The sequence below is a fragment of the Streptomyces sp. NPDC018693 genome, from assembly GCF_044391385.1.
Taxonomy (GTDB): domain Bacteria; phylum Actinomycetota; class Actinomycetes; order Streptomycetales; family Streptomycetaceae; genus Streptomyces.
On the sequence record NZ_JBIRZZ010000007.1, the window covers coordinates 190,631 to 302,275 of the forward strand.

101 protein-coding genes and 5 pseudogenes (2 of these 106 only partly in view) are annotated in these 111,645 nt (G+C 71.6%); 69 read left to right on the top strand and 37 right to left on the bottom strand.

Annotated elements, in window-relative coordinates; translation table 11 throughout:
• Both ACH5AC_RS20350 and ACH5AC_RS20355 read right to left on the bottom strand, forming a co-directional pair.
• Positions 1 to 1,308, bottom strand: partial view of a PEP/pyruvate-binding domain-containing protein gene (locus tag ACH5AC_RS20350; RefSeq protein WP_398863326.1) — the 5' portion only. Its footprint begins 1,173 nt before the window's first position; 1,308 of the gene's 2,481 nt are visible here — the first part of the coding sequence; it begins with the start codon at positions 1,306 to 1,308; the stop codon falls past the left edge of the window.
• Between the two features lie 231 nt (positions 1,309 to 1,539).
• A complete protein-coding gene (locus ACH5AC_RS20355) occupies positions 1,540 to 3,000 on the bottom strand; it encodes a PLP-dependent aminotransferase family protein (protein WP_398863327.1) in 1,461 nt (486 codons plus the stop codon).
• Positions 3,001 to 3,047: 47 nt separating this feature from the next.
• Here ACH5AC_RS20355 and ACH5AC_RS20360 point away from each other — a divergent pair, with 47 nt between their 5' ends.
• A complete protein-coding gene (locus tag ACH5AC_RS20360) occupies positions 3,048 to 3,581 on the top strand; it encodes a carboxymuconolactone decarboxylase family protein (RefSeq protein ID WP_398863328.1) in 534 nt (177 codons plus the stop codon).
• A 22-nt stretch (positions 3,582 to 3,603) separates the two neighbouring features.
• On the opposite strand, the gene ACH5AC_RS20365 is transcribed toward ACH5AC_RS20360, so the two are convergent.
• From ACH5AC_RS20365 to ACH5AC_RS20375, 3 genes are all read right to left on the bottom strand, one after another.
• On the bottom strand, positions 3,604 to 5,091 hold the full coding sequence (locus ACH5AC_RS20365) for a glutamate synthase subunit beta (RefSeq protein ID WP_398863329.1): 1,488 nt from the start codon (positions 5,089 to 5,091) through the stop codon (positions 3,604 to 3,606).
• Between the two features lie 138 nt (positions 5,092 to 5,229).
• Complete coding sequence (locus tag ACH5AC_RS20370) at positions 5,230 to 5,709, bottom strand: DUF1772 domain-containing protein (RefSeq protein WP_398863330.1); 480 nt, start codon at positions 5,707 to 5,709, stop codon at positions 5,230 to 5,232.
• A gap of 161 nt (positions 5,710 to 5,870) precedes the next feature.
• A complete protein-coding gene (locus tag ACH5AC_RS20375; RefSeq protein WP_398863331.1) occupies positions 5,871 to 6,599 on the bottom strand; it encodes a DUF2293 domain-containing protein in 729 nt (242 codons plus the stop codon).
• Positions 6,600 to 6,725: 126 nt separating this feature from the next.
• Between ACH5AC_RS20375 and ACH5AC_RS20380 the strand changes: the two genes are divergently transcribed.
• From ACH5AC_RS20380 to ACH5AC_RS20390, 3 genes are all read left to right on the top strand, one after another.
• Positions 6,726 to 7,376, top strand: a complete 651-nt coding sequence (locus ACH5AC_RS20380) for a uridine kinase (RefSeq protein WP_398863332.1) — start codon at positions 6,726 to 6,728, stop codon at positions 7,374 to 7,376.
• Between the two features lie 125 nt (positions 7,377 to 7,501).
• Positions 7,502 to 7,936 carry a CBS domain-containing protein gene (locus ACH5AC_RS20385; protein WP_398863333.1) on the top strand — a complete coding sequence of 145 codons (435 nt, stop codon included), beginning with the start codon at positions 7,502 to 7,504 and terminating at the stop codon, positions 7,934 to 7,936.
• Between the two features lie 267 nt (positions 7,937 to 8,203).
• Complete coding sequence (locus ACH5AC_RS20390; protein ID WP_398863334.1) at positions 8,204 to 8,998, top strand: methyltransferase domain-containing protein; 795 nt, start codon at positions 8,204 to 8,206, stop codon at positions 8,996 to 8,998.
• A 340-nt stretch (positions 8,999 to 9,338) separates the two neighbouring features.
• On the opposite strand, the gene ACH5AC_RS20395 is transcribed toward ACH5AC_RS20390, so the two are convergent.
• Both ACH5AC_RS20395 and ACH5AC_RS20400 read right to left on the bottom strand, forming a co-directional pair.
• Positions 9,339 to 10,277, bottom strand: a complete 939-nt coding sequence (locus ACH5AC_RS20395) for a carbohydrate kinase family protein (RefSeq protein ID WP_398863564.1) — start codon at positions 10,275 to 10,277, stop codon at positions 9,339 to 9,341.
• Between the two features lie 47 nt (positions 10,278 to 10,324).
• Complete coding sequence (locus tag ACH5AC_RS20400) at positions 10,325 to 11,233, bottom strand: pseudouridine-5'-phosphate glycosidase (RefSeq protein ID WP_398863335.1); 909 nt, start codon at positions 11,231 to 11,233, stop codon at positions 10,325 to 10,327.
• Between the two features lie 99 nt (positions 11,234 to 11,332).
• Between ACH5AC_RS20400 and ACH5AC_RS20405 the strand changes: the two genes are divergently transcribed.
• Positions 11,333 to 11,761, top strand: a complete 429-nt coding sequence (locus ACH5AC_RS20405) for a VOC family protein (RefSeq protein WP_398863336.1) — start codon at positions 11,333 to 11,335, stop codon at positions 11,759 to 11,761.
• 10 nt (positions 11,762 to 11,771) lie between these two features.
• Here ACH5AC_RS20405 and ACH5AC_RS20410 read toward each other — a convergent pair whose 3' ends face one another.
• Both ACH5AC_RS20410 and ACH5AC_RS20415 read right to left on the bottom strand, forming a co-directional pair.
• Entirely contained in the window at positions 11,772 to 12,329 is a 558-nt protein-coding gene (locus ACH5AC_RS20410; protein WP_398863337.1) for a methylated-DNA--[protein]-cysteine S-methyltransferase, read from the bottom strand.
• Between the two features lie 49 nt (positions 12,330 to 12,378).
• Positions 12,379 to 13,251: a glycerophosphodiester phosphodiesterase gene (locus ACH5AC_RS20415; protein ID WP_398863338.1), complete on the bottom strand. Its 873-nt coding sequence runs from the start codon at positions 13,249 to 13,251 to the stop codon at positions 12,379 to 12,381.
• 271 nt (positions 13,252 to 13,522) lie between these two features.
• Here ACH5AC_RS20415 and ACH5AC_RS20420 point away from each other — a divergent pair, with 271 nt between their 5' ends.
• From ACH5AC_RS20420 to ACH5AC_RS20445, 6 genes are all read left to right on the top strand, one after another.
• A complete protein-coding gene (locus ACH5AC_RS20420) occupies positions 13,523 to 14,380 on the top strand; it encodes an MHYT domain-containing protein (protein WP_398863339.1) in 858 nt (285 codons plus the stop codon).
• Positions 14,381 to 14,420: 40 nt separating this feature from the next.
• Positions 14,421 to 16,580, top strand: a complete 2,160-nt coding sequence (gene uvrB, locus ACH5AC_RS20425) for an excinuclease ABC subunit UvrB (protein WP_398863340.1) — start codon at positions 14,421 to 14,423, stop codon at positions 16,578 to 16,580.
• A gap of 163 nt (positions 16,581 to 16,743) precedes the next feature.
• Positions 16,744 to 17,322 carry a TerD family protein gene (locus ACH5AC_RS20430; protein WP_398863341.1) on the top strand — a complete coding sequence of 193 codons (579 nt, stop codon included), beginning with the start codon at positions 16,744 to 16,746 and terminating at the stop codon, positions 17,320 to 17,322.
• Positions 17,323 to 17,377: 55 nt separating this feature from the next.
• Positions 17,378 to 19,450, top strand: a complete 2,073-nt coding sequence (locus ACH5AC_RS20435) for a TerD family protein (RefSeq protein ID WP_398863342.1) — start codon at positions 17,378 to 17,380, stop codon at positions 19,448 to 19,450.
• Positions 19,451 to 19,693: 243 nt separating this feature from the next.
• Entirely contained in the window at positions 19,694 to 20,695 is a 1,002-nt protein-coding gene (locus ACH5AC_RS20440) for a TerC family protein (protein WP_398863343.1), read from the top strand.
• Between the two features lie 131 nt (positions 20,696 to 20,826).
• Complete coding sequence (locus tag ACH5AC_RS20445; RefSeq protein ID WP_398863345.1) at positions 20,827 to 21,126, top strand: hypothetical protein; 300 nt, start codon at positions 20,827 to 20,829, stop codon at positions 21,124 to 21,126.
• Here ACH5AC_RS20445 and ACH5AC_RS20450 read toward each other — a convergent pair.
• Both ACH5AC_RS20450 and ACH5AC_RS20455 read right to left on the bottom strand, forming a co-directional pair.
• The gene (locus tag ACH5AC_RS20450) at positions 21,119 to 22,378 is read right to left on the bottom strand and encodes an MFS transporter (protein ID WP_398863347.1); all 1,260 of its coding nucleotides are present in this window, start codon (positions 22,376 to 22,378) and stop codon (positions 21,119 to 21,121) included. The two genes, ACH5AC_RS20445 and ACH5AC_RS20450, sit on opposite strands and share 8 nt — an antisense overlap.
• Before the next feature lie 51 nt (positions 22,379 to 22,429).
• Positions 22,430 to 23,476 carry a S66 peptidase family protein gene (locus tag ACH5AC_RS20455; RefSeq protein WP_398863348.1) on the bottom strand — a complete coding sequence of 349 codons (1,047 nt, stop codon included), beginning with the start codon at positions 23,474 to 23,476 and terminating at the stop codon, positions 22,430 to 22,432.
• A 110-nt stretch (positions 23,477 to 23,586) separates the two neighbouring features.
• Here ACH5AC_RS20455 and aroQ point away from each other — a divergent pair, with 110 nt between their 5' ends.
• On the top strand, positions 23,587 to 24,060 hold the full coding sequence (gene aroQ / locus ACH5AC_RS20460; protein ID WP_398863349.1) for a type II 3-dehydroquinate dehydratase: 474 nt from the start codon (positions 23,587 to 23,589) through the stop codon (positions 24,058 to 24,060).
• 321 nt (positions 24,061 to 24,381) lie between these two features.
• On the opposite strand, the gene ACH5AC_RS20465 is transcribed toward aroQ, so the two are convergent.
• Together ACH5AC_RS20465 and ACH5AC_RS20470 are read right to left on the bottom strand one after the other, a co-directional pair.
• The gene (locus tag ACH5AC_RS20465; protein ID WP_398863350.1) at positions 24,382 to 25,038 is read right to left on the bottom strand and encodes an MBL fold metallo-hydrolase; all 657 of its coding nucleotides are present in this window, start codon (positions 25,036 to 25,038) and stop codon (positions 24,382 to 24,384) included.
• Positions 25,039 to 25,047: 9 nt separating this feature from the next.
• On the bottom strand, positions 25,048 to 25,734 hold the full coding sequence (locus ACH5AC_RS20470; protein ID WP_398863351.1) for a maleylpyruvate isomerase family mycothiol-dependent enzyme: 687 nt from the start codon (positions 25,732 to 25,734) through the stop codon (positions 25,048 to 25,050).
• A gap of 222 nt (positions 25,735 to 25,956) precedes the next feature.
• On the opposite strand from ACH5AC_RS20470, the gene uvrA reads away from it, so the two are divergent.
• Positions 25,957 to 28,875, top strand: coding sequence for an excinuclease ABC subunit UvrA (gene uvrA / locus ACH5AC_RS20475; RefSeq protein ID WP_398863352.1), 2,919 nt, complete (start codon positions 25,957 to 25,959; stop codon positions 28,873 to 28,875).
• A 265-nt stretch (positions 28,876 to 29,140) separates the two neighbouring features.
• Complete coding sequence (locus tag ACH5AC_RS20480; protein WP_398863353.1) at positions 29,141 to 29,266, top strand: hypothetical protein; 126 nt, start codon at positions 29,141 to 29,143, stop codon at positions 29,264 to 29,266.
• A gap of 18 nt (positions 29,267 to 29,284) precedes the next feature.
• Here ACH5AC_RS20480 and ACH5AC_RS20485 read toward each other — a convergent pair whose 3' ends face one another.
• Together ACH5AC_RS20485 and ACH5AC_RS20490 are read right to left on the bottom strand one after the other, a co-directional pair.
• Complete coding sequence (locus ACH5AC_RS20485; protein ID WP_398863354.1) at positions 29,285 to 30,196, bottom strand: carbohydrate kinase; 912 nt, start codon at positions 30,194 to 30,196, stop codon at positions 29,285 to 29,287.
• Entirely contained in the window at positions 30,177 to 31,256 is a 1,080-nt protein-coding gene (locus ACH5AC_RS20490; protein ID WP_398863355.1) for a LacI family DNA-binding transcriptional regulator, read from the bottom strand. The genes ACH5AC_RS20485 and ACH5AC_RS20490 overlap by 20 nt, the downstream gene beginning before the upstream one ends.
• A gap of 261 nt (positions 31,257 to 31,517) precedes the next feature.
• Here ACH5AC_RS20490 and ACH5AC_RS20495 point away from each other — a divergent pair, with 261 nt between their 5' ends.
• Complete coding sequence (locus ACH5AC_RS20495; protein WP_398863356.1) at positions 31,518 to 31,943, top strand: Rieske (2Fe-2S) protein; 426 nt, start codon at positions 31,518 to 31,520, stop codon at positions 31,941 to 31,943.
• Between the two features lie 30 nt (positions 31,944 to 31,973).
• On the opposite strand, the gene ACH5AC_RS20500 is transcribed toward ACH5AC_RS20495, so the two are convergent.
• Positions 31,974 to 33,005, bottom strand: coding sequence for a hypothetical protein (locus tag ACH5AC_RS20500; protein WP_398863357.1), 1,032 nt, complete (start codon positions 33,003 to 33,005; stop codon positions 31,974 to 31,976).
• A 446-nt stretch (positions 33,006 to 33,451) separates the two neighbouring features.
• Between ACH5AC_RS20500 and uvrC the strand changes: the two genes are divergently transcribed.
• From uvrC to pgi, 12 genes are all read left to right on the top strand, one after another.
• On the top strand, positions 33,452 to 35,569 hold the full coding sequence (gene uvrC / locus ACH5AC_RS20505) for an excinuclease ABC subunit UvrC (RefSeq protein WP_398863358.1): 2,118 nt from the start codon (positions 33,452 to 33,454) through the stop codon (positions 35,567 to 35,569).
• Entirely contained in the window at positions 35,566 to 36,570 is a 1,005-nt protein-coding gene (rapZ, locus tag ACH5AC_RS20510; RefSeq protein WP_398863359.1) for an RNase adapter RapZ, read from the top strand. Before uvrC ends, rapZ begins: the two co-directional genes overlap by 4 nt.
• The gene (yvcK, locus tag ACH5AC_RS20515; protein WP_398863360.1) at positions 36,567 to 37,634 is read left to right on the top strand and encodes a uridine diphosphate-N-acetylglucosamine-binding protein YvcK; all 1,068 of its coding nucleotides are present in this window, start codon (positions 36,567 to 36,569) and stop codon (positions 37,632 to 37,634) included. The genes rapZ and yvcK overlap by 4 nt, the downstream gene beginning before the upstream one ends.
• Entirely contained in the window at positions 37,625 to 38,614 is a 990-nt protein-coding gene (whiA, locus tag ACH5AC_RS20520) for a DNA-binding protein WhiA (protein ID WP_398863361.1), read from the top strand. The genes yvcK and whiA overlap by 10 nt, the downstream gene beginning before the upstream one ends.
• A 235-nt stretch (positions 38,615 to 38,849) precedes the next feature.
• Complete coding sequence (locus ACH5AC_RS20525; protein ID WP_398863362.1) at positions 38,850 to 41,807, top strand: M14 family zinc carboxypeptidase; 2,958 nt, start codon at positions 38,850 to 38,852, stop codon at positions 41,805 to 41,807.
• 225 nt (positions 41,808 to 42,032) lie between these two features.
• Entirely contained in the window at positions 42,033 to 43,040 is a 1,008-nt protein-coding gene (gap, locus tag ACH5AC_RS20530; RefSeq protein WP_398863363.1) for a type I glyceraldehyde-3-phosphate dehydrogenase, read from the top strand.
• A gap of 136 nt (positions 43,041 to 43,176) precedes the next feature.
• On the top strand, positions 43,177 to 44,388 hold the full coding sequence (locus ACH5AC_RS20535; protein ID WP_398863364.1) for a phosphoglycerate kinase: 1,212 nt from the start codon (positions 43,177 to 43,179) through the stop codon (positions 44,386 to 44,388).
• Positions 44,389 to 44,393: 5 nt separating this feature from the next.
• Positions 44,394 to 45,170 (top strand): triose-phosphate isomerase, encoded by a 777-nt coding sequence (tpiA, locus tag ACH5AC_RS20540; protein ID WP_398863365.1) that lies wholly within the window; start codon positions 44,394 to 44,396, stop codon positions 45,168 to 45,170.
• Positions 45,171 to 45,265: 95 nt separating this feature from the next.
• Complete coding sequence (gene secG, locus ACH5AC_RS20545) at positions 45,266 to 45,502, top strand: preprotein translocase subunit SecG (protein ID WP_398863366.1); 237 nt, start codon at positions 45,266 to 45,268, stop codon at positions 45,500 to 45,502.
• Positions 45,503 to 45,713: 211 nt separating this feature from the next.
• Positions 45,714 to 46,049, top strand: a complete 336-nt coding sequence (locus ACH5AC_RS20550; protein WP_085572314.1) for an RNA polymerase-binding protein RbpA — start codon at positions 45,714 to 45,716, stop codon at positions 46,047 to 46,049.
• A gap of 167 nt (positions 46,050 to 46,216) precedes the next feature.
• Positions 46,217 to 47,485: an MFS transporter gene (locus ACH5AC_RS20555; protein ID WP_398863367.1), complete on the top strand. Its 1,269-nt coding sequence runs from the start codon at positions 46,217 to 46,219 to the stop codon at positions 47,483 to 47,485.
• A 61-nt stretch (positions 47,486 to 47,546) separates the two neighbouring features.
• Positions 47,547 to 49,199 (top strand): glucose-6-phosphate isomerase, encoded by a 1,653-nt coding sequence (gene pgi, locus ACH5AC_RS20560; RefSeq protein ID WP_398863368.1) that lies wholly within the window; start codon positions 47,547 to 47,549, stop codon positions 49,197 to 49,199.
• Positions 49,200 to 49,224: 25 nt separating this feature from the next.
• Here pgi and ACH5AC_RS20565 read toward each other — a convergent pair whose 3' ends face one another.
• The 3 genes from ACH5AC_RS20565 to ACH5AC_RS20575 are packed head-to-tail and all read right to left on the bottom strand — an operon-like array spanning position 49,225 to position 52,796.
• A complete protein-coding gene (locus tag ACH5AC_RS20565; protein ID WP_398863370.1) occupies positions 49,225 to 51,507 on the bottom strand; it encodes an FtsX-like permease family protein in 2,283 nt (760 codons plus the stop codon).
• A gap of 3 nt (positions 51,508 to 51,510) precedes the next feature.
• Positions 51,511 to 52,284: an ABC transporter ATP-binding protein gene (locus ACH5AC_RS20570; RefSeq protein WP_398863371.1), complete on the bottom strand. Its 774-nt coding sequence runs from the start codon at positions 52,282 to 52,284 to the stop codon at positions 51,511 to 51,513.
• Entirely contained in the window at positions 52,281 to 52,796 is a 516-nt protein-coding gene (locus ACH5AC_RS20575) for a PadR family transcriptional regulator (RefSeq protein ID WP_398863372.1), read from the bottom strand. The genes ACH5AC_RS20570 and ACH5AC_RS20575 overlap by 4 nt, the downstream gene beginning before the upstream one ends.
• A 141-nt stretch (positions 52,797 to 52,937) precedes the next feature.
• Between ACH5AC_RS20575 and ACH5AC_RS20580 the strand changes: the two genes are divergently transcribed.
• The 5 genes from ACH5AC_RS20580 (at position 52,938) to ACH5AC_RS20600 (ending at position 59,549) form a co-directional block, all read left to right on the top strand.
• Complete coding sequence (locus ACH5AC_RS20580; RefSeq protein ID WP_398863373.1) at positions 52,938 to 54,206, top strand: ABC transporter substrate-binding protein; 1,269 nt, start codon at positions 52,938 to 52,940, stop codon at positions 54,204 to 54,206.
• 135 nt (positions 54,207 to 54,341) lie between these two features.
• The gene (locus ACH5AC_RS20585; RefSeq protein ID WP_398863375.1) at positions 54,342 to 55,967 is read left to right on the top strand and encodes a glycoside hydrolase family 13 protein; all 1,626 of its coding nucleotides are present in this window, start codon (positions 54,342 to 54,344) and stop codon (positions 55,965 to 55,967) included.
• Between the two features lie 52 nt (positions 55,968 to 56,019).
• Entirely contained in the window at positions 56,020 to 57,345 is a 1,326-nt protein-coding gene (locus tag ACH5AC_RS20590) for an ABC transporter substrate-binding protein (protein ID WP_398863376.1), read from the top strand.
• A 6-nt stretch (positions 57,346 to 57,351) separates the two neighbouring features.
• Positions 57,352 to 58,713: an ABC transporter permease subunit gene (locus ACH5AC_RS20595; protein ID WP_398863377.1), complete on the top strand. Its 1,362-nt coding sequence runs from the start codon at positions 57,352 to 57,354 to the stop codon at positions 58,711 to 58,713.
• Positions 58,710 to 59,549, top strand: a complete 840-nt coding sequence (locus ACH5AC_RS20600) for a carbohydrate ABC transporter permease (RefSeq protein WP_398863378.1) — start codon at positions 58,710 to 58,712, stop codon at positions 59,547 to 59,549. The genes ACH5AC_RS20595 and ACH5AC_RS20600 overlap by 4 nt, the downstream gene beginning before the upstream one ends.
• A 73-nt stretch (positions 59,550 to 59,622) precedes the next feature.
• Here the strand turns inward: ACH5AC_RS20600 and pgl are convergent, their stop codons facing one another.
• Genes pgl through tkt form a run of 5 tightly spaced genes read right to left on the bottom strand, consistent with a single transcriptional unit; the run spans position 59,623 to position 66,210 of the window.
• Positions 59,623 to 60,405, bottom strand: a complete 783-nt coding sequence (gene pgl, locus ACH5AC_RS20605) for a 6-phosphogluconolactonase (RefSeq protein WP_398863379.1) — start codon at positions 60,403 to 60,405, stop codon at positions 59,623 to 59,625.
• Positions 60,402 to 61,430, bottom strand: a complete 1,029-nt coding sequence (gene opcA / locus ACH5AC_RS20610; protein ID WP_398863380.1) for a glucose-6-phosphate dehydrogenase assembly protein OpcA — start codon at positions 61,428 to 61,430, stop codon at positions 60,402 to 60,404. Before opcA ends, pgl begins: the two co-directional genes overlap by 4 nt.
• Positions 61,427 to 62,965: a glucose-6-phosphate dehydrogenase gene (zwf, locus tag ACH5AC_RS20615; RefSeq protein ID WP_398863381.1), complete on the bottom strand. Its 1,539-nt coding sequence runs from the start codon at positions 62,963 to 62,965 to the stop codon at positions 61,427 to 61,429. Before zwf ends, opcA begins: the two co-directional genes overlap by 4 nt.
• A gap of 4 nt (positions 62,966 to 62,969) precedes the next feature.
• A complete protein-coding gene (gene tal / locus ACH5AC_RS20620) occupies positions 62,970 to 64,088 on the bottom strand; it encodes a transaldolase (protein ID WP_398863382.1) in 1,119 nt (372 codons plus the stop codon).
• A 34-nt stretch (positions 64,089 to 64,122) separates the two neighbouring features.
• Positions 64,123 to 66,210, bottom strand: a complete 2,088-nt coding sequence (gene tkt / locus ACH5AC_RS20625) for a transketolase (RefSeq protein ID WP_398863384.1) — start codon at positions 66,208 to 66,210, stop codon at positions 64,123 to 64,125.
• Positions 66,211 to 66,554: 344 nt separating this feature from the next.
• Here tkt and ACH5AC_RS20630 point away from each other — a divergent pair, with 344 nt between their 5' ends.
• The 3 genes from ACH5AC_RS20630 to ACH5AC_RS20640 all read left to right on the top strand — a co-directional run bounded on the left by ACH5AC_RS20630 (position 66,555) and on the right by ACH5AC_RS20640 (position 69,091).
• Entirely contained in the window at positions 66,555 to 67,508 is a 954-nt protein-coding gene (locus tag ACH5AC_RS20630; protein WP_398863386.1) for a heme o synthase, read from the top strand.
• A gap of 69 nt (positions 67,509 to 67,577) precedes the next feature.
• On the top strand, positions 67,578 to 67,898 hold the full coding sequence (locus tag ACH5AC_RS20635) for a hypothetical protein (protein ID WP_398863387.1): 321 nt from the start codon (positions 67,578 to 67,580) through the stop codon (positions 67,896 to 67,898).
• An 89-nt stretch (positions 67,899 to 67,987) separates the two neighbouring features.
• Positions 67,988 to 69,091 carry an amidohydrolase family protein gene (locus tag ACH5AC_RS20640; RefSeq protein ID WP_398863388.1) on the top strand — a complete coding sequence of 368 codons (1,104 nt, stop codon included), beginning with the start codon at positions 67,988 to 67,990 and terminating at the stop codon, positions 69,089 to 69,091.
• Here the strand turns inward: ACH5AC_RS20640 and ACH5AC_RS20645 are convergent, their stop codons facing one another.
• From ACH5AC_RS20645 to ACH5AC_RS20665, 5 genes and pseudogenes are all read right to left on the bottom strand, one after another.
• Positions 69,092 to 70,102: a heme A synthase gene (locus ACH5AC_RS20645; protein ID WP_398863389.1), complete on the bottom strand. Its 1,011-nt coding sequence runs from the start codon at positions 70,100 to 70,102 to the stop codon at positions 69,092 to 69,094.
• Between the two features lie 51 nt (positions 70,103 to 70,153).
• Positions 70,154 to 70,924: an ABC transporter permease gene (locus ACH5AC_RS20650; RefSeq protein ID WP_398863390.1), complete on the bottom strand. Its 771-nt coding sequence runs from the start codon at positions 70,922 to 70,924 to the stop codon at positions 70,154 to 70,156.
• Positions 70,921 to 71,844 (bottom strand): ABC transporter ATP-binding protein, encoded by a 924-nt coding sequence (locus ACH5AC_RS20655; RefSeq protein WP_398863391.1) that lies wholly within the window; start codon positions 71,842 to 71,844, stop codon positions 70,921 to 70,923. The genes ACH5AC_RS20650 and ACH5AC_RS20655 overlap by 4 nt, the downstream gene beginning before the upstream one ends.
• Positions 71,845 to 71,900: 56 nt before the next feature.
• Positions 71,901 to 72,320: pseudogene (locus tag ACH5AC_RS20660) on the bottom strand (AAC(3) family N-acetyltransferase); the annotation flags it as partial.
• A gap of 32 nt (positions 72,321 to 72,352) precedes the next feature.
• A pseudogene (locus ACH5AC_RS20665) lies at positions 72,353 to 72,400 on the bottom strand (hypothetical protein); the annotation flags it as partial.
• A 393-nt stretch (positions 72,401 to 72,793) separates the two neighbouring features.
• On the opposite strand from ACH5AC_RS20665, the gene ACH5AC_RS20670 reads away from it, so the two are divergent.
• From ACH5AC_RS20670 to ACH5AC_RS20705, 8 genes are read left to right on the top strand one after another with little or no spacing between them, the layout of a single operon-like run.
• On the top strand, positions 72,794 to 73,516 hold the full coding sequence (locus ACH5AC_RS20670) for a helix-turn-helix transcriptional regulator (protein WP_398863392.1): 723 nt from the start codon (positions 72,794 to 72,796) through the stop codon (positions 73,514 to 73,516).
• The gene (sufB, locus tag ACH5AC_RS20675) at positions 73,513 to 74,934 is read left to right on the top strand and encodes a Fe-S cluster assembly protein SufB (RefSeq protein ID WP_398863393.1); all 1,422 of its coding nucleotides are present in this window, start codon (positions 73,513 to 73,515) and stop codon (positions 74,932 to 74,934) included. The genes ACH5AC_RS20670 and sufB overlap by 4 nt, the downstream gene beginning before the upstream one ends.
• A gap of 55 nt (positions 74,935 to 74,989) precedes the next feature.
• Positions 74,990 to 76,174, top strand: a complete 1,185-nt coding sequence (sufD, locus tag ACH5AC_RS20680) for a Fe-S cluster assembly protein SufD (RefSeq protein ID WP_398863394.1) — start codon at positions 74,990 to 74,992, stop codon at positions 76,172 to 76,174.
• Positions 76,171 to 76,488: a bifunctional 3-phenylpropionate/cinnamic acid dioxygenase ferredoxin subunit gene (locus ACH5AC_RS20685; protein ID WP_398863395.1), complete on the top strand. Its 318-nt coding sequence runs from the start codon at positions 76,171 to 76,173 to the stop codon at positions 76,486 to 76,488. Before sufD ends, ACH5AC_RS20685 begins: the two co-directional genes overlap by 4 nt.
• A 7-nt stretch (positions 76,489 to 76,495) precedes the next feature.
• Positions 76,496 to 77,260 (top strand): Fe-S cluster assembly ATPase SufC, encoded by a 765-nt coding sequence (gene sufC / locus ACH5AC_RS20690; RefSeq protein WP_398863396.1) that lies wholly within the window; start codon positions 76,496 to 76,498, stop codon positions 77,258 to 77,260.
• Positions 77,257 to 78,513 (top strand): cysteine desulfurase, encoded by a 1,257-nt coding sequence (locus tag ACH5AC_RS20695; RefSeq protein WP_398863397.1) that lies wholly within the window; start codon positions 77,257 to 77,259, stop codon positions 78,511 to 78,513. The genes sufC and ACH5AC_RS20695 overlap by 4 nt, the downstream gene beginning before the upstream one ends.
• 9 nt (positions 78,514 to 78,522) lie before the next feature.
• The gene (sufU, locus tag ACH5AC_RS20700) at positions 78,523 to 78,990 is read left to right on the top strand and encodes a Fe-S cluster assembly sulfur transfer protein SufU (RefSeq protein WP_398863398.1); all 468 of its coding nucleotides are present in this window, start codon (positions 78,523 to 78,525) and stop codon (positions 78,988 to 78,990) included.
• Entirely contained in the window at positions 78,987 to 79,319 is a 333-nt protein-coding gene (locus ACH5AC_RS20705) for a metal-sulfur cluster assembly factor (protein ID WP_363158305.1), read from the top strand. The genes sufU and ACH5AC_RS20705 overlap by 4 nt, the downstream gene beginning before the upstream one ends.
• 64 nt (positions 79,320 to 79,383) lie before the next feature.
• Here ACH5AC_RS20705 and ACH5AC_RS20710 read toward each other — a convergent pair whose 3' ends face one another.
• The gene (locus ACH5AC_RS20710) at positions 79,384 to 80,235 is read right to left on the bottom strand and encodes an AbfB domain-containing protein (RefSeq protein WP_398863399.1); all 852 of its coding nucleotides are present in this window, start codon (positions 80,233 to 80,235) and stop codon (positions 79,384 to 79,386) included.
• Between the two features lie 238 nt (positions 80,236 to 80,473).
• Between ACH5AC_RS20710 and ACH5AC_RS20715 the strand changes: the two genes are divergently transcribed.
• Together ACH5AC_RS20715 and ACH5AC_RS20720 are read left to right on the top strand one after the other, a co-directional pair.
• Complete coding sequence (locus tag ACH5AC_RS20715; protein ID WP_398863400.1) at positions 80,474 to 80,794, top strand: DMT family transporter; 321 nt, start codon at positions 80,474 to 80,476, stop codon at positions 80,792 to 80,794.
• On the top strand, positions 80,794 to 81,345 hold the full coding sequence (locus ACH5AC_RS20720; RefSeq protein WP_398863401.1) for a TetR/AcrR family transcriptional regulator: 552 nt from the start codon (positions 80,794 to 80,796) through the stop codon (positions 81,343 to 81,345). Before ACH5AC_RS20715 ends, ACH5AC_RS20720 begins: the two co-directional genes overlap by 1 nt.
• Here the strand turns inward: ACH5AC_RS20720 and ACH5AC_RS20725 are convergent.
• Positions 81,320 to 82,207 carry a winged helix-turn-helix transcriptional regulator gene (locus ACH5AC_RS20725; protein WP_398863565.1) on the bottom strand — a complete coding sequence of 296 codons (888 nt, stop codon included), beginning with the start codon at positions 82,205 to 82,207 and terminating at the stop codon, positions 81,320 to 81,322. The two genes, ACH5AC_RS20720 and ACH5AC_RS20725, sit on opposite strands and share 26 nt — an antisense overlap.
• A 94-nt stretch (positions 82,208 to 82,301) precedes the next feature.
• Between ACH5AC_RS20725 and ACH5AC_RS20730 the strand changes: the two genes are divergently transcribed.
• Complete coding sequence (locus tag ACH5AC_RS20730) at positions 82,302 to 83,546, top strand: MFS transporter (RefSeq protein WP_398863402.1); 1,245 nt, start codon at positions 82,302 to 82,304, stop codon at positions 83,544 to 83,546.
• Between the two features lie 159 nt (positions 83,547 to 83,705).
• A complete protein-coding gene (gene dapD / locus ACH5AC_RS20735; RefSeq protein ID WP_398863403.1) occupies positions 83,706 to 84,695 on the top strand; it encodes a 2,3,4,5-tetrahydropyridine-2,6-dicarboxylate N-succinyltransferase in 990 nt (329 codons plus the stop codon).
• Between the two features lie 109 nt (positions 84,696 to 84,804).
• Here dapD and dapA read toward each other — a convergent pair whose 3' ends face one another.
• Positions 84,805 to 85,719: a 4-hydroxy-tetrahydrodipicolinate synthase gene (gene dapA / locus ACH5AC_RS20740; protein WP_398863405.1), complete on the bottom strand. Its 915-nt coding sequence runs from the start codon at positions 85,717 to 85,719 to the stop codon at positions 84,805 to 84,807.
• 210 nt (positions 85,720 to 85,929) lie between these two features.
• Here dapA and ACH5AC_RS20745 point away from each other — a divergent pair.
• From ACH5AC_RS20745 to ACH5AC_RS20760, 4 genes and pseudogenes are all read left to right on the top strand, one after another.
• Positions 85,930 to 86,479, top strand: a pseudogene (locus tag ACH5AC_RS20745) (hypothetical protein); the annotation flags it as partial.
• A gap of 119 nt (positions 86,480 to 86,598) precedes the next feature.
• Positions 86,599 to 87,279, top strand: coding sequence for a hypothetical protein (locus ACH5AC_RS20750; protein WP_398863407.1), 681 nt, complete (start codon positions 86,599 to 86,601; stop codon positions 87,277 to 87,279).
• A gap of 59 nt (positions 87,280 to 87,338) precedes the next feature.
• Positions 87,339 to 88,004: an ArsR/SmtB family transcription factor gene (locus ACH5AC_RS20755; RefSeq protein WP_398863408.1), complete on the top strand. Its 666-nt coding sequence runs from the start codon at positions 87,339 to 87,341 to the stop codon at positions 88,002 to 88,004.
• A gap of 17 nt (positions 88,005 to 88,021) precedes the next feature.
• Complete coding sequence (locus ACH5AC_RS20760) at positions 88,022 to 88,765, top strand: SRPBCC domain-containing protein (RefSeq protein WP_398863409.1); 744 nt, start codon at positions 88,022 to 88,024, stop codon at positions 88,763 to 88,765.
• Positions 88,766 to 88,781: 16 nt separating this feature from the next.
• On the opposite strand, the gene ACH5AC_RS20765 is transcribed toward ACH5AC_RS20760, so the two are convergent.
• Positions 88,782 to 90,611, bottom strand: a complete 1,830-nt coding sequence (locus ACH5AC_RS20765) for an endonuclease/exonuclease/phosphatase family protein (RefSeq protein ID WP_398863410.1) — start codon at positions 90,609 to 90,611, stop codon at positions 88,782 to 88,784.
• A 275-nt stretch (positions 90,612 to 90,886) separates the two neighbouring features.
• Between ACH5AC_RS20765 and ACH5AC_RS20770 the strand changes: the two genes are divergently transcribed.
• The 6 genes and pseudogenes from ACH5AC_RS20770 (at position 90,887) to ACH5AC_RS20795 (ending at position 97,243) form a co-directional block, all read left to right on the top strand.
• Positions 90,887 to 92,365, top strand: a complete 1,479-nt coding sequence (locus ACH5AC_RS20770; RefSeq protein WP_398863411.1) for a hypothetical protein — start codon at positions 90,887 to 90,889, stop codon at positions 92,363 to 92,365.
• Positions 92,366 to 92,436: 71 nt separating this feature from the next.
• Positions 92,437 to 92,839, top strand: a pseudogene (locus ACH5AC_RS20775) (hypothetical protein); the annotation flags it as partial.
• 329 nt (positions 92,840 to 93,168) lie between these two features.
• Complete coding sequence (locus tag ACH5AC_RS20780) at positions 93,169 to 94,758, top strand: TROVE domain-containing protein (RefSeq protein WP_398863412.1); 1,590 nt, start codon at positions 93,169 to 93,171, stop codon at positions 94,756 to 94,758.
• Positions 94,759 to 94,839: 81 nt separating this feature from the next.
• Positions 94,840 to 95,598, top strand: a complete 759-nt coding sequence (locus tag ACH5AC_RS20785) for a GntR family transcriptional regulator (protein WP_398863413.1) — start codon at positions 94,840 to 94,842, stop codon at positions 95,596 to 95,598.
• Positions 95,599 to 95,614: 16 nt separating this feature from the next.
• Entirely contained in the window at positions 95,615 to 96,667 is a 1,053-nt protein-coding gene (locus tag ACH5AC_RS20790; protein ID WP_398863414.1) for a 1-aminocyclopropane-1-carboxylate deaminase, read from the top strand.
• Positions 96,668 to 96,670: 3 nt separating this feature from the next.
• Positions 96,671 to 97,243 (top strand): TetR/AcrR family transcriptional regulator, encoded by a 573-nt coding sequence (locus ACH5AC_RS20795; RefSeq protein ID WP_398863415.1) that lies wholly within the window; start codon positions 96,671 to 96,673, stop codon positions 97,241 to 97,243.
• Positions 97,244 to 97,247: 4 nt separating this feature from the next.
• Here the strand turns inward: ACH5AC_RS20795 and ACH5AC_RS20800 are convergent, their stop codons facing one another.
• Complete coding sequence (locus tag ACH5AC_RS20800) at positions 97,248 to 97,901, bottom strand: SecDF P1 head subdomain-containing protein (RefSeq protein ID WP_398863416.1); 654 nt, start codon at positions 97,899 to 97,901, stop codon at positions 97,248 to 97,250.
• A 59-nt stretch (positions 97,902 to 97,960) separates the two neighbouring features.
• Here ACH5AC_RS20800 and ACH5AC_RS20805 point away from each other — a divergent pair, with 59 nt between their 5' ends.
• Positions 97,961 to 98,503 (top strand): GNAT family N-acetyltransferase, encoded by a 543-nt coding sequence (locus ACH5AC_RS20805; RefSeq protein ID WP_398863417.1) that lies wholly within the window; start codon positions 97,961 to 97,963, stop codon positions 98,501 to 98,503.
• A gap of 64 nt (positions 98,504 to 98,567) precedes the next feature.
• Here the strand turns inward: ACH5AC_RS20805 and ACH5AC_RS20810 are convergent, their stop codons facing one another.
• Positions 98,568 to 99,773, bottom strand: a complete 1,206-nt coding sequence (locus tag ACH5AC_RS20810) for a TerD family protein (RefSeq protein WP_398863418.1) — start codon at positions 99,771 to 99,773, stop codon at positions 98,568 to 98,570.
• A gap of 229 nt (positions 99,774 to 100,002) precedes the next feature.
• Between ACH5AC_RS20810 and ACH5AC_RS20815 the strand changes: the two genes are divergently transcribed.
• The 3 genes and pseudogenes from ACH5AC_RS20815 to ACH5AC_RS20825 form a co-directional block, all read left to right on the top strand.
• Positions 100,003 to 101,130 carry a Gfo/Idh/MocA family protein gene (locus ACH5AC_RS20815; RefSeq protein ID WP_398863419.1) on the top strand — a complete coding sequence of 376 codons (1,128 nt, stop codon included), beginning with the start codon at positions 100,003 to 100,005 and terminating at the stop codon, positions 101,128 to 101,130.
• Positions 101,127 to 102,053, top strand: a complete 927-nt coding sequence (locus ACH5AC_RS20820; protein WP_398863420.1) for a PmoA family protein — start codon at positions 101,127 to 101,129, stop codon at positions 102,051 to 102,053. Before ACH5AC_RS20815 ends, ACH5AC_RS20820 begins: the two co-directional genes overlap by 4 nt.
• 173 nt (positions 102,054 to 102,226) lie before the next feature.
• Positions 102,227 to 102,658: pseudogene (locus ACH5AC_RS20825) on the top strand (RNA-guided endonuclease InsQ/TnpB family protein); the annotation flags it as partial.
• A gap of 230 nt (positions 102,659 to 102,888) precedes the next feature.
• On the opposite strand, the gene ACH5AC_RS20830 reads toward ACH5AC_RS20825, so the two are convergent.
• Positions 102,889 to 103,698, bottom strand: coding sequence for an NAD-dependent epimerase/dehydratase family protein (locus ACH5AC_RS20830; protein WP_398863421.1), 810 nt, complete (start codon positions 103,696 to 103,698; stop codon positions 102,889 to 102,891).
• A 185-nt stretch (positions 103,699 to 103,883) separates the two neighbouring features.
• Here ACH5AC_RS20830 and ACH5AC_RS20835 point away from each other — a divergent pair, with 185 nt between their 5' ends.
• Positions 103,884 to 104,831, top strand: coding sequence for a 5-dehydro-4-deoxyglucarate dehydratase (locus ACH5AC_RS20835; protein ID WP_398863422.1), 948 nt, complete (start codon positions 103,884 to 103,886; stop codon positions 104,829 to 104,831).
• Positions 104,828 to 106,180, top strand: a complete 1,353-nt coding sequence (locus tag ACH5AC_RS20840) for a hypothetical protein (RefSeq protein WP_398863423.1) — start codon at positions 104,828 to 104,830, stop codon at positions 106,178 to 106,180. The genes ACH5AC_RS20835 and ACH5AC_RS20840 overlap by 4 nt, the downstream gene beginning before the upstream one ends.
• Here the strand turns inward: ACH5AC_RS20840 and ACH5AC_RS20845 are convergent.
• Positions 106,105 to 107,313: an MFS transporter gene (locus ACH5AC_RS20845; protein WP_398863424.1), complete on the bottom strand. Its 1,209-nt coding sequence runs from the start codon at positions 107,311 to 107,313 to the stop codon at positions 106,105 to 106,107. The genes ACH5AC_RS20840 and ACH5AC_RS20845 overlap by 76 nt on opposite strands.
• A gap of 143 nt (positions 107,314 to 107,456) precedes the next feature.
• Here ACH5AC_RS20845 and ACH5AC_RS20850 point away from each other — a divergent pair, with 143 nt between their 5' ends.
• The 6 genes from ACH5AC_RS20850 to araD all read left to right on the top strand — a co-directional run.
• Positions 107,457 to 108,413 (top strand): hypothetical protein, encoded by a 957-nt coding sequence (locus ACH5AC_RS20850; RefSeq protein ID WP_398863425.1) that lies wholly within the window; start codon positions 107,457 to 107,459, stop codon positions 108,411 to 108,413.
• Entirely contained in the window at positions 108,406 to 108,690 is a 285-nt protein-coding gene (locus tag ACH5AC_RS20855) for a hypothetical protein (RefSeq protein ID WP_398863426.1), read from the top strand. Before ACH5AC_RS20850 ends, ACH5AC_RS20855 begins: the two co-directional genes overlap by 8 nt.
• Positions 108,691 to 108,708: 18 nt before the next feature.
• Positions 108,709 to 109,461: an MBL fold metallo-hydrolase gene (locus ACH5AC_RS20860; protein WP_398863427.1), complete on the top strand. Its 753-nt coding sequence runs from the start codon at positions 108,709 to 108,711 to the stop codon at positions 109,459 to 109,461.
• A gap of 162 nt (positions 109,462 to 109,623) precedes the next feature.
• Positions 109,624 to 110,280: a GntR family transcriptional regulator gene (locus tag ACH5AC_RS20865; protein ID WP_398863428.1), complete on the top strand. Its 657-nt coding sequence runs from the start codon at positions 109,624 to 109,626 to the stop codon at positions 110,278 to 110,280.
• The gene (locus ACH5AC_RS20870; RefSeq protein WP_398863429.1) at positions 110,277 to 111,188 is read left to right on the top strand and encodes a dihydrodipicolinate synthase family protein; all 912 of its coding nucleotides are present in this window, start codon (positions 110,277 to 110,279) and stop codon (positions 111,186 to 111,188) included. Before ACH5AC_RS20865 ends, ACH5AC_RS20870 begins: the two co-directional genes overlap by 4 nt.
• On the top strand, positions 111,185 to 111,645 hold the 5' end (the start) of the coding sequence (araD, locus tag ACH5AC_RS20875) for an L-arabinonate dehydratase (protein WP_398863430.1). The gene runs 1,264 nt beyond the window's last position; only the first 461 of its 1,725 coding nucleotides appear in the window; the start codon lies at positions 111,185 to 111,187; its stop codon lies beyond the right edge, outside the window. Before ACH5AC_RS20870 ends, araD begins: the two co-directional genes overlap by 4 nt.

Below are 111,645 nucleotides of genomic sequence, written 5' to 3' on the forward strand. Positions count from 1 at the left end.
CGCGCGTGCCCAGCGCGCCTCGGCGACCAGCTCGGGGTCGAGCAGCTCGCCGGGCGGCGCGACCTCCGCCAGGTGCCGGTCGACATCGGCCACCAGGTCGGTGGCCAGGCCGGGCAGCGCCCCGGTGAGCCGGCCGAGCCGCCAGGCCGCGCCGAGCCGGCGGGCGCCCGGCGCCGGGTTGAGCAGTGCCAGCCACCGGTGGCGCGGCGGGACCGCGCCGATCAGCCGCAGGTCGGCGGCGGCGCGCCCGCCGACCGTGGTGACCACCGGCACCCTCCGCAGCAGCCGGCGCGGTGCGCTGCCCGCGATGTCGAGCGCGGCGGCGATCCCACGGGCCATGGGCGTGACCCACAGGTCCTCCTCCAGCGGCAGCAGCTGCCCCGGCAGCGTCTCCGCGACCGGGCCGGGCCCCAGCAGCCGGGCCCCGCGCGCGGGCCGGGCCGCCATCGCCGTGATCGGACGGCTCTGGAACAGCCACAGCCGACCGTCCCCGTCGAAGCCGAACTCGACGTCCTGCGGACCGCCGAACACCTGCCGGGCGCGCTTCGCCAGCCGCGCCAGCCGGACCAGCTCCAGCCGGGTGAGCGGCGGGTCCGCCTCCGGCGGCTCCCTGCGCAGCAGCCGCCCCCGCCCGCTCAGCCAGTGGCTGATCCCCGCCTGCTCGCCGCCGACCAGGCTGTCCGGACCGCCGTGCACCGCGCTGACCAGCAGCCGGTCGGTGCGGCCCGCCACCGGGTCCGCCCCGAACATCACGCCGCCGACCCGCGCGGTCAGCATCGGCTGCACCAGCACCGCCATCGGGGCCGTCGACCCGTCGGGCCGACGCGCCGAGTCGAGCACGGTGCGTACCGCCGTACGGAAGTCCTCCCAGCCGCGCACCTCGAGCACGGACGCGAACTGTCCCGCCAGTGAGGACTCTTCGGTGTCCTCCTGCGGTGAGGAGGACCGTACGACGAGAGAACGGGCGCCGTCCTCCGACAGTTCCCGCCAGGCCCGGTGAAGATCGGGACCGAGGTCGGTGCCGGGCGGGTGCGGCCCGCCGTCCCGCGTCCGGTACGGGATCACGAAGCCGGGGAGGACCGGCAGCCCGGCGGCGGCCGCCCGGGCGAGGTTCGCGGCCTTGGAACCGGCGAGCGCGGGGAGCGCGGCGGCGGGCCGGTCCAGCGGCACGGCCGCCGCCGGGATCGGTGGGCTCTCCGGACCGTGCGTTCTGATCGCCGCCGCCGGGGCCCGGCCGGGGGCCGCCATGCCCCTCGGGCCGTCCGCGTCGTGTGCGCCTTCGCCGTGGCGTTCGTCAAGCGTCGTCATCAACACCCTCCAGGACCGGCCGCCAACAGGGGGGACGCGCTGGGGTGGCCCTGCGCCTGACGGCGGAACGAAGGATGGGGGCAGCCGTCGTCGGCCGGGACCCGGTCACGCCGACGACACGCCTCCTTTGCCCAGGGTCTCACTGATGTCGGGATTCGGGTCGCGTGGAGCTAACTTTTCAGACTTATTCGACATGAATCCGTGCGTACGGAGGAATCGGAAGCGCGGTGCCTACTGCGGTGGCAGTACGGCGACCAGGGCCTCCAGTGCCGCCTCGTACGCGTGCTCGGACGGAGTGGCGTAACCGACCACGATGCCGTCGACCGCCCCGGCCGGCGGCGCCTCCGGGTGCCGGAACGCGGCGAGGCCGTCCAGGGCGACGCCGTGCCAGGCCGCCGCCTTGACCGTGGAGCGCTCGGTGCCGCGCGGCAGCCGCAGCACGGCGTGCAGTCCGGCCGCGACCCCGGTGACCTCGATGTGCGGCGCGTGCGCGGCGAGCGCGGCGACCAGACGGTCACGGCGGCTCCGGTACCGCTGCCGCATACGCCGTACATGACGGTCGTAGGACCCGGAGACGGTGAAGTCCGCCAGGCCGAGCTGGTCCGGGACGCTCGCCCATCCCTCCCGCTCGCCCTTGGCCGCGAGCACGCCGTCGACGTACCGCTCGGGCAGCACCATCCAGCCCAGCCGCAGCGCGGGCGACAGGCTCTTGCTGACCGAACCGATGTGGATCACGCGGTCGGGGTCGAGTCCCTGGACGGCGCCGACCGGCCTGCGGTCGTAGCGGAACTCCCCGTCGTAGTCGTCCTCCAGGATCACTCCGTCACGCGCGCGTGCCCAGTCGATCACGGCCGCCCGGCGCGCGGGGTGCAGCGGGCCGCCGGTCGGGAACTGGTGCGCCGGGGTGAGCAGGACGGCCCGCTCGCGGCCCAGCCGCCCGACCTGCGCGCCGTGTTCGTCCAGCGGCAGCGGCACGGTCCGCACGCCGGCCGCCGTGAGCAGGTCACGGTGGAAGGGCAGCCCGTACGCTTCCACGGCCAGCGGGCCACGCAGCACCCCGCCCGCGGGCGGGCCGCCCTGGCCGCTCCGGCCGCCCTGGGCGCCCTGGGCGAACAGCAGGCGCAGGGCGTGCGCGAAGCCGGAGCAGATCACGATGCGGTCCGGCTCGGTGCGCACACCCCGCGCGCGTGCCAGGTACTCGGTGAGGGCCTCGCGCAGCTCCCGGCGACCGGCCGGGTCGCCGGGCCCGAACACCTCGTTCGGGGCCTGGTGCAGCGCCCGCCGATAGGAGGCCAGCCAGGCCGCACGGGGGAACGCCGACGCGTCCGGGGTGCCCTGCCGCAGGTCGTGCCGTGGCCCACGCGCGCGTGGCGGAGCCTTCTTGGGCATGCGCGCGCCCGGCCGCAGGGGTCGCGCCCGGTCGGCGACCCGGGTCCCCGAGCCCTGCCGGGCGGTCAGCCAGCCCTCCGCGACGAGTTCCGCGTAGGCGTCGGCCACCGTGTTGCGGGCGACCCCGAGATCGGCGGCGAGCGAACGGTACGGCGGCAGCCGGGTGCCAGGGGCGAGCCGGCCGCTGCGCACGGCCTCGCGCAGGGCCCGGATGAGCGCGGCTCGCCGCCCACCCGGACCGGACAGCTCCAGATGCAGGTCGGCGCCGATCCGCTCCGCGGAATTGACCCACGTTTCCCCCATGGAAATGCACCCTACAGTCGGTCTTTCGGCTCCCTAGATTGAGGGACATGACGACGAACACGATCAACACGACGACCGCCATCAGCGCTTCCACCGGAACCCCCGCCTCGATCGCCGCCGCCGAGGCCGCCCGGACCCGTGTGGACTTCGCCCACTCCGCCCGGCAGGCGTTCCGCGCCCTCATCGGCTTCGACGCGGCCGCCCGCGAGGGCCTCGACCCGGCTCTCGTCGAGCTGATCCAGATCCGCGCCTCGCACCTCAACCACTGCGCGTACTGCCTGCACATGCACACCGACGACGCCCGCAAGGCCGGCGAGAGCGAGGACCGGCTGCACATGGTCGCCGTCTGGCGGGAGGCCCGTCACTTCTTCACCGAGAAGGAGCAGGCCGCCCTGGCCCTGACGGAGGCGCTCACCCTGGTCGCCGACCGGGGCGTCCCCGACGCCGTCTACGCCGAGGCCGCGGCCCGCTTCGACGACGCGGAACTCGCCCAGGTCATCGCCCTGGTCTGCACGATCAACACCTGGAACCGCGTGGCTCTGGCCACCGGGAAGGTGGCCGGAACCGACGAGCGCAAGTGACCCCCCAGCTCCGGAGACGGCCTCAGACGGTCATCGGCCGGTCGTACGGCGATATGGGCGCCGGCAGCCGCGAACTGCCCGTGAGACGGCGGTCCACGGCGGCGGCCACCGCCCGCCCCTCCGCGATCGCCCACACGATCAGCGACTGCCCGCGCGCGGCGTCCCCGGCGGCGAACACTCCTGGGACGTTCGTCGCGAAGCCGCGGTCCCGGGCGATCGTGCCGCGCGGCTCCAGCGTCAGCCCCAACTGGTCGACGATCCCGTCCTCCCGGTCGGGCCCCGAGAAGCCGAGGGCGAGCAGCACCAGGTCGGCGGGCAGCGCCCGCCCGGTGCCGGTCACCGGCCGCCGCGCCGCGTCCACCTCCACCAGGTGCAGGGACCGCACATGCCCGGCCGCGTCCCCGGTGAAGCGCAGCGTCGAGGCGGCGAAGAGCCGCGCGTCGGCGTCCGCGGCCGGCGCGGTCCGCAGATCGCGCGCCTCCTCGTGCGCGGCCGACAGCCGGTAGATCCTCGGATACGTCGGCCAGGGCTCGGCGTCCTCGTCGCGCTCGGTGCCCGGCTGGGCGTAGATGTCCAGCTGGGTCACCGACGCGGCGCCCTCACGCACCGCCGTTCCCAGACAGTCCGCCCCGGTGTCACCGCCGCCGACGATCACGACGTGCCGGCCGGCGGCCGACAGCGGCGAGACCTCCAGATCACCCGCGCACACCCGGTTGGCGAGCGGCAGATACTCCATCGCCTGATGGACACCGGCCAGCTCCCGCCCCGGCACCGGAAGCTCGCGCCACGCCGTCGCACCGGTGGCGATCACCACGGCGTCGTAGCGCGCCCGCAGCTCCGCCGCGCCGATGTCCCGCCCGACCGCCGTGGACGTACGGAACTTTGTGCCCTCCGCCCGCATCTGCTCGATGCGCCGCTCCAGATGGTGCTTCTCCATCTTGAACTCGGGGATGCCGTACCGCATCAGCCCGCCGATCCGGTCGTCCTTCTCGTACACGGCGACCGTGTGGCCCGCCCGGGTCAGCTGCTGCGCCGCCGCAAGGCCGGTCGGCCCCGAGCCGATCACCGCCACGGTCCGCCCGGACAGACGGTCCGGCGCCTGCGGCGGTACGAGACCGTCCGCCCAGGCCCGGTCGGCGATCGCGCACTCCACGTTCTTGATGGTGACCGCGGGCTGGTTGATCGCGAGCACGCACCCCGCCTCGCACGGCGCCGGACACAACCGCCCGGTGAACTCGGGGAAGTTGTTCGTCGCGTGCAGCCGCTCGCTCGCCGCCCGCCAGTCCTCCCGCGAGACCAGGTCGTTCCACTCGGGGATCAGGTTGCCCAGTGGGCAGGCGTCGTGGCAGAAGGGGATGCCGCAGTCCATGCAGCGGTCGGCCTGCTTGCTGATGATCGGCAGCAGCGCTCCAGGAACGTAGACCTCGTCCCAGTCCCGGACCCGCTCCTGAACCGGCCGGCGCGGCCAGTCCTGGCGGGGAGTGGTCATGAATCCCTTGGGATCGGCCATGGGCGTCTTCCTCGCTCACGCGTGCGACAGGCCGAGCGTCATCGGGTGGCACTCTTGCGGACACGATACGTCCCGGCAGGGCCGCCCGCAGAGTGGTCGGCCGGGCACCGCGGCCCGCGCGCAGGCGCCAGCCGCGCCTCAGACCAGCGCCGCCACATATATGACCGCTGTGGCGGCCGACGCGAGCGCTCGGACGTGGTTCCACCGCGTCCACTCACGCACATACACCGGCCAGTACTCGGCGGCCTCGGGCGTGCCCGCGTCCAGCCGCGCCAGCGCCTCGTTGCGCGGCACGTTCGCCGTCACGGTCACCCCGAACGCGCCGACCAGATACAGCGCGCTGCCCAGCAGCAGCTCCAGCCGCCCCTCGTCCGGCCACACCACGAACGTCACCACGGCGAGCATCGCGCACACCACCGCCGTCCCAAGGAACACGATCATGAACGCCGGAGTCAGCGCCGCCGAGTTGATCGCGTTCATCGCGGCCACGCCCCGCGCCGACGGCAGCGCGCCGAGCCCACGCATCACCAGCACCGAGAAGGCGCCGAACACCCCGGCCATCACCCCCGTCGCGAGCACACCCAGCACCATGAGCACCAGATACGGCCCCTCGATCATCAGAACCTCAACTCCCACCCGTTCCAGCCGGGAAAGCGCCCGGCACCGCCTGCCGCACCACCGGTGAAGACCCCGTACATGATCGGCGACCCGGCCCGGAGGCGCGACGGCATAAACACGACGGCATAAGCAGACGTCCACCGCCCCTTCACCCGGCCCGTTCACCCCGCCGACTCCGCCCCTGATCCCGCCTCCTCCTCCCGCCACCGCCCGAGCACCGCCGCCACCGTCGCCGTGATCCGCCGCCGCGCCTCGTGCCGTGCCACCCCCTTCATCAGCAACTGGTCGTACGGCGTGTCCACATGCCGTACGGACGCCACCACCGCCGACACCACCGCCCCCTCGGACAGCGCCCGCCCGGCGGCGCTGCGGCCCACCCGCCCGCTGCCGCGCACCGAGGCATGCGCGGCGATCTCCCGCGCCCGGTCCGCCGGGCACCCCGGGAACAGCCGCAGGATCTCCGCCGCGAACGCCGCCGCGAACCGCTCGTCCTGCGCCGCCCGCCGGCGGGCGGCCCGCACCCGGCGCCGCCGCCGTGCCTCCGCGTCGGCCAGGCACCGAGCCTCGGCCCGGGCAAGCCCCGCCTCCTCGACGAGGACGCCCTGCCGCTCGTAGCGCGCCTTGCGCCGGTTGAAGCGGACGACGACCGCCGAGAGCGTGCTCTCCTCCCGCGACCGCCGCGTCAGCGCCGTGTCGCCGCGCGGCAGGAACACCAGATGACCCAGATCGGCGCAGTCAAGGCACCGCGGGGCCCCGTCCTCCAGGACGAGCAGCGACAGCGGACCACGTCGGCATCCGGCGCAGTGCCGGCGCCTGACCGGCTGGATCACGAGAAGTCCACTGAGAGTCGGGGAAGTCGGGGGAGTGGGGGGAACCACGGGTGACGCCATACGGCCTTCATTCCCGCTGCCCGGCCCCGGACCACGCACCGACGGGGCGGCATGACGGCACGCGGGTGTGGTGGAGCGTCGGTGCCTCACCCCAGCGGGCGGGGGCCGGGCCGCACCTGACGCATCATGGGGCGTGTGCGACTCGAAGCGATCACCTGGGACCGGCTCGCCGAACGCCTCGCCGAGCGGCTGCTCGACCTGCAGCCGGCCGACGGCGGCGCCCGGCCGCGCGTCGCCTTCGACGGTGCCCCCGCGGCCCGCCCCGGCGACCTCGCCGAACGCGTCGCCGAGGCCCTGCGCGTGCGCGGCCGCCCTTCCCGCGTCATCGACACCCACGGCTTCCTGCGCCCCGCCTCGCTCCGCCTGGAACACGGCCACCAGGACGTGGAGTCCTACTACGGCGGCTGGTTCGACACCGGCGCCCTGTGGCGGGAGGTGTTCGGCCCGCTCGAACCGGGCGGCGACGGCCGGATCCTGCCCGACCTCTGGGATCCGGTCACCGATCGAGCCACCCGCAGCCCCTACGTCCAACTCCCGCCCGGCGGCGTCCTGCTGCTGCACGGCCCCCTCCTGCTGCGCCACTGGTTCCCCTTCGACCTGACCGTCCATGTCCTCCTCTCCCCGTCCGCCCTGCACCGCCGCACCGTCGACGCCGACCGCTGGACCCTGCCCGCCTTCGAGCGCTACGAGCAGGAGACCGACCCCGCCGCCACGGCCGACGTCCTGGTCCGCGCCGACGACCCACGCCATCCCGCCTGGAACGGCGACCCCGCCTGATCCGCGCACCCACCTGCGCCGCCCCGGCCGGAGGTGCGGGTGCCGTCCGGCCCGGTGAGAATGAAGGGCGCCGGGACAGCGGTGCGCCCTGCGCCGCGCCGGCCGTCCGGTAACGGGAGGTACCCATGACCACCGCCGGAGACATCATGCACCGGGGCGCCGAGTGGATCCCCGCCCATGAGACCCTCGACCGCGCCGCGCAGCTGATGCGCGAACTCAACGTCGGAGCCCTGCCCATCAGCGACGACAACGAACGCCTCTGCGGCATCCTCACCGACCGCGACATCGTCGTCGGCTGCGTGGCCAGGGGCCACGACCCGGCCAAGGTCACCGCCGGTGAGATGGCCCAGGGCACGCCCCGCTGGATCGACGCGGGCGCCGACCTCAGCGAGGTGCTCGACGAGATGAAGGGGCACCAGATCCGCCGGCTCCCAGTGATCGAGAACAAGCGCCTCGTCGGCATGATCAGCGAGTCCGATCTCACCCGGCACCTCAGCGACGAGCAGATGGCCGACTGGGCCGAGAGCGTCTACGCCAGGACCACCCCCTCCCCCCACTGACACCGCGCCGCGGCCCGGCTCCGGCGCCGACGGGCGTCAGAGCCGGCCGTTGCGCCGCAAGCCGCGGTGACCCTCCCTCCTCGCACCGCGTATCCGCGCCCTGGCCTGTCAGTCTGCCGGCCCGGAGCACACCCCGGGCCGGCCTGTGGAAGGGGCTGGTTCCGCTTTGTTCCCGCCTGTGGACAACGGGACTTCACATGGCGTCGGGTACGGCTTCCCGTCGCGTCGACCACTCCGAAGAACCAGGACAACTGGGATGATCGGGACATGATGCGAACCGACGGGTATATCCGCGACAACCGGCAGACCGAGACGGCCGAGCGCCTGGACGCCTTCGCCGCCCTCTTCGACCCCACGACGTTCCGGCACCTCGAAGGACTCGGCATCGGACCCGGCTGGCGCTGCTGGGAGGTCGGCGCCGACGGGCCCTCGGTGGTGTCCTGGCTGGCGAAGAAAGTCGGGCCGACCGGCAGGGTCGTCGCCACCGGCCCCGACACCGCACGCCTGGCCGCCGCGGCCCGCCCGCCGGTCGAGGTGCGCGTCCACGACGTGGGCGCCGAGGAACCGCCGGGGGAGGGCTTCGACCTCGTGCACGCGCGGCTCGCCCTCGTCCAAGTACCCGACCGGGAAAGGGCATTGCGGTCGATGGCCAAGGCCCTGCGGCCCGGCGGGCGACTCCTGGTCGAGGACACCGACCTCGCCCTGCAGCCGTTCTCCTGCCCGGACGAGCACGGACCCCAGCAGCAACTCGCCAACCGGCTCCGTCATGGCCTGCGCACCCTCCTCACCGACCGCGGCGCCGACCTCGCCTCCGGCCGCCGGCTCCCACGCCTGCTCCGCGAGGCCGGCCTCCGCCGGGTCGAGGCCGACGCGTACTTCCCCGTCACCTCGCCCGCCTGTGCCGTCCTGGAAGCGGCGACGATCCGGCAGGTCCGCCAGGAACTCGTCTCCGCGGGCCTCGCCACCGAGCAGGACACCGACCACCACCTCGCCAACATCGCCTCCGGCACGATGGACCTGGCCACGGCCCCGATGATCTCGGCGTGGGGGAGGAAGGCGTAGCACGAGGGAGGCCGGGGTGAGCTGCGATTGCCGGTCCGGGGGCGATGAGTTCCGGGGCGAGCCGCATCTGCCGGCCCCGGGCACGGGGCGTCGGCCGGCCCGTAGCGCATGCTGGGCCCAGGTCACGACCTACGCCGGTGCGGAGCGCCCGCTCGGCGGGGCAGGCGCCGCTTCCCACACCCGGTCGGTCTTCCGCCCTTTCCGGCGCCGCCGGGCTCCCGTGGGGCTTTCGTCGGGCCCTTGCTCTTCCCCGCTCCCCACCCAACTCCCGCGTCACCCGGCGCCTGTCCACCACACCTGCCCCGCCTGGAGCGCCACCGACAGCGCCCGCGGGCGCGTGTTACGTGACGTCAAGGCGTAGCCGCGCCCCGGCGCCCGGTGGTCTGGCGCCCACCTGTTCCACCGCCCGCGCCCCCGCCCGGCATCCCTGCGCCGCCGCGGCCTCCGGAGGGGCGCCGGTGAGGAGGGCGGCGAGGAAGGCGCCGGTGAAGGCGTCGCCGGCGCCCGTGGTGTCGCGGGGGTCGGCCGGGATGGCCGGCACCTGGGCGAGGACGCTGCCGCCCCGGGCGACGAGCGCGCCGTCCGCGCCCCGCTTGGCCACGACCAGCGGGAAGCGCCGGCTCAGCTCGGCCGCCGCGGCCACCGCCTCCGGTACCCCGGTGAGCAGGCACGCCTCGTCCTGGCTGGGCAACAGGACGTCCACCCCGTCGACGAGCCCGAGGAAACGGCCGACACCCAGCTCGGCGAGAAAGCCCGCCGACGCCGGATCGAGGCTGACCGGCACCCCACGCGCGCGTGCCGCCTCCACCGCGACCCGGACCAGCGCACGGCCGGACGCGGAGAACAGCAGGTAACCCGACAGGTGCAGCCGGACCACCCCGTCGAGCAGCGCGTCCGACCAGTCACCGGGCTCCAGCCGCAGCGAGGCCCCGCTGTCCGTGAGGAACGTCCGCTCGGCCGCCGCACCCGTGTCGACCATGCATACCACCGTGCCGGTCGGTGCCTCCGCGTCGACGACGAGCCGGGGCCGCACCCCACAGGCGGTCAGCTCCCGCTCGTGCCAGGCGGCCGCGTCCGAACCCACCCGGCCCAGCAGCCGTACGTCCGCGCACCCCCAATGCGCCGCCCAGCACGCCACATTGGCGCCCGCCCCACCCGGCAGTGTCCGGATCACAGCGGCCGTGTCCGTCCCCGCCGCGAGCGGCCCCCGGTGCCGGGCGACGACATCGGTCACGACGTCCCCGACGACGAGCAGCGCCCCGCCGCCCGCCCCCACCACCCGGCGCCCCGGCGGTCCGTCCGGGTCGCGTCCGTCCCGCCGCTCGCTCACGCCCCGGACCAGGCCGCCGCGATCCGTGCGGCCAGCCGCACGTTCCCGCGTACCGCCGCCAGATTGGCGCTCAGCGACGCGCCGTCCGTGTGCCTGACCAGGTGGTCGAGGAGGAACGGGGTGACCGCCTGGCCGGTGACACCCGCCTCCTCGCACGCGTGCAGCGCGTCCGCGAGCACACGCGCGTGCAGCTCCGGATCCAGCTGCTCCGCCTCCGGAACCGGGTTGGCGACGATCAGCGCCGACTCGGGCGAGCCCAGCGCGTCCTGAGCCCGCATCACATCGGCCACCTGCTCCGGCGTGTCCAGCGTCCAGTCCACCGGATGCCCGGAGTCGGACAGGTAGAAGCCGGGGAAGCGGCCCGTGCCGTACCCGGCCACCGCCACGCCCAGTGTCTCCAGACGCTGCAACGTCGCCGGCACGTCCAGGATGGACTTCACGCCCGCGCACACCACCGTGATCCGGGTCCGGGCCAGCAGACCCAGGTCGGCGGACTCGTCCTGCGTGACCGTCCACTCCCGGTGCACCCCGCCGAGCCCCCCGGTCGCGAACACCCGCACCCCCGCCAGCGCCGCCAGCAGCGCGGTCGCGGACACGGTCGTCGCCCCGCTCGCCCCCGCCGCGACCGCGAGCGGCAGATCGCGGTGGCCCAGCTTGCGGATCCCGTCCTCGTTGGCGATCCGCTCCACCTGCTCCTTGTCCAGGCCGACATGGGGCCGCCCGTCCAGCACGGCGATGGTCGCCGGCACGCCGCCCTCCGCGCGCACCACCGCCTCCAGCTCCAGGGCGACCTGCAGATTGCGCGGGCGGGGCAGCCCGTGCGCGATGATCGTGGACTCCAGGGCCACCACAGGTCGACGCGCGTCAACCGCTTCCCGAACCTCTTCCGACACCACCAGCGTCACGCGCCTGCCTCCTGTCCGTCGGTACTCCCTGATCTCTGGCGGGCGGCACGCCCGGTCAAACCCTTGCGACCTGTGGGGGACGACACCAGCCTGGGAGACATGACGGACAACACGCCACGTCTCGACCATGTCGTCCTCTGGGTGCGCGACCCGGTGGCCGCGGCCGACTTCTACGAACGGTCCGTCGGCCTGCAGCCCGTACGGCTGACCGAGTTCACCGAGGGCGAGGCGCCCTTCCCCTCCGTCCGCGTCAGCGAGGAGACCATCCTCGACCTGATGCCGCTGCCCGCGGCCGGGCACATGACGATGCTGCCCGGCGCGGCGCGGAGCGCCGGCCACCCCGTCAACCACGTCTGTCTCGCCCTGCCGCGCCCCGCCTTCGACGCACTGCGCACCCGCCTGGAGGAGCGCTCCATCCCCGTCTCGGACATCGGCCACGACTCCTTCGGCGCCCGCGGCAACGCGGTCCGCAGCTTCTACTTCCGCGACCCGGACGGCAACATCCTGGAGGCACGCCACTACGACTGACGTCACCGCCTCAGAACAGCGGCTCGGGCAGGACCCCCTCCAGGGCCAGCAGCCTGCGCTTGGTCTCCAGACCGCCCCCGAACCCCCCGATCCCGCCGTCGCTCTCCACGACCCGGTGACACGGCACGACCACCGGCAGCGGATTGGCGCCCATCGCCATCCCCACGGCCTGCGCCGCCCGCGGCTGCCCCACCCGCCGGGCGAGATCGCCGTATCCGACCACCGTCCCGTAGGGCACGCCACAGGCCAGTTCGCGCAGCACCTGGCGGTTGAAGCCCGAGACCAGCGCCCAGTCCAACGGCAGTTCGAAGACCTGCCGCTCACCGGCGAAGTAGGCGTCGACCTGACGTATCGCCTCCGCGAGCAGCGGGAAGCCGGGTGCCTCGACGGGCGCCGCGCCCAGCCGCTCCGCGAGCTGGGCCAGCGCCCTGTCGCGCCGAGCGTCGTCGGTGACGTGGAACACGACGTTGACCAGGCCCGCGCCGGTCGCGGCCAGCAGCAGCGGACCGATGCCGGTGCCGACGACGGTCCACCCGATGCGCTGCTCGTCCTGCCCGTGGCTGTCCATGCGCCCCACCGTACGGCCTGCCACTGACAACGCCCGCCGCGGAAGTGGATCACCACCAGTGCAGGGACCGCCGCACCACGTCGGGCTTGTTGGTGATGATGCCGTCGACGCCGTACTCGACGAGCTCCCGGGCGGTGCTCGCGTCGTCCACCGTCCAGGCGAACACCGCCAGGGGCTCCCCGTGCGGGCCGGAGTACCCGTGCAGAGCGGAGACGTATGCCTCCGACACGGCCCTGTACGGCGGGTTGACCAGGTCGGCGACCTCCGCGTACCGGGGCAGGTCCGCCGTCGCGGGAGCGCCGAGGAAGCCGGTTCTGACGTCCGGTTCCAGGGCGCGCACGGTGCGCAGGCTGTCGAGGTCGAAGCTCTGTACGATCAGCCGGTCGGCGAGGTGCCGCTCGTCCAGCCAGCTCTCGTTGCCGAGCACCTTGAGGATCTGCTGCTCGATCCCCGGGTACAGGGCCGGGTTCTTGATCTCCAGGAGCAGCTTCTGCCCGTATGCCTCGACCCGCCGCAGGTACTGCTCCAACGTCGGCACACGTGTGCCCGTGTGGTCGGGGGAGAACCAGCTGCCCGCGTCGAGCCGCGCGATCTCGGCGGCCGTGAAGTCCTTCACCTTCCACGGAGCACGGCCGGGAAAGACCTCCTCCACATCGGTCGTACGGCGGAGACTGTCGTCGTGGATGACCACGAGCTCGCCGTCCCTGGTGCGCTGGACGTCGTTCTCGACCCACCGGATGCCCAGCGCGGCCGCTTCGTCCACGGCGGCCAGGGTGTTCTCGGGAGCGTGTGCGGAGGCGCCCCGGTGGGCGATCACCGCAGTCAGGCCACTCGTGCCGGCCCGCGCATGGGGGACGGGGAGCAGAAGGGCGGCGATGCCCAGGAGCGTGGTGGTCGTGGCGGCAACTGCGCGCGCGTGCATGCGCACTCCTCGCGTCGAGTGATCACGTACAGCTCAACTGTGACAGCAGAGAGTCACTGAGGGGGGTGTGCGGGATGGACGCAGAATGAATGGAATTGCCCGGGCCTGCTCACTGCGGCCGCACATGTGGGGCAAGGGCGTGTTTCTTTGCCGGAGAATCGTTCGACCAATCCGGTGGGGTCATACTCTCTGCGTCAACCCTGACCGCTGTGCGGCTCCGGGAGGGGGCGCTTTCAGGAAATCCAGCAACAGGGCGGAGGGGCAGCCGGGCATGCAAGGCACGGTCGACGGATTCAGCTACGGGCTCGTCACACCGCTGGTGGCCTACCTCATGGCCTGCCTCGGCGGTGCCCTGGGCCTGCGCTGCACGACCAGAGCCCTGCTCGTCGCCCACTCGTGGCGGCCCGGCTGGCTGGCGCTCGGCGCGGCGGCGATCGGCTCCGGCATCTGGACCATGCACTTCGTCGCGATGATGGGCTTCACGGTGCGGGACGCGCCGATCCACTACGACAGGCCCACGACCTTCGCCAGCCTCGGCGTCGCCATCGTCATGGTCGGCATCGGCATCTTCATCGTCGGCTACAAGGGCGCCTCGGGCACGGCGCTGTTCACGGGGGGCACCATCACCGGCCTGGGCATCGCCTCCATGCACTACCTGGGCATGGCGGGTCTGCGTCTGAACGGCGCCCTGGAGTACAACACGGCCATGGTGGCCCTCTCCGTCGTCATCGCGATGGTCGCCGCCACCGCCGCCCTGTGGGCCGCCGGACAGGTCAGAGGGCTGATGTGGAGCGTCGGTGCGAGTCTGGTGATGGGGCTCGCCGTCAGCGGCATGCACTACACGGGCATGGCCGCGCTGAGCGTCCACCTCCACGGCACCGGCGCGCCGGCCACCGGTGACTTGTCCGCCACCGTCCTCGCCCCCATGCTGATCGGCCCGCTCGCCTTCCTCTGCCTCGCCGGTGCCGTCGTCCTGTTCGACCCGCGCATGATCGGAGGCAGGCCCGCCGCGGCTCCCGCCGAGCACAAACCCGGTGTCCCCGCCCACGAGCCCGCCGTCCTCACCGGCCGCCGGCCCCCCCGCCGCAAGGAAGTCCCGCACCGGCACCGCACCCCGCAGAACCGCTGACCGGACCCCGTTGTCAGTGGGGGGTCGTACGGTGGATGACATGCGGCCCGTTTCCCACATCGAACGCACGGTGGCGCCCTTCGAGGTCGTCAGCCCCTACCAGCCCAACGGCGACCAGCCGACGGCCATCGCCGACCTGGCCCGGCGCATCGAGGCCGGTGAGAGGGACGTCGTCCTGCTCGGCGCGACCGGCACCGGCAAGTCCGCCACCACCGCGTGGATGATCGAGAAGCTCCAGCGCCCCACCCTGGTGATGGCCCCGAACAAGACCCTGGCCGCCCAGCTGGCGAACGAGTTCCGCGAACTCCTGCCGAACAACGCGGTCGAGTACTTCGTCTCGTACTACGACTACTACCAGCCCGAGGCATACGTCCCGCAGTCGGACACCTACATCGAGAAGGACTCCTCGATCAACGAGGAGGTCGAGCGGCTGCGCCACTCCGCGACCAACTCGCTGCTCACCCGCCGCGACGTCGTCGTGGTCGCCTCCGTCTCCTGCATCTACGGCCTCGGCACCCCACAGGAGTACGTGGACCGCATGGTCCCGCTCAAGGTCGGCGAGGAGATCGACCGCGACGAGCTGCTGCGCCGCTTCGTCGACATCCAGTACACGCGCAACGACATGGCGTTCACCCGCGGCACCTTCCGGGTCCGCGGCGACACCATCGAGATCTTCCCGGTCTACGAGGAGCTCGCCGTCCGCATCGAGATGTTCGGCGACGAGATCGAGGCGCTGTCCACGCTGCACCCCCTCACCGGCGAGATCATCAGCGACGACCAGCAGCTGTACGTCTTCCCGGCCTCCCACTACGTCGCCGGACCCGAGCGCATGGAGCGGGCCGTCAACGACATCGAGAAGGAGCTGGGCGAGCGCCTCGCCGAGCTGGAGAAGCAGGGCAAGCTGCTGGAGGCCCAACGCCTGCGCATGCGCACCACGTACGACATCGAGATGCTCCGCCAGATCGGCACCTGCTCCGGCGTGGAGAACTACTCGATGCACTTCGACGGCCGCCTCCCCGGATCCCCGCCGAACACCCTGCTGGACTACTTCCCGGACGACTTCCTGCTCGTCATCGACGAGTCGCATGTCACCGTCCCGCAGATCGGCGCCATGTACGAGGGCGACGCCTCCCGCAAGCGCACCCTCGTCGACCACGGCTTCCGGCTGCCCTCGGCGCTCGACAACCGCCCCCTGAAGTGGGAGGAGTTCCAGGAGCGCATCGGCCAGACGGTCTACCTGTCGGCCACCCCCGGCACCTATGAGCTGTCCCGCGCGGACGGCGTCGTCGAGCAGATCATCCGCCCCACCGGCCTGGTCGACCCGGAGGTCGTCGTCAAGCCCACCGAGGGCCAGATCGACGACCTCGTGCACGAGATCCGGCAGCGGGTCGAGAAGGACGAGCGCGTCCTGGTCACCACGCTCACCAAGAAGATGGCCGAGGACCTCACGGACTACTTCCTGGAACTCGGCATCCAGGTGCGCTATCTGCACAGCGACGTCGACACCCTGCGCCGCGTGGAGCTGCTGCGCGAACTGCGCAGCGGCGAGTTCGACGTCCTGGTCGGCATCAACCTCCTGCGTGAGGGCCTCGACCTGCCCGAGGTGTCCCTGGTGGCGATCCTCGACGCCGACAAGGAGGGCTTCCTCCGCTCGGGCACCTCGCTCATCCAGACCATCGGCCGCGCGGCGCGCAATGTCTCCGGCCAGGTCCATATGTACGCCGACAAGATCACCCCGGCGATGGAGCGGGCCATCGAGGAGACCAACCGCCGCCGGGAGAAGCAGATCGCCTACAACACGGCGAACGGCATCGACCCGCAGCCGCTGCGCAAGAAGATCAACGACATCGTCGCGCAGATCGCCCGCGAGGACATCGACACCGAGCAGCTGCTGGGCTCGGGCTACCGCAGGGCGAGGAAGGACGGCGGCGGCACCAAGGCGCCGGTGCCGTCCCTCGGCGGCAAGGCGGCGAAGGCGGCCCAGGGCGCGAAGACCACCAAGCCCGCCAAGGGCAAGGCCCGGGAGACCGTCCCGACCGACCGCCCCGCCGCCGACCTCGCCGAGCAGATCGAGGAGATGACCGAGCGCATGCGGGCGGCCGCCGCCGACCTGCAGTTCGAGATCGCTGCCCGGCTGCGCGACGAAGTCGCCGAGATGAAGAAGGAACTGCGCCAGATGAAGGAGGCGGGCCTGGCCTGACGGCGCACCCAGGCCGAGCACAGTCCGTCCCGCCGTACCTGCTGTGTTGCAAGAACGACACAAAGTAGGCTGCCGGGTTCGGCACTGTCAGTGGGCCTGCGTAGGGTTCTTGGCAGCCGCGCGGTGCGCGGCAACAGGGGACGTTCGAGAGGGGAATCAGCGCGTGACCGTCAACATGACCAAGGGTCAGGCCATCAGTCTGCAGAAGAACGACGGCGGCAGCCTGACCGCGGTGCGCATGGGTCTCGGCTGGCAGGCGGCTCCGAGGCGCGGCCTGTTCGGCTCCCGCACCCGTGAGATCGACCTCGATGCCTCCGCCGTCCTCTTCGCCGACAAGCAGCCGGTCGACGTCGTCTTCTTCCGCCACCTGGTGAGCGACGACGGCTCGGTGCGCCACACCGGTGACAACCTGGTCGGCGGGGTCGGCCAGGGCGGCGACGACGAGGCGATCCTCGTCGACCTCTCCCGGGTGCCGGTCCACATCGACCAGATCGTCTTCACCGTGAACTCCTTCACGGGCCAGACCTTCCAGGAGGTGCAGAACGCGTTCTGCCGTCTGGTCGACGAGACCAACGGCCAGGAGCTGGCCCGCTACACCCTCGCGGGCGGCGGCGCCTACACGGCCCAGGTCATGGCGAAGGTGCACCGGTCGGGCACGGGCTGGACGATGACGGCCCTCGGCAACCCGGCCAACGGCCGCACCTTCCAGGACCTGATGCCCGCCATCCTGCCCCTGCTCTGAGCGGGCCGCGGCGGCAGACGACACCACCAGACGCGACACAGGGGGACGACAGGCGATGACGGCCGAGCTGGTGCGGGGGCAGAACCACCCGCTCTCCCAGACCCGCCTAGAGATCAGGGTCTCGGCCGGCACGCCGATCGTGGCCGCGGCCACGATCGGCGACGAGCAGGGCAAGGTGCACGGTGCCGAATGGGTCGCCCACCCGGGGGCGCCCGCCCTGCCCGGCCTGGAGGTCTCGCGGCAGGCGGCCGCCGACCACCGTCTCGCGGTGGACCTGGACGCCCTGCCGGAGGCAGTGCACCGGGTGAGCGTCCTGCTCGCCCTGCCCACCGAGGGCGGGGCGGGCCCGCTCCGCTTCGGCGCGGTCGCCGCCCCCTTCGTCGCCGTCACCGGCCTCGACGGCACCGAACTCGCCTCCTACACCCTCACCGGCCTGGACACGGAGTCGGCCGTCGTCGCCCTGGAGCTCTACCGCCGTCAGGGCGCCTGGAAGGTGCGCGCGGTCGGCCAGGGCTACGCGGGCGGCCTCGCCGAACTGCTCACCGACCAGGGCCTGGCCCAGGCCCACCAGCTGGCCTCCGGCATCCACGAGGCCGTGGCCAAGGGCCTCGCCCGCTCGATACCGGCCCCGCCGCCCCGCACGACGGACGCCGACCGCCCCCACGCGGCGGCATCGGCCCTGGGCCCGGACCAGAGCGGCTCCCCGTACGGCCCCCAGGGGACAACCGGCCCGTACGGCGCCACCAGCCCCTACGACCCACAGGCCGGCGTCGGTCCCCAGTCCGCGCAGACGGCCCAGGGCCTCGGCGCGGGCCACCCGACCGGTCCCGCACCCACGAGCCCCACCCCCGCGGACCCCTCCGCCACCACCCAGCCGTCGGCGCCCACGGCCGGCCCCACCGGCGGGGGTCCGATCAACTACAGCCACCCGCGCCGGCAGAACGCCGCCCCGCCTCCGCCCCCGCCGACCGCGCCCCCGGCGGCCCCCGGGCAGCCCGCCCAGCCCGTGGCCGGTGACGCCACCGGCTGGTCCATGGAGGAGCGGCTCTACAACCAGGTGTGGGGCATGTTCGAGGACCTGGCCCGCAGCACGGCCGCGTACCGCAGCGCGATCGACTTCGCCGACTCCCGCATGGAGAAGGAGCTCGACCAGGTCCTGTCGGACCCGCGCAGCCGGGTCGGCGGTCAGGCCGAGGCCGCCCGCGACGCGGCCCACGCCAAGTACTCCCAGCTCGTCGACCAGGCCCGGCAGGCCCTCGACCGCGATCTGGCCCAGCTCGCCGCCGAGGCCGATGTGGTGGAACCCGCGCTGCCACCTGCGTACGCCCGCTGGGACAACCCCGTCTGGCACGCCTACCGCGTCCCCATGGAGATCCCCATGGCCCTGCGCCTGGGCGACCTGCGGCTTCCCGAGAGCGACCGGCTGCGCATCCCCATGCTGCTCCGGCTGCCGCTGGAGCGCGGGCTGTGGATCGACAGCGGACGGACCTCCGCCGCCGACGACACCTTCGCCGACGCCCACGATCTGCGCCGCCTCGCCATGGAGGCGGCGGTGGCGCACGCGGCACGGCTGCTGGCGGTGTACCCGGCGGGCGAGTTCACGGTGCATGTCATCGACCCGGCCGGCTCGGGGGCGCAGGCGCTGCGGCCGCTGGTGCACAGCGGGGTCCTGGTGGGCCCGCCCGCGGCGGGCGCGGCGGGCGTCGCGGACGTCCTCGGGCGGCTCACCCAGCGGGTGGACCTGGTGCAGATGGCGGTGCGCGGCGGCGCGGCCGACGCGCTCCCGCCCGGCTTCGACACCTCCCAGCAACTGCTCGTCGTCAACGACTTCCCGCACGGCTTCGACGACCGCGCCGTGACCCAGCTGCGCTACCTCGCGGACGAGGGCCCGGCGGTCGGCGTCCATCTGATGATGGTCGCCGACCGCGAGGACGCCGCCGGTTACGGTCCGTTGCTGGACCCGCTGTGGCGTTCGCTGCTCCGCCTCACTCCGGTGCCCGACGACCATCTCGCCGACCCGTGGGTCGGGCACGCCTGGACGTACGAGCCGGCGCTGGTGCCGCCCGGCAGCCAGGTGCTCCAGCAGGTGCTCGGCCAGGTCGCCGCAGCGCGCGCCAAGTATCAGTAAAGCGCCCCTGACCAGCTAATTTGGTCTTTCTTTTGCCAACCGCTTTACCTTCCTTTGGTGTTCGGGTTATGGTTTTCAGCACGGAGGGGAGTACTCCCTGACTGCTGCGGCGCTCCCGTCAGTACGGATTCCGGCCGGATCGATCAGGTCGGATCCCGGGACGTCGGCCCGGACTCGGGTGGAAGAGACCTCCGGCAGCGCAACGACGCTGATTACATGCCGTTACGTACTGCCGGAGGCGCAGTGGATGTTTCCCTGACCCTGTGGGTCCTGACGATCGTGGGCCTCAGTGCCCTGATCGCGGTCGACTTCTTCATCGGCCGCAAGCCGCACGACGTGTCCATCAAGGAAGCCGGCATCTGGACCGCCGTATGGATCGTCCTGGCCGGTCTCTTCGGGATCGGCCTGCTGATCTTCGGCGGCGGACAGCCCGCCGGCGAGTACTTCGCGGGCTTCATCACCGAGAAGTCGCTCAGCGTCGACAACCTCTTCGTCTTCGTCCTGATCATGGCGAGGTTCGCGGTCCCCTCCCAGTACCAGCAGCGCGTCCTGCTCATCGGTGTGCTGATAGCCCTGGTCCTGCGGGCCGTCTTCATCGCCGCCGGCGCCGCGATCATCACCAGCTTCTCGTGGGTGTTCTACCTCTTCGGCGCCTTCCTGATCTGGACCGCCTGGAAGCTCATCCAGGAGGCCCGCGCCGGCCAGGAGGACGAGGAATACGAGGAGAACAAGCTGCTCAAGGCCGCCGAGCGCAAGTTCGGTGTCGCCGACCGCTACCACGGCACCAAGCTGTGGATCCAGCAGAACGGCAAGCGGGTCATGACCCCGATGCTCGTCGTGATGCTCGCGATCGGCACCACCGACGTGCTCTTCGCCCTCGACTCCATCCCCGCGATCTTCGGCCTGACGCAGGACCCGTACATCGTCTTCACGGCCAACGCGTTCGCCCTGATGGGCCTGAGGCAGCTTTACTTCCTCATCGGCGGCCTGCTGAAGAAGCTGGTCCACCTCAGCTACGGCCTGTCGGTCATCCTGGGCTTCATCGGCGTGAAGCTGGTGCTCCACGCGCTGCACGAGTCCGGGGTCCATGTCCCCGAGATCAGCATCCCGGTCTCGCTCGGCGTGATCTGCTCCGTCCTGATCGTCACCACGATCACCAGCCTGCGCGCCTCGAAGAAGCAGGCCGAGGCCGAGACGGCGCACACGAAGAGCGAAGGCGCTCCGCAGGAGAGCATCGACGCCTGACGACGGACGACGTAGGAACAACCACCCCCGGGAGCGCTGCGCGGCGAATTGCCGCTCGCCGCTCCCGGTGCTTGCTTGGTGCACAGCGCGTTCCCCGGCCCGGGGACGCCGTGGCCGGGTGAGGTGTGCCCATGAAGTTCGTACAGATCATCGACTTCGAGACCGAGCGCCTGGAGGAGATGCAGAAGCTGCTGGCGGAGTTCGCCCAGCGCCACGCCGGAAGGCCGGGCGGCCCCACGCACCGCGCCCTGCTCAAGGACCGCGACAACCCCCGCCGCTATCTGGCGCTGATCGAGTTCGAGTCGTACGACGACGCCATGCGCAACAGCGACGACCCGGAGACGGCCGAGCTCGCCGAGCAGCTGGGCGCGCTGGGCATCGGAGAGCGCGTCTACACCAACTGCGACCTGCTGGAGTCCGACGTCATGTAGCCGCCCCGCGGCTGGTGGACGGGCCCGGTGCCGGAGTCGCCGCCGGCACCGGGCGAGTCTCCGGCAGCAGGGCGAAACAGCCGAGGCTGAGCAGCGCGATCCCGGTCAGATACGCGCCGACACCCCACGGCACCCGCCCGCCCTGCTCGGCGAGCGCAGTCGCCGCGATCGGCGTCAGCGCGCCCCCGACCACCCCGCCGAGGTTGTAGCCCACCGCGGCGCCCGTGCAGCGCACCCGCGGCTCGTACAGCTCCGGCAGATACGCGGCGATCACCGCGAACATCGTGACGAAGGCGACCAGCGCGCCCAGGAAACCGAGGAACATCCACAGCGGCTCGCCCGTCGCGAGCAACGCCATCATCGGGAACATCCACAGCGCGGAGGCCGCACAGCCCACCAGGCACAGCGGCCGCCGCCCGAACCGGTCGCCCAGCAGCGCCGCCAGCGGGGTCAGCGCGCCCTTCACCACCACAGCGGCCATGATGCAGGCCAGCATGACCGTACGGCCCACGCCGAGCCGCTGCGTCGCGTACGCCAGGGACCACGTCGTCACGGCGTAGAAGACCGCGTACCCGGCGGCGAGCCCGCCCGCTGTCAGCAGCACCAGCCGCCAGTGGTGACGCACCACTTCGGCGAGCGGCACACGCGCGTGGTCGTCGATCTCCAGGAACCGCGGGCTCTCCGTGAGCGACGCCCGCAGCCACAGCCCCGCCGCCGCCGGCACCCCGGCCGCCCAGAACGGGATCCGCCACCCCCACGCGGCGAACTGCGCGTCGGACAGCGTGGCCGACAGCGCCAGCATCACCCCGTTGGCCAGCACGAACCCCACCGCAGGACCCACCTGCGGGAAGCTCGCCCACAGCGCGCGCCGCGCGGCCGGGGCATGCTCCGCGGTCAGCAGGACCGCACCGCCCCACTCCCCGCCGAGCCCCAGCCCCTGCAGGAAGCGCAGCAGGAGCAGCAGCAGGGGAGCGGTCACCCCGATCGCGTCGTACGTCGGCACGCAGCCGACCGCGACCGTCGACGCGCCGGTCAGCACCAGCGATACGACGAGCACCGGTCGGCGCCCGTGCCGGTCCCCGACGTGCCCGAACAGCACGGACCCCAGCGGCCGCGCCACAAAGCCCACACCGAACGTGCCGAAGGCCGCCAGCGTCCCCGCCGGCGGCGAGAACGTCGGGAAGAACAGCGGCCCCAGGACCAGCGCGGCCGCGGTCCCGTAGACGAAGAAGTCGTAGAACTCGATGGTCAACCACCCACGGTGACCGGGAGTTACGGGCGCGAGCGGAGGTGAGCGTCCCCGTCAGTACGTGACGGTGACGCGCCGGGCGGGCCCGTCGACGCGCACCAGGCCGCCGTACGGGATCACCACTTGCGGATCGGTGTGGCCGAGGTCCACGTCGAGGACGATCACGGTGTCGGGGGCGTAGGCCCGCATGGCGCTCAGCACGGCCTCACGCTGCTCGGCGGCGTAACGGGCGGCCTCCTCGGTGCCGTTGGGGCGCTCGAAGGACCAGGTCTTCGCGCGGCCCATCAGCAGCGCCGAGAAACGCTGGAGCAGCCCGCGCTCGCCCATGGTGCGCAGAACGCGGAAGACCTCCGTGGCGCTCGGCAGCTCTTCCGAGGTCTCCAGGAACAGCACCCCGCCGTCGTACGCGGAGAGGTCCCGCGCGATCTCCCGGTCGGCCATCAGCAGCCAGGCGAGGATCTCCAGACAGCCTCCCCAGCTGCGGCCCTCCACCACCCGGTCGGCGTTCACCCAGGTCCAGCCGGTGCCCGGGCGGGACTGCGGCTCCGTGTCGAACGTGGCCGGATCGGCCCAGTCGCGGTCGATGTCGTTCCAGCGCTCGGCGGGTCGCAGCTCGTACGGGCCCGAGGTGAACAGCGCCGCGCGCAGCGACTCGGCCGTCTGCGGGTGCATCGCGCCCGGGCGGCCCAGTTCGCACATCACGGACCCGCCGTGGTAGCCGACGACGCCGGTGTTGTGGAGATAGGCGAGCAGGTTGGTGTTGTCGCTCAGCCCGAAGAACGGCTTCGGGTTCGCCCGGATCAACTCCCGGTCCAGCAGCGGCAGGACGGTGATCTGATCGTCACCGCCGATCGAGGCGAAGACCGCCTTGACGTCCGGGTCGGCGAACGCCGCGTGGATGTCGTCGGCGCGCTGCCGCGCACTCGCACCCATCGTGCGCGTCGCCGGGTACTCCACCGGTCGCAGCCCGAACTCCTCGCTCAGCCGCTCCAGACCGAGTTCGTAGGGGCGCGGGAAGAGCTCCGGCAGACCGCTGGAGGGCGAGATGACGGCGATGCGGTCCCCGGGCGAGGGCTTGGGCGGATACGAGGGTGTCGTCATGCCAGGAGGCTACGGCTCCGCGCACCGTCGGCGCACCGTGATAAACCGGGTCCGAGCAGCGGTCCCGTACGGGCCGCCCGCCGCCCCCCTTCTGACGGACCGGAGGAACCGTGCCCCGCACCCTGGCCAACGCCCCGATCATGATTCTCAACGGCCCCAACCTGAACCTCCTCGGTCAGCGTCAGCCGGAGATCTACGGGTCCGACACGCTCGCCGACGTCGAGGCGATGTGCGCCAAGGCGGCGGCCGCGTACGGCGGCACGGTGGACTTCCGGCAGTCCAACCACGAGGGCGAGCTGGTCGACTGGATCCACGAGGCCCGGCTGAACCACTGCGGCATCGTCATCAACCCCGGCGCCTACTCGCACACGTCGGTCGCGATCCTGGACGCGCTCAACACCTGCGACGGCCTTCCGGTCCTGGAGGTGCACATCTCCAACATCCACCGGCGCGAGTCGTTCCGGCACCACTCCTACGTCTCGCTGCGCGCCGACGGCGTCATCGCCGGCTGCGGCGTGCAGGGGTACGTGTTCGGGGTGGAGCGGGTCGCGGCCCTCGTGGCGGCGGGGCGGACGGAGGGGTAAGCCCCGCTGACCACCTGCTGGGCGACCTCGCGGGCGAACCGGTGCTGCGGCTCTGTGAACGCGCTCCGGCGCGTCCGCCTGGGCCGCCGGTCGAGGGCGGGGATCGGGAGACCGGCGGCCCCTACCGAGCGGGAGCCGTCATCCCGCGCGGGGCTACGACCAGTTGACCGCGCAACCACGCGTGTGGGGAGCGCGTGCGGCGCGTCAACGCGTGTGCGCCGTTCACACGGGGCGCGCATTCGGCGCGCGCCCCCGCGCGTGTACGGGTGCTCACCACCGCGTGTGCTCCTGGCCTTCACCACCCGCGTGCGTCGCCGACCTTCACCACCCGCGCGCGTGCCACTCCGGCAGCTTCGGTCGCTCCGCGCCCAGCGTGGTGTCGTTGCCGTGCCCCGGGTAGACCCAGGTCTCGTCCGGGAGCACGTCGAAGAGCTTCGTCTCCACGTCGTGGATCAGATTGGCGAACGCCTCCGGATTCTTGCGGGTGTTGCCCACCCCGCCCGGGAAGAGACAGTCCCCGGTGAACACATGGGGATGCCCGTGCGGGTCGTCATAGACCAGGGCGATCGAACCCGGCGTGTGCCCGACCAGATGGCGGGCGGTGAGCTCCACCCGCCCCACCCGGATCACATCGCCGTCGTCCACCAGGACGTCGGTCGGCACCGGGATGCCCTCGGCGTCGTCACGCCCGGCGTACGTCCGCGCGCGCGTGGCCGCCACGACCTCGGCGAGCGCCTGCCAGTGATCGCCGTGCCGGTGGGTGGTGACGACGGACGCGATGCCGTCGTCACCGATCATGCCGAGCAGCGTCCGCGCGTCGTTGGCCGCGTCGATCAGCAGCTGCTCGTCCGTGGCCCGGCAGCGCAGCAGATAGGCGTTGTTGTCCATGGGGCCGACCGCGATCTTGGTGATCATCAGGTCCTTCAGCTCGTGCACATCCGCCGGGCCGCCGACCGTCACCTCTCCGCTGTACGTCATGACGGCAGCCTATAGCGGAGGCAGCCCCGGCAGCGGCCCGCCGGAGACGGTCAGCGCGGATCCGTCGCGGCGCCCGGCGAGCCAGCCCAGGAGGTCGGCCGCGGGGCCGGTGACGGTGACCTCGGGGGCGTCCGCGGCCCGTCCCGTGCGCCACACGCGCGTGCCGTCCGTGAGGTGCGTCGGCGGCACGTCGGGGTGCCCGGTGAACCGCTCGGCGAGGAAGTCGATCTCCCGCTCGGTGAACTCGGGCGGCAGGTCCTCCAGCTCGTACCCGATGCCCAGGTCCACGTGGTGCAGCTCCACCTCCACCCACCTGCGGAACGGCACGCGCGCGGCGGAGTCGGTGACCCCGTTGCGCAGCTCCACCGTGCGCGTCCAGTCCGCGGGCGCGTCCCCGGCCGCCTGGAAGCCGGCCGCGCTCTGCCGCAGGTCGGCGAGGTGTGCGTCGAGGGGGCGCGGGGCGTCCCGCTCGATGTCGCCGTCCCGGGCCTCGCCGGAGGCGTACATGGGGCGGCCCTGGAGGACGTTCACGAGGGCGTCCGCGTTGCGGGAGAGATGCGCCAGTACGTGCCCGCGGCTCCAGCCGGGCAGACGTGACGGCTCGGCGGCGGAGGCGTTGTCCAGCCTGGCGACTGCGGTGAGCAGTCGTTCGGTCGCGTCACGTACAGATGCCAGGTCATGAGCGTGATCAATCATGCTGCTGACCCTAGTCCCGCCACACCTTCGGGTGAAGGTGGTGAAGCGGTGCCGTTAATCGAATGCACGTGCTATATGGTCGGACGTGGCGTCGGGCATGCTGGATGGCCGGGGATTGTTTGCAACCGGTGAATCCGACCGGCGTTGTCAGTGGCTCCCCCTAGTCTGAGAAGGACGGGGGCCCCGCCCCTGTCACTTCTCTCAAGAAAGGTGCGGACCGGCGTGGCCGACCGTCTCATCGTCCGTGGCGCGCGCGAGCACAACCTGAAAAACGTGTCGCTCGACCTGCCCCGGGACTCGCTCATCGTCTTCACGGGCCTGTCCGGGTCGGGCAAGTCCTCCCTGGCCTTCGACACCATCTTCGCCGAGGGTCAGCGACGCTACGTGGAGTCGCTCTCCTCGTACGCCCGCCAGTTCCTCGGCCAGATGGACAAGCCGGACGTCGACTTCATCGAGGGCCTCTCCCCGGCCGTCTCGATCGACCAGAAGTCCACCTCCCGCAACCCGCGCTCCACGGTCGGCACCATCACCGAGGTCTACGACTATCTGCGGCTGCTCTTCGCGCGCATCGGCAAGCCACACTGCCCCGAGTGCGGCCGCCCCATCTCCCGCCAGTCGCCGCAGGCCATCGTCGACAAGGTCCTGGAGCTGCCCGAGGGCAGCCGCTTCCAGGTGCTGTCGCCGCTGGTGCGGGAGCGCAAGGGCGAGTTCGTCGACCTCTTCGCGGACCTGCAGACCAAGGGCTACTCCCGCGCGCGGGTGGACGGCGAGACCGTCCAGCTGTCCGACCCGCCCACGCTGAAGAAGCAGGAGAAGCACACCATCGAGGTGGTCGTCGACCGCCTCACCGTCAAGGACTCCGCCAAGCGCCGCCTCACCGACTCCGTCGAGACCGCCCTCGGCCTGTCCGGCGGCATGGTCGTGCTCGACTTCGTCGACCTCCCCGAGGACGACCCCGAGCGCGAGCGCATGTACTCGGAGCACCTGTACTGCCCGTACGACGACCTGTCCTTCGAGGAGCTGGAGCCGCGCTCCTTCTCCTTCAACTCGCCCTTCGGCGCCTGCCCCGAGTGCACCGGCATCGGCACGCGCATGGAGGTCGACCCCGAGCTGATCGTCCCCGACCCGGACAAGAGCCTCGACGAGGGCGCCATCCACCCCTGGTCGCACGGCCACACCAAGGACTACTTCGGCCGTCTCATCGGCGCCCTCGCCGACGCGCTGGGCTTCCGGACCGACATCCCCTTCGCCGGTCTCCCGCAGCGCGCCAAGAAGGCCCTGCTCCACGGCCACAAGACCCAGATAGAGGTCCGCTACCGCAACCGGTACGGACGCGAGCGGGTGTACACCACCCCCTTCGAGGGCGCCGTGCCCTTCGTCAAGCGCCGGCACAGCGAGGCGGAGTCCGACGCCAGCCGTGAGCGCTTCGAGGGCTATATGCGCGAGGTGCCCTGCCCCACCTGTGAGGGCACGCGCCTGAAGCCGATCGTCCTCGCGGTCACGATCATGGAGAAGTCGATCGCCGAGGTCTCCGCGATGTCCATCAGCGACTGCGCGGACTTCCTGGGCGAGCTGAGGCTCACCGCGCGCGACAAGAAGATCGCCGAGCGTGTGCTGAAGGAGGTCAACGAGCGGCTGCGCTTCCTGGTCGACGTCGGCCTGGACTACCTCTCGCTCAACCGCGCGGCCGGCACCCTCTCCGGCGGCGAGGCCCAGCGCATCCGCCTGGCCACCCAGATCGGCTCCGGCCTCGTCGGCGTCCTCTACGTCCTCGACGAGCCGTCCATCGGTCTGCACCAGCGCGACAACCACCGCCTGATCGAGACCCTCGTCCGCCTGCGCGACATGGGCAACACGCTCATCGTCGTCGAACACGACGAGGACACCATCAAGGTCGCCGACTGGATCGTCGACATCGGCCCCGGCGCCGGCGAGCACGGCGGCAAGGTCGTGCACAGCGGTTCCCTGAAGGAGCTGCTCGCCAACGCCGAGTCGCAGACCGGGCAGTACCTGTCCGGCAAGAAGTCGATCCCCCTGCCCGACATCCGGCGCCCGCTCGACCCCTCCCGCCGGCTCACCGTGCACGGCGCCCGCGAGAACAACCTGCGCGACATCGACGTCTCCTTCCCGCTCGGCGTGTTCACCGCGGTCACCGGCGTCTCCGGCTCCGGCAAGTCGACGCTGGTCAACGACATCCTGTACACCCACCTCGCCCGCGAGCTCAACGGCGCCCGCAATGTGCCCGGGCGGCACACGCGCGTGGAGGGTGACGACCTCGTCGACAAGGTCGTGCACGTCGACCAGTCGCCCATCGGCCGCACCCCGCGCTCCAACCCGGCGACGTACACCGGCGTCTTCGACCACATCCGCAAGCTGTTCGCCGAGACCACCGAGGCGAAGGTCCGTGGCTACCTGCCCGGCCGCTTCTCCTTCAACGTCAAGGGCGGCCGCTGCGAGAACTGCTCCGGTGACGGCACCATCAAGATCGAGATGAACTTCCTCCCGGACGTCTACGTCCCGTGCGAGGTCTGCCACGGCGCCCGCTACAACCGGGAGACGCTGGAGGTCCACTACAAGGGCAAGTCCATCGCCGAGGTCCTGAACATGCCGATCGAGGAAGCCATGCACTTCTTCGAGGCCGTCCCGGCGATCAACCGCCACCTGAAGACGCTGAACGACGTCGGCCTCGGCTACGTCCGGCTCGGCCAGTCCGCGACCACCCTGTCCGGCGGTGAGGCCCAGCGCGTCAAGCTCGCCAGCGAGCTGCAGAAGCGCTCCACCGGCCGCACGGTCTACGTCCTGGACGAGCCGACCACCGGTCTGCACTTCGAGGACATCAGCAAGCTCCTGAAGGTCCTGTCCGGACTGGTCGACAAGGGCAACACGGTCATCGTCATCGAGCACAACCTCGACGTGATCAAGACCGCCGACTGGATCGTCGACATGGGCCCCGAGGGCGGCGCGGGCGGCGGCATCGTCGTCGCCGAGGGCACACCGGAGGAGGTCGCAGGGGTCCCGGCCAGCCACACCGGCAAGTTCCTGCGCGAGATCCTGGACCCGCAGAAGATCAGCGACGCCGCGCCGGTGAAGGCCCCACGCCGGACACCGGCGAAGAAGACGACGCGCGCCCGCAAGGCGTGACGCCCGACACGAACAGCACGGCGCCCCGCGGGAACTCCCCGCGGGGCGCCGTCCGTTGTGCGATCAGCCCTCGCCGGGACAGATCCCCTCTCTGCGGCACGAGACCTCCTGACCGAGCCGCATGTCGCCGCACTGTCGACGGACACATGGTCACCGCCGGCGCCCCCTTCACCGGACGGCTCGCCGCCGTGCCCAGCCTGCCCGCCTCGCACGGCGTCGACACCGTCGACACCCGCACGCGGGCCGACTGCGCCTGTCGTACGCGATGCTGTCCCTCTCCGAGGAGGGTCAGCGGCTGGTGGTGCACCTCCCGGCCGACCAGGCCCCGGCCGCGGCGCTGGACGACCTCAACGGGCGCAAGCCGGGGCCGCTGCGGGCCGTCAGCGGCTGACGGGTCACCCGACCGCTGTCACAGCCCGCCCAGCTCCGAGGCGTACGGCGGCTCCGCCCCCGCGCGGGAACAGGTGATCGCCGCCGCGCGCGCGGCGAACCGCAGCAGCCGCTCCCAGTCGGCCGGGCCGATCCCGTCGAGGGCCGTCGGGGACAGCGCGTCCAGTCGGTCGAGGCCGTGCAGCAGCGCCGCGTTCACGGTGTCGCCGGCGCCGATGGTGTCCACCACGTCGACCTTCTCGCCCGGCACCGAGTGCACACCGCCGTCCCGGGTGAACGCGGTCAGCCCGTCACCGCCCTGGGTGATCACGACGGCCGACGGCCCCGCGGCGAGCCACTCGCGGGGAGTGCCGCCCAGCCAGTGGGCGTCCTCCTCGGACAGCTTGAGCAGGGTCACCGACGGCAGCCAGCTCCGGAAGCGGGCCCGGTAGGCGTCCGCGTCGGGGATCAGCCCCGGCCGGATGTTCGGGTCGAGAGAGGTGAACAGGCCGCGCCCGGCCGCGGACCGCATCAGCTGCTCGTAGGCGCTCGCGCCGGGCTCCAGGACGAGCGAGCAGGTGCCGAAGGAGACCGCGCGGGTCCCGGCGGGCAGTTCGGCCGGGGCCGTGAACAGGCGGTCGGCGGTGCCGTCGACGTAGAACGAGTAGGCGGCCGAACCGCTCTCGTCGATCGTGGCGACCGCGAGCGTGGTCGGCTCCGGACCGCGCTGCACTCCGGAGACGTCCACCCCCGCGCGGCCCAGCCCGTCCAGCAGGGCCTCGCCGAAGGCGTCCTCGGAGGTGCGGGAGGCGAAGGCGGTGGGCGAGCCGAGCCGCCCGAGGGCCAAGGCGGTGTTGTACGGGCCGCCGCCCAGCGCCGGCCGCAGATCCGCGAGGGCACCCGCGCCCTGCGGTACCAGGTCGATCAGTGCCTCACCGGCGACGACGATCACGGGCGGTTCCTTTCGGGGACGGGGGAGCGGGAGGCGTGAGCGGCTGCTCGGCGCACCCGCAGGAGGTGCGGTGGACGAAGGCGCAGGGAAGCCGCACGGTGCGGGCCGGGCGGTCCGGGGCGGCGAGCCGGTCGAGGAGCACCTGGACGGCCCGGACGCCGATCTCCCGGCTGGGCTGGGCGATCGCGGTGAGCCGGGGCGAGAACAGGTCGGCCCAGGGGAAGTCGTCGAAGGAGCACAGCGCGATGTCCTCGGGCACCGACCGGCCGTGCTCGCCCAGGGCGCGCAGCGCGCCGAGGGTCATGGCGTTGTTGGCGGTGACGAGGGCGGTCGGCGGGGTGGCGAGGGACAGCAGGGCGGCGGTGGCCTGCTCGGCGCCGGCGGAGGCGGAGTCGCCGTGGACCAGGAGCCGCTCGTCATAGGGAAGCCCGGCGGCCGCGAGACCGTGCCGGTAGCCGGAGACGCGCTCGGTGGTGGTGCTGAGGCCGGGCAGCCCCGCGACCAGGGCGATCCTGCGGTGGCCGAGGCCGGCCAGGTGGCCGACCAGGTCGGCCATCGGCGCGGCGTTCTCGGCGCAGACCTGGTCGAAGCCGGGCGTGTCGTGGGCCGCGCCGTCCACCGTCCGGTCGAGCAGGACGGTCGGCACGGCATGCCGGGTGAGGTAGGTGAGCAGGCCGCCCGGTTCGGCGGAGGGGGCGACGATCAGGCCGTCCACCCGGCGTTCGTGCAGCAGCTGGACGACCTTGCGCTCGTGCGCGGGGTCGTCGTGCGGGTCGGCGATCAGCAGGCTGTAGCCGTGCTCCAGGGCGCTCGCCTCGACGCCCTGGAGGATCTCCGTGAAGTAGGGGTTGCTGATCGCGGACACCGCGAGCCCGATGGAGCGGGTGCGGGCGGTCACCAGGGAACGGGCCAGCGTGTTGGGCGTGTAGCCGAGTTCGTCGATGGCGTCGAGGACGGCCTGGCGGGTGTGGGGAAGGACCGGGCGGGTGTCGTTCAGGACGTGCGAGACGGTCGCGACGGACACCCCGGCGAACCGCGCGACATCGGCCATGGTCGCCATGACGCCTCCCTCCAAGGACGCTGTCTCCCGGTCGCGGCCCGCTCTCCAGGGGCACCCGCGAGCCGTGTGTGGCGGCAACGTATCTCATCCCGGCCATGACGTAAACGCTTGCGCAAGCGTTTACGTCCACCCAACCCGCCGCAACCCCGTCCGATCCCCGGCGGTATCGTGCGCGTGACCGCCCGCACGGCGTCCTGAAGATTTCCGAACGGTTTTGACAGTTCCGAACAGTTCGCACAGTTCCGATCAGTGGAGTCCCTCATGCCCGGCCGACCCTCCGCGACCCGCCGTACCGTCCTGCGCGGGGCGGCCCTCACACCCGTCGCCGGGCTCGGCACGGCCGCCTGCTCGCCGCTCAGTGGCACCACCGTGGCGGCCACGCCCACGGCACCGGTCGAGCTGGGTGCGGAGAACGAGGTCGAGCAGGGCGGCGCCAAGCTCTACCAGGACCACAACGTGGTGGTCAGCCGGTCGGCCGACGGCACGCTGACGGCGTACAGCTCGGTGTGCACGCACGGGGGGTGCGCCATGAACAAGCTCGACGGCACCAAGCTGATCTGCCCGTGCCACGGCAGCAGGTTCGACGCCACGAACGGCGAGGTGCTGCGGGGCCCGGCCTCCGTGAACCTGCCCCGGCTGTCGGTCAAGGCCGAGAACGGCAAGCTGGTGGCGGGCCCGGCCGCCTGATCGGACGTGCCTGCCCTGCCCCGGGCTCCCTCACTCCCAGTCCCAGCCGATCCCCACCATCCTCGACCGCATGCGCGGCTCGACGAGGTGGACCGAGTGGTGTCGGCCGCTCAGGGGCAGTTCCTGGCGGCCGGCGCGGGGTGCCGCGGCCGAGTGCTGGGTGAAGCGGTGGCAGCGCACGGGCAGCGCGCTCGCGTCGAACCGGACCTGGAGCGCGTACTGGCCGCCGGTCGGCCCGAAACCACGGACGTACTCGTGTGAGACGCCCGCCGTGCCGTCCTCGACGCCGTAGCGGAAGAGGAAGGTGTCCCCGGACCGCAGCCGGGTGTCGAAGAGCAGCTCTGCGACCAGGATGCCGGTGTCGTGGTGCCGGCGGACGCGCCCGGTGCGGCAGTTCTCCAGGGCGTGCACCGCCATCCGCTCCGGCGCGCAGCCGGGGTCGCCCTGGTGCACGGCCAGGAAGCGGTCGGTGCCGTCCCGGTGGGCGCGCACGATGTGGTGCGCCTCGCGGCCCAGCAGCTCGCGGCGGGCGCCGATGTGCACCCGCTCGTGGTGGCCGAGGGTGTGCAGACCCCCGTCCAGCGGGATGCCGAGGCCGCCGAGCAGGTCCCGCAGGACGTCCGACGCCTCCAAGTAGGAGCGGTAGGAACGGACGGCCCGGCGCCCGGGCGCCGCGGTGTCGTCGGCCTGCGCGAGCAGACGGATCAGCGACTCCTCCGGCAGCCGCAGGATCTCCTCCAGAGCCCGTACGGCGCGCAGCGACTCGGGGCGCTGCGGGCGCCGGGCGCCCTGCTGCCAGTAGCTGAGACTCGTCACCCCGACCTTGACCCCGTGGCGCGACAGATGGTGCTGGACGCGCTGGAGGGGCAGCCCACGGGCGGCGATGGCGGCGCGCAGCGCCACATGGAAGGGCCCGCCCCGCAGGGCCGCGTCGAGCTCCGCTGCGACGTCGTCGGCGCTGTCGTGGACGGCGACGTCTGCGGGGACGTCCGCCGAGACGCCTGCGGAGTCGTCCGCACCGATGTCCGCGGCGGCGTCCGCGTGCTGTGTGGCGTGCAGCATGCAGGGGCCTCTCTGTGAAAGCTCACAACGGTTGGTCAGACCGTTTCCCGTGGGTGTGCCAGGCCCTGCCCCCGTGGACGCCCGGCCGCTTCCCCCCGCGTCCGGCGTCGTGCACGGCCCGAGTTCCCCCGCATTGAAGCGTGTTGACCGATCCCCGACAACACCTCGGGCACGGCATCAGGGCACGATTGGCCGAGTCCGTGGCCTTGCCCAGGGGCCGCTGGCCAGCCGATACGGCCGCGTGTTGGCCATGAGAGGCTCACCGCGTGACGGAGACATGGCGGCTCGAAGACACCCCGGCATCCGTGACGGCGGACGGCGCTTCCGGGATGCGGCCTGGTTGAGTGAGCGGCCGCGGGCCGGGAATCCGGCGCCCCCGGACACCGTCACCGGACGTTGTCCACAGCCCCGCCGGAGTGTCACCCCGCGCCAGTAGGGTGTGAGACATGGCCGATCCCTCCAGCTACCGCCCCAGGCCGGGAGACATCCCGGACTCTCCCGGGGTGTACCGGTTCCGTGACGAGCACCGTCGGGTGATCTACGTCGGGAAGGCGAAGAGCCTGCGTCAGCGCCTGGCGAACTACTTCCAGGACCTGACCGGCCTGCACCCCCGCACCCGCACGATGGTGACCACCGCCGCGTCCGTGGAGTGGACGGTGGTGTCCACGGAGGTGGAGGCGCTCCAGCTGGAGTACTCCTGGATCAAGGAGTACGACCCCCGGTTCAACGTCAAGTACCGCGACGACAAGAGCTACCCGTACCTCGCGGTGACGATGAACGAGGAGTTCCCGCGCGTCCAGGTGATGCGTGGCCACAAGAAGAAGGGCGTGCGGTACTTCGGTCCGTACGCGCACGCGTGGGCGATCCGTGACACCGTCGACCTGCTGCTGCGCGTCTTCCCGGTACGGACCTGCTCCGCCGGTGTCTTCAAGAACGCCGCCCGCACCGGCCGGCCCTGCCTGCTCGGCTACATCGGCAAGTGCTCCGCGCCCTGCGTGAAGCGCGTCTCCGCCGAGGACCACCGCGAACTGGCCGAGGAGTTCTGCGACTTCATGACCGGCCGCACCGGCACCTACCTCCGCCGTCTGGAGAAGCGGATGACGGAGGCGGCCGAGGAGATGGAGTACGAGCGGGCCGCCCGCCTGCGCGACGACATCGAGGCCCTGAAGAAGGCCATGGAGAAGAACGCGGTCGTGCTCGCCGACGCGACCGACGCCGACCTGATCGCGGTCGCCGAGGACGAGCTGGAGGCGGCCGTCCAGATCTTCCACGTCCGCGGCGGACGGGTGCGCGGCCAGCGCGGCTGGGTCACCGACAAAGTGGAGGCCGTCACCACCGCCGACCTCGTCGAGCACGCCCTGCAGCAGCTCTACGGCGAGGAGACCGGCGACGCCGTCCCCAAGGAGGTCCTGGTCCCCGCCCTGCCCGACCCGGTGGAGCCGGTCCAGGAGTGGCTCACCGGCCGCCGCGGCTCCGGCGTCTCCCTGCGCGTCCCGCAGCGCGGCGACAAACGCGCCCTCATGGAGACCGTCGAGCGCAACGCCCAGCAGGCCCTCGTCCTGCACAAGACCAAGCGCGCCTCCGACCTCACCACGCGCTCGCGTGCCCTGGAGGAGATCGCCGACGCCCTCGACCTGGACAGCGCCCCGCTGCGCATCGAGTGCTACGACATCTCGCACCTCCAGGGCGACGACGTGGTCGCGTCCATGGTCGTCTTCGAGGACGGTCTGGCCCGCAAGAGCGAGTACCGCCGCTTCCAGATCAAGGGCTTCGAAGGCCAGGACGACGTGCGCTCCATGCACGAGGTGATCACCCGCCGTTTCCGGCGCTATCTGGCCGAGAAGGAGCGCACCGGGGAGTGGGCCGACGGCGAGACCACCCTCACCGACGCCGACGCGCCCCTCGACCCCCTCGGCGGCGACACACCCGACGGCTCCCCCAGGGACCCCCTGAAGGACTCCCTCAAGGACGACGACGGCCGCCCCCGCAAGTTCGCCTACCCGCCCCAGCTGGTCGTCGTCGACGGCGGCCGACCGCAGGTCGTGGCCGCCCGGCGCGCGCTCGACGAGCTCGGCATCGACGACATCGCCGTGTGCGGCCTCGCCAAGCGCCTGGAGGAGGTCTGGCTGCCCGATGACGACGACCCGGTCGTCCTGCCCCGCACCAGCGAGGGCCTCTACCTGCTGCAACGCGTCCGCGACGAGGCGCACCGGTTCGCGATCACCTACCAGCGCGCCAAACGCGCCAAGCGGTTCCGCGCCGGCCCGCTGGACGACGTACCGGGCCTCGGTGAGACCCGCAAGCAGGCGCTGATCAAACACTTCGGCTCGGTGAAGAAGCTGCGGGCCGCCACGATCGAGCAGATCTGCGAGGTCCCGGGCATAGGCCGCAAGACGGCCGAGACCATCACGGCGGCCCTGGCCCGGGCGGCCCCGGCCGCCCCCGCCGTGAACACGGCGACCGGAGAGATCATTGAAGACGAGGAACCCGACACGACGGCGGGTTCCCCCGGGCAACCGGTGACAGCGGGAGCCCCGGACGAACGACGGGGGCAGGAGACATGACCGAGCACGAACAGCAGCCCACAGCACAGCGAGATCAGGCGCACCCGGAGACGGCCCCCGACACGGCCAGGACCTCCGCACGCCACGACAACGGAGCACAGGTGAGTACGGACAGCACGCCCCCCGGCATCCCGGAGGCGGCCATTCCAGAGCTGGTGATCATCTCCGGCATGTCCGGAGCCGGCCGGTCCACGGCCGCCAAGTGCCTGGAGGACCTCGGCTGGTTCGTCGTCGACAACCTGCCGCCCGCCCTGATCCCCACCATGGTGGAACTGGGCGCCCGCTCCCAGGGCAACGTGGCGCGGATCGCGGTCGTCGTCGACGTCCGCGGCCGCCGCTTCTTCGACAACCTCCGCGAGTCCCTCGCCGACCTGGAGGCCAAGCACGTCACCCGGCGGATCGTCTTCCTGGAGTCCTCCGACGACGCCCTGGTGCGCCGCTTCGAGTCCGTGCGCCGCCCGCACCCCCTTCAGGGCGACGGCCGGATCGTCGACGGCATCGCCGCCGAGCGGGAGCTGCTGCGCGAGCTGCGCGGCGACGCCGACCTGGTGATCGACACCTCCAGCCTCAACGTGCACGAACTGCGCGCCAAGATGGACGCCCAGTTCGCCGGAGAGGAAGAGCCCGAGCTGCGGGCCACCGTCATGTCCTTCGGCTACAAGTACGGCCTGCCGGTGGACGCCGACCTCGTCGTCGACTGCCGCTTCCTGCCCAACCCGCACTGGGTGCCGGAGCTGCGCCCCTTCACCGGCCTGAACGAGGAAGTCTCCGGTTACGTCTTCAACCAGCCCGGCGCGAAGGAGTTCCTCGACCGGTACGCGGAGCTTCTGCAGCTGATCGCCACGGGCTACCGTCGGGAGGGCAAGCGTTACGTGACCATCGCCGTCGGGTGTACGGGCGGCAAACACCGGTCCGTGGCGATGTCGGAGAAGCTCGCCGCGCGCCTCGCGGCCGAGGGCGTGGAGACGGTGGTCGTACACCGGGACATGGGACGGGAATGACAGGACGTACACCGCGGCTGAGCCGGCTGCGCAGAGTGGTGCCCGAAGGGCGCGCAGGCCGGCCGGTCGAGGCCCGCGGCGGCAGAGCGCGCCGCCGCGGAACCCAGCCCAAGGTGGTCGCCCTCGGCGGCGGCATGGGGCTGTCCGCCTCGCTCGCCGCGCTGCGCCGGATCACCGGCGACCTCACCGCCGTCGTCACCGTGGCCGACGACGGCGGTTCCAGTGGCCGGCTGCGCGACGAGCTGGGGGTCCTGCCGCCCGGCGACCTGCGCAAGGCGCTGGCCGCGCTCTGCGGCGACGACGACTGGGGTCAGACCTGGGCCCGCGTCATCCAGCACCGCTTCCAGTCCCAGGGCGAGATCAACGGCCACGCGGTGGGCAACCTGCTGATCGTCGCCCTGTGGGAGCAGCTCGGCGACCATGTCCAGGCCCTCGACCTGGTCGGCAAGCTGCTGGGCGCGCAGGGGCGGGTGCTGCCCATGTCCGCCGTACCGCTGGAGCTGCAGGCCATGGTCAAGGGCCACGACCCCGCCCGCCCGGACGAGGTCGACACCGTCCGGGGCCAGGCGACGGTCGCGCTCACCCCGGGCGAGGTCCAGTCCGTGCACCTGGTGCCGCACGACCCGCCCGCCGTCCCGGAGGCCGTCGCCGCCGTCCTGGACGCCGACTGGGTGGTGCTGGGGCCCGGCTCCTGGTTCTCCTCGGTCATGCCGCACCTGCTCGTGCCCGAGCTGCTGGACGCTCTCGTGCAGACCAAGGCACGCCGGGTGCTCTCGCTGAATCTCGCTCCGCAGCCGGGGGAAACCGACGGCTTCTCCCCGCAGCGTCATTTGGAGGTTTTGGGGCGACACGCCCCTAAACTCGCCCTGGACGTGGTGCTGGCCGACGAGGCCGCCGTGCCCGACCGCGACTCTCTCATCGACGCCGCCAAACGGTTCGGGGGCGCGGTGGAGCTGGCGCCCGTGGCCCGGCCCGACGGGACTCCGCGGCATGATCCGGAGCTGCTGGCCGCCGCGTACGACCGTATTTTTCGGATGCATGGAAGGATCGGCCCATGGCGATGACGGCAGCGGTGAAGGACGAGATCTCCCGGCTCCCCGTCACCCGGACCTGCTGCAGAAAGGCGGAGGTCTCCGCCGTCCTGCGGTTCGCCGGCGGCCTTCACCTGGTGAGCGGGCGCATCGTGATCGAGGCGGAGCTGGACACGGCGATGGCGGCCCGCAGGCTCAAGCGGGACATCCTGGAGATCTTCGGCCACAGCTCGGAGCTGATCGTGATGGCGCCGGGCGGGCTGCGCCGCGGGTCGCGCTTCGTGGTGCGCGTGGTCGCCGGAGGTGACCAGCTGGCCCGCCAGACCGGCCTGGTGGACGGCCGGGGCCGCCCGATCCGGGGGCTGCCGCCGCAGGTCGTCTCCGGGGCCACCTGTGACGCGGAGGCGGCCTGGCGCGGGGCCTTCCTGGCGCACGGCTCGCTCACCGAGCCGGGCCGCTCCTCCTCCCTGGAGGTGACCTGCCCCGGTCCCGAGGCCGCGCTCGCCCTGGTCGGTGCCGCCCGCCGGCTGTCCATCGCCGCGAAGGCCCGCGAGGTGCGCGGCGTCGACCGGGTCGTGGTCCGCGACGGCGACGCCATCGGCGCGCTGCTCACCCGGCTGGGCGCCCATGAGTCGGTGCTGGCCTGGGAGGAGCGCCGGATGCGCCGCGAGGTGCGCGCCACGGCGAACCGGCTCGCCAACTTCGACGACGCCAACCTGCGCCGCTCCGCCCGGGCCGCCGTCGCCGCGGGCGCCCGCGTCCAGCGCGCCCTGGAGATCCTCGGCGACGACGTCCCCGAGCACCTCGCGGCGGCGGGCCGACTGCGCATGGAGCACAAGCAGGCGTCCCTGGAGGAGCTGGGCGCGCTCGCCGACCCGCCGTTGACGAAGGACGCGGTGGCCGGACGCATCCGCCGGCTGCTGGCGATGGCCGACAAGCGCGCCGCCGACCTCGGCATCCCGGGCACGGAGGCCAACCTCACGGAGGAGCTGGCCGACAACCTGGCCGGCTGAGGAAGCAGGCCGAAAACGCTGACGCGCCGAAAACGCTGACGCGCCGAACGAACTGATGCGCCGAACGAGCTGATACGCCGAAAAAGCTGATACGTCGTCAAAGCGCCGGTGCGGGAACCCTTTCGGGTGATCGCGTCGGCGCTTCGGCGTGCCGGAGGCGCCCTTGACTCGATCATGAACTGTCATGAGCCTGGCATCTGTTCGCTGCTGTGGCGGACCCACACCAGGGGGGTTCATGAGACAAAGAGCGAGATCGATCCTCGCTGTCGGCGCGCTCCTGATCGGCGGTGCGAGCCTCGCACCCATGGCCCAGGCGCAGAACGGCGGTTCGGCGCCGAAGGGCGACCCGAACGAGGTCAAGGTCTTCCGCGCCGACGTCACCAAGCAGCAGGTACCCCTGCTGCTGGCGGCCGGTCAGGACGGTCATGAACTGAGCGAGGTGGTGCCCGACCAGGGCGAGGCCACCGTCGAGGTCTACCTCACCGACGGCCAGGCCGAGCAGCTGGAGAAGCAGGGCGTCGACCTCACGGAGCACACCCTCACCGCGAAGGCCGAGAACCGTGTCGAGGCGGCCGCCGACGGCGTGTTCCGCCCGTACGGCGGCAACGGCGGCATCAAGGAGGAGATCCTCCGCGCCAGCCGGCAGAACCCCGGCCTCACCAAGGTCGTCTCCATCGGCAAGACCATCAAGGGCCAGGACATCCTCGCCCTGAAGCTCAGCAAGAACGCGAAGAAGACCAAGGACGGCTCCAAGCCCGCCGTGCTGTACCTGTCCAACCAGCACGCGCGCGAGTGGATCACGCCGGAGATGACCCGCCGGCTGATGCACCACTACCTGGACAACTACCGGACCGACAAGCGCATCAAGAAGCTCGTCGACACCACCGAACTGTGGTTCGTGATCTCGGCCAACCCCGACGGCTACGACTACACCTTCCAGGACTCCACCACCCGCCTGTGGCGCAAGAACCTGCGGGACGTCAACGGCGACGGCGTCATCTCCACCGGCGACGGCGTCGACCTCAACCGCAACTTCGCCTACAAGTGGGGCTACGACGACGAGGGTTCGTCCCCAGACCCCGCCAGCCAGACCTACCGCGGCGCGAGCCCGGCCTCCGAGCCCGAGACCAAGGCGCTGGACGCCTTCCAGAAGCGCATCGGCTTCACGTACGGCATCAACTACCACTCCGCCGCCGAACTCATCCTCTACGGCGTCGGCTGGCAGGTCGCCACCGACAGCCCGGACGACGTGCTGTACAAGGCACTCGCCGGCACGCCGGACAACCCCGCGGTCCCCGGCTACCACCCGCAGGTCTCCTCGGAGCTGTACACCACCAACGGCGAGGCGGACGGCCACGCGGCCAACGTCAACGGCCTGGCGATGTTCACCCCCGAGATGTCGACCTGTCAGACCGTGTCGAACCTCGACCCCAACGACCAGTGGAACGCCGCCGACTGCCGGTCGGTGTTCAACTTCCCCGACGACGAGAAGCTGATCCAGCAGGAGTTCGAGAAGAACATCCCGTTCGCGCTGTCCGTCGCCGAGAGCGCCGCGCACCCGGACACCCCGAAGTCCTCCGTCGGCCTCACGGCCGCCGACTTCACCCCGGCGCCCTTCACCACGTCGTACTCGCGCGGCGCCGACCAGGAGGTCTCCGTCGTCGTCCGCAAGTCGGTGCGCGACAAGGAGCTGAAGTACCGCGTCAACGGCGGCCGCGTCAAGGCCATGGCCCTGCGGCCCTGGAGGGGCGGCGAGACCTACGGCGGTGACGACAACCTCTACTTCGACGAGTACCGGGCCAAGGTCAAGGACGGCGACCCGGGCGACAAGGTCGAGGTGTGGTTCACCGGCGAGACGAAGAACGGCAAGAAGGTCTCCGGCGAGCACTTCACCTACACCGTGGCCGAGCGGCCCCGCGCGGACGTCCTCGTCGTCGCCGAGGAAGGCGCGCCCGCCGCACAGGCACAGACCTACGTCGACGCGCTGAAGGCCAACGGCCGCAAGGCGATCGTCTGGGACGTCGCCACCCAGGGCGTGCCCGACGCGCTCGGTGTGCTCGGCCACTTCGGCACGGTCGTCCACTACACGGGCGACAGCCGCCCCGGCAACCCGACCCAGCTCGAACTGCGCGCCTACCTCAACGAGGGCGGCAAGCTGATCGAGGCCGGCGAGCTGGCCGGCGGCAGCGTCGACCTCGGCGACGGCACCCCGTCGAACGACTTCAGCCAGTACTACCTGGGCGCGTACTCCCGTACGTCCACCCCGGGCGCCACCGGCTTCACCGGCTCGGGCCGGCTGCTCGGCTTCGCCGGGCCCCTCGGCACGGCACCCGGCAACCCGCTGGACAGGGCGGGCACCTACGGCGTCACCTCCGACGAACTGCCGGCCGACACCTTCCCGCAGTTCGCCAGCGCGGGCGCCGGGCAGTTCGCCGGCACGGTCAACCCCTACGGGCCGTACGCCGGCTCCTACATGGCCGCCGCCGTGCACACCGACAACGCCTACAAGCGCCTCACCCGCACCATCGACCTCACCGGAGTGTCCGCAGCCGACCGGCCGACCCTGCGCGGCCAGCTGCTGTGGGACACGGAACCCGGCTACGACAACGCGCTGGTCGAGGTGCACACGGTCGGCGCCGACGACTGGACCACGCTCCCCGAGGCGGGCGGAGCCACCAGCACCGTCGTACCGGAGGAGTGCGGGGCCGGGTTCTACCTCGCCGGGCACCCCTGGCTGAAGCACTACCTGACCCTGAACGGCACCGAGTGCACCGCGACCGGCACCGCCGGGTCCTGGAACGCCCTCACCGCCTCCTCCAGCGGCTGGCAGCAGGTGAACTTCGACCTGAGCGCCTACGCGGGCCGGAACATCGAGGTCTCGATCAGCTATGTCACCGACCCCGGCAGCGGCGGACACGGTGTCCTCGTCGACGACACCGCGCTCGTGGTCGGCGGCACCGCCGGCCAGACCGAGGGCTTCGAGACCTCGCTCGGCGCCTGGCAGGTCGCCGGTCCGCCGGCGGGCAGCCCGCCCGTGCTGAAGGACTGGACCCGCGCCGGAACGCTGTTCCAGACCTACGGCGCGGTCACCACCGACGACACCGTGCTGCTGGGCTTCGGACTGGAGCACATCACCGCGACGGCCGACCGCAATGCCCTGCTCAAGCGAGCACTGGACGCGCTCGAACGATGACCGCGCGTGTCAACAGGGCTGAACGGACGTAGTCAAAAGGAATGAATGGGCCCAACGGCCTGGGCGGTCCGTACCCTACTGGCGGGTACGGACCGTCCTGCCGTGTATGGGCCAACTCGATGTCACCCCGAAGGCCGCGGGGAGGTAGGGTCGGGGGTGGTCGGGGACATCCCAATACAGCTCGCCGGCACCGCATGGCCGGCGTACCAACGAGGAGATCGGTTCGTGACGATCCGCGTAGGCATCAACGGCTTTGGCCGCATCGGTCGTAACTACTTCCGCGCGCTGCTGGAGCAGGGTGCAGACATCGAGATCGTGGCTGTCAACGACCTGGGTGACACCGCGACCACCGCTCACCTGCTCAAGTACGACACCATCCTGGGTCGCCTCAAGCAGGAGGTCTCGCACACCGCCGACACCATCACCGTCGGCGACCAGACCATCAAGGTCCTCTCCGAGCGCAACCCCGCCGACATCCCGTGGGGCGAGCTGGGCGTCGACATCGTCATCGAGTCCACCGGCATCTTCACCAAGAAGGAAGACGCCGCGAAGCACCTCGCCGGAGGCGCCAAGAAGGTCCTCATCTCGGCTCCGGCCAAGGACGAGGACATCACCATCGTGATGGGCGTCAACCAGGACAAGTACGACCCGGCGAACCACCACGTCATCTCCAACGCCTCCTGCACCACCAACTGCGTGGCGCCCATGGCGAAGGTCCTCGACGAGAACTTCGGCATCGTCAAGGGCCTGATGACCACCGTCCACGCGTACACGAACGACCAGCGCATCCTGGACTTCCCGCACAAGGACCTGCGCCGCGCCCGTGCCGCCGCGGAGAACATCATCCCGACCACCACGGGTGCCGCCAAGGCCACCTCCCTGGTGCTGCCGCAGCTCAAGGGCAAGCTGGACGGCATGGCCATGCGCGTCCCGGTCCCGACCGGCTCCGCCACCGACCTGGTCGTCCAGCTCCAGCGCGAGGTCACCAAGGACGAGGTCAACGCCGCGTTCAAGAAGGCCGCCGACGGCGAGCTGAGGGGCGTCCTCTCCTACACCGAGGACCAGATCGTCTCCTCCGACATCGTCAGCGACCCGGCGTCCTGCACCTTCGACGCCTCCCTGACCATGGTCCAGGAGGGCAACTCGGTGAAGATCCTCGGCTGGTACGACAACGAGTGGGGCTACTCCAACCGCCTCGTCGACCTGACCGTCTTCGTCGGCAACCAGCTCTGATCGCCCCCACCGGCGACCTGATGTGAGAGCAGGGCTCGGGCAGCGCAGCGCCGCGCTGACCGGGCCCTGACTCACGTGCAGACCGGCTGTCTCTACGATCTGGAGCAGCAAAAGCCCTCACCAGGAGTCCTCTTCCATGAAGACGATCGACGAACTCCTCGCCGAAGGAGTGGACGGCAAGCGGGTCTTCGTCCGCGCCGACCTCAATGTGCCGCTCGACGGCGCCACCATCACCGACGACGGCCGGATCCGCGCCGTGCTGCCCACCATCAAGGCCCTCACGGACGCGCGCGCCAAGGTGGTCGTCGCCTCCCACCTCGGCCGCCCCAAGGGCGCCCCGGACCCCGCCTTCTCCCTCGCCCCCGTCGCCTCCCGCCTCGGCGAACTCCTCGGCAGCGCCGTCGCGTTCGCGGCCGACACGGTCGGCCAGTCCGCCCAGGACGCGGTCGCCGGCCTGATGGAGGGCCAGGTCGCCCTCCTGGAGAACCTGCGCTTCAACACCGGCGAAACCGCCAAGGACGACGCCGAGCGCGGCGCCTTCGCCGACAAGCTGGCCGCCCTCGCCGACGTCTACGTCGGCGACGGCTTCGGCGCGGTCCACCGGGGGCACGCCTCGGTGTTCGACCTCCCGGCACGCCTGCCGCACTACGCCGGTCACCTCATCGCCACCGAGGTCGGCGTCCTGAAGAAGCTCACCGAGGACGTCAAGCGCCCCTACGTCGTCGCCCTCGGCGGCGCCAAGGTCTCCGACAAGCTCGCCGTCATCGACCAGCTGCTCGGCAAGGCCGACCGGCTGCTCATCGGCGGCGGCATGGCCTACACCTTCCTCAAGGCCAAGGGCTACGAGGTCGGCATCTCCCTCCTGCAGGAGGACCAGATCCCGGCCGTCACCGAGTACATGAAGCGCGCGGAGCAGAGCGGCGTCGAGCTGGTCCTCCCCGTCGACGTGCTCGTCTCCACCGAGTTCCCCGACCTGAAGACCAAGGCCCCCGCCCACCCCACCACCGTCGCCGCGGACGCCATCCCCGCCGACCAGGAGGGCCTGGACATCGGTCCGGAGACCCGCAAGCTGTACGCCTCGAAGCTCGCCGACGCGGCCACCGTCTTCTGGAACGGCCCCATGGGCGTCTTCGAGCACCCCGACTACGCCGAGGGCACCAAGGCGGTCGCCCAGGCCCTCATCGACTCCCCGGGCTTCACCGTGGTCGGCGGCGGCGACTCCGCCGCGGCCGTGCGCACCCTGGGCTTCGACGAGACGGCATTCGGCCACATCTCGACCGGCGGCGGTGCCTCCCTCGAATACCTCGAGGGCAAGACGCTCCCCGGCCTCGCCGCACTGGAGGACTGACCCTGATGAGCACGCGCACGCCGCTGATGGCGGGCAACTGGAAGATGAACCTCAACCACCTCGAGGCCATCGCCCACGTCCAGAAGCTCGCCTTCGCCCTGTCCGACAAGGACTACGACGCCGTCGAGGTCGCCGTCCTGCCGCCCTTCACCGACCTGCGCTCGGTGCAGACCCTGGTCGACGGCGACAAGCTGAAGATCAAGTACGGCGCCCAGGACATCTCGGCGCACGACGGCGGTGCCTACACCGGCGAGATCTCCGGCCCGATGCTGGCCAAGCTGAAGTGCACCTACGTGGCGATCGGCCACTCCGAGCGCCGCCAGTACCACGCCGAGACCGACGAGATCGTCAACGCCAAGGTCAAGGCCGCCTACAAGCACGGCATCACCCCGATCATGTGCGTCGGCGAGGAGCTGGAGGTCCGCGAGGCCGGCAACGCCGTCCCGCACACCCTCGCCCAGGTCGAGGGCGGCCTGAAGGACCTCCCGGCCGAGCAGGCCGCGACCATCGTGATCGCCTACGAGCCGGTGTGGGCCATCGGCACCGGCAAGGTGTGCGGCGCCGACGACGCCCAGGAGGTCTGCGCCGCCATCCGCGGCAAGCTGGCCGAGCTGTACTCGCAGGACGTCGCCGACCAGATCCGCATCCAGTACGGCGGCTCCGTCAAGGCCGGCAACGTCGCCGAGATCATGGCGCAGGCCGACATCGACGGCGCCCTGGTCGGCGGTGCCTCGCTGGACGCCGACGAGTTCGTCAAGATCGTGCGCTTCCGCGACCAGTGAGTATGCGGTAGCGCCGATCCGTCGTACCCTTGCGGGGTCCAGCACTGTCTGCTGGGCCCCGTCGTCCATACAAGTCCGAGGAAGTTGGTCCAGCCGTGGTTTTGGGGTTCTCGATCGCCCTGATCGTCTTCAGCCTGCTGCTGATGCTGCTGGTGCTGATGCACAAGGGGAAGGGCGGCGGCCTGTCCGACATGTTCGGTGGCGGCATGCAGTCGTCCGTCGGCGGCTCCTCGGTCGCCGAGCGCAACCTCGACCGCATCACCGTGGTGGTCGGTCTGATGTGGTTCGCGTGCATCATGGTCCTCGGCCTGCTGATGAAGGCGAACAACTGATCCGTACTTTCCGCACGTAACGCCCCATGTTCGGTACGCGCCGATGAGCGCGGCCTATCATGGGGCTTGCGTCTGGGTATGGGGGCGGCTTGTGACTCGGCTGGTAACTCCAATCACTGGACGCGCGTTGGGCCTTACGTAGACTGAGGCGCTCGCAGCGAAGCGAAACGCCGACTCGCTTCGCGGCACCATCACGCAGGGAGTTACGACCGTGGCAAGTGGCAACGCGATCCGAGGAAGCCGGGTCGGGGCGGGGCCGATGGGCGAGGCCGAGCGGGGCGAGTCCGCGCCCCGTCTGCGCATCTCCTTCTGGTGCTCCAACGGGCATGAGACGCAGCCCAGCTTCGCCAGCGACGCGCAGGTTCCCGACACCTGGGACTGCCCCCGCTGCGGCTTCCCCGCCGGACAGGACCGGGACAACCCGCCGGACCCACCGCGCACCGAACCCTACAAGACGCACCTCGCGTACGTCCGGGAGCGGCGCAGCGACGCGGACGGCGAGGCGATCCTCGCCGAGGCGCTCGCCAAACTGCGGGGCGAACTCTAGGACTTGACGACCGGCCGGGTGCCCGCGGGCGCCTGGCCGGACGCGTATCCGCCCCATTGTTCCTCCCGCTGCTCCCCCTCGCTCTTCCCCGGCCATCGACCGATTGTCAGTGGTCGCCCTTACGGTTTGTGCATCGGTGACGCATGCGCGGACCGGGAGGGGGAGTCATGGCTTCGGTCGGTACGGCGGCGGGGCGCGCGCCCGCCTGGCGCGGCGGGTTCGGGCGGCTGTGGAGCGCAGCCGTGCTCTCCAGTTTCGGCGACGCCCTGCGTACGGCGGCCCTGCCGCTGCTCGCCGTGACGCTCACGGACCGGCCGCTGCTCATCGCCTCGGTCACCGCCTGCGGCTATCTGCCCTGGATCGTCTTCGGGCTGCTCGGCGGGGCCGTCGCCGACCGCGTGGACCAGCGGCGCGCCATGTGGACGGTCGACGCGGTACGAGGGCTGCTGGTCGCCGGTTTCGCGGTCGCCGTGGCGCTGGGACACGCCTCGATCGGTCTGCTGATCGCGCTGGCCTTCGTCCTGACCACCCTGCAGACCCTGTTCGACAACGCCGCCACGGCCCTGCTGCCCGCCCTGGTGGACCGCGACGCCCTCGGCAGCGCCAACGCCCGGCTGATGACCGGGCAGCGGATCGCGGGCGGGCTCGTGGCGGCGCCCCTGGTACCGGTGCTGATCGCCGCGGGCGCCGCGGTTCCCTTCGCGGCGGACGCCGCCACCTTCCTGGTCGCGGCCGCGCTGATCGCCTCGCTGGGGAGCGCCGCGCCCGAGCGGAGACCCGCGCCGACGGGCAGCACCCTGCGCCGGGAGATCGCGGAGGGGCTGCGCACGCTGTGGCGCGACGGCCCCCTGCGCGGGCTGTGCGCCGCCACGGCCCTGTGCAACATCGGCATGGGCGCCCAGCTCGCCACCCTCGTCGTCCTGGTCACCGGCTGGCTGGGGGCGGGCCCGGCGGGATTCGCGGCGGCGGCCACCGCGGTCACCCTCGGCGGTCTGGCCGGGGGAGTGGTGAACGGCCGGCTCGTGCGGCGCGTCGGCCGGATCCCGGCCGTGCTGCTGGCCGGCACCGTACAGATCGCGGCCCTCGTCGTCATGGGCACCGTACGCAGCCTCGCCGCGCTGGTGGTCGCCCTGTTCGTGTTCGGGCTCATGGGCATGGTGTGGAACGTGAACACCACGACCCTGATGCAGGAGCGCAGCCCCGCCGACCAGCTGGGCCGGGTGGCCTCGGCCTTCCGCACCCTGGCCAACGCGGGGGTGCCCCTCGGCGCGCTGCTCGGCGGGGCCGTCGCCACCGCCTGGGGTCTCCACACCCCGCCGCTGCTCACGGCCGCCTTCTTCGTGCTGTCCGTCGCCGCGCTGATACCCGCGCGCCGCCCCGACGTACCTGTTGTCACATCGCGGGACGACGTCACCACGGCTCACGCCCCCCGCTGATCAACTAGGTTGGGACGGCAGCGGGGCACGGACAGGTTAGGAAAGAGGGCTGAAGTCCGACATGAACACAGACGGCCGTACGAGGCTCAACCAGACGCCCGAGTGGACCGCTCTCGCCAAGCACCGCGAGGCGCTCGGCGAGGTACAGCTGAGGGAGCTGTTCGCCGCCGACCCCGGGCGCGGCGCCGGCTACACACTCCAGGTCGGTGACCTGCACATCGACTACTCCAAGCACCTCGTCACCGACGAGACCCTGCGGCTGCTGCGTGAGCTGGCCGCCGCCACCGACGTCTTCGGGCTGCGGGACGCCATGTTCCGCGGCGAGAAGATCAACACCACCGAGGACCGGGCCGTGCTGCACACCGCGCTGCGCGCGCCCCGGGACGCGGTCATCGAGGTCGACGGGGAGAACGTCGTCCCGGCCGTGCACGCCGTCCTCGACAAGATGGCCGACTTCACCGACCGCGTCCGCTCCGGCGCCTGGACCGGCCACACCGGCAAGCGCATCAAGAACGTCGTCAACATCGGCATCGGCGGCTCCGACCTCGGCCCGGCCATGGCCTACGAGGTGCTGCGCAGCTACACCGACCGCGACCTCACGGTCCGCTTCGTCTCCAACGTCGACGGCGCCGACCTGCACGAGGCGACGCGTGACCTGGACCCGGCGGAGACGCTGTTCATCATCGCCTCCAAGACCTTCACCACGATCGAGACGATCAGCAACGCCACGTCCGCGCGCAAGTGGCTGCTGGACGGCCTCGGCGGCGACGCGAAGGCGGTCGCCCGGCATTTCGTCGCCCTGTCGACGAACGCGGAGAAGGTCGCGGACTTCGGCATCGACACGGCCAACATGTTCGAGTTCTGGGACTGGGTCGGCGGCCGCTACTCCTACGACTCCGCCATCGGCCTCTCCCTGATGATCGCCATCGGCCCGGACCGCTTCCGGGAGATGCTCGACGGCTTCCGCACTGTCGACGAGCACTTCCGCACCGCACCCGCCGAGGCCAACGCCCCGCTGCTGCTGGGCCTGCTGGGCATCTGGTACGGCAACTTCCATGACGCCGAGTCGCACGCGGTGCTGCCGTACAGCCACTACCTGTCGAAGTTCGCCGCGTATCTCCAGCAGCTCGACATGGAGTCCAACGGCAAGTACGTCGGCCGGGACGGCAGGGAGGTCGACTGGCAGACCGGGCCGATCGTCTGGGGCACGCCCGGCACCAACGGTCAGCACGCCTACTACCAGTTGATCCACCAGGGCACCAAGCTGATCCCGGCGGACTTCATCGGATTCGCCGAGCCGGTCGCCGAGCTGAGCGACGAACTCGCCGCGCAGCACGACCTGCTGATGGCCAACTTCTTCGCCCAGACGCAGGCGCTGGCCTTCGGCAAGACGCCCGACGAGGTGCGTGCGGAGGGGGTGGCGGAGGAACTGGTGGCCCACAAGACCTTCAAGGGCAACCACCCGACCACCACGATCCTCGCCCGTGAACTGACCCCCTCGGTCCTCGGTCAGCTCATCGCGCTGTACGAGCACAAGGTGTTCGTCCAGGGCGCGGTGTGGAACATCGACTCCTTCGACCAGTGGGGCGTGGAGCTGGGCAAGGTCCTCGCCAAGCGCGTCGAGCCCGCGCTGACCGAGGGCGCCGAGGTACCGGGCCTGGACGCCTCCACCAAGGCGCTGGTGGCCAAGTACCGGGAACTGCGCGGCCGGTAGCCGCCCGGGACGGGGACGCGCCCTCTCAGGCCACCGCGCCCAGTGTGTCCGCCAGCCGTCGGCGGGTCGCGCGGGACGCCGGGAGGGCGCTCAGGACGACGGCACCGAGGACGGTGGCCGCGCCCAGCAGCAGGACGACGAGCCAGGACGGGCCGTGCGCGATGCCGGAGCCGATGCCGCTGGAGGTGCCCTGGGCGTCGATCAGCCAGTGGGACAGCGGCAGGCCCAGGGCCGTGGCCAGCAGGGTCGCGGCCAGGGTGGTGCAGCCCGTGGCGGTGACGGTGATCGCGGTGATCTGCCGGGGGGACAGCCCGATCGCCTTGAGCGCCGGCAGATCCCGTTCGCTCTCCCGGACCGTGCCGCCGATCGCGGTCAGCAGCTCGATGAGCCCGATCAGGGCGAGGACGGCGATCAGACCGGCGGCGACCCCGCGCAGCGGCGACAGACCGTCGGCCGGGTTGGGCACCGGGTGCACGTCCAGGTGCCCGCGGGCGGCCTCGGCCAGCTCGGCGGCGACGGCCTGCGGGGCGGCACCGGGACGCAGCCGCAGCTCGTAGAGGGTCGGTCCCAGGCTCGGGTCGTTGCCGCGGAGGGTGTCGAGGGAGGTGGAGATGACCCGGCCGGCGTTCTCCGGTTCGATGCTGCGGCCCACGATGTGCAGGATCTGCGGCTGGTCGCCGACGGTCATCCGCACCCAGTCGCCCACCCGCGCATCGAGCAGGTCCAGCAGCCCCTGCCCGGCCACCGCCTCGTCGGGGCCGCTCGGGGCGCGGCCCTCGGCGACGGTGTGCGGGTACGGGTCCCGGGCGGTGCCGAGGCCGCGCAGGGCGATGGTCGCGGTCTGGCCCGGGACCAGGGCGGCCACCTCCACACCGGGGTACACGGCGGCGACCTGCGGGGTGCCGTCGAGCAGGGCCCGGGTGTCCCCGTCGCTCAGTGAGCCGTCGGAGCGGGCGGTGAGCGCCGCCGGCATGCCCACCCGCTCGGGGCTGCTGTGGAAGCGGTCAAGGGTGGTCCACGCGCTCATCGCCACCACGATCAGCAGCAGCGGCAGCGCCAGCCTGCCGATCGCCACCGGCGTGCGGGGACGCCGGGTGAACGCCCGGTGCCAGCCCAGGACCAGCGCGGGCGGCAGGCCGAGCCCCAGGGCCTGGCGGGCCGTCCCCGACAGACGCCCGCCGGCCGGTGCCGCCGGCCGGGGTACCGGCACCGACGGCACCCGACCCGCCCGCCAGGCCGCGAGCCCGGTGACGGCGCCGATGAACAGAACGGCGGCGACGGGCACCCCGACCAGCGCACCGGTGTGCCCGGGCAGTCCCTGCCACACCCCCACCGCCTCACCCAGCCGCCCCGGCAGCCGGCCGCCCAGCCCCTGCAGCAGCACCGCCGCGACCAGGGCGCCCAGCAGCGCGTACGCCACATGCTGGAGCAGGAAGATCCGTACGACCTGGCCGGGCGTGAAGCCGATCGCCTTCAGCACCGAGATGTCCCGGAGGTGCCCGCGGACCCGGGTGCCGATCGCCCCGTGCACGGCGAGCCCGGCGGCGAGCAGCGCGCCCAGCCCGAACAGCCCGAGGACCTGGCCGAGCAGCCGGTTGTCGCCCTGCGCCTCGGCCCGCGCCCGCTGCCAGGTGGACACCTCGCCGACCGCGCCCGCGCCGAGCAGGGTGACGGCGCGCTGCACGGCGTAGTCGGTGTCGGCCGGGTCGGCCAACCGCAGCCCGATCACCTGCCCGCCCGGGGCGCGCACGGCGGACGGCGGCGCCCACACCAGCCCCGGACGCTCGCCCGCGCGGTAGCGGGGTTCGGCGCTGTCGGCGATGCCCACCACGGTCAGCGCCCGGGCCGTACCCGGCAGAGTGAGCGTGTCCCCGGGCTCGGCCAGCAGCGCCTGCGCCAGCCGGCGCTCCAGGACCACCCCGTCGGGTTCGGCGGGGTCCAGCCAGTGGCCGGAGGTGAGCAGCGGCCGTCCGACGGTGGGACGGCGGTCGGTGGCGCGCAGTTCGACCGAGGCGCGGGCGCCCCGGGAGGCGACGGTGACGGACTCGGTGGCGTACGGGCCGGCGACGGAGTCGACGCCGTCCAGGCCGGTCAGCCTGCCGGTGTCGGCGGAGGCGGCGGTGTGGATCCAGACGTGGGCGTCGCGGGCCTGGGTGAAGACCCGCTGCCAGGGGTTGGTCGCGTAGCCGAAGAGCGCGGTGGCCAGCAGCAGCGAGGCGACGATGCCGGCGGTGGCGAGCACGATGAACAGCGCCTCGCCGCGATGCGTGCGCAGATCGGAGTGTGCCCAGCGCAATGTGGCCCGCATCGGTCAGTCCCTCAGCTCCAGCACACCGGTCAGGCCCGTGCCCCGGGTCGGTGTGCCGTCCAGGGCCGCGTCGTCGGCTATGCGGCCGTCGAAGAAACTGATCACCCGGTCCGCGGCGCTCGCCAGCCGGGCGTCATGGGTGACCAGCAGGATCGTCTGCCCGCGCGCGTGGAAGCGGGACAGCAGCCGCATCACCTCGCGGGTGCCCTTGCTGTCCAGGCTGCCGGCGGGCTCGTCGGCCAGCAGCAGCGACGGATGGTTGACCAGCGCTCGGGCCAGCGCCACCCGCTGCTGCTCACCACCGGACAGCTCGCCCGGCAGACTGCGCTCCTTGCCGGCCAGCCCCAGCTCGCCGAGCAGCTCCTCACGCTCGGCCCGGGCCTTCCTGGGGGAGACCCCGGCCAGCAGCGCGGGCAGCTCGACATTGTCGGCGACCGACAGGTTCGAGACCAGGTTGAAGAACTGGAAGACGATCCCGATGCGCTTTCTGCGCTCGACGGCCCAGCGCGCCTCGGACCACGCGTCGGCACACTCGCCGTCCAGCCAGACACGGCCCGCGTCGGGCTGCTGGAGCCCGCCCAGCAGATGCAGCAGCGTCGACTTGCCGGCGCCGGAGGGCCCGGTGACGGCCACGAACTCGCCGCGCCGTACGCACAGATCGACCCCGCGCACGGCATGCGCGGGCGCGCCCTCGCCGTGGTGGGTCTTGACCAGGCCCTCGGCCCGCAGCGCGGGAGGGGCGCCGTCGCTCGACGCGGGAGGGGTGCTGTCGCTCACTCCAGCTCCTCCAGTTCCTCCTGGCACCGCTCCAGCCAGTCGAGGTCGGCCTGCAGATGCAGCATCGCGCCCTCGATCAGCAGATGGGCGATTCGGTTGTCCCGGTTCTCGGCCGCGGCCAGTTTCGACAGGTTGCGCATGGTGTTGAGGTACTGGCGCCGCTGCCGGTTGATCAGGGCGATCTGGTCGGCGATGCCGGTCTGCGGGGCGAGCGCCAGTTTCATGAAGAACTCGTCCCGCACCCGTGGCTCGTCCGCCGTGTCCTCGAACCAGGCGTGCAGCGCCTCCCGACCGGCGTCGGTGAGGTGGTAGATCTTCTTGTTCGGGCGGCCGGACTGCTCGATCTCCTCGCCCTCGATCAGTCCCGACTTCTCGAGGCGGCCGAGGGTCACATAGATCTGGCCTATGTTGGGCTGAGGGTACGCGGAGCCCAGCAGTTGCTCAAGGTCCTGCTTCAGCTCGTAACCATGGGCGGGGCCACGGGCGAGCAGTGCCAGAAGGGACTGGCGCACTCGTGCTGTCCTCCTCCGGCCTCGTATGGTGCTGTGTGCTCCAGGCCCTAGTATCGCCCCTAGTGCGCCCCATACCTAACGGGTATACATTGCTCTGACTCCGGGCGAGGGCGCCCGGCGCCGGTGTGCAAGGAGGAACCTATGCGGTGGATACACGCCGCCGGTAGGGGCCTCCTCGTTCTCCTCGTCGTACTGACCGGTCATCTCGCCTCGGGCGTCGGGCCCGGGGCCCCGGACGGCGGACGCGGCCCGCTCACGCTGGCCACCGCCGGCGACCTCACCGGCTATCTCGGCCCCCTCCTGGAGGGCTGGAACCGCACCCACCCCGGGGAGCGGGTCACCCTCGTCGAACTGCCGGACTCCGCCGACGAGACCCATGCGCAGATGGTCACCGACCTGCGCGGCGGCGACCCCGGCCGGTTCGACGTCCTCAACATCGACGTCAACTGGACCTCGGAGTTCGCCGCGGCCGGCTGGATCCGCCCGCTGCCGCGCGACCGCTTCCCGCTGGACACCTTCCTGCCGCCGGTCGTCGACACGGCCACCTACGACGGACGGCTGTACGCGGTGCCGTACGTCACCAACGCCGGCCTGCTCCTCTACCGCAAGGACATCCTCGCCGCGGAGGGCGTGCCGCCGCCGCGCACCTGGGCCGAACTGGAGCGCGCCGCGCGGACGATCGCGCCCAGGCACGGGCTCGACGGTTACGCCGGCCAGTTCCTGCCGTACGAGGGCCTCACGGTGAACGTGACCGAGGCGGTCTACTCGGCGGGCGGCACCATCCTCGGCGACGAGGGCCAGCGCGTCACCGTGGACTCGGCCGCCGCCCGCGAGGGCATCCGCTTCCTGGTGGACGGCGTACGCGAGGGCTGGATCCCGCGGCGGGCGCTGACGTACAAGGAGGAGGACTCCAAACAGGCGTTCCAGGACGGACGCCTGCTCTTCCTGCGCAACTGGCCGTATGCGTACGCCGTCGCCTCGGCCCCGGGATCGAAGGTCGCCGGGAAGATCGGCGCCGTACCGCTGCCGGGTCCGAACGGCCCGGGCACCAGTGTGCTCGGCGGCTCCAATCTGGCCGTCGCCGCGCACGCCCGGCACCCGGAGTCCGCCGCGCGCCTGATCGCCTACCTCACCGGCGAGCGCGTCCAGCGGCAGGTCCTCACCCGGGGCGCGCTGCCGCCCGTACGGGCCGATCTGTACGAAGATCCGGAACTCGTCGGGGAGTTCCCCTACCTGCCGACCCTGCGCGCCGCCGTCCTCACGGCCGCCCCGCGCCCCAAGAGCCCCCGCTACGACCAGGTGAGCCTGGTGGTGCAGGCGGTGCTGCACGACGCGCTGACCGGGCGGGAGACGCCGGAGAGCGCGGTGCGGCGGCTGGCGCGCGAGCTGGCGGACATCACACCTCGCTAATTACCTGTTAGGTAACGCGGCCATCTCATTCATGGGCATTCCATGACTGTATGTCCCGATTTAAAAGGCGAACTCGCCAGTAGTCTGCGGCGCACTCGTTGACACCCCTACGAAACAGATACCTAACATGCATGCATGACAAGCAACCACCGCTGGTGGCGCGACGCGGTGATCTACCAGGTGTACGTCCGCAGCTTTCTGGACAGCACCGGTGACGGCGTCGGGGATCTGGCCGGAGTCCGGGCTGGGCTGCCGTACCTGAAGAAGCTCGGCGTCGACGGGATCTGGCTGAGCCCCTTCTACCCCTCGCCACAGCACGACCACGGCTACGACGTCGCCGACTACTGCGACGTGGACCCGCTCTTCGGCGACCTCGCCGAGTTCGACCTGCTGATCCACGCCGCCCGGCGGCTCGGCATCAAGGTGCTGCTGGACATCGTCCCCAACCACTGCTCCAGCGAGCACCCGTGGTTCCGGCAGGCCCTGGCCGCCGGACCCGGCAGCGCGGCCCGCGCCCGCTTCCACTTCGCCGACGGCCGAGGCCCGGACGGCGCCGAGCCGCCCAACAACTGGCACGCCATGTTCGGCGGCCCGGCCTGGACCCGAGTCCCCGACGGCCAGTGGTACCTGCACATGTTCACGCCCGAACAGCCCGACTGGAACTGGCGCGACCCCCAGGTCCCCGCCGAGTTCGACCGGATCCTGCGCTTCTGGCTGGATCGGGGCGTCGACGGCTTCCGCATCGATGTCGCCGCCGGCCTCCACAAGCATCCCGGCCTGCCCGACTCGGACGACCCCGAGGCCGACGCCCGCACCCGCGACTCGGTCAACCCGCTCGCCTGGAACCAGCCCGAGGTGCACGACGTATGGCGGCACTGGCGTTCCGTCTGCGAGGAGTACACCGCCCGCGACGGCCGCGAGCGCCTGCTCGTCGGCGAGGTGTCCGTCCCCACCGCCCGCGAACACGCGCGGTACGTCCGCCCCGACGAACTCCACCAGGCGTTCTTCTTCGACCTGCTCAGCGCCCCCTGGGACGCCGACGCCTTCCGCAAGGTCATCTCCGAGGCCATGCAGGACATCGCCGGCACGGGCTCCACGGTCACCTGGGTCCTCAACAACCACGACCAGGTCCGCACCGTCACCCGCTACGGCGAACCCACCCCGCAGGGCAGCGGCCTCGGCGCCGCCCGCGCCCGCGCCGCCGCGCTGCTGATGCTGGCGCTGCCCGGAGCCGCGTACATCTACCAGGGCGAGGAACTGGGCCTGCCCGAGGTCGTCGACCTGCCCGACGACGTGCTCACCGACCCGATCTTCCGGCGCACCGGCAGCCGCGCCCGCATCCGCGACGGCTGCCGGGTGCCGCTGCCCTGGTCCGGGCAGGCGTCCCCGTTCGGCTTCACCTCCGGCGCCGAGAGCGCCAAGCCGTGGCTGCCGCAGCCCGCCTACTTCGCCGAGTACGCCACCGAACGCGCCCTCGCCGACACCCGCTCCTTCTGGCACCTGTACCGCGACGGCCTGCAACTGCGCAAGGAACTCCCGCAGCTGGGCGAGGGCACCTTGCGCTGGCTGGACACCCCGCCCGGGGTCCTCGCCTTCGTCCGCGGCGACGGCCTCGTCTGCGCCGTCAACTTCGGTACGGCTCCCACGCCCGCGCCGGTCTCCGGCACCCCCTTGCTGTCCAGCGGGCCGTGTCCGGCCGGGGTCCTGCCCGGCGCCACGGCCGCCTGGTGGATCAGCGACGAGGCCCCCGGCCTCACCTGATCCGACGTCAGTTCCCCATCCTCCGACGGCATCCTCCGAAGGGTCATCAACGATGATGAAGCGACGTACCACCCTCCTCACCAGCTGCACCGCCCTCGTCCTCGCCCTCGGCGCGACCGCCTGCGGCGGCGGTGACGTCACCGCGGGCGGCGGCGACAAGGCGCTCAGCGGGCAGACCGTCACCGTCGCCGGTGTCTGGACCGGCAGCGAGCAGAAGAACTTCCAGAAGGTACTGGACGCGTTCACCGAGGAGACCGGCGCCAAGACGCAGTTCGTGTCGACCGGCGACAACGTCTCCACCGTCGTCGGCAGCAAGATCGAGGGCGGCAACGCCCCCGACGTGGTGATGGTCCCGCAGGTCGGCGTGCTCCAGCAGTTCGCGGAGAACGGCTGGCTGAAGCCGCTGTCCCAGACCGCCCAGCAGTCCGTGGACGCCAACTACGCCACCGCGTGGAAGACGTACGGCAGCGTCGACGGCACCCTCTACGGCCTCTACTTCAAGGCCGCCCACAAGTCGACCGTCTGGTACAGCCCCGACGCGTTCGCCCAGGCCGGCGTCACACCCCCGAAGAGCTTCGACGAACTCCTCAAGACCGGGCGCACCATCGCCGACTCCGGACTCGCCGCCTTCGCGGTCGCCGGACAGGACGGCTGGACCCTCACCGACTGGTTCGAGAACATCTACCTCTCCCAGGCCGGACCCGAGAAGTACGACGCCCTCGCCGCCCACGAGCTGAAGTGGACCGACCCGAGCGTCGTCGAGGCGCTCACCACGCTTGGCAAGGTCTTCAAGGACAAGCAGCTCGTCGCGGGCGGCCAGAAGGGCGCCCTCAACACGGACTTCCCCGGCTCGGTGGAGAAGGTCTTCGGACCGAAGGCCGAGGCCGGCATGGTCTACGAGGGCGACTTCGTCGCCGGTGTCGCCAAGGACCAGTTCGGCAGGGAGATCGGCGAGGACGCCGACTTCTTCCCCTTCCCGCCGGTCGGTTCCGGCAAGGCCCCGGTGGTCAGCGGCGGTGACGCGGCCGTCGTCCTCAAGGACGGCAAGAACAGCGAGGCCGGCATGAAGCTCCTGGAGTACCTCGCCACCCCCGAGGCCGCGGCCGTGTGGGCGAAGGCGGGCGGCTTCCTCTCCCCGAACAAGAAGCTCAACCTCGCCTCCTACGGCGACCCCGTCACCCGCGCCACCGCGAAGTCCCTGGTCGCGGCGGGCGACTCGGTGCGGTTCGACATGTCCGACCAGGCACCGGCCGCCTTCGGCGGCACCAAGGGCGCCGGCGAGTGGAAGCTGCTCCAGGACTTCCTGCGCGACCCGTCCGACCCGGCGGGCACCGCGGCCAAGCTGGAGGACGCGGCGGCCAAGGCGTACCGGGGCTGATCCGCGATGACCGCCACCGCACTCGTGAAGGAGAGGCGCGGTACGAGCCCGCCGCCGGGACGGACCACCGGACCGCCCCGGCGCCGGGGACGGACCACCGCCGTGCTGTTCGTCCTGCCCGCGCTGCTGCTGCTCGGCGCGCTCGTCGTCTACCCCGTGCTGTTCTCCGTCGGCCGCAGCTTCTTCGACGCCGCCGGCACCCGCTTCGTCGGCGGCGACAACTACACCGAGATGTTCCGCGACCCGGCGACCCTCAAGGCCGTCCGCAACACCGCGATCTGGGTGGTCGTCGCGCCGACCCTGCTGACCGGCCTCGGCCTGATCCTCGCCGTCCTGGTGGAGAAGGTCCGCTGGGCCACCGCCTTCAAGCTGCTGCTGTTCATGCCGATGGCCGTGTCCTTCCTCGCCGCCGGCATCATCTTCCGGCTCGCCTACGACGAGGATCCCGACAAGGGCGTCCTCAACGCGGCCGTCGTCTCCGTGCACGACGCGTTCAGGGGCACCTCGTCGTATCCCACGGCACGCGCGCGTGAGGGCCAGGGACTCACCCGGGAGACCGACGGCTCGTACCGGACGAGCTCCTCCCTGTCCCCGGGGGACTCCATGGCGCTCGGCCTGGTCGGCGTGGCGCCCGACGACCTTCCCGGAAATGCCTCGCCCGCCCACGCGGCGGCCGGCGGGACGGCCGGCCCGGACGAGGTCCGCGGTGTCGTCTACCTGGACTTCACGCCCGGTGGCGGGGGCCGGCCGGGCCGGGTCGACCCACGTGAGAGCGGGCTGCCCGAGATGAGGGTCGAGGCGGTACGGGACGGGAAGACCGTCGCGAGTACGACCACCGAGTCCGACGGCTCCTTCCGCCTCACCGGCCTGCCCCCGGGGTCGTACACCGTGAAACTGCCCGCCTCGAACTTCGCACCTCTCTACGACGGGGTCTCCTGGCTCGGCCCGACACTGGTCACCCCCGCGATCATCGGGGCGTACCTGTGGATCTGGACCGGCTTCGCGATGGTCCTCATCGGTGCGGGACTGTCGACGCTGCCCCGGGACGCGCTGGAGGCGGCGCGGATGGACGGGGCGAACGAATGGCAGATCTTCCGCCGGATCACGGTCCCGCTGCTCGCACCTGTCCTGACCGTGGTCTTCGTGACCCTCGTCATCAACGTGATGAAGGTCTTCGACCTCGTCTACATCATCGCCCCCGGGCCCGTGCAGGAGGACGCCACCGTGCTCGCCACCCAGATGTGGCTGGTGTCCTTCGGCGGCGGCAACAACCAGGGGCTCGGCAGCGCCCTGGGTGTGCTGCTCCTGCTGCTGGTGATCCCGGCGATGGTCTTCAACGTCCGCCGTTTCCGAAGGAGTCAGCGATGAACGCGGTCAGGAGGGGACTGGGCAATGCCGTGGTGCAGGCGCTGCTGGTGGTGGTGGGGCTGGTCTGGCTGACGCCGCTCGCGGGACTGTTCCTGTCCTCGCTGCGGTCGGCCGAGGACACCGCGAAGGGCGGCTGGTGGACGGTGTTCTCCTCGCCTCGCCAGCTGTCCTTCGACAACTACTCGGCGCTGCTGGAGAACGCCGGAGTCACCCGGGCCTTCTGGAACACGGTGCTGATCTCGGTGCCGACGACCGTGCTGGTCGTGGTGATCGCCGCGCTTGCCGGGTACGCGTTCGCCTGGCTGGAGTTCCCGCTGCGGGAGCCGCTGTTCCTGCTGGTGGTGGCGCTGCTGGTGGTACCCGTGCAGATCGGGCTGCTGCCGGTCGCGAAACTCTTCGGGCAGGTGGGGCTGTTCGGGACCATCCCCGGGGTCGTGCTGTTCCATGTGGCGTACGGGTTGCCGTTCGCGGTGTTCCTGCTGCGGAACTACTTCGCCGAGATGCCGAAGGAGATGCTGGAGGCCGCGCGGATGGACGGGGGCGGGGAGTGGCGGATCTTCACGCGGCTCGTGCTGCCCGTGGGGCGGCCGGCGATCGCCAGCCTGGCCATCTTCCAGTTCCTGTGGGTGTGGAACGACATGCTGGTGGCGCTACTTTTCGCCGACAGTTCGGCTCAGCCGCTGACGGTGGAGCTTCAGTCGCAGATACGGCAGTTCGGCAGCAATGTGGATGTGCTGGCGCCCGGGGCGTTCGTGTCGCTGGTGGTGCCGGTGGCTGTGTTCTTCGCGTTTCAGCGGCACTTTGTGCAGGGGGTGATGGCGGGGTCGGTGAAGTAGGGGGTGCGAGTGGGGGCGGGCGTGGGGGTTTCTGGCCCCCGCCGCCCCTACCCGTCCCCTCCTGATCCCTGCGTTACGGCGAAGCCGGCGGATACAGCGACCTCGGCAGTTGTGAGGCCGCTGCCGTGTCCAGGAGCCACAGGGTGCGGGCGCGGCCGTGGGCGCCTGCTGCCGGGGCCTGGATCTCGCCCGCGCCGGAGAGGGCGATGGCCGCGGCCTGGGCCTTGTCCTCGCCGGCCGCCAGGAGCCAGACCTCGCGGGCCGCGCGGATCGCCGGAAGGGTCAGGGTGACCCGGGTCGGCGGGGGCTTGGGGGCGCCGCGTACGCCGACCACCGTGCGGTCCGTCTCCCGGACCGCGGGCAGTTCCGGGAAGAGGGAGGCCACGTGGGTGTCCGGGCCGACACCCAGCATCAGGACGTCGAAGGCGGGAACCGAGGCGTGGTTCTCCGGGCTGGAGGCCCGGGCCAGTTCCTCGGCGTAGGCGGCGGCCGCCGCCTCCACGTCCGTGCCGTAGGGGCCGTCCGACGCGGGCATGGCGTGCACGCGCTTCGGGTCCAGGGGCACCGAGTCCAGCAGGGCCTCACGGGCCTGGGTGACATTGCGGTCCGGGTCGCCCTCCGGCAGGAACCGCTCGTCGCCCCACCAGAGGTCCAGACGGCTCCAGTCGATGGCGTCCCGGGCCGGCGCGGCGGCCAGGGCGGCCAGCAGGCCGTTGCCGTTGCGGCCGCCCGTGAGGACCACGGACGCCTGGCCCCGGGACGCCTGCGCGTCCACGATCTTCGTGATCAGCCGGGCCGCGGCGGCCTGCGCCATCAGGTCCTTGTCGCGGTGCACGACCAGCTGGGGTGCGCTCATCGCGAGGCCGCCTCCTTCACCGGCTCCGCCGCCGCTTGCGGTGCGGCAGCTTCCGCAGCCTCCTCGACCGGTTCTCCTTTGGCCGCCGGTCCCTCGCCCGAGGTGTCGAGCCGCTCCACCCCGAACCGCAGCGTGGCCGCGTACGTGTCGTCCGGGTCCAGCCGGCGCAGCTCCTCGCCGATCAGATCGGACGTCTCGCGGCGCTTCAGCGCCACCGTACGGTCCGGCTGACCGTGGATGGACAGCGTGGCCAGCGCGCCGTCCGGGCGGTCCAGCACGATCGGACCGCAGTCGGTGGACATCCGCACCGCCGTCAGACCGGGCCCGGCCGACACCGAGCGCGTCACCGGGACGTCCAGCCGGTCCGCGAGCCACATCCCCAGCAACTCACAGCTCGGGTTGAACTCCTCGCCCTCCACCTCGACCGACTGCACCGTGCAGGCGACCTGGTCCAGGGCCGCCGCCAGCATCGAGCGCCAGGGCGTGATCCGGGTCCACGACAGGTCCGTGTCCCCGGGGGTGTACGTCTCGGCGCGGGCGCCGAGGTCCCGTACCGGCTGCTCCGACGCGTACGAGTCCGTCACCCGGCGCTGGGCCAGCGCGCCCAGGGCATCGCCGGCCGGGTCGAGCGGCGCGTTCACCGGCCACCAGACGACGACCGGGGCGTCGGGCAGCAGCAGCGGCAGCACCACCGACTGGGCGTGGTCCACGCCCTCGCCGTACAGCCGCAGCACCACCGTCTCGCCGGTGCCCGCCTCCGCGCCCACCCGCACCTCGGCGTCCAGCCGGGACGACGTACGGTCGCGCGGGCTGCGCGACACACGCCTGATGACCACCAGCGTGCGCGACGGATGCTCGTGCGACGCGTCGTTCGCGGACTTCAGCGCGTCGTACGCGTTCTCCTCGTCGGTGACGATGACCAGCGTGAGCACCATGCCGACGGCCGGGGTGCCGATCGCCCGGCGCCCCTGTACCAGCGCCTTGTTGATCTTGCTGGCCGTGGTGTCCGTGAGGTCTATCTTCATGGCCGGCGCCAGCTCCGTCCGTCTCGCTGCAGCATCTCGTCCGACTCGACGGGGCCCCAGGTACCGGCCGGGTACTGGGCGGGCCTGCCGTTCGTGTCCCAGTACTCCTCGATGGGGTCGAGGATCTTCCAGGACAGCTCGACCTCCTCGGTGCGCGGGAAGAGGTTGGCGTCGCCCAGCAGCACGTCGAGGATCAGCCGCTCGTACGCCTCCGGGCTGGACTCCGTGAAGGACTCGCCGTACGCGAAGTCCATGGACACGTCCCGGATCTCCATCGAGGTGCCCGGCACCTTCGAACCGAAGCGGACCGTGACGCCCTCGTCCGGCTGGACCCGGATGACGATCGCGTTGGAGCCCAGCTCCTCGGTGGCCGTCGTGTCGAAGGGGGAGTGCGGAGCGCGCTGGAAGACGACCGCGATCTCCGTCACCCGGCGGCCCAGCCGCTTGCCGGTGCGCAGGTAGAAGGGGACGCCCGCCCAGCGGCGGTTGTCGATCTGCAGCTTGATGGCCGCGTAGGTGTCGGTCTTCGACTGCGGGTCGATACCGTCCTCTTCGAGATAGCCGACGGCCTTCGCGCCGCCCTGCCAGCCCGCCGCGTACTGACCGCGCACGGTGTCCCGGCCCAGGTCCCGCGGCAGCCGGACCGCGCCGAGCACCTTGGTCTTCTCCGCCGCGAGCGCGTCCGCGTCGAAGGAGGCCGGCTCCTCCATGGCCGTGAGGGCCATCAGCTGGAGCAGGTGGTTCTGGATGACGTCACGGGCCGAGCCGATGCCGTCGTAGTAGCCGGCCCGGCCGCCGATGCCGATGTCCTCGGCCATGGTGATCTGCACATGGTCCACGAAGGACCGGTTCCAGATCGGCTCGAACATCGTGTTGGCGAACCGCAGCGCCAGGATGTTCTGGACGGTCTCCTTGCCCAGATAGTGGTCGATCCGGAAGACCTGGTCGGGCGAGAACACCTCGTGCACGACCGCGTTCAGCTCCTCGGCCGACTTCAGGTCGTGACCGAACGGCTTCTCGATGACCGCGCGGCGCCAGGAGCCGCCCCGCTGGTCGGCCAGGCCGTGCTTCTTCAGCTGCTGGATGACCACCGGGAACGAACGCGGCGGCACCGACAGGTAGAAGGCGAAGTTGCCGCCCGTGCCCTGTGCCTTGTCCAGCTCCTCGATGGTGGCGCGCAGCCGCTCGAACGCGTCGTCGTCGTCGAACGTGCCCTGCACGAACCGCATGCCCTGGATGAGCTGCTGCCAGACCTCCTCACGGAAGGGCGTCCTGGCGTGCTCCTTCACCGCGTCGTGCACCTCGGCGGCGAAGTCCTCGTGCTCCCACTCCCGGCGGGCGAAGCCCACCAGCGAGAAGCCCGGCGGCAGCAGCCCCCGGTTGGCGAGGTCGTACACGGCCGGCATCAGCTTCTTGCGCGACAGATCGCCCGTGACGCCGAAGATGACCAGGCCCGACGGCCCCGCGATACGCGGGAGCCGTCGGTCCGCGGGGTCACGAAGCGGGTTCGCTCCGGAACCGGAAAGAGGTGACAAAGTGTCAGCCCTCCGAGGGGGCGAGGCGCTCCAGCTCCGCCTCGGTCGACTTCAGCAGGTCGTTCCAGGACGCCTCGAACTTCTCGACGCCCTCGTCCTCCAGGAGCTGCACCACGTCGTCGTACGCGATGCCGAGCTTCTCGACGGCGTCGAGATCGGCGCGGGCCTGCTCGTACGTCCCGGCGACGGTGTTCCCGGTGATCGAGCCGTGGTCCTCGGTGGCCAGCAGGGTCGCCTCCGGCATGGTGTTCACCGTGTTCGGCGCCACCAGGTCGTCGACGTACAGGGTGTCCTTGTACGCCGGGTCCTTCACACCGGTGGAGGCCCACAGCGGACGCTGCTTGTTGGCGCCGGCCTTCTCCAGGGCCAGCCAGCGCTCGGAGCCGAAGACCTCCTCGTACGCCTGGTAGGCCAGGCGCGCGTTGGCGAGGGCGGCCTTGCCGCGCAGCGCCTTCGCCTCGTCGGTGCCCAGGGCGTCGAGCCGCTTGTCGATCTCGGTGTCCACGCGGGACACGAAGAAGGACGCGACCGAGTGGATCAGCGACAGGTCCAGGCCCTTGGCCTTCGCCTGCTCCAGACCCGCCAGGTAGGCGTCCATGACCTCGCGGTAGCGCTCCAGCGAGAAGATCAGCGTGACGTTGACGCTGATGCCGTTGCCGATCACCTCGGTGATCGCCGGCAGGCCCGCCCTGGTCGCCGGGATCTTGATCAGCGTGTTCGGGCGGTCGACCAGCCAGGCCAGCTGCTTGGCCTCGGCGATCGTCGCCTTGGTGTGGTGTGCCAGCCGCGGGTCGACCTCGATCGAGACCCGGCCGTCCTGGCCGCCGGTCGCGTCGAAGACCGGGCGCAGGATGTCGGCGGCGTCCCGGACGTCCGCCGTCGTGATCATGCGGACGGCCTCGTCGACGGTGACCTTGCGGGCGGCGAGGTCCGCGAGCTGCTGCTCGTAGCCGTCGCCGGACGAGATCGCCTTCTGGAAGATCGTCGGGTTGGTGGTGACGCCCACGACGTGCTGCTGGTCGATCAGCTCGGCGAGGTTGCCGGACGTGATCCGCTTGCGCGACAGGTCGTCCAGCCAGATCGCGACGCCTTCCTCGGAGAGGCGCTTGAGTGCGTCTGTCATGGAAAATCAAACTCCTACGGGTCGTATATGGGCGTCAGCGCTGGGCGGCGGCCAGGGATTCCCTGGCCTGGCCGGCCACGTTCTCGGCAGTGAAGCCGTACTCGCGGAAGAGGACCTTGCCGTCGGCGGACGCGCCGAAGTGCTCCAGGGAGACGATGCGGCCGGCGTCCCCGACGTACTTGTGCCAGGTGAGACCGATACCGGCCTCCACCGCGACCCGGGCCTTCACGGACGGCGGAAGGACGCTCTCCCGGTACCCCTGGTCCTGCTCCTCGAACCACTCCACGGACGGCATGGACACCACACGCGTGGGGACGCCGTCGGCCTGGAGCTGCTCCCGCGCCTCGACGGCGACATGGACCTCGGAGCCGGTCGCGATCAGGATCACCTGCGCGTCGCCACCCTGGGCCTCGAACAGGACGTAGCCACCGCGCGCGGCGTCCTCGTTGGGCTCGTACGTCGGCACACCCTGGCGGGTCAACGCCAGACCGTGCGGGGCGCCCTTGCCGAACTCCTTGGTGTGACGCTTGAGGATCTCGCGCCAGGCGATCGCGGTCTCGTTGGCGTCCGCCGGACGGACCACGTTCAGACCCGGGATCGCGCGCAGCGACGCCAGGTGCTCCACCGGCTGGTGGGTCGGGCCGTCCTCGCCGAGACCGATCGAGTCGTGCGTCCACACGTACGTCACGGGCAGGTGCATCAGGGCGGACAGCCGTACCGCGTTGCGCATGTAGTCGGAGAACACCAGGAAGGTGCCGCCGTAGATGCGGGTGTTGCCGTGCAGCGCGATGCCGTTCATCTCCGCGGCCATGGCGTGCTCGCGGATGCCGAAGTGGATCGTGCGGCCGTACGGGTCCGCCTCGGGCAGCGGGTTGTCCGCCGGGAGGAACGACGAGGTCTTGTCGATCGTCGTGTTGTTGGAGCCGGCCAGGTCGGCGGAGCCGCCCCACAGCTCCGGGATCACCGCGCCGAGCGCCTGCAGCACCTTGCCGGACGCGGCACGCGTCGCGACACCCTTGCCGGGCTCGAAGACGGGGAGCTTGTCCTCCCAGCCGGCCGGCAGCTCACCGGCGCTGATCCGGTCGAACTCGGCGGCGCGTTCGGGGTTGTTGTCCCGCCACAGCTGGAACTGCTTCTCCCACTCGGCCTTCGCCTCCGCGCCGCGCTCCAGCGCCTTGCGGGTGTGGCCGATGACCTCGTCCGAGACCTCGAAGGTCTGCTCGGGGTCGAAGCCGAGGACGCGCTTGGTGGCCGCGACCTCCTCGTCGCCGAGTGCCGAGCCGTGGGACGCCTCGGTGTTCTGCGCGTTCGGGGCGGGCCAGGCGATGATCGAGCGCATCGCGATGAAGGACGGCTTGTCCGTGACCTTCTTCGCTTCCTGGATCGCGTTGTAGAGGGCGTGCGGGTCGAGGTCGCCGTCCGGCTTCGGGGCGACGCGCTGCACATGCCAGCCGTACGCCTCGTACCGCTTGCAGACGTCCTCGGAGACGGCCGTCTCCGTGTCGCCCTCGATCGAGATGTGGTTGTCGTCCCACAGCAGGACCAGGTTGCCGAGCTTCTGGTGGCCGGCCAGGGAGGACGCCTCGGCGGCGATGCCCTCCTGGAGGCAGCCGTCACCGGCGATGGCGTAGACGAAGTGGTCGAAGGGCGACTCGCCGGCCGGGGCCTGGGGGTCGAACAGGCCGCGCTCGTAGCGGGCGGCCATCGCCATGCCGACGGCGTTGGCGACACCCTGGCCCAGCGGACCCGTCGTCGTCTCCACACCCGTGGTGTGGCCGTACTCCGGGTGACCCGGGGTCTTCGAACCCCAGGTGCGGAACGCCTTCAGGTCGTCCAGCTCCAGGCCGAAGCCGGCCAGGTACAGCTGGGTGTACAGGGTCAGGGACGAGTGGCCCGCGGACAGCACGAAGCGGTCGCGGGCGACCCAGTCGGCGTCCGCCGGGTCGTGCCGCATCACCTTCTGGAAGAGGGTGTAGGCGGCAGGCGCCAGGCTCATCGCCGTACCCGGATGGCCGTTGCCGACCTTCTGTACGGCATCGGCGGCCAGGACGCGGGCGGTGTCCACGGCCCGCTGGTCCAACTCGGTCCACTCGAGGTCTGTGGTGGTCGGCTTGGTGCTCACCCTGGGTCAGGGCTCCTCTCCACATGTCGAACGCCGGCGACTGGACGTCGGCCGGCCGCTGTCGAGCCTACCCCCGTAGGACGTGCGTTTTTTCGAGCGATTCCAGACTGCGGGACGCCTTTCTGATCCGCCTGCCGACTGGCCGGGACCGCATTCGGCAACTGAATACGGACGCGCTCATCTGACCGCTCAATCGGGTCCGGACTCGCACGTCGGAGCAGGTCCGCCAACACGACCCCACCCCCGCGAATGTCCGGGTCTGGGCAACGTCTACAGTGGCGTGGTACGCGCGAGCCTTTACCGGCACTTCACACGGGAAGGCTTGCTGGGATGTCTCTGTAGGGGTGTGCGTGACGGCCGTTGAATCCCGTCCGGCGGGACTGCTCGGGACCAGTCAAAGCCCGGCCCATCGGCCGTTGGGGGCGCGCGTCAAGGCGTTCGTGGCGCTCACCAAGCCGCGGATCATCGAGCTGCTGCTCATCACCACCGTGCCGGTGATGTTCCTCGCGGAGCAGGGCGTGCCCGACCTCGGTCTGGTGCTGCTCACCTGCGTCGGCGGCTACCTCTCCGCGGGCGGCGCCAACGCGCTGAACATGTACATCGACCGTGACATCGACGCGCTGATGGACCGCACCTCGCAGCGCCCGCTGGTCACCGGCATGGTCAGCCCCCGCGAGTGCCTCACCTTCGGCATCACCCTGGCGGTGGTCTCCACCCTGCTCTTCGGCCTCACCGTCAACTGGCTCTCCGCCTGGCTGGCCCTCGGCGCGCTCCTCTTCTACGTCGTCGTCTACACGATGATCCTCAAGCGCCGCACGGCCCAGAACATCGTGTGGGGCGGCATCGCCGGCTGCATGCCCGTGCTGATCGGCTGGACGGCGGTGAAGGACTCCCTCTCCTGGGCCCCCGTCATCCTCTTCCTGGTCATCTTCTTCTGGACGCCGCCGCACTACTGGCCGCTGTCCATGAAGGTCAAGGAGGACTACGCGCGCGTGGGCGTGCCGATGCTGCCCGTCCTCGCCTCCAACAAGGTCGTCGCCCGGCAGATCGTGATCTACAGCTGGGTGATGGTCGCGGTCTCCCTGCTGCTGACCCCGCTCGGCTACACCGGCTGGTTCTACACGGCCGTGGCGCTGGCCGCGGGCGGCTGGTGGCTGTGGGAGGCGCACGCGCTGCAGAACAGGGCGAAGGCGGAGGTGACGGGCGGCAAGCTGAAGGAGATGCGGCTGTTCCACTGGTCCATCACCTACGTGTCGCTGCTGTTCGTGGCGGTGGCGGTGGACCCCTTCCTGCGGTAGCCCTTCCTCCGCGGCCCGTTCCTCTGCAGCCCCTTCCTCCGCTAGCTACCGGCCGGTAGCATTCCGGTCATGGCAGACACGCAGCAGGTTGACGCGAAGGCCGAGCGCAAGGTGGCCCGGCTCGCCAAGCAGATCAGCACCTTCTCCAAGGCGCACGGCGGGGCCGAGGGGCAGATCGCCTACATCGGCGAGCGCGGCGCCCGTATCGTCCTCGTCGGCGAGGACGGCGGCTGGGGCGACCTGGTGGCCCCCACGTACGAGATCGCCGAGAAGGCCGTCGAGAAGTCCGGCATCACGCGTCACGAGGCGTTCGACGGCGAGTTCGCGGCGAAGGTGACGACGGGCGCGTACGAGTGGAAGCGCATGGCCGGCATTCAGATCGGCGGCTGAGAAGCGCAAGAACCGCCGATCGTCCCATCACCAGAACACCGGTTCACCCGTTAGTCCGTGCAGTGCACCGCCTATACGGGGAGACCGGGATGATCGACACGCCGTCCCTCGTGGACCAGTACTGCCACGGCGTACTGAAGACAGAGCTGGGCCTCGGCACCTTCGAGGCCCAGTTGTCCCGCACCGAAGGCCCACCCGCCCCCGGCACCACCCTCTTCGACACCCAGACGGGCTTCGCCGTACGCCGCTGGTGCCCCCCTCTGCTGGGCCTGGAGCCGCACTGCCCGCCGGCCCGCTATCTGGCCCGGCGCCGTGAACTCGGCGTCCTGGAAGCGGGCCGCAGGCTGCTGCGCGGATCCGGCATCACGACGTATCTGGTCGACACGGGCCTGCCCGGCGACCTCACCGGCCCCGACGAGATGGCGACCGCGGCCGCCGCGAACGCCCGCGAGATCGTCCGCCTGGAACTGCTCGCCGAACAGGTCGCCGACACCTCCGGCACCGTCGAGTCCTTCCTCGCCAACCTCGCCGAGTCGGTGCACGGGGCCGCCGCGCACGCCGTCGCCTTCACCTCGGTCGCGGGCATACGGCACGGTCTCGCACTGGCGCCGGAGCCGCCCGGCCCCGGCGAGGTGCGGGGCGCGGCCGGCCGCTGGCTGGCGGACCGCCGTGTCGGGGGCGAGCTGACCGACCCCGTTCTCCTACGGCACCTGCTGTGGATCGCGGTCGCGTCGGGGCTGCCCCTCCAACTGCACGCCGGCCTCGCGGAGCCGGGCGCGCGCATCGACCGTACGGACCCGGTGCTGCTGACCGACTTCGTACGGGCCACCGCCGGCCTGGGCACCGACCTCGTCCTGCTGCACGGCTACCCCTACCACCGCCACGCCGCCCACCTCGCTGGTGTCTTCCCGCATGTGTACGCAGACTCCGGGGCCGCCCTGGTCCGCACCGGCGCCCGTGCCGCGACCGTCCTCGCGGAGATCCTGGAGCTGGCCCCCTTCGGCAAGATCCTCTTCTCCAGCGGGGCCGGCGGGCTGCCCGAGCTGCACGTGGTGGGCGCCCGCCTGTTCCGCGAGGCGCTGGCACGGGTCCTGGGCGGCTGGGTGGCCGAGGGCGCGTGGTCCCTGGGGGACGCGCAGCGGGTGGCGCAGATGGTGGCGGCGGGGAACGCGCGACGCGTCTACGGCCTGTGACTACGCGCGCGTGGGTACGGCCGTCTCGGCCGACGGACCCGGCAGCCCGGCCGTGACCTCGGGCCGCTCCCGCAGTGCCAGCAGCACCCGCAGCACCCAGATCCACATCACGGCTGAGCCGAGCATGTGCGCCGCGACCAGGGCCTCGGGAAGATCCGTGAAGTACTGCACGTACCCGATGGCCCCCTGGGCGAGCATGATCAGGAAGAGCTCCCGCGTCCGGTTCAGCGGACCCTTGGGCGCGTCCACCGCCTTCAGGACGAACCACAGGGCGAAGGTCAGCGTCACCACGATCCACGCCAGCACGGCGTGCAGCTTGGCCACGGTCTCCCAGTCCAGCGGCATTCGCTCGACCTCGCTGGAGTCACCCGCGTGCGGGCCGGCGCCCGTGACGACCGTACCCACCGCGATCAGCAGCACGGACCCGGCGACCAGGAACCACACCAACTGCTGCACCGCCCTGCCGACCAGCGGCCGCGGCGCCGCGTCGCCCTCCCGGGTCCGCTGCCACATCACCGTCGCGACGGCGATGAGCGCCGAGGACAGCAGGAAGTGGGCCGAGACCGTGTACGGGTTGAGGCCGACCAGGACGACGATGCCACCGAGCACGGCGTTGCCCATGACCACCCAGAACTGCGCCCAGCCCAGCCGGGTCAGGCCCTGCCGGTACGGCTTCTCGGAGCGGGCGGCGATGATCGCCCAGCCGACGGCCGCGCACAGCACGTACGTCAGCATGCGGTTGCCGAACTCGATGGCGCCGTGGAAGCCCATCTCGCGGGTCGCGGTGAGCGAGTCGTCGGTGCACTTGGGCCAGGTCGGGCAGCCGAGGCCGGAGCCGGTGAGCCGGACCGCGCCGCCGGTGACCACGATGACCACCGACATGACGAGCGCGGCGAGGGCCGCCCGCTGAACCGTCCGGGGGTCCGGGGTCCAGCGTTCGGCGAGGAAGGCGAGCGGGTTGCGCACGGCGGCTACGGCGTCGGCGCGGGTCACGTTTGGCACGGGCCCCATCGTAGGCCGCCGCTTGTGCACGCTTTCACGAGGGTCCGACTCCCCGGAGTCCTACTCCCAGCGGAAGAACCGTCCGGCGGCCGCCAGCCCGGCGATCGCCCACGCGGCCAGGATCCCCAGGTCACCCCACGGCATCCCGGCCCCGTCCTGCAGCACGTCCCGCAGGCCGTCCGAGAGCGCCGCGATGGGCAGGAGCCCCAGCACGTCCTGGGCGGCGGACGGGAACTTGTCCAGCGGTACGACGACCCCGCCGCCCACCAGGAGCAGCAGGAACACCAGGTTGGCGGCGGCCAGCGTGGCCTCGGCCCTGAGGGTGCCCGCCATCAGCAGGCCGAGGCCGGAGAAGGCGGCCGTGCCGAGGACCAGCAGGAGCAGGACGGCGAGGGGGTTGCCGTGCGGGGACCAGCCCAGCGCGAAGGCGATCGCCGTGAGCAGGATCACCTGGAGAATCTCGGTGACCAGGACGGACGCGGTCTTGGCCGCCATCAGGCCCCAGCGGGGCAGCGGTGACGACGCCAGCCGCTTCAGCACGCCGTACCGGCGCTCGAACCCGGTGGCGATGGCCTGCCCCGTGAACGCCGTCGACATCACCGCCAGTGCCAGGACACCCGGTGCGAGGAAGTCGACGGCCTCGCCCTCGCCGGTGTCGACGATGTCCACCGAGCTGAACAGCACCAGCAGCAGCGTCGGGATGACGACCGTCAGCAGCAGCTGCTCGCCGTTGCGCAGCAGCATCTTCGTCTCCAGCGCCGCCTGCGCCGCGATCATCCGGAGGAGCGGGGCCGCGCCCGGCCGGGGGGTGTGGATGCCGGTGGCGGTCACGAGCGCAGCTCCTTGCCGGTGAGCTCCAGAAAGACGTCTTCGAGGGTGTGCCGTTCCACCGAGATGCGGTCCGGCATCACTCCGTGCTGGGCGCACCAGGAGGTGACCGTGGCCAGCAGCTGGGGGTCGACGTTGCCGGTGACCCGGTAGGAGCCGGGGGTCAGCTCGTCGGCCGAGGAGTCGGAGGGCAGGGCCTTGAGCAGGGAGCCGACGTCGAGGCCGGGGCGGCCGGTGAAGCGCAGGGTGTTCTCGGCGCCGCCGCGGCACAGCTCCTCGGGGGAGCCCTGGGCGATGACCTGGCCCGCGTCGATGATGGCCACGTCGTCGGCGAGCTGTTCGGCCTCGTCCATGTAGTGCGTGGTGAGGATGACCGAAACGCCGTCGGCGCGCAGGTCCCGGACGAGGTCCCAGGTGTTGCGGCGGGCCTGCGGGTCGAGGCCGGCGGTGGGTTCGTCGAGGAAGACCAGCTCGGGGCGGCCGACGATCGCCATGGCGAGGGCGAGGCGCTGCTGCTGGCCGCCGGAGAGCCGGCGGTAGGTGGTCCGGCCGCAGGAGCCGAGCCCGAGCCGCTCGATGAGGGCGTCCACGTCGAGCGGGTGCGCGTGCAGCTTCGCCATGTGGCGCAGCATCTCGTCGGCCCGCGCGCCCGAGTAGACCCCGCCGGACTGGAGCATCACGCCGATCCGGGGGTGCAGCTCGGCGGCCTGTCTCACCGGGTCGAGGCCGAGGACGCGGACCGTGCCGGAGTCCGGCTCGCGGTATCCCTCGCAGGTCTCGATCGTCGTCGTCTTGCCGGCTCCGTTGGGGCCGAGGACGGCGGTGACGCCCGCCCGGGCCGTCAGGTCGAGGCCGTTCACCGCGGTTTTCGTCCCGTACCGCTTCACCAGGGCCTGGACCTGGACGACAGGCTCAGTTCGCATGGGTCCAGAGTCTAGGTTCGCGGGCGGGTGCTCGGACGCGGGGGTGCGTGAACCGGTCAGTGCGGGCGGTGCAGGGCGAGCCAGCGTTCGGCGTAGGCCACGGCGTCGGCGACCGGGAACAGCCGGGTGTCGGCGGCGCCCACTGTGCCTCGTACCACGGGCCGGTCCCGTTCGAAGTCGTGGCCCAGTTCGTCGAACCGGTCGGCGCTGATCGACACCTCGGTGACCGTCTCCCATCCGCCACTCGCGGCGGGCCGGCCCACCTCGACGAGCGGGGCGTCGATGCGGTACTCGGCGAGGTGGAAGCTGGTGCAGCTGTCGTAGCCCGCCCCGAGCAGCAGGACCCGGGCGCCCAGCTTCTCCAGCCGGGCCAGGGGGCTGCGCTCGCCGAGGCGGCAGTCGAGGGCGTGGTCGTCGGTGATCTCCGCGGCGCGCGGGCCGAGGGCGGCGAAGGAGGTGTGGGGGTGCGCGGGCCGAGGGCGGCGAAGGAGGTGTGGGGGTGCGCGCTGCGCAGGGCGCCCGGCTGTTTCGCCCCCGCCGCCCCTACCCGTCCCATCCCGGGGCGCCGCCCCGGACCCCCGCTGGGGGCTGCGCCCCCACAGCCCCGTATCGGCCCTGAACGGGCCTCGTCCTCAAACTCCCCCAGAGGGGGACCCCAGACGGGCTGAAAAGCCTGCGCTGTATCGAGCGTGCAGCCGCACAAGTCAGCGAGTCCCCCGTCGGCCGACCGCCGGAGGCCCGAGTGACAAGAGGGCCGGTGAGAGGGGGTTTCGGCATGCTCGGGAGTGTCCCGGACGGGGGCTCGCGGCGCCAGCGATTTGCCCGGTCGTCTGATCGATCAAAGATCGTTTCCGCAGGTCAGATTAGGTATGCCTAAGTGATGCAGGGCACCGTCCGGCGGTCCGGGCGCGGCTTGCCCGCCTCCGCGGAATTACGCAACAATGGCGTTGTGAAAAACGTCGGCGCAGCTCCGCAGGAGGAACTGGCGACCGGGGAGCGGTCCACCCGCAACCGGGTCGCGCGGTCCATCCTGGACCACGGGCCGTCGACCGTCGCCGAGCTGGCCGCCCGGCTGGGCCTGACCCAGGCCGCCGTCCGCCGCCACCTCGACGCGCTGGCCGCCGACGACGTGGTGGAGGCGCGGGAGCAGCGCGTGTACGGAGCGCGGACGCGCGGGCGTCCCGCCAAGGTCTTCGCGCTCACCGACTGCGGCCGCGACGCCTTCGACCAGTCGTACGACAAGCTCGCCGCCGACGCGCTGCGCTGGATCGCCGAGCGTGAGGGGGGCCAGGAGGCCATCGCCGCCTTCGCCCGCGCACGCATCGCCGCCCAGGCGAGCGCCTACCGCAAGGCGATCGAGGGCGTGTCCCCCGACAAGCGCACCGAAGCCCTGGCCAAGGCCCTGAGTGTCGACGGGTACGCTGCCACTGCGCGGAGCGCGCCCGTGGGTGAGCAGCTGTGCCAGCACCACTGCCCGGTCGCCCATGTCGCCGAGCAGTTCCCGCAGCTGTGCGAGGCGGAGACGGAATTCTTCGCCGAGCTGCTCGGTACGCATGTGCAGCGACTGGCGACCATCGCGCACGGCGACGGCGTCTGCACGACGTTCATCCCCAAGATTTCCCCCAATTCCACTGACGCATCTGCAAGCACGGCCGGGAGGAACCCCGCATGACTCTCCCCACGGAGACTGCCCACCCCGAACTCGAGGGTCTGGGCAAGTACGAATACGGCTGGGCCGACTCCGACGAGGCCGGTGCCGCAGCGAAGCGCGGCCTGAGCGAGGCTGTCGTCCGCGACATCTCGGGCAAGAAGTCCGAGCCGGAGTGGATGACCAAGCTGCGCCTCAAGGGTCTGAAGCTCTTCGAGAAGAAGCCCATGCCGAACTGGGGCTCCGACCTGTCCGGCATCGACTTCGACAACATCAAGTACTTCGTGCGCTCCACGGAGAAGCAGGCGGAGTCCTGGGAGGACCTGCCCGAGGACATCAAGAACACCTACGACAAGCTGGGCATCCCGGAGGCCGAGAAGCAGCGCCTCGTCGCCGGTGTCGCCGCCCAGTACGAGTCGGAGGTCGTCTACCACCAGATCCGCGAGGACCTGGAGGAGCAGGGCGTCATCTTCCTCGACACCGACACCGCCCTGAAGGAGCACCCGGAGCTCTTCAAGGAGTACTTCGGCACCGTCATCCCGGCCGGTGACAACAAGTTCGCGGCCCTGAACACCGCCGTGTGGTCGGGCGGCTCCTTCATCTACGTGCCGAAGGGCGTGCACGTCGAGATCCCGCTCCAGGCGTACTTCCGGATCAACACGGAGAACATGGGCCAGTTCGAGCGGACCCTGATCATCGTCGACGAGGGCGCCTACGTGCACTACGTCGAGGGCTGCACCGCCCCGATCTACAAGTCGGACTCGCTGCACTCCGCGGTCGTCGAGATCATCGTCAAGAAGAACGCCCGCTGCCGCTACACGACCATCCAGAACTGGTCGAACAACGTCTACAACCTGGTCACCAAGCGCGCCGTCGCCTACGAGGGCGCCACCATGGAGTGGATCGACGGCAACATCGGCTCCAAGGTGACGATGAAGTACCCGGCCGTCTACCTCATGGGCGAGCACGCCAAGGGCGAGACGCTCTCCATCGCCTTCGCGGGCGAGGGGCAGCACCAGGACGCCGGCGCCAAGATGGTCCACATGGCCCCGAACACCTCGTCCAACATCGTGTCGAAGTCGGTGGCCCGCGGTGGCGGCCGTACCTCCTACCGTGGTCTGATCGAGATCGGCGAGGGCGCACCCGGCTCCAAGTCGAACGTCCTGTGCGACGCGCTGCTCGTCGACACCATCTCCCGCTCCGACACCTACCCGTACGTCGACGTCCGCGAGGACGACGTGTCCATGGGCCACGAGGCGACCGTCTCCAAGGTCTCCGAGGACCAGCTGTTCTACCTGATGAGCCGCGGCCTGTCCGAGGACGAGGCGATGGCGATGATCGTGCGCGGTTTCGTCGAGCCGATCGCCAAGGAACTGCCGATGGAGTACGCGCTGGAGCTCAACCGGCTGATCGAGCTGCAGATGGAGGGCGCGGTCGGCTAACCCCGCCCCCGGTCAGCACACGTCTTACTCATTGAAAGAGAGCACTACGACAGCCATGGCTGAGGCTCAGAACACCCCGGTGGGCTCCACCACCGCAGGCGCCATCGCGGTGGCCGCCGAGTCGACCGTCGTCTCCCGCATGAGCGCGCCGCCCTCCTTCGACGTCGCGGACTTCCCGGTCCCGCACGGCCGTGAGGAGGAGTGGCGGTTCACCCCGCTGGAGCGGCTGCGCGGCCTGCACGACGGCACCGCGGTCGCCACCGGCGACGGCCTGAAGGTCGACGTACAGGCCCCCGAGGGCGTCACCGTCGAGACCGTCGGCCGCGACGACGCGCGGCTCGGCAGGGCGGGCACCCCGGTGGACCGCATCGCCGCCCAGGCGTACTCGGCGTTCGAGAAGGCCGGCGTGGTCACCGTCCCCAAGGAGACGGTCCTCACCGAGCCGATCCGGATCGCCGTGCACGGCGAGGGCGGCACCGCCTTCGCCCACCAGGTGATCGAGCTGGGCGCCTTCGCCGAGGCCGTCGTCGTCATCGACCACACCGGTGACGCCGTGCTCGCCGCCAATGTCGACTACATCCTGGGCGACGGCGCCAAGCTGACCGTCGTCTCCGTCCAGGACTGGGACGACAAGGCCGTGCACATCGCCCAGCACAACGCGCTCGTCGGCCGCGACGCCTCCTTCAAGTCGGTCGTCGTCACGTTCGGCGGCGACGTCGTCCGCCTGCACCCGCGCGTGACCTACGCCGGCCCCGGCGGCGAGGCCGAGCTGTTCGGCCTGTACTTCACCGACGCCGGCCAGCACCAGGAGCACCGACTGCTGGTCACGCACAACGTGCCGCACTGCAAGTCCAACGTCGTCTACAAGGGCGCCCTCCAGGGCGACGAGGCGCACGCCGTGTGGATCGGCGACGTCCTCATCGAGGCCGCCGCCGAGGGCACCGACACCTACGAGATGAACCGCAACCTCGTCCTCACGGACGGCGCGCGCGTCGACTCGGTGCCGAACCTGGAGATCGAGACCGGTGAGATCGTCGGCGCCGGCCACGCCTCCGCCACCGGCCGCTTCGACGACGAGCAGCTGTTCTACCTGATGGCCCGCGGTATCCCGGAGCACGAGGCCCGTCGGCTCGTGGTCCGCGGCTTCTTCGCCGAGCTGGTCCAGCAGATCGGCGTCGCGGACATCGAGGAGCGCCTCATCGCCAAGATCGAAGAGGAGCTGGAGGCGTCCGTCGCATGACGTACGTACGCGCCTGTGCGCTGAGCGAGCTGGAGGAGGACACCCCGAAGCGGGTGGAACTCGACGGCACGCCGGTGTCCATCGTGCACACCGAGGGCGAGGTGTTCGCGATCCACGACATCTGCTCCCACGCGAACGTCTCGCTCTCCGAGGGCGAGGTGGAGGACTGCCAGATCGAGTGCTGGCTGCACGGCTCCAGCTTCGACCTCCGCACCGGCAAGCCGTCCGGCCTTCCCGCGACGCGCCCCGTCCCCGTATACCCCGTAAAGATCGAAGGGGACGACGTGCTCGTCTCCCTCAACCAGGAGTCCTGAGGCACCCATGGCAACGCTTGAAATCCGAGACCTGCGCGTCACCGTCGAGGCCGACAACGCCACGAAGGAGATCCTCAAGGGCGTCGACCTCACCGTGAAGCAGGGCGAGACGCACGCCATCATGGGCCCCAACGGCTCCGGCAAGTCGACCCTCGCGTACTCCCTCGCGGGTCACCCCAAGTACACGATCACCGGCGGCACCGTCACCCTCGACGGCGAGGACGTCCTGGAGATGTCCGTCGACGAGCGCGCCCGCGCCGGCCTGTTCCTGGCCATGCAGTACCCGGTCGAGGTCCCCGGCGTCTCGGTCTCCAACTTCCTGCGCACCTCCGCCACCGCCATCCGCGGCGAGGCCCCCAAGCTGCGCACCTGGGTGAAGGAGGTCAAGGAGGCCATGGAGCGCCTCAACATGGACCCCTCCTTCGCCGAGCGCAACGTCAACGAGGGCTTCTCCGGCGGTGAGAAGAAGCGCCACGAGATCCTCCAGCTGGAGCTGCTCAAGCCGAAGCTCGCGATCCTCGACGAGACGGACTCCGGCCTCGACGTCGACGCCCTTCGTATCGTCTCCGAGGGCGTCAACCGCGTCCGCGAGACCGGCGAGGTCGGCACCCTGCTGATCACGCACTACACGCGCATCCTGCGCTACATCAAGCCCGATCACGTCCACGTCTTCGCCGCCGGCAAGATCGTCGAGTCGGGTGGCCCCGAGCTCGCCGACAAGCTGGAGGCCGAGGGCTACGAGGCGTACACGAAGGGTGGCGCATCCGAGTGACACAGCTGCCGGGCCTTCTCGACACCGAGGCGCTCCGCAAGGACTTCCCCATCCTGGACCGTGTGCTCCATGACGGGAAGAAGCTCGTCTACCTCGACAACGCGGCGACCTCGCAGACCCCGCGCCAGGTGATCGACGTGCTCTCCGAGTACTACGAGCAGCACAACGCCAACGTCCACCGTGGCGTGCACGTCCTCGCCGAGGAGGCCACGGCACTGTACGAGGGCGCGCGCGACAAGGTCGCCGAGTTCATCAACGCGCCCAGCCGCGACGAGGTGATCTTCACCAAGAACGCCTCCGAGTCGCTGAACCTCGTGGCGAACATGCTGGGCTGGGCCGACGAGCCCTACCGCGTGGACTCCGACACCGAGATCGTCATCACGGAGATGGAGCACCACTCCAACATCGTGCCGTGGCAGCTGCTGGCGCAGCGCACGGGCGCGAAGCTGAAGTGGTTCGGTCTGACGGACGACGGCCGCCTGGACCTGTCGAACATCGACGAGGTCATCACGGAGAAGACGAAGATCGTCTCCTTCGTCCTGGTGTCGAACATCCTGGGCACCGTCAACCCGGTCGAGGCGATAGTCCGCCGTGCGCAGGAGGTCGGCGCGCTGGTCTGCGTCGACGCCTCGCAGGCGGCGCCCCACATGCCGATGGACGTGCAGGCCCTGCAGGCCGACTTCGTGGCCTTCACCGGCCACAAGATGTGCGGCCCGACCGGCATCGGCGTCCTCTGGGGCCGACAGGAGCTGCTGGAGGACCTTCCCCCCTTCCTCGGCGGCGGCGAGATGATCGAGACGGTGTCGATGCACTCGTCCACGTACGCTCCCGCCCCGCACAAGTTCGAGGCGGGCACCCCTCCGATCGCGCAGGCGGTCGGCCTGGGCGCGGCGATCGACTACCTCAACTCGATCGGCATGGACAAGATCCTCGCCCATGAGCACGCGCTCACCGAGTACGCCGTGAAGCGGCTGGCGGACGTCCCCGACCTGCGGATCATCGGCCCCACCACGGCCGAGGACCGGGGCGCCGCGATCTCCTTCACCCTCGGCGACATCCACCCGCACGACGTGGGCCAGGTCCTCGACGAGCTGGGCATCGCGGTCCGCGTCGGCCACCACTGCGCGCGGCCCGTCTGCCTCCGGTACGGAATTCCTGCGACCACGCGAGCGTCGTTCTATCTGTACTCCACGCCGGCCGAGATCGACGCACTGGTGGACGGCCTGGAGCACGTACGGAACTTCTTCGGCTGAGAGGCTGTCGTGAAGCTGGATTCGATGTACCAGGAAGTCATCCTGGACCACTACAAGAACCCGCACGGGCGTGGTCTGAGGGACGGCGACGCCGAGGTGCACCACGTCAACCCGACCTGCGGCGACGAGATCACCCTGCGCGTGAAGTACGACGGCACGACGATCGAGGACGTCTCGTACGAGGGCCAGGGCTGCTCCATCAGCCAGGCATCGGCCTCCGTGCTGAACGACCTGCTGGTCGGCAAGGACGTGTCCGAGGCGCAGCGGATCCAGGAGACCTTCCTGGAGCTGATGCAGTCCAAGGGCAGGATCGAGCCCGACGACGCCATGGAGGACATCCTGGAGGACGCGGTCGCGTTCGCCGGGGTCTCCAAGTACCCCGCCCGGGTCAAGTGCGCCCTCCTGAGCTGGATGGCGTGGAAGGACGCGACGGCTCAGGCGCTGGGCGGAGCCGACGCCGAAAGGAAGACGGCATGACTGAGACCGTTGAGATGAAGCCGGCCTCGGAGGAGGAGATCCGCGAGGCGCTGTACGACGTCGTAGACCCCGAGCTGGGCATCGACGTCGTCAACCTGGGTCTGATCTACGGCATCCACATCGACGACGCGAACATCGCGACGATCGACATGACTCTGACCTCCGCGGCGTGTCCGCTGACGGACGTCATCGAGGACCAGGCCAAGTCCGCCACGGACGGCCTCGTCAGCGAACTCCGCATCAACTGGGTCTGGATGCCCCCGTGGGGCCCCGACAAGATCACGGACGACGGCCGGGAGCAGCTGCGGGCGCTGGGCTTCAACGTGTGACACCTCCTCGGCACGTGGGAAAGGGCGACACTCTTCGGGTGTCGCCCTTTCTCGTACGCGTGCCTCAGTCCAGCGCCGTCACGAAGTGGAACGCCGAGTCCGCGAGGTAGATGCTGCTGCGCTGGTACGGGTCGAGCTTCACCTGGAAGTTCTCGTGGCGCAGGAAGCGGCCCGGGTAGTTCAGGGACTCCAGCATGACCGCGCCGGAGTGGGGGGAGGGGCGGGAGCAGAAGGTGGCGTCCTTGGCGAAGAGGGCGGAGCCGTCGTGGCGGTCGGCGCGCAGGACGAAGCTGCGGTGGCGGAGGTAGTCGCCGTCGGACGTGGTGAAGGAGAAGCAGGAGCCGTCGGCCAGGCCCGGGACCACGGTGAAGGTGGCGTCCTCACGGAACTCCGAGCCGCCGGCCCGGTCGAGTTTCACCTGACCGCCGCTCAGGTGCCAGTAGCGGTCGGGGTAGTTCACCGAGCGGACCGAGCGGCGGTAGGAGTCGGGCGCGGGGTCGGGGGCGCTCGGTTCGGCCGGCGTGGGCTTGGCGCTCGGCGTCTGCTGCGAAGGGGACGCGGACGGGGCGGGTGAGGCACCGTCGTGCGGGGTGGGGGAGGAGGAAGGGGAGGGGGAGCCGTGCGACGCCGGGGGCGGCTTCGGCCGGTCGCCGTCCGTTGGGGAGGGGCTGGCGAAGGTGATCAGGCCGGGGCCGTTCTTGGTGTCCGCCGTCGCCTGTCCCGCCGCATCGTTCGCTGATGTCTCGTCAGCAGGCTTGTCGTTCAGGGCTATCGCCGTCAAGCAGGCCGCGACCGTGGCCACGGCGAGGGCACCGGCCAGCCAGAGGCGGCGGGTTCCGGGGGCCCGGGAGGTTTCCGGGGTCCAGCCGTTCTCCCATGGTCTGTCCAGAGAGGGCCGGGACTCGTTGTCTGGCATGCGCTGTTCCTCCAGCGGCGCGCGTGACGGCGGCCGCGGCTGCGAAGGCCCGGGTATGGCGACGGCCCGGGTAGGTGAACGCTGAAACACTAGAGGAAGCCGAGGCGCGCCAGCAGCAGTTTCCGGAGCGCTTTCGATAACGCTTTCTCATCGCACCCCGCAACGCTTTCCCATCGCACCCGCGCCGGCCATCTCCCGTCGCCCGTACGACCCTTCGGCGTTATGTACGCTCGTACACATGGGATATCTGACGCTCGCCGGCGCCATCGCCGCCGAGGTGGCCGCGACCACCGCCATGAAGTACAGCGACGGCTTCAGCCGGCTGTGGCCCTCGGTCCTGACCGCCGTCGGCTACGTCGTCTCCTTCGCCCTGCTCGCCCAGACCCTGAAGTCGCTGGCCATCGGCACCGCTTACGCCATCTGGTCCGGCGTCGGCACGGCCTCCGTCGCCGTCATCGGGCTCGCACTGTTCGGCGAGGGGCTGGGTCCGGTGAAGGCCGCGGGGATCCTGCTGATCGTCGGGGGAGTGGTCGTGCTGAACCTCGGCGGTGCCCACTGATGGCCCGGCGCCACGACCCCGAGCGGCGGCAGCGGATCATCGACGCGGCGATCCGGGTGGTGGGGAAGAAAGGGCTCGCCGGGTTGAGTCACCGCAGCGTCGCCGCCGAGGCGGACGTACCGCTCGGCTCGACGACGTACCACTTCAAGACCCTCGACGACCTGATGGTCGCCGCCCTGCGGCAGGCGAACGAGGGCTTCGACAAGGCGCTCGCCACCCGCGGGGACCTCACGGACACCGGCGCCGACCTGGCCGCCGAACTCGCGGCCCTGCTGGGCGAGTGGCTCGGCGGCGAGCGCACCGGGGTCGAGCTGGAGTACGAGCTCTATCTCGCCGCCCTGCGCCGCCCCGCCCTGCGCCCGGTGGCCGCCGAGTGGGCCCAGGGCCTCGCCGACCGGCTGGCCCGCCGCACGGACCCGGTCACGGCGCGGGCGCTGGTGGCGCTGATGGACGGGATCTGTCTGCAGGTCCTGCTGACGGACGGGGTCTACGACGAGGAGTACGCGCGGGAGGTGCTGGCCCGGGTCATCCCGGTGCGCCGAGGCGCCTGACGGCGGCCAGCGCCGCATCGACGCCGCCCGTGATGTCCGCCACCGGGTACTGCACCTCCCGGATCACCCGCTCCCGGTCCACGACCAGCGTCAGCCGCTTCAGCCGGCTCGCGCCCGCCACGCGGAACGTCGGCAGGCGCAGCGCGGCGATCAGCGACAGCTCGCCGTCGGAGAGCAGGGGGAGGCGCAGGCCCTCCTTCTCGGCGAAAGCATGCTGCTCGTCCGGGCGTTGGGTGGACACGCCGTGCACCGTCGCGCCCGCGGCAGTGAACTCGGCCAGCCGGTCCCGGTAGGTGCGGGACTCCAGGGTGCAGCCGGGGGCGCCGGGAATCTCCGCCCAGCCGGGCGGGTAGGCGTCGGGGCGTGCGTAGGCGCCGGGGAAGCAGTACAGGACGGTGTACGGCGTGTCGGCGGCGACCGGATCGCGCGGCTCGCCGGTGTGGTCGAGCAGCCGCAGCTCCGGCACCCGCGTGCCGCGCAGCGCGTGCACCCGTCCGGCCTCCGTGGACGCCTCCGCCGCCGTGGCCGTCGTATCGCCCTCGCCCAGCACCCAGGCGTCCCCCCAGTCCTGGAGGGCGACCAGCACGGGCAGCAGGGCGCGGCCGCGCGGGGTGAGACGGTACTCGTGGCGCACCGGGCGCTCCTGGTACGGCACCCGGGTGAGCACATCGGCCTCCACCAGCAGGCGCAGACGCTCCGTCAGTACCTTGCGGGACAGGCCGAGTTCACGCTGCAGCTCGTCGAAGCGATGCACCCCGCGGGCGGTGTCCCGCACGATCAGCAGGGTCCACCAGTCGCCGACGACGTCCAGGGCCTGCGCGATGGCACAGGTGGAGTCCTCCAGGCTCGTCCTGCGGGCCATGGCCATCAGCCCCTTTCTCAGTTGACCTGAGGCTGCCATGTTGACATGGTGAGTTCCCAAAAGGAACTTAGCTGCGGGGAATCGGGGGTGGGCGGTGCGCGCGCTGCGGGAGGTGCCGCGGACGGTGTGGCTGCTGGCGGGCGGCACCTTCGCCAACATGGTGGTGAGTGTCTGCTTCGCCTATGTCTTCCTCTACCTGACCGGCCCGCGCGGCCTCGACCCCGGCGCGGCGGGGCTGCTCGCCGGGCTCGGCGGGATGGGGCTGGTCGCCGGGAACTTCACCGGCGGCTGGTACGGCGACCGCCTCGGGCACCGGCGTGTCCTGCTCGCCGCCGCCACCGCCTCCGGGCTGCTGCTGGTGGCGGTGCCCGCGCTGCCCACACCGGCGCTGTACGCCGTGCTGCCGCTCGCCCAGTACGCGTCCGGCGTGCAGCGCGCCGCCAACTCGGCGCTGGTCGCGGTGATCGTGCCGGCCGGGGCGCGGCGACAGGCGTTCGCGGTGATGCGGGCGGCGGCGAACGGGGGGTTCACGGTCGGGCCGGTGCTCGGGGCGTTCGTCGCGACCAGGTTCTCGTACGACTGGCTGTACGTCGGCGAGGGCATCGCCGGGGTCGCGCTGGCGGCGTGGACGGCGCGGGTGGTGCCGGTCGGCAGGGTGGCCGTACGAGGTGCGGTGGACCGGGGTGCCGTCCGGGACGCCGGCGGTCTGTGGGCGGCGCTGCGGGCCCGGCCGGGCGTACTGGTTCTCCTGCCGGCGATCCTCGTCATCGACGTCGTCTACCGGCAGCAGTACACCACCTTCCCCGTCTTCCTCACCGACCACGGCTTCGACGAGCGCGTGTACGGGGCCCTGCTGGCGATCAACGGCGGTGTGCTGCTCTGCCTGGAGCTGCCCGCCGCGCTCGCACTGCGCCGGCGGGCGCCGCTGCGGATCGTGGCGTGCGGGCTGCTGCTGGTCGCGGCCGGGTACGGCGCGCTCACGGTCGGCCCGGTGGGGATCGGCACGGCCGTCGTGACGATGGCGCTGCTCACGCTCGGGGAACTGCTCTACAAGACGACGGCGACCGCGTACGTCGCCGACCAGGCGCCGGAGCGGGTGCAGGGGCGGTTCCAGTCGCTGTACTCCGGGGTGTCCATCAGCGGGGTCGTGCTGGCGGCGCCGGTGGGCGGGGCGGTGTACGAGGCGGCGCCGGGGGTCTTGTGGCCGCTGTGCGCGGGGCTGGGGGTGATGGCCGGCGGCGCGGTGCTGGCCGCGGGGCGGCATGGCTCAGCCGCCCGTCGGGCGATCGAGAACCAGGCCGTTCGTGCGGAAGCGGGGGCCCGGGGGCGGTCACTCTGAAGTGGGGGCTCTGGGGGCGGCGGTGCTGGGAGGCAGCCACCTGGAAGCGGGGGCCGAAGGCGGCGGTCCCCGGACGCCCGGTGCCCTGGGCCCGCCCGGCACGTGAGACGTGCCCCCGCCGGTTCGCCCCATCGGCCGGGGCCACGTTAGGTTGCCCTCATGACCGACACGACTGCACCTCGCACCACCGGGGCGGTGGCCGCCGGCCTCGCCACCCTCGCCTCCGACGGCACCGTTCTCGACACCTGGTTCCCCGCGCCCGAGCTCGTCGACGAGCCCGGCCCCTCCGGCAGCGAGCGGCTGTCCGCCGAGAAGGCCGTGGAGCTGCTCGGCGAAGGCGCCGCGAAGGCGATCGGCCCGGACGCCCGGCGTGGTGTCGAGGTCGTCGCGGTCCGCACGGTCATCGCCTCGATCGACGAGAAGCCGGTCGACGCGCACGACGTCTACCTGCGCCTGCACCTGCTCTCTCACCGCCTGGTCAAGCCGCACGGCCTGAGCCTGGAGGGCCAGTTCGGCTTCCTCGCGAACGTCGCCTGGACCTCGCTCGGCCCGGTCGCCGTCGACGACATCGAGAAGGTCCGCCTCAACGCCCGCGCCGAGGGCCTGCACCTCCAGGTGACCTCCATCGACAAGTTCCCGCGCATGACGGACTACGTCGCCCCGAAGGGCGTCCGCATCGCCGACGCCGACCGGGTCCGCCTCGGAGCCCACCTCGCCGAGGGCACCACCGTCATGCACGAGGGCTTCGTCAACTTCAACGCCGGCACGCTCGGCACCTCGATGGTCGAGGGGCGCATCTCCGCCGGCGTCGTGATCGGCGACGGCTCCGACATCGGCGGCGGCGCGTCCACGATGGGCACCCTCTCCGGTGGCGGCAACGTCATCATCTCCATCGGCGAGCGCTGCCTGATCGGCGCCGAGGCGGGCGTCGGCATCGCCCTCGGCGACGAGTGCGTGGTCGAGGCGGGCCTGTACGTCACCGCCGGCACCCGCGTCACCATGCCCGACGGCCAGATCGTCAAGGCCCGCGAACTCTCCGGCGCCTCCAACATCCTCTTCCGCCGCAACTCGGTCACCGGCACGGTCGAGGCCCGCCCGAACAACGCGGTCTGGGGCGGCCTGAACGAGATTCTGCACAGCCACAACTGAACCGGCTGACGCGTCGGCGTTCGTCCCAGACCCTGGACCCCGGGTCGGCCGGGGACGTGCCGCGTTCGGGTTGTGGCGCGGGCCCCGGCCGATTCATGTCAGGGGGCCGTCAGTCGACCGTCAGCCGGTCGTATGCCGCGCGCAGTCTGTCCACCGTCGTCCGGTCCGCCGGGCGCAGGGGCGGGCGGAGCGGGCCCGCGGGCAGGCCGAGGGTCGGCAGGAGTGCCTTGGCGGTGACCGTTCCGGGGAGGCCCGACGCCATCATCAGCTCGATGAGTTCCATGGCCCGGAGCTGGTGGCGGGTGGCGCTCGCCGTGTCACCCGTGTCGAACGCGTCGAGGATGGCGCGGAGTTGGCGCGGGGCGGCGTTGGCGACCGTGCTGACGTAGCCCGTGGCGCCCACCGCGTACAGGGCGAGGATCTGCTCGTCGCAGCCGGCGTAGTACGCCAGCGCCTCCGTGCGGGACAGGACCTTCTGGGTGCCGAGGAGGTCGTAGGAGCAGTCCTTCACCGCCACGATCCCGGGGTGCTCGGCGAGTCGCAGCATCGTCTCCGGCTCGATGCGGGTGCTGGTGCGGCCGGGGATGTCGTACAGCATCACGGGCAGGGGGGACGCGTCGGCCACCTCGCGGAAGTGGTGCTCAAGAGCGTCCTGCGGCGGCTTGCTGTAGTAGGGGGTCACGACCAGTACGCCGTCCGCGCCCGCCTTCGCGGCGGACAGGGCCAGGTCGATCGTGTGCCCGGTGTCCGCCGTGCCCACGCCCGCGATCAGGGGCACGGTGTCGCCGACGGCCGCGCGCACGGCCCGGATCAGCTTCGCCTTCTCGGTGTCCGTCGTGGTCGGCGACTCGCCCGTCGTCCCGGACAGGACGAGCCCGTCGCAGCCATCCGCCACCAGTTGGGCGGCGAGCCGCTGCGCCCCGTCGAGGTCGAGGGAGCCGTCCTCGGTGAAGGGCGTGATCATGGCGCAGAGGGCGCGGCCGAAGGGAGGCTGTGGGGAGGTCGGATGTGTCCTGGGGTTCATGGGAGTAGTCTCGGCGGCTTGATCGTGAAGCTCTACTTAAATCTGCTACCAGGTACGAGTAAGGGTTGCTGAGGAGTTCCGGTCGCCCGGCGGCCGTTGCGAGGCCCTGTGTCCCACTCGGCCCTTCCTGGGTCACCCGGGAGCAGGAACTCCGGGTCCCTGGGGGACGACGGACAGGGAGCCCGCCGCCGAAGAGGTGCCGGCCGCCCGATGAGGCTGCGGCTTCCCGAGGAACGCCCCGCGGAGCCGCCCACCACCCGGGCCGCCGGCACCCGGCACCGCACCGCCGCTGCGACTGCGGCTTCCGCCGCGCGCACGACCGGGCGGTCGCCGAGGCGTTGTGCAGCGCCGAGCACCGCGCCGCTGTCCTCCTCGACGTCACGCCCTCGGCGCCTACATCCGCTTCGAGCGCGGCTTCCGCTACGCCCGCCAGCGGGTCCGTACGGCGACCGTGAGGTCCTGCGCCTGTGCGGCGCCGGCCGTCGCGCTCGCCGATGCCGGGTGGGGGCGGCCGGGGGTGGCGTGCGCTCGCCCCTTCCTGCGCGCCCTGCGTGCGCGCCCGTACGTCCGTCTCGCTCGCCTCCTTCGCCCGGCTGGCCGGGGACGGGCTACGGGTCGTGGCGGCCCCCGGACCGGGGCCGGGGCTCCCGCAGAGCAGCTGGGCGTGCCCGAACTCACCGCCGAGGCCGCCCTGTTGCAGGCCCGCCTCGACTGGTTCCAAACCCAGCTGGCCCGGCTCGACGGGAACGGGCAGGGTGGCGGCTCGGCCGCGCACGGACAGCGCCCTCACCCCCGGCCCCTCTTGACCTCAACCAAACCTGAGGTCGAAAGCTGATCGGCGTACACACCGCAACGCAGCGCCGATCACCGGAGGCCGCCATGACCCGCCGTACCCACACCCACCCCGACCCCACCGACCCCCGCGTCGCCGCCCCCTTCTTCAGTTCTTGGCGGCTCGGTGCCCCCGAGCGTCAGCGGGCTGCGGTGGAGGCCATCGGTGAGACCTGGGAGCGTCGTCCCTGGCCCGCGGCCGGTCTGCTCGGCTATCACGTGTACGCAGGGCACGACGGCTCCACCCTGCTGCACTACTCGCAGTGGACCGCCGCGGCGGCGTTCGAGGCATACGTCAAGGCGCACCGCCAGGAGCGCGTCGACGAGATCGACACCGCCGTGCCCGGGATCGAGCGCGTCGAGCTGAACGGCTACCGCCGCTACCGCAGCCGTGAGCGTGCCGTCGGGGACGTACGGGTGCCGGGGCTGATCATCACCGTACGGATCGACTTCGAGCCGGCAGCGGCCGAGCGGCGCGGTGACTGGGTGGACACCGTTCTTGCCGCCCTGGGCACCGAAGCCGGTCTCATCTCCGCCCACTTCCATCTCAGTACCGACGGCAGCCACGTCCTCAACTACGCGGAGTGGGAGAGCGACCGCGCGTACGACGAGGCCATCGCCGTGCCCGAGTCGCAGTCGCCGCAGTGGGAGCGCGTACGGACGTACCCCGGCTTCAAGGGCTCCACCGGAAGCCGGTACACGCACGCCCTCGGGCTCGTCCCGGACTGAACCTCACCGAAAAGCGCAGCCTCCTGGACAAAAAAAGTTTTCGGTGAGACGGTGGACGCATGCTGGACGTGACCGTGATCGAGGATCCCGAGGCCGCAGCCGTCTCACTGGACCCCATAAGGGCCCGGCTGCTGGCCGAGCTGGCGGCCGGACCCGCGTCGGCGGCGATGCTGGCCGGCAAGGTGGGACTGCCCCGGCAGAAGGTGAACTACCACCTCAAGGCGCTGGAGCGGCACGGCCTGGTCGAGCTGGCCGGCGAGCGGCGCAAGGGCAATGTCACCGAGCGGCTGATGCGGGCGACGGCGGCGTCGTACGTGATCTCGCCGCTCGCCCTCGCCGACGTACAGCCCGACCCGGACCGCTTCCGCGACCAGCTCTCCGCCCGCTGGCTGCTGGCGCTCGGCGCCCGTCTCGTCCGGGACGTCGGCTCGCTGATCACCGGTGCGGCGAAGGCCCGCAAGCGGCTGGCGACGTACGCCCTGGACGGCGAGGTCCGCTTCGCCTCGGCCGCCGAACGGGCCGCGTTCGTCGAGGAGTTGACGGCGGGCGTCAGCGCGCTGATCCGCAAGTACGACGCGCCCGACGCCGAGGGCGGCCGGGATCACCGGATCGTCATCGCCGTCCACCCCACGGTCCACCCCACGGCCGACACCGCGGTCCGCCCCACGGCCCGCGGCGCGGTCACGGATCAGCAGCCCGTCCCGGAAGCAGAGCAGCAGCAATAGCACCCAGGAGCCCCGCCATGTCCAAGGAATTCGAGATCGCCCGGGAGTTCGAGGTCGATGCCACGCCGGAGCAGGTGTGGGACGCGGTCACCAACAACACCGGTGGCTGGCTGTGGCCGTCGGAGCTGCCCGAGCCGCGCGTCGGCGGGAAGGGGGCCATGGGATCGACGGTCACCGCCTGGGACCCGCCGCACCGCTACACCAATCGGACCGAGAACGTCGAGGAGATCGCCGAGCAGACCCTCAACCAGCTCGACTACACCATCGAGCCGCGCGACGGTGGCCGCCGGGCCTGGGTGCGGTACGTGCACAGCGGCATCCTGGTCGAGGACTGGGACAACCAGTACGACGCGGCCGGGCGGCACACCGACTTCTATCTGCACACCCTGCGTCAGTACCTGACGGAGTTCGGCGGCCGGCCGGTCGTCGCCTTCGCGACCTTCGACGGACCCGAGGCGTCGCAGGCGCCGGACGCCTTCGCCGCCGTAGGACGGGCGCTGGGGCTCGCGGACGACACTGAGGAGGGGGCGCGGGTGCGGGTGCGCGGCCCGGAGGGCGAACTCCTCGACGCCGTGGTCGACTTCCGCAACCCCTACTTCCTCGGGTTGCGCACGGAGAACGCCCTCGTCCGGTTCTTCGGCCGTAACCACTGGGGCTACCCGGTCGGCATCTCCGTGCACGACTTCGCCCCGGGCGCCGACGCCAAGGCGGACGAGGACGCCTGGCAGGGCTGGCTGAACGGGGTGTTCAGCCGGCCCTGATCCCGAGCGGACGGAGCTACGGGCGGAAGCGCAGCACCTGCGGGTCGTGGTCGCTGATCTGGTCGTTGAACTCCGCGTTGATGTGCACGCTGTCGTACTCGAAGGCGCAGCCGCGGCGGATCGACGGGCTGATCAGGATCTGGTCCAGGGTCTGCGCGTTGCCCTGGTAGACGTACGAGTAACGCTCGCTCCTCGGCAGCGACTTGATCGCCGACCAGAGCACGCCGTCGGCCTCCAGGATCTTCGCGGTGCCGGAGAACTCGAAGTCGTTGATGTCGCCCAGGGTGACGACGTGCGCGTTCCTCTGCTTGGCGAGGATGTCCTTGACGAAGGAGTGCACGGCCGTCGCCTGCGCCGCGCGCTGGATCTCCGAGCCGCGCGTCGGCGGCTGGTACTGGGAGTGCAGGGACTGGTCGCCGCCCTTGGAGTTGAAGTGGTTGGCGATCACGAAGACCGCCCTGCCACGGAAGGAGAACTCGCCGACCAGCGGCTTCCGGCTGTTCTCCCAGGCCGCGTTCTGCGGGTCGATCCGGCCGGGGGAGACCGTCAGGGCCGCCTTGCCGCGCACCTTGGTGACCCCCGCGGCGGTGGTGGCGTCGCCGCCCGCGCGGTCGGTGAAGGAGACCCGCTGCGGGTTGAACAGGAACACCTGGCGGATGTTGCCGCCGGGCTGGCCGCCGTCCGTCTTGTCCACCGGGTCGACGGACCGCCAGTCGTACGCCGGGCCGCCCGCCGCGACGATCGCGTCCACCAGCTTGCGCATCGTCGCGTCGGCGGCGACCGTGCCGTCGTCGGTCGTGCCGTTGTTGTCCTGGATCTCCTCCAGGGACACGATGTCGGGCGAGCGGAGGTTGTGCACGATCGCGGCGGCGTGCTCGTCGAACGTGGCGTCGGACGGGTCGAGGTTCTCGACGTTGTACGTGGCGATCGCCAGCTCGTGGGCCTTCTGCCTGCGGGTGGTCTCCCGCTCCAGCCCGGCGCTCCTCAGCGTGCCGATGGTGTGGGCGACCAGGGTGTAGCCGCCGAACTGGGAGTAGTCCAGCGGGCCTTCGGTGGCGTCGGTCAGGACGTCACCGACGTTCGCCACGGGGAAGTCGGCCTTGGCGCCCAGCGACTGGATCTGCAGCCGGCCGGTGTTCTGGGCGTCGTAGGAGCCGTAGACGGTGACGCCGCGGCGGCCGGCGTTCTCGTCCGGCTTCACCGTGACCCACAGCTCGGTGAACGGGTCGGTGGCGCCGACGACGCGGGTGTCGGCGACCCGGACGTTCATGCCCTCCAGGGACTCGTAACGGTCCAGGGCGTACTTGGCCGGTTCCAGCGGCAGAGAGTTGATCGAGCCCTGTGCGGCCGCGTCGCCGGCCGGGGCGTACGCGGCCGGAACCGAGCCCGCGTCGATCACCGTGGCGGCCGGGACCGCGTTGCCGCCGGACAGGACCGTGATCGTCGGCCGGGTGATCTGGGTGATCGACTGGTTGCCGGACGCGGTGCCGCCGGGGACGAACTCCGAGACCGTGCCGGACACCGTGACCGAGTCACCGACCGCGACCTTCGGCGTGGAGCTGGTGAAGACGAAGACGCCCTCGCTGGTGGCCTGGTCGCTGTCCGGATGCGGATCCTGTATCCAGAAGCCCCTGGACGAGCCGTAGGTGCGCACCCCGGTGACAATTCCGGCCACGTCCGTGACCTGCCGGCCCGCGTACGGGGAGGTCCGGGTGGTGCCCTGAATGTCATGGATGCGCACCGCAGAGTCGGCCTGCGCGGGGGAGGTGAGGACGATGGTGGACGCCGCTGAGCACACGGCGGCGACGGTGAGCGCGGCGAGGCGCGCGGAGTTCTTGCTCGGCAACGGGATCCCTCCGGGGACGTACATGAGCGCCGGGACGGGGGTGGGACCTCAGTGGTCTTGAGGTGTACGTGTCACGCGTGGGACCGAGTGAACAGTTGTCCCCCCAATTTCTACGCGCGTCAATCTCCAGCGTGCCCCGGCCACTTGTCAAGGTTTCGGCCATGTCCAGCTCCTGTCCGGGAGATGAACCGGGCGGCATGGGTCGAAATCCGTCTAGGCTGAGCGGTTGAGCCGTGATGCGTACGGTTCTTGAGGTGCCCTAGGAGAAACGGCCGATGTCAGACAGCTCCCCCCTGCCGCCCGTGCGGCTGACCTCCGAAGCGGAGCTGGCGCGCGACGCGCTGTCCACGCCCCTGCTCGCCCGGGCCGCCAGGCTGGCCCGCTGGGCCGGACCGGACACCCGGGTGGACGCCGGGGGCGGACTGGTCGACGCGCAGCTGGCCGCGGCCGCCGAGGCACTGGGGCTCACCGGGGACGACGCCGCCGAGGCGTCGGGGCTCACCGACGCCGCCGCCCTCGCCAGCGAGGCGTGGCGGGTCGCCGTCGACACCGGGCTGGTCGAGATCGTGGACGAGGAGGCCGGAACCGTCACCGCAGGCGAGGACCTCGCCCTGCTGACCGGCGGCTCCCCGCACGACGTCCTCGCCCTCTGGCAGACCGCACTGGAGACCGTGCTCGCCGACGCGAGCGTGCCCGACCTCGACGACCTGGTCGACGCGCTGGACGAGGGCGGCGAGGTCGACCTCTCCCAGCTCGACTGGGACCCCGAGGGCGAGGCGGAATTCCTCGACGGCGTGCTCGGCGCCCTCTATCTGCTCACCGTCAGCGAGGACGGCCCCGGCGACGGCACGGTGCCGCTGCCCGCGCTCGCCGCCTCGATGCTCGTCCCCGGCGACATGGGCGAGCCCACCAACGACGTCCTGGAACAGGTCTCCGACGCGATGATGCGCCTCGACGACCAGTTCCGGCTGCTGGAGCCGATCGGCCTGGTCGAGTACCAGCCCGTCGACGAGGCACTCATGGCCGACGCGGAGGGCGAGCCGGCCGCCGCGGAAGAGGAGTTGGCCGCCGCCCCCGTCGACGACACCGACGTCTCCCGCTACGGCATGGTCCGCCTCACCCCGCTCGGCCTGTACGGGCTGCGGGCACGGCTCCTGGAAGCCGGCTTCACCGCCCCGGCCGTCGGCGAACTCGCAGACAAGGGCGCCGACGCGCTGCTCGACGGCACCGCCCACTACGGCTCGCGGGCCGCACAGGCGGAGACCCTGCACTGGCTCGGCCGACGCGAACCCCTCGCGGCGGCACGGGAGTTGCTGGCGGCGGCTCGGGGCGCCGACCCGGGGGCGCCGCTGCGGCGGCTGCGGTGTCAGCAGGCGCTGTCGCTGGTGGGGGCACCCGCGGAGCCTGCGCTTCGGGAGGTACTGGACGACGCGGAGCTGGGGGGTCTCGCGCGGGTCTGGCTCACCGAGCAGGGGGCCGCGGATGTACCCGCGCCTTCGGCTGACCTGGTGTTCTGGCTGACCATCGACACGGTGGCCGCCCAGCTTGCGGCCGAGGGGAACTCGGAGGAGCTGCGGGCGCTGGTGGAGGGGCTGGCGGCTCAGCACGAGGGGTTCTTCGAGGCGGCCTGGCGGGTGGGGCATCCGGCGACTGCGGATGTGCTGGAGGCGATGGGGCGGTTGCATCCGGACAAGAGGGTGGCGAAGGCGGCGCGTAAGGCGGCGTTCAAGGCGCGGTCGCAACAGGGGGGTTGAGGGTTATTGGCGAGTGCGGCTTGCCTGTGGCTGGTTGCGCCCACGCGGCGCAGCCGCATATCGGCAAGAGCCAGTGCTACGACTCCGGCGGCCGCTTCGTCGACGACCTCTCCCGCGCCACGCGGACCGGCACGGTGTACGGCGTCGACTGGGTGGACGTACCCGAGTGCGACGCCCAGCCCACCCCTGTACGGCGGCAGTTCGGCCCCGGCGAGGTCACCCGCGCCCGCAAGCCGGCGGGCATGCATCGCACCCTGACCCTCGAGGTGCTGCTCGACGGCCCCGCACCTGTTCGGCGCCACCGACAGGGGCCGGACCTACCCCCTCGCCCGCAGCGAGCATTCCGAGTTCACCGGCGTGACCTTTTCCCCCGACGGCGGCACCCTCTACGTCTGTGGAAGCGGCAGCCGCGCGGCTGAACTCCCGTACGTGATTAATTCATTCGCCCGCCCTACAGCCGTCCTCCTAGAGTGATGCACACGTCCAGGGGCGAAAGCAGGGCCTGGACAGCACGACTTCCTGCACCTCCCGGTGCGCAGGCGACGGCTACTTCTTTCCAAAGAGAATCCCGTTCCGCCGCCGACTTGATCTCGGGAGGCGCAGCTCATGGTGGGTGCCCGGTGCGCAGGCAACGGTTACTTCATATCAGGCGGTTGCGGGTTCGAGTCCCGTCATCGACTTCGGGTCGGTGTAGCTCAAGTGGAAGAGCACCTGGCTCGTTCCGTCGCCGACTTCTGACCTCGGGCGCCCTCCTTCTGCTGCGCCTCCTCCGGCAACATCTCTGAATTCGGGGGGAATTCACCATGGCGCGATTCAACACGCGTACCGCAAAGGCGCAGCCGACCTCGCGGGTCACCTCGACCGGCCGGGTGCTGCGGACCTACCAGGGTGGGCGTGGGCATGAGCGCGACGCGCGCTCCGAGCTCTTTCTGCTCGCGGTGTCGAATTTCGTCTCCCAGCAGACCTTCTACGAGAGCGGCGCCGACCGCGACGACCGGTTCACGCGCCTCGTGCGTGAACTCGCCGTGACCGACCCGACCTGGACGGCCGGACTGCTCGGCTGGCTGCGCGGCGAGGGCAACCTCCGTACGGCCGCCGTCGTGGGCGCCGCCGAGTATGTGAAGGCACGCCTGGAGGCCGGCGCCACCGACGGCCCCTCGAACCGGTGGGTCGTGGACTCCGTACTCCAGCGCCCGGACGAGCCCGGCGAGCTGCTGGCGTACTGGACGGCGACGTACGGCCGCAATGTCCCCAAGCCGGTCAAGCGAGGGATCGCCGATGCCGTACGACGGCTCTACAACGGCAAGTCGCTGCTGAAGTACGACACCGCGTCCAAGGGCTACCGCTTCGGCGACATCCTGAACCTGGTGCACGCGGCGCCGGACCCGGACAAGCCGTGGCAGGGCGAGCTGTTCCAGTACGCGCTCGACCGCCGGCACCACCCGGACACCGCCGTGCCGCCCGCGTCGAACCGGACGCTGGTCGCGCACCGAGAGCTGATGGAGCTGCCGGTCGGGGAGCGGCGCGCGGTCGTCACCTCGACGGGCGGGGCGGAGCGGCTCGCGGCGGCCGGGATGACGTGGGAGGCGCTGGCCGGGTGGCTGCAGGGGCCGATGGACAAGGAGGCATGGGAGGCCGTGATCCCGTCGATGGGGCCGATGGGACTGGTCCGCAACCTGAGGAATTTCGACGAGGCCGGGGTCTCCGACGAGGTCGCGGCCCAGGTCGCCGCCCGGATCAGCGACCCGGCGGAGGTCGCGCGGTCGCGCCAGTTCCCCTTCCGGTACCTCGCCGCGTACCAGCACACGCCCTCGCTGCGCTGGGCGTACCCGCTGGAGCGGGCGCTCGGCCACTCGCTGGCCAACGTGCCCGCGCTGCCCGGCCGCACACTCGTGCTCGTCGACCGCTCGGGCTCGATGTTCTACTCGCGGCTGTCCGACCGCTCGGAGCTGACCCGGGCCGACGCGGCGGCGGTGTTCGGCGCGGCGATCGCGCTGCGGGCGGCGGACGCGGACCTCGTCGAGTTCGGCACCACCAGCCGGCGTCTGACCCTCGGCAAGGGCGAGTCGGTGCTCAAGATCCTGGAGCGCTTCACCGACCTGGGCGGCACCGACACCACCTCGGCGGTCCGCGCGCACTACCGCGGGCAGGACCGGGTACTGATCATCACCGACGAGCAGTACACGTACAGCCAGTACGGCGACCCGACCGCGCAGGTCCCGGCCGGCGTGCCGGTCTACACCTGGAACCTCGCCGGCTACCGGGCGGCCCACGGCCCGTCCGGGACGGGCAACAGGCACACCTTCGGAGGACTCTCCGACGCGGCGTTCCGGATGGTTCCGCTGCTTGAGGCGGCTCGCGACGCGGACTGGCCGTGGGTGGCGGCGGCCTGAGCGGAGCCGGGGCCCGCGTCACTCCGTGAGGGGGATGCGGGCCCTTGTCCGCGCGGCTTGCTGACATCTAACATTTCAGTCATGGACGACCTGGACGACCTGGACGACCACGTGGCGACGCGGAGGGCGCTGCGCCCCGTGGCCCGGACCCTGCTGCGGGATCGGGCCTGCGCGGCGATCCGGGACGCCATCGTGGCCGGGGAGATCGCGCCCGGTGCGGTGGTGCGGGACGTGGAGCTGGCCGAGCGGCTGGGGCTGTCGCGGGCGCCGGTGCGGGAGGCGTTCTCACGGCTCGTGGACGAGGGGCTGCTGGAGAGCAAGCCGCAGAGCTACACGCGGGTCACGCCGCTGGTCGCCGCCGACGTACGGGACGCGGCCGCGGTGGTCGGGGCGATGCACGAGCTGGTGACGCGGGTCGCGGTGCCCCGGCTGACGGCCGCCGACGTGGCGGTCATGCGCGCGGCCAACGAGCGGTTCGCCGCCGCGGTGCGAGCCGGTGACGTGGACGCGGCGCTGGACGCCGACGACGAGCTGCACGACGTGCTGGTCCGGGTGAGCGGCAACCGCGCGGCGGCCGCCACCGTCGCCCGATACACCCCGCTCGTCCGCCGGCTGGAGCGGCGGCGCTTCGGCGAGGGCGGCAGCTGCCGTTCGGCCGGGCTGCACGAGCGGTTGATCGAGGCGTGCGCCGCCGGTGACGCGGAGGAGGCCGTACGGATCACGGCGGAGATCTGGCGCACCCTCGTCCATCTGGCCGACTCCGATGACGAGGCACAGACCGACGCCGAGTCCGACGCCGAGTCCGACGCCGAGTCCGGCACCGGCTCCGACCCCGACTGACTGCCCAGGAGGCCCCATGTCCCTCTCCTCGTACGACCGCTATCCCCTCCTCTTCGGCCCGTCCCCGGTGCATCCCCTGGAGCGGCTGACTGCCCACCTCGGTGGCGCCTCCCTCTGGGCCAAGCGGGAGGACTGCAACTCCGGGATCGCGTACGGCGGGAACAAGACGCGCAAGCTGGAGTACCTGGTCGCGGACGCCCAAGCACAGGGCTGCGACACCCTGGTGTCGATCGGCGGGGTGCAGTCCAACCACACCCGCCAGGTGGCCGCCGTGGCCGCCCGGGCGGGGCTGAAGTGCGTGCTGGTGCAGGAGAGCTGGGTGGACTGGCCGGACCCCGTGTACGACAAGGTCGGCAACATCCTGCTCAGCCGCCTCGCCGGAGCCGACGTACGCCTCGTCCGGGCCGGGTTCGGGATCGGCTTCAAGGAGAGCTGGGAGCAGGCGCTGCGGGAGGTCGAGGAGGCGGGCGGCAAGCCGTACGCCATCCCGGCCGGCGCGTCCGACCATCCGCTCGGCGGGCTGGGCTTCGCGGGCTGGGCCTACGAGGTCGCCGAGCAGGAGCGGGAGCTGGGCGTCTTCTTCGACACGGTCGTGGTGTGCTCGGTGACGGGTTCCACCCAGGCCGGCATGATCGCCGGGTTCGCCGCCCTGGAGGAGGCCGGCGGACGCCCCCGCCGTGTCCTCGGCGTCGACGCCTCGGCCAAGCCCGCCGAGACCCGGACGCAGATCGCCCGGATCGCCCACCGCACCGGCCGACTCATCGGCGTACGACGGGAGTTGACGGAGTCGGACGTGGAGCTGGACGAGCGGTACCACGCGGGCACGTACGGCGTCCCGGACGAGACGACGCTGGAGGCGATGCGCCTCGCGGCCCGCACCGAGGGCATGGTCACCGACCCCGTGTACGAGGGCAAGTCGATGGCCGGGATGATCGATCTGGTCGGCCGTGGGGAGATCGGGCAGGACTCCACCGTCCTCTACGCCCACCTCGGCGGCCAGCCGGCCCTCAACGCGTACAGCGCGCTGTTCCCAGAGGCGGCTACAGTGGGTGACCGGCGCGAGGAGTGACGGATGACGCGGGTCAGGCCCATGCGCGCGGACGCCCGCCGCAACTACGAGCGGCTGCTGAAGGTGGCCGTGGAGGCGTTCGCCGAGCATGGGGAGCGGGCGTCGCTCGACGACATCGCCAAGCGGGCGGGGGTCGGCTCCGGCACGCTCTACCGGCACTTCCCGACCCGGCAGGCGCTGCTGGAGGCCGCCTACGTCGACCGGGTCGAGGCGCTGGCCTCCCGCGCGGACGAGCTGGCGGAGCGGCTGCCGCCGGGTGAGGCGCTGCTGGAGTGGCTGTACGAGCTGTGCGTCGGCAGCATCCAGGTGCGCGGCCTGAAGGCCCTGCTGGGCTCCGCCGTCACCGACGGCAGCACAGCCGCCGGCACCGCCTGCGGCACCGCCGTCACCGGCGCGGCGACCAAGCTGCTCGACGCGGCCCAGCGCGAGGGCACCCTGCGCACCGACCTGACCCCGGTGGAGCTGCTGCGCCTGGCGCACGGCGTCGCCACGGCCTCGGAGCTGGGCCATGGGGAGCCCGGCGACATCCGCCGCTATCTGACGCTGGTGACGGAGGGCCTGCGGCGGTCGGCCTGACCCTTCAGCGCGCTCCGAGTTCCCTGGCCAGGCTCTTCGCGGACTCCTCGGTGAAAGCGCCGGCGATCTGCACCTCGCCGCCGGTGATGGGTCCGGCGACGGCGGGGGCGCTGATCAGGCGGTCGCCGAGGACGATCGCGAGCTGGTTCATCGGGGACGTCCGTTCAGCCGCCCGTTCGGTGAGGGCCGCGAACCGTTCGGCGTCGTCGTCCTGGAGGGAGAGTTGTCCTCGTCCCGCAGCGTCGGCAGTACGTAGATGACGCCGACGCCGGCGAGCAGCCCCGCCAGGGCCGCGGCGAGCCACAGCCCGGTGCGCGGGCGGCGGGGCGCCCGGGCCGGTGGTGCCGGGTGGGGAAGATGCCGGGTGCGGGCGGCGTCGTCCGGGGCGTGACGCTCCGTCGCCGCGTCGGGGTCGATACGCCGCTGGGCCGCGTCGGCCTCCTCGGTACGGCGTCTGCGGTGCTGCTCGATCGCGGCCGACCAGGCCGACGGCAGCCAGTCCTGGGCGCCGCGTGCCTGCGGCCGCTCGGCGAGAACGGGGCCGATCCGGGCCAGGAGGCCGGCGGGAGTGGGGCGCTCGGCGGAGTCCAGGGCACCCGCACTGGTGTCTCCCCTCCGCCCCAGACCCAGGACAGTGTCTCAACTGGCCATTGCCCATTGTCGGATGGGGTTCTTATTGGTTTGCCGAGGGTCGGCGCGGTCGGATAGGAAGACCGCATGCTGAGGGGTAGCAAGGTCGGGCTGAGGGCCCGGCACGAGGACGACATCCCGGTCCTGCGGGCCGAGCTCTACGACGACGTGGTCAACGCCTCGCGGGCCGAAAGCGGGCCGTGGCGGCCGATCACGCCCGGCTCGAAGGACCCGCGGCTCGTGCCGGACGACACGAACCAGGGGAGCGTCACGTTCTCCGTGGTGGAGCTGGACGGCGGCACGCTGGTCGGCACCGCGACGCTGTGGGGCATCGACCTTCATCACCGGTCCGCGCACATCGGCCTCGGACTGCTGCCGTCCGCCCGCGGCAAGGGCTACGGCACCGACGTGGTCGCGGTGCTGTGCCACTACGGCTTCATCGTGCGGGGTCTGCAGCGGCTGCAGATCGAGACCCTGGCGGACAACGCCGCGATGCTGCGCTCCGCCGAACGCAACGGCTTCGTCCGCGAGGGCCTGCTGCGCTCCTCGGCCTGGGTGATGGGCGAGTTCCTGGACGAGGTACTGCTCGGCCTCCTCGCCCAGGACTGGAAGCCGCAGCCGAAGGGGTAGACGTGCCGACGGCCCCCGTGGACCTGCCCGGTCCATGGGGGCCGTTGCGCTGTGCGTCGGTGCGTTACAGCGCCTGGGCCGCAGGCTTCACCATGTTCCTGACCGTGCGGGCCTTCACGAAGTCGCCCATCGCCGTCATCTCCCACTCGCCGGAGAACTGGCGGATGAGTTTCGCCATCATCACGCCAGTCTGGGGCTCGGCGTTGGTGAGGTCGAAGCGGACGAGTTCCTCGCCGGTGGAGGCGTCGAGGAGGCGGCAGTACGCCTTGGCGACCTCCGTGAACTTCTGGCCGGAGAAGGAGTTGACGGTGAAGACCAGGCCGGTGACGTCCTGGGGGAGGCGGCCGAGGTCGACGGTGATGACCTCGTCGTCGCCTCCGCCCTCGCCGGTGAGGTTGTCGCCGGAGTGGCGGATGGCGCCGCCGACGATGGTCAGCTTGCCGAAGTAGCAGCTGTCGATGTGGTTGCGCTGGGGGCCGTAGGCGATGACCGACGCGTCCAGGTCGATGCTCTTGCCTCGGTACGCCGGCTCCCATCCGAGGCCCATCTGGACCTGGGAGAGCAGGGGGCGGCCGCCCTTGACCAGGGACACCGTCTGGTTCTTCTGGAGGCTGACCCGGCCCTTGTCCAGGTTGATCTTCCCGGCGCCGGGGGCGGGAGCGGCCGCGGGAGGCGCGGGGGGCATGGGCGGGGCCGGCGGGGTGACCGGGGGCTGCATCACCGGCGGGGGCGGGGAGGCGGGCGTCACCGGCTGTGCGGCGGGGGCCGGCGCGGCCGGCTCATCCACGCTCACACCGAAGTCCGTCGCGATGCCGGCCAGGCCGTCGGCGTAGCCCTGGCCGACCGCGCGGGCCTTCCAGGCGCCGCCGCGCAGGTAGATCTCGACGACCACCAGCGCCGTCTCCGTGCCGAGCTGGGGCGGTGTGAACGTGGCCAGCACGCTGTTGTCGTCCGCGTTGCGGATGGTGGCCGTCGGTTCGATGCCCTGGAAGGTCTGGCCCGCGGCGTCGGGGCTGGCCGTGACGACGATCTTCTCGATGCCCGGGGGGACGGAGGCGGTGTCGACCGTGATCGCGTCGGGGGCGGTGCCACCGCCCGAGCGGTAGGTCACGCCGGGGCCGGCGGGCTGGTTGTAGAAGATGAAGTCGTCGTCGGAGCGCACCTTGCCGTCGGCGGTGAGCAGCAGGCCCGATACGTCGAGCCGCACCGGGGCGGCGACGTCCACCGTCACGCGCGCGGCGGAGAGAGGGATGTTCGAGCCGGGGGTCATAGCTGTCATGACCCGTGAACGAGCGGGCCCGCTTTACCGTTCCCTTACCGTCCGCCGATCGGGGGCGCGCCGACATTCTCCCTGTTGGGGGTTGTTCTGACATTCCCCCGCCGCCTAGGGTCTCCCTGGAGGGCAAGCGCTTTCTAATCGGTTCCCTACTGTCCAGCACGTCCCACGGTCCTCCCGTCCGCCACCCGCCGTCGCCGCCCAGGAAGCCCAGGAGCGCCGCATGCCGTTGCCCCCCGCCCGCCGCCGCGCCGCCGTGATCGGCACCGGCGCCATCGTCGCCGGCAGCCATCTGTCCGCGCTCGCCGACCATGCCGACCGGGTCGAGCTGGTCGCCGCCGTCGACGTGGACGAGCGGCGGCTGGACGCCTTCCGTGAGCTGGCGGGCCGGCACGGGGCGCAGGTCGCCGGGTACACCTCGACCGGCGCCATGCTGGACGCCGTACGCCCCGACCTGGTGCTCATCGGCACGCCGCCCTCCTTGCACCGGGAGCAGACCGTCGCCGCGCTCAAGTCCGGCGCGTGGGTGCTGTGCGAGAAGCCGCAGTGTCTGTCGCTCGCCGAGTACGACGAGATCGCGGCGGCCGAGGAGGCTTCGGGCGCGTACGCGTCGGTGGTGTTCCAGCACCGCTACGGCTCCGGCGCCGTGCACGCGCGCGAGCTGATCGCCGGCGGTGAGCTGGGCGCGCCCCGGGTCGCGCACTGCCAGACCACCTGGCACCGGGACGCCGCCTACTACGCCGTGCCGTGGCGGGGGCGCTGGGCCTCCGAGGGCGGCGGGCCGACCATGGGGCACGGCATCCACCAGTACGACCTGCTGCTGCATCTGCTCGGCGACTGGGAGGAGATCCGGGCGATGGCGGCCCGGCTGGTCCACGACACCGAGAGCGAGGACGTCTCCACCGCGCTGGTCCGTTTCCGCAGCGGCGCGCTCGCCACCGTCGTCAACAGCGTGCTCTCCCCGGACGAGGTCAGCCGCATCCGGATCGACTGCGCCGACGCCACCGTCGAGCTGACCCACCTGTACGGGCACACCAACGCCGACTGGGCCTACACCCCCGCCCCGCACGTCGACGCCGAGCGCGCCGCCGCCTGGCGCACCCCCGCCGCCGATGTGCCCAGCTCGCACACCGCCCAGCTCGGCACCCTCCTCGACGCCTACGACCAGGGCGTACGGCCGCCCGGCAGCGGGCCCGCCGCCCGCGCCACCCTGGAATTCGCCGCCGCCCTGTACAAGGCGGCGTTCACCGGGCACCCGGTGTGTGCGGGGGAGATCCGGCCGGGCGACCCCTTCTACGAGGCCATGCACGGCGACCACCCCGACTGGGCCCCGAAGGAGACCGCCGTATGAGCATCCGCGTCACCCACGTCCCCGGGGAGCACCTCGCCGTCGAGGCGGGCGGCACCGAGATCCTCCGCTACGTCTACCGCCCCGACCCCGACCCCTTCGAGTCCCGCAAGCCCTACGCCCACCCCCTGCGCACCCTCGCCGGGCGCACGGTCACCGGCTACCGGCCGAACGACCACCGCTGGCACAAGGGCCTGCAGATGACCGCCAGCCATCTGTCCGGGCAGAACTTCTGGGGCGGAAACTGCTACGTCCACGGCCAGGGCTATCTGCGGCTGCCCGAGCGGGTCGGTTCGATGCGGCACGACGGTTTCCCCGTGCTCGTGGCCGAGGACGACCGGCTGACGGTCGCCGAGGACCTCGTCTGGGTCGCGAACGGCGGGGAGGAGTGGGCGCGTGAGGAGCGGGGGATCATCGTGCACTCCATCGACGTCGAGGCCGGTTCCTGGGCGCTCGACTGGTCGATCCGGCTCACCAACCTGCGCGCCGAGCCCCTGACCTTCGGCTCTCCGACCACCGCGGGGCGTGAGATGGCCGGCTACACGGGCCTCCAGTGGCGCGGGCCGCGCGACTTCACCGGCGGCACCGTCCTCGCCCCCCACGACGACGCCGCCGACGCCGGGGGGCTGATGGGCAGCCAGAGCCCGTGGCTCGCCTTCAGCGCCGAGCACGACGACGTCGACGCCCACTCCACCGTCGTCTTCGCGCACGCGCCCGAGAACCTCGACCCCGCGCGGGCCGTCCACGAGTCCCACTGGTTCGTGCGGTCCGAGCCCTTCCCGACCGTCGCGTTCTCCTGGGCCTTCTTCGAGGAGTTCCAGCTGCCGCCGGGGGAGTCCTTCGACTACCGCTACCGGGTGGTGATCGCCGACGGAGCCTGGGACCGCGAGCAGGTCGCCGCCCACCTGAAGGGCCTGCCGTGGTGACCGGACCGCCGCATGCCGCCGGCCGTGGATCCGCTACGGGACGACGACGATCTTTCGGCCCAAGCCCGCCGCGAACTGTTCCAGTGCCTGGGGGTACCGGTCCAGCGGGAGCCGGTCGCAGGACGGCCATGGAGCGGACCTCAACGACGTCTTCTCCGTGCCAACTTCTTCGGCAGCGGGCGAAGTACCCGCGTTTCAAGTCGCGGAAGAAGTCGCGGAAGCCAGCGGAGTGCACCACCAGCGCGTTCCGGTTCCGGGACGGCAGGCTGACCTTGGCGAAGACGGCGGAGCCGCTCGACATCGCGTGGTCCGGTGCGCTGCCCGAGGGCGCGTCGCCGTCCACGGTGACCGTGTCGCAGGATGCGGCCGGACGCTGGTTCGTGTCCCTGCTGTGTGAGGACCCGTCCGTACAGCCGCTTGCTGCCACAGACACGGCCGTCGGCATCGACGTCGGACTCGACCACCTGCTGACCCTCTCCACCGGGGAGAAGATCTCCAACCCCCGGCACGAGCGGCGTGACCGTGCGCGCCTCGCCAAGGCCCAGCGGCAGCTTGCCCGCAAGGCCGAGGGCGAGGGAGCGAACCGGGCAAGAAGGGAGAGGAAGTCAATCGACGGCTCCCAACGACAGGAACAGGTCCCTGGCTGGTGATGAAGCCGGTCAGGAAGACGGGTGCCGTCTGGGAGCCACCACGCGGCCGAGGATCGTCGGCAGCCGCGTCGCGGACCTGCGCCGTTGTCCGCCGGAGGGTGGGATCGGGCGCGGCCGGTGCCTGAATAAGGGGGCGGGCGGGCCCGTTCGGTGCCCGCCTGCCCTTTTCGTACGGTGTGATCCGGTCAGTACGGCCAGATCGGCGGCTCGCTGACGAAGTGGCCGCCCAGGTAGGTGTGGGCGACGTCGTCCGGGTCCGGCTCGCCCTGCTCGGCGATCAGCTTCTCGGCGTACGGCTCGGAGTCGTCCTGCGGCTCGTAGCCGAGCGCCCGCGCGCTGCTGAGGTCCCACCACAGCCGGGTGTTGGCGGAGGAGCCGTAGACGATCGTGTGGCCGACGTTCTCGGCGGTCAGGGCCGCGTGGAGGAGGCGGGCGCCGTCGGCAGGGCTCATCCACAGGGAGAGCATGCGGACGCTGGTCGGCTCGGGGAAGCAGGAGCCGATGCGCACCGACACCGTCTCCAGGCCGTGCTTGTCCCAGTAGAACTGGGCGAGGTCCTCACCGAACGCCTTGGACAGGCCGTAGAAGGTGTCCGGGCGGTGCGGGGTGTCGATCGGGATGAGCGGGGCGTCCCCCTGGGGCCGGGGCGTGAAGCCGACCGCGTGGTTGGAGGAGGCGAAGACGATCCGGCCGACGCCCTCCTCGCGGGCCGCCTCGTACAGGTTGTACGTGCCCTCGATGTTCGCCGTGAGGATCTTCTCGAAGGGGGCTTCCAGGGAGATGCCCGCGAGGTGGATGACCGCGTCCACGCCCCGCACGGCCTCCCGGACGGCATCCTTGTCGGCGAGGTCCGCGACGACCGCGTCGGGTTCGCCCTCGATGGGGAGCAGGTCGAGCAGGCGGAGCCGGTAGCCGTAGGCCGGGAGCAGCTCCCGCATCAGGGTGCCTAGGCCACCGGCGGCGCCGGTGAGCAGGACGGTGCGGGGAGCGGGCATCCTCGGTCTCCTTGGTGTCCATGATCACCATTCACATGCGTGGACAAGCTAAGGATCCATGCTTGCATTCGTCAAGGGGGCTCGCTTGACCTGCTCCGAGGGGGTCCCTAGGGTGGTCGCATTCGGCCGCGTTCAAGAGTGTAGACGTCAATCATAAGTGTGAGCGCCTGTCTCAGGGAGAGCCCGTGACGCCAGCCCCTCTCGCCGTCAGACTCACCGTCCCCAGCGGGCCGCTGTTCTTCCCGGTCACCGCCTTCGGCCCCGACGGCTCCGTCGACCTGGACGCCTACCGCGCGCATGTGCGCCGGGGCGTCGAGGCGGGCGCCGCGGCCGTCTTCGCCTGCTGCGGGACGGGGGAGTTCCACGCGCTCACCCCGGAGGAGTTCGAGCGCTGTGTCCGGGCGGCCGTCGAGGAGACCGCCGGACGGGTGCCGGTCGTCGCGGGCGCCGGCTACGGCACCGCGCTCGCCGCACGGTACGCGCGCGTGGCGCACGAGGCCGGCGCGGACGGGCTGCTCGTGATGCCGCCGTACCTGGTCGTGGCCGGGCAGGAGGGGCTGCTGCGGCACTACCGCGAGGTGGCCGCCGCGACCCCGCTCCCCGTGATCGTCTACCAGCGCGACAACGCCGTGTTCACCCCGGAGACCGTCGTCGCACTCGCCCGCACCGAGGGCGTCGTCGGCCTCAAGGACGGCTACGGCGACCTGGACCTGATGCAGCGCATCGTCAGCGCCGTACGCACCGAGGTCCCCGGCGACTTCCTGTACTTCAACGGCCTGCCGACCGCCGAGCAGACACAGCTCGCCTACCGCGCGATCGGCGTCACCCTGTACTCCTCGGCCGTCTTCTGCTTCGCGCCCGAGATCGCCCTCGCCTACCACCGGGCGCTGGAGACGGACGACCTCGCCACCGCGCACCGGCTCCTCGACGGCTTCTACCGGCCGTTCGTCGAACTGCGCGCCCAGGGGCGCGGATACGCCGTCGCGCTCGTCAAGGCGGGCGTGCGGATGCGCGGCCCGGACGTGGGGGAGGTCCGGCCCCCGCTGCACGAGCCGAGCCAGGATCATGTGAAGCAGCTCGCACAGATCATCGAGCGTGGCCACGCGCTGCTGGAGGAGAAGGAGAACCGGTGAAGGCATCGGCATTCGTCTACCCCTGGGACGTCAACGGCGACCCGGACGCCCCCGCGCGGATCGCCGCGCTCGGTGTGGGGCAGGTGACGCTCGCCGCCGCCTACCACTCCACGCGCGCCCTGACCCCGCGCCACCCGCGCCACCGCATCGTCACCGCCGAGTACGCCTCCCTGCTCTACCCGCTCGGCCGCCGCTGGGAGGGCCGCACCCTGCGCCCGTACCCGGCCGGCGACTGGGCCCCCGGGGACGCCTTCGGGGAGGCCGCCGACGCCGTCGCCCGCGCAGGTCTCGAGGTGCACTCCTGGGTCGTCCTCGCGCACAACTCCCGGCTCGGTGCCGAGCACCCGGACACCTCCGTCGTCAACGCCTACGGCGACCGCTACCCGTGGGCGCCGTGCATCGCGCAGCCCGCCACGCGCGCGTACCTCGTCGACCTCGCCGCCGAGGCCGCCGTACGGCCCGGCGCGGCCGGCACCGAGCTGGAGTCCCTCGGCTGGTACGGGCTGCAGCATCTGCACGCCCACGACAAGACCGGCGGGGTCGGTCTGGGGGACGCCGGGCAGTACCTGATGTCCCTGTGCTTCTGCGCCACCTGCCGGGCCGGGTACGGCGGGCGCGGCCTGGACGCCGACGCGCTGGCCGTCGCCGTACGGGCCGCCCTGGAGCCGCTGTGGCAGGGGGCGGCCGACGACGGGGGCTGGGCGGGCGTGGAGAAGCTCCTCGGCGCGGACACGGCGGCCGCCACGCGCGCGTGGCGCGAGGAGACCGCCCGCACGCTGCAGGAGGAGGCCGTCGCCGCCGTCCGCGCGGCCGCCCCCGGCGACTTCCGGATCCTGCTGCACGCCGACCCGGTGACCTACCACTGCGGCGCCAACGCGGGGGTCGACCCGGCGCACATCCTGTCCGTGGCGGACGGGGTGGTCGTGCCGTGCGGGGGCGGACCGGGTCTGCTGACGCCGTTCGTGGAGGCCGGGAGGGGCGCGGTGGCCGGGCAGGGGACGATGGCGGGGAGGGGCGCGGTCAGTGGGCAAGGCGCGGTGAGCGGGGAGGGAGCGGTTACTGGGTCGGGAGCGGCGGCGGGGCCTGGAACGGTGACTGGGCAGGGTGCCGTGGCCGGGGAGGGCGCGGTGGCCGGGGAGGGCGCGGTGGCCCGGACGGGAGCTGTGATCGCCGCCAACTTCACCATCGTCTCCGGGATGGGCGGCAGCCCCGGCACGCTCGCCGTGGACGCGGCACGCGCGCGTGAGTTCGGGGCCACGGAGATACGGCTGTATCACGCCGGGTTGGCCTCGGACGCGGACCTGGAGTCCGTACGGGCGGCCCTGAGCGGCAGCCGGGCCAGCAGCTGACCCAGGCCGAGCGCCACCAGCAGCGGCCGGAGGTCGACCAGCTCGACCAGGCCCGCCCCCACGGCCAGCCCCACCGCGTTCGGCGCGAAGACCAGCGTGTTGGCCGTGGCGGCGACCCGCCCCCGCAGCCGGTCCGGCGTCTCCCGCTGTACGGCGGTCAGCGCGGCGATCAGCACACAGGGCAGCCCCGCCCCGATCGCCACGCCGCACACCACGGCGACCGCGTCCGACGGTACGGCCCGCAGGGCCACCGCGACGGCGGTCAGCGCGATGCCGTACCCGGCGAACCGGCGCTCGCCCAGCCGTCGCAGCGCCGGCCCGGAGACCAGCCCGACCGCGACCGACCCGGCGCCCTGCGCGGCGTAGAGCACACCGCTGAACGCGGGGGAGCGGCCGAGCCCCTCGACGACGGCGTAGACCATCGCCCCGTTGACGCCGGCGAACAGCATCGTCGTACCGCCGGCCAGGACGAGGGGACGCAGGCGGGGGTGCCGCCACAGGAAGCGGGCGCCCTCGACGCTTTCCCTCCACCACGCGCGCGTGGTGCGCGAGCGCGGCTCCTCCCGCACCCGCACCCGCGCGTAGAGCACGGCCGCGCCGAGGAAGCTGACCGCGTCCACCAGCGCCACCGCGGGCCCGCCGTACGCCGCGTACACGCCCGCGCCGGCCAGCGGGGCCACCAGCTTCATGCCCTCCACGGCCGTCATGCGCAGCCCGTTGAAGTCACCGAGCAGCTCCGGGCGCACCGAAGCCGCGACCAGCGCCGACTTGGCGGCCTCGTGCACCACGGAGGCGGTGCCGTACGCGGCCAGCACGGTGAACAGCAGCCACAGGTCGGCGGGCGAGTCCACCGTGAGGAGGGTCAGCAGCAGGCCCGCCAGGACCAAGTTGAGGGCGATCAGCAGCGGCTTGCGGCGGGTGCGGTCGGCGAGCGTGCCCAGCGCGGGCCCGGCCACCGTCGGGGCCCACAGCGCGAGCATGCACAGCGCGGCGAGCCCGTCCGACCCGGTGAGGTCCTTCACCCATACCCCGGAGGCCAGCCACAGCGCCGACGTGCCGAACCCCGACACCACCACGGCACCCAGATACAGCCGCGCCGCACGGTCGCGCAGCACGGTCATGGTCGTCGTCATGCCTGCTCATCGTGGGCCTGAGGAGGGGCGGCGCGGATCGGGCAGATGCCCTACACCGGCGGCCCTGGAGCGGTGATCACTCGTTCGGGGGATGCGGATCTGTTCGGCCGCCCCGCGTGGCGCACGTCGATAGTTTCGACGCCATGCCCGTCAGTGCACACCACGAATCCCTGCATCAGGTGTTCCAGCAGGACACCAAGCTGCTCGTCACCTCGATGCAGGCCCTGCTCGGTCTCTCCGTCGGACCGGTCCGGGAGATCACACCGCTGGACACCGCCACCACGGAGTTGCTTCCGGTGGAGAGACGGGTCGACGCGCTGTTCCAGATGGACACGGAGAAGACGCGCTACGTGGTGGCCCTGGAGTCCCAGGGCAAGCCGGACTCGGACAAGCGTCGTTCGTGGCCGTACTACCTTGCCTATCTGGGCGAGCGGTACGACGCCGACGCCGTGCTGATCGTGCTCACCGACGAGCCCCTGACCGAGCGATGGGCCGCCCAGCCGATCACCTCGGGCTTCCCGGACCGACCCTCGCTCGTCGCCCAGCCGCTGGTCCTCGGCCCGACCAACGTGCCGCTGATCAGCAACGCGGAGGAGGCGCGCGGCGACATCGCCTTGTGGGTGCTGTCCAGCCTGGTTCATGGTCGTCGGCCGGCGAACGCTGGCATACTGACCGCACTGGCCCAGGAACTCAATGACATGGACCCCGATGAAGCGGTGGCCTACGCGGAGTACGTGGAGGCCGGCCTCTCGGGCTCCGAAGCCGTCGAGATCTGGAGAAAGCTGATGAGTGCCATGACGATCTTCTACCGTTCCGAGGCGGCCCAGCGGGTCCGTGAGGAAGGCCGCGTGGAGGGCCGTGAGGAAGGCCGCGTGGAGGGCCGTGAGGAAGGCCGCGCGGAGGGCCGTGAGGAAGGCCGCGAGGAAGGGCGCGAGGAGGTGTTGGCGCGGATGGTACTCGTGGTGATGGAGCGGCGTGGCCTGGACGTTCCGGACGATGTGCGTGAGCGTGTGCAGTCCTGCCATGACTCCGAGGAGCTCAGCGCTTTGGCGGACCGCGCCTGGGAGGTCACGCGGGCGCAGGAGCTTTTCGGTGACTGAGACCGGCGGTCTGGGCCCACTGAAGTACTTCTACCGTTCCGCGGCGGCCCAGCAGGTCCGTGAGGAGGGGCGCAAGGAGGGGTTCGAGGAAGCCCGTAGGGAGATCCGCAGGGAGATTTGGGCCCAGAACGTGCTCATGGTGCTGGAACGCCGCGGCCTCGAAGTCCCCGACACCGTGCGTGAGCGCGTGCTGTCCTCCCGCGACCTCGACGAAGTCACCGCCTGGTTCGACCGCGCTTGGGAGGTCACGCGTGCCCAGGATGTCTTCGGCGGCTGAGAGCACCTGACCGCCCCCATGCCCCTCAGCCTCACCGTCCTCGGCACCGCATCCCCCCACCCCGCCCCCGACCGCCCCTGCTCCGGCTATCTGCTGCGCGGCGGCGGGGCCGAGGTGTGGATGGACGCGGGGCCGGGGACGTTCGCGGAGTTGCAGCGGCACACGGATCCGCGGCGGCTCGCGGCCATCTGGATCTCCCATCTGCACGCGGACCACAACGCCGATCTCCTGGCCGCGGTCTACGCCTTCGCCTACGGCGGTCTCACCCCGCCCGCCCCCATCCCCGTCTACGCCCCAGGCGACTGCGCCCGCCGGCTCGCCGGGTTCTTCGGCCGCCCCGACGCAGGCTTCCTCAAGGGCGTTCTCGACTTCCGCCCCCTGGACGACGGCCACGCCGCCCGCCACGGAGACCTGCGCCTCACCGCCCGCGCCGTCCGCCACGACACCGAGACCTACGGACTGCGAGCCGAGTGCGAAGGCCGTGTCCTCGCCTACTCCGGCGACACCGGACCCTGCCCCGCGCTCACCGAACTCGCCACCGGAGCCGACCTGTTCCTGTGCGAGGCCGACATCGACCGGCATAGCGAGGGCGAACAGGTGCATCTGACCCCGGAGGATGCCGGGGAGACGGCCCGCAGGGCGGGTGTGCGGGAGCTGCTCGTCACCCATGTCGGGCCGACTCTGACCCGCGAGGACGCGACCGCCCGCGCCGCCGCCGCGTTCGGCGGGCCGACCCGTACCGCGCGTGAGGGCGAGACGACAGGGGCCTGACGGGCAGTCCCAAGTTCCTTTGTCAGAAGCATTGACGAAACACGAGGCCCCTCCTACCTTCAACGCGTCGTACTTCGTACGTCATATATGAGACGCGATATGTGAGATCCGATCCCGGTCCCGACTCCGGGATCCCACGATCCAAAGATCCGAGAGGCGCGCATGACCTCTGTGCCCACGCCGATCCCCTCCCGCACGCAGTACGTGCTGGAGGAGATCAAGCGACGCATCCTCACCGGGCGGTTGACGCCGGGTCAGGCCCTGGTCGAGACCGAACTCGCCGCACAGTTCGGGGTCTCCAAGACCCCGGTGCGCGAGGCGCTCAAGACCCTGGCCGGCACCGGACTGGTCGTCATGAGCCAGTACAAGGGCGTCACGGTGCGCATGGTGGACGCGGACATGGCGCGTGAGGTCTACGACGTGCGCCTCCTCCTCGAACCGGAGGCGCTCAAGCGGGCCGTGCGGCGCGGGGCGTCCCTCGACGCCGCCCGCGAGGCGCTGACCCGGGCCGACGAGGCCACCGACACCGCCGAACGCTCCCTGGCGAACCGGGAGTTCCACCGTGCCCTCTATCTGCCCTGCGGCAACCCGCTGCTCGGCCGGATGCTCGACGAGGTCCGCGACCAGGCCGCCCTCGTCTCCGCCGTCGCCTGGGCCTCCTCGCCCTCCTGGGAGCGGGAGGCCGGCGAGCACCGCGAGATCCTGCGCCTCGCCCTCGCCGGCGACGCCGACGGGGCGGCGCGCGCGCTTCACTCCCACATCGCGTCCTTCGTCCAGCGGGCGTTCCCCGAGACCCCGGAACAGGAAGGTCAGGAATGAGCAGCGTGGCGTTCGAGACCCAGCGTGCGGCGCTGGCCGACGTGGTGGCCATCCCGGTGACCCCGTTCGCCGAGGACGGCTCCGTCGACCAGGAAGCCCACCGGGCCCTGCTGCGCCGTCTGCTCGACGGCGGGATCACCACCCTCACCCCGAACGGCAACACCGGCGAGTTCTACGCCCTCACCCCGGACGAGCGCACTCTGGTCACCGAGATGACCGTCGAGGAGGTCGGCAACCGCGCCGTCATCCTCGTCGGCGTCGGCCACGACGTGCCGACCGCTGTCGCCTCCGCGCGGCACGCGCGCGACCTGGGCGCCCAGATGGTGATGGTGCACCAGCCCGTCCACCCCTACGTCTCACAGCGCGGCTGGGTCGACTACCACCGTGCCATCGCCGAGGCGGTGCCCGAGCTGGGCGTCGTGCCGTACATCCGCAACCCGCAGCTGCGCGGCGAGCGGCTCGCCGAACTCGCCGACGCCTGCCCCAACGTCATCGGTGTGAAGTACGCCGTCCCGGACGCCGCCCGCTTCGCCGCCTTCGCCCGCGACGCCGGGCTGGAACGGTTCGTCTGGGTGGCCGGCCTCGCCGAGCCGTACGCCCCGTCCTACTTCTCCGCGGGCGCCACCGGCTTCACCTCCGGTCTGGTGAACGTCGCCCCGTCCGTCTCGCTGAACATGATCGAGGCGCTGCGCTCGGGCGACTACCCGGCCGCCATGAAGGTCTGGGAGCAGATCCGCCGCTTCGAGGAACTGCGCGCCGCCAACGGCTCCGCGAACAACGTCACCGTCGTCAAGGAGGCCCTCGCCTCCCTCGGCCTGTGCCGCCGCGAGGTGCGCCCGCCGAGCCGGCAGCTGCCCGATTCCGAGCGCGCCGAGGTCGCCGCCATCGCCGTCGGGTGGTCCATATGACACGCCGACCGGAGGACCTCAGAAGCCACCAGTGGTACGGCACCGACGGCCTGCGCTCCTTCAGCCACCGTGCCCGCACCCGCCAGCTCGGCTACCTGCCCGAGGAGCACCTCGGCAAGCCGGTCATCGCGATCCTCAACACCTGGTCCGACATCAACCCCTGCCACGTCCACCTGCGCGACCGTGCCCAGGCCGTGAAGCGGGGCGTGTGGCAGGCGGGCGGCTTCCCGCTGGAGTTCCCGGTCTCCACGCTCAGCGAGACCTTCCAGAAGCCGACCCCGATGCTCTACCGCAACATGCTCGCGATGGAGACCGAGGAACTGCTGCGCTCGTACCCCGTGGACGGGGCCGTGCTGATGGGCGGCTGCGACAAGACGACTCCCGCGCTGCTCATGGGCGCCGCGTCCGTCGACCTGCCCACCGTGTTCGTGCCCGCCGGGCCGATGCTGCCGGGCCA

What these genes read in the sequence shown, in the direction of transcription:
- ACH5AC_RS20355 (WP_398863327.1), bottom strand. Translation starts at nt 3,000, where the DNA reads ATGGGGGAAACGTGGGTCAATTCCGCGGAGCGGATCGGCGCCGACCTG.
- ACH5AC_RS20360 (WP_398863328.1), top strand. Translation starts at nt 3,048, where the DNA reads ATGACGACGAACACGATCAACACGACGACCGCCATCAGCGCTTCCACC.
- ACH5AC_RS20365 (WP_398863329.1), bottom strand. Translation starts at nt 5,091, where the DNA reads ATGGCCGATCCCAAGGGATTCATGACCACTCCCCGCCAGGACTGGCCG.
- ACH5AC_RS20370 (WP_398863330.1), bottom strand. Translation starts at nt 5,709, where the DNA reads ATGATCGAGGGGCCGTATCTGGTGCTCATGGTGCTGGGTGTGCTCGCG.
- ACH5AC_RS20375 (WP_398863331.1), bottom strand. Translation starts at nt 6,599, where the DNA reads ATGGCGTCACCCGTGGTTCCCCCCACTCCCCCGACTTCCCCGACTCTC.
- ACH5AC_RS20380 (WP_398863332.1), top strand. Translation starts at nt 6,726, where the DNA reads ATGGGGCGTGTGCGACTCGAAGCGATCACCTGGGACCGGCTCGCCGAA.
- ACH5AC_RS20385 (WP_398863333.1), top strand. Translation starts at nt 7,502, where the DNA reads ATGACCACCGCCGGAGACATCATGCACCGGGGCGCCGAGTGGATCCCC.
- ACH5AC_RS20390 (WP_398863334.1), top strand. Translation starts at nt 8,204, where the DNA reads ATGATGCGAACCGACGGGTATATCCGCGACAACCGGCAGACCGAGACG.
- ACH5AC_RS20405 (WP_398863336.1), top strand. Translation starts at nt 11,333, where the DNA reads ATGACGGACAACACGCCACGTCTCGACCATGTCGTCCTCTGGGTGCGC.
- ACH5AC_RS20410 (WP_398863337.1), bottom strand. Translation starts at nt 12,329, where the DNA reads ATGGACAGCCACGGGCAGGACGAGCAGCGCATCGGGTGGACCGTCGTC.
- ACH5AC_RS20415 (WP_398863338.1), bottom strand. Translation starts at nt 13,251, where the DNA reads ATGCACGCGCGCGCAGTTGCCGCCACGACCACCACGCTCCTGGGCATC.
- ACH5AC_RS20420 (WP_398863339.1), top strand. Translation starts at nt 13,523, where the DNA reads ATGCAAGGCACGGTCGACGGATTCAGCTACGGGCTCGTCACACCGCTG.
- uvrB (WP_398863340.1), top strand. Translation starts at nt 14,421, where the DNA reads ATGCGGCCCGTTTCCCACATCGAACGCACGGTGGCGCCCTTCGAGGTC.
- ACH5AC_RS20435 (WP_398863342.1), top strand. Translation starts at nt 17,378, where the DNA reads ATGACGGCCGAGCTGGTGCGGGGGCAGAACCACCCGCTCTCCCAGACC.
- ACH5AC_RS20445 (WP_398863345.1), top strand. Translation starts at nt 20,827, where the DNA reads ATGAAGTTCGTACAGATCATCGACTTCGAGACCGAGCGCCTGGAGGAG.
- ACH5AC_RS20455 (WP_398863348.1), bottom strand. Translation starts at nt 23,476, where the DNA reads ATGACGACACCCTCGTATCCGCCCAAGCCCTCGCCCGGGGACCGCATC.
- ACH5AC_RS20465 (WP_398863350.1), bottom strand. Translation starts at nt 25,038, where the DNA reads ATGACGTACAGCGGAGAGGTGACGGTCGGCGGCCCGGCGGATGTGCAC.
- ACH5AC_RS20470 (WP_398863351.1), bottom strand. Translation starts at nt 25,734, where the DNA reads ATGATTGATCACGCTCATGACCTGGCATCTGTACGTGACGCGACCGAA.
- ACH5AC_RS20480 (WP_398863353.1), top strand. Translation starts at nt 29,141, where the DNA reads ATGCTGTCCCTCTCCGAGGAGGGTCAGCGGCTGGTGGTGCACCTCCCG.
- ACH5AC_RS20490 (WP_398863355.1), bottom strand. Translation starts at nt 31,256, where the DNA reads ATGGCGACCATGGCCGATGTCGCGCGGTTCGCCGGGGTGTCCGTCGCG.
- ACH5AC_RS20495 (WP_398863356.1), top strand. Translation starts at nt 31,518, where the DNA reads ATGCCCGGCCGACCCTCCGCGACCCGCCGTACCGTCCTGCGCGGGGCG.
- ACH5AC_RS20500 (WP_398863357.1), bottom strand. Translation starts at nt 33,005, where the DNA reads ATGCTGCACGCCACACAGCACGCGGACGCCGCCGCGGACATCGGTGCG.
- uvrC (WP_398863358.1), top strand. Translation starts at nt 33,452, where the DNA reads ATGGCCGATCCCTCCAGCTACCGCCCCAGGCCGGGAGACATCCCGGAC.
- rapZ (WP_398863359.1), top strand. Translation starts at nt 35,566, where the DNA reads ATGACCGAGCACGAACAGCAGCCCACAGCACAGCGAGATCAGGCGCAC.
- yvcK (WP_398863360.1), top strand. Translation starts at nt 36,567, where the DNA reads ATGACAGGACGTACACCGCGGCTGAGCCGGCTGCGCAGAGTGGTGCCC.
- whiA (WP_398863361.1), top strand. Translation starts at nt 37,625, where the DNA reads ATGGCGATGACGGCAGCGGTGAAGGACGAGATCTCCCGGCTCCCCGTC.
- ACH5AC_RS20525 (WP_398863362.1), top strand. Translation starts at nt 38,850, where the DNA reads ATGAGACAAAGAGCGAGATCGATCCTCGCTGTCGGCGCGCTCCTGATC.
- ACH5AC_RS20535 (WP_398863364.1), top strand. Translation starts at nt 43,177, where the DNA reads ATGAAGACGATCGACGAACTCCTCGCCGAAGGAGTGGACGGCAAGCGG.
- tpiA (WP_398863365.1), top strand. Translation starts at nt 44,394, where the DNA reads ATGAGCACGCGCACGCCGCTGATGGCGGGCAACTGGAAGATGAACCTC.
- ACH5AC_RS20555 (WP_398863367.1), top strand. Translation starts at nt 46,217, where the DNA reads ATGGCTTCGGTCGGTACGGCGGCGGGGCGCGCGCCCGCCTGGCGCGGC.
- pgi (WP_398863368.1), top strand. Translation starts at nt 47,547, where the DNA reads ATGAACACAGACGGCCGTACGAGGCTCAACCAGACGCCCGAGTGGACC.
- ACH5AC_RS20565 (WP_398863370.1), bottom strand. Translation starts at nt 51,507, where the DNA reads ATGCGGGCCACATTGCGCTGGGCACACTCCGATCTGCGCACGCATCGC.
- ACH5AC_RS20580 (WP_398863373.1), top strand. Translation starts at nt 52,938, where the DNA reads ATGCGGTGGATACACGCCGCCGGTAGGGGCCTCCTCGTTCTCCTCGTC.
- ACH5AC_RS20585 (WP_398863375.1), top strand. Translation starts at nt 54,342, where the DNA reads ATGACAAGCAACCACCGCTGGTGGCGCGACGCGGTGATCTACCAGGTG.
- ACH5AC_RS20590 (WP_398863376.1), top strand. Translation starts at nt 56,020, where the DNA reads ATGATGAAGCGACGTACCACCCTCCTCACCAGCTGCACCGCCCTCGTC.
- ACH5AC_RS20595 (WP_398863377.1), top strand. Translation starts at nt 57,352, where the DNA reads ATGACCGCCACCGCACTCGTGAAGGAGAGGCGCGGTACGAGCCCGCCG.
- ACH5AC_RS20600 (WP_398863378.1), top strand. Translation starts at nt 58,710, where the DNA reads ATGAACGCGGTCAGGAGGGGACTGGGCAATGCCGTGGTGCAGGCGCTG.
- pgl (WP_398863379.1), bottom strand. Translation starts at nt 60,405, where the DNA reads ATGAGCGCACCCCAGCTGGTCGTGCACCGCGACAAGGACCTGATGGCG.
- opcA (WP_398863380.1), bottom strand. Translation starts at nt 61,430, where the DNA reads ATGAAGATAGACCTCACGGACACCACGGCCAGCAAGATCAACAAGGCG.
- tal (WP_398863382.1), bottom strand. Translation starts at nt 64,088, where the DNA reads ATGACAGACGCACTCAAGCGCCTCTCCGAGGAAGGCGTCGCGATCTGG.
- ACH5AC_RS20635 (WP_398863387.1), top strand. Translation starts at nt 67,578, where the DNA reads ATGGCAGACACGCAGCAGGTTGACGCGAAGGCCGAGCGCAAGGTGGCC.
- ACH5AC_RS20640 (WP_398863388.1), top strand. Translation starts at nt 67,988, where the DNA reads ATGATCGACACGCCGTCCCTCGTGGACCAGTACTGCCACGGCGTACTG.
- ACH5AC_RS20645 (WP_398863389.1), bottom strand. Translation starts at nt 70,102, where the DNA reads ATGGGGCCCGTGCCAAACGTGACCCGCGCCGACGCCGTAGCCGCCGTG.
- ACH5AC_RS20655 (WP_398863391.1), bottom strand. Translation starts at nt 71,844, where the DNA reads ATGCGAACTGAGCCTGTCGTCCAGGTCCAGGCCCTGGTGAAGCGGTAC.
- sufB (WP_398863393.1), top strand. Translation starts at nt 73,513, where the DNA reads ATGACTCTCCCCACGGAGACTGCCCACCCCGAACTCGAGGGTCTGGGC.
- sufD (WP_398863394.1), top strand. Translation starts at nt 74,990, where the DNA reads ATGGCTGAGGCTCAGAACACCCCGGTGGGCTCCACCACCGCAGGCGCC.
- ACH5AC_RS20685 (WP_398863395.1), top strand. Translation starts at nt 76,171, where the DNA reads ATGACGTACGTACGCGCCTGTGCGCTGAGCGAGCTGGAGGAGGACACC.
- sufC (WP_398863396.1), top strand. Translation starts at nt 76,496, where the DNA reads ATGGCAACGCTTGAAATCCGAGACCTGCGCGTCACCGTCGAGGCCGAC.
- ACH5AC_RS20705 (WP_363158305.1), top strand. Translation starts at nt 78,987, where the DNA reads ATGACTGAGACCGTTGAGATGAAGCCGGCCTCGGAGGAGGAGATCCGC.
- ACH5AC_RS20710 (WP_398863399.1), bottom strand. Translation starts at nt 80,235, where the DNA reads ATGCCAGACAACGAGTCCCGGCCCTCTCTGGACAGACCATGGGAGAAC.
- ACH5AC_RS20715 (WP_398863400.1), top strand. Translation starts at nt 80,474, where the DNA reads ATGGGATATCTGACGCTCGCCGGCGCCATCGCCGCCGAGGTGGCCGCG.
- ACH5AC_RS20720 (WP_398863401.1), top strand. Translation starts at nt 80,794, where the DNA reads ATGGCCCGGCGCCACGACCCCGAGCGGCGGCAGCGGATCATCGACGCG.
- ACH5AC_RS20725 (WP_398863565.1), bottom strand. Translation starts at nt 82,207, where the DNA reads ATGGCCCGCAGGACGAGCCTGGAGGACTCCACCTGTGCCATCGCGCAG.
- dapD (WP_398863403.1), top strand. Translation starts at nt 83,706, where the DNA reads ATGACCGACACGACTGCACCTCGCACCACCGGGGCGGTGGCCGCCGGC.
- dapA (WP_398863405.1), bottom strand. Translation starts at nt 85,719, where the DNA reads ATGAACCCCAGGACACATCCGACCTCCCCACAGCCTCCCTTCGGCCGC.
- ACH5AC_RS20750 (WP_398863407.1), top strand. Translation starts at nt 86,599, where the DNA reads ATGACCCGCCGTACCCACACCCACCCCGACCCCACCGACCCCCGCGTC.
- ACH5AC_RS20755 (WP_398863408.1), top strand. Translation starts at nt 87,339, where the DNA reads ATGCTGGACGTGACCGTGATCGAGGATCCCGAGGCCGCAGCCGTCTCA.
- ACH5AC_RS20760 (WP_398863409.1), top strand. Translation starts at nt 88,022, where the DNA reads ATGTCCAAGGAATTCGAGATCGCCCGGGAGTTCGAGGTCGATGCCACG.
- ACH5AC_RS20770 (WP_398863411.1), top strand. Translation starts at nt 90,887, where the DNA reads ATGTCAGACAGCTCCCCCCTGCCGCCCGTGCGGCTGACCTCCGAAGCG.
- ACH5AC_RS20780 (WP_398863412.1), top strand. Translation starts at nt 93,169, where the DNA reads ATGGCGCGATTCAACACGCGTACCGCAAAGGCGCAGCCGACCTCGCGG.
- ACH5AC_RS20785 (WP_398863413.1), top strand. Translation starts at nt 94,840, where the DNA reads ATGGACGACCTGGACGACCTGGACGACCACGTGGCGACGCGGAGGGCG.
- ACH5AC_RS20790 (WP_398863414.1), top strand. Translation starts at nt 95,615, where the DNA reads ATGTCCCTCTCCTCGTACGACCGCTATCCCCTCCTCTTCGGCCCGTCC.
- ACH5AC_RS20795 (WP_398863415.1), top strand. Translation starts at nt 96,671, where the DNA reads ATGACGCGGGTCAGGCCCATGCGCGCGGACGCCCGCCGCAACTACGAG.
- ACH5AC_RS20800 (WP_398863416.1), bottom strand. Translation starts at nt 97,901, where the DNA reads ATGGGCAATGGCCAGTTGAGACACTGTCCTGGGTCTGGGGCGGAGGGG.
- ACH5AC_RS20805 (WP_398863417.1), top strand. Translation starts at nt 97,961, where the DNA reads ATGCTGAGGGGTAGCAAGGTCGGGCTGAGGGCCCGGCACGAGGACGAC.
- ACH5AC_RS20810 (WP_398863418.1), bottom strand. Translation starts at nt 99,773, where the DNA reads ATGACCCCCGGCTCGAACATCCCTCTCTCCGCCGCGCGCGTGACGGTG.
- ACH5AC_RS20815 (WP_398863419.1), top strand. Translation starts at nt 100,003, where the DNA reads ATGCCGTTGCCCCCCGCCCGCCGCCGCGCCGCCGTGATCGGCACCGGC.
- ACH5AC_RS20820 (WP_398863420.1), top strand. Translation starts at nt 101,127, where the DNA reads ATGAGCATCCGCGTCACCCACGTCCCCGGGGAGCACCTCGCCGTCGAG.
- ACH5AC_RS20830 (WP_398863421.1), bottom strand. Translation starts at nt 103,698, where the DNA reads ATGCCCGCTCCCCGCACCGTCCTGCTCACCGGCGCCGCCGGTGGCCTA.
- ACH5AC_RS20845 (WP_398863424.1), bottom strand. Translation starts at nt 107,313, where the DNA reads ATGACGACGACCATGACCGTGCTGCGCGACCGTGCGGCGCGGCTGTAT.
- ACH5AC_RS20850 (WP_398863425.1), top strand. Translation starts at nt 107,457, where the DNA reads ATGCCCGTCAGTGCACACCACGAATCCCTGCATCAGGTGTTCCAGCAG.
- ACH5AC_RS20860 (WP_398863427.1), top strand. Translation starts at nt 108,709, where the DNA reads ATGCCCCTCAGCCTCACCGTCCTCGGCACCGCATCCCCCCACCCCGCC.
- ACH5AC_RS20865 (WP_398863428.1), top strand. Translation starts at nt 109,624, where the DNA reads ATGACCTCTGTGCCCACGCCGATCCCCTCCCGCACGCAGTACGTGCTG.
- ACH5AC_RS20870 (WP_398863429.1), top strand. Translation starts at nt 110,277, where the DNA reads ATGAGCAGCGTGGCGTTCGAGACCCAGCGTGCGGCGCTGGCCGACGTG.